Genomic DNA, 90,823 nt, shown 5'->3' with positions numbered 1-90,823 from the left:
CCTTCTCCCAAACCAAGGTATTGTAGAAGGGCTGAAACACTTTTCCCGCTGAGGTTAGTCAAAGTGGCATCGAGGGGCTGTTTCCCCGCCAGCGCGTTCATCACTGTTGTCGCAAAGTTAGGATCATTCCCCAGCGCAGCTGCCAGTTCATTCAGTGTGTCCAGCGCCTCCGGCGATGAACCAACCAGCCCGGCAATAGCTGCCTTCACAAATGCTGTAGTGGCAATCTGCGTATTGTTCACAGTCTGCGCCGCAGTCGGAGCCGTTGGCGTTCCGGTCAGGGCTGGGCTTGCCAGTGGTGCTTTCAGTGCCAACGCATTGTTAATGGTGGTACTGAAATTCGGGTCATTATTGATAGCTGCCGCAATTTCTTTCAGCGTATCCAGCGTTGCCGGTGCGCCACCTATCAGGGCAAGAATAGCGGCCTGTACAAAGGCTGTACTGGCAATCAGGGTGCTGTTGTTTCCTGCCGGTGGCGTTGGCGTTTTAGGCATGCCTGTCAGAGTCGGACTGTCTTTTGGTGCATACTGCGAATGAGGATCAACAGCAGCAAGATGCTTTGCCATCAGGTCATCCACATACACCTTAAGTTCCAGCACCTTGTCATCCACATATTTGCGGGTTGCCAGAACCACAGCGGGGTCAATTTTCAGGGTGATGTTATCGGTGCTGCTGGTAATCAGTACCATTCGCACGGTCTGCGTGCGTCCGCTGCCCTCCGCCAGCTTCGGCTTGTAGCTCTCCGGGCAGTTTCCCACAGCAATCAGCGCACCTGTTTCATCAAACAGGCCGACTTCACGGATCCACCACCCGCCCTCATTTTCCGGGATCACCTGCTCAGCAATAATCTGGCTGCTGTTCTGTGGGTCGATATACAGCATATTCAGCGCTGCGCGGCGTTCCTCAGCCACTAACGCGGTCTGTTGCGCGTTGGGTGTGGGCAGCACACCGCCACCACTGCCCACCGCCATATGGGTAATTTTTAGTGGGACACCGAGCGCAGCGGCGCTTGCCAGTTTCGCCGCGCCGATATCCGTCAGCAAGGTATAAAATTTTGCGCTCATGGGTTCACTCTCATCGTGTCAATAACATGGACCGCGCCGCCCTCATAAGCGGTGCCGCCGGAAATAATGGTTTCGTTTATATACGGGTAGATCGTGATTTCTTCGCCGGTATAAGTGGCTGCACCCACAAAATACGGGCCGCCTGTCTGCAGGTTGATGGACATGCCAACCAGATGACGGCTGCACGGTTTGGCATCACCGATCAGACGCTCCAGCTCCAGATAGGTTTCTTCTGTTATGCCCTGGTCCTGCACGCCAATATCCAGACGGAACGTCCCCGGTGTTTCGCCAGTCTGCCACCACTCAATGATGCGGATCAGAAAGCCGAACGGCTCCACCACGCGCCGCACGGCGCTGGTTGTCCCCTTGTGCTGATGGATATAAAACGCGTCCTGCACAACGCGGCGCTTGACGCTTTCTGTCCAGCTTTCATCCCAGCGGTCAACAGAAAACGCCCAGGCCAGATAGGGCAGGAATCTGATCGGACAGGTTGCCGGATTCCACAAATCTCGCAGCGATACCTGCAGATCGGAAATCCCGCTGCAGGTCTGCGCCAGTCGGCGCTCAAGCGGCGACGAACCCGGCGGCAACAGGCTATTCATCCGTGCCCCCGTTGGTGACGCTCCATTCAGTACAGGATGCCGCCTGCGTCTTATCCAGCACCACATCACCCTGCGGGGACGTCAGCTCCACACGCTGGACGCCCTCCACGTGCAACGCGGCATAAATGGCGCTGCGGCGGATATCACGTCCCAGCCGCGTCTGACTGGCGATGTATTTCTGCAGACTGGCTTTTGCTTCTGCCATCACCGGCTCAGCCTCCGGCCCAGGATAAAGGAAGATCGTCGCGTCCACGCTGTACGGAATAATTTCAGCGCTGCGCACCGTCAGGCGGTCTGCCACCGGGCGAACCTTTTCACTGTTAAGCGCCTGTTCAACCACTGCCAGCAGGTCAGCCCCTGCCGTACCATCACCCTCGCGGCTCAGTACGGTAAGCACCACCTCAGCCGGTGCAGGACTGGTTGCGCTGGCATCAGCCACGCGCCCGTCGGCACTTCTGGCGTGGAACTCATAGGCTCCCGTCGGCCCTGCAACGGACAGCCCCTCAAATGCTGCAGGAATGCGCTGGCGTAATGCTTCATCACTTTCCATCACTGCGGCGACCGGCGGCACCGCGTCATTATCGGCAGGGACTACTGTCAGGCGCTTCACGTTGCAGTTACCTGCCAGTTGTTCAAGGTCATTTCCCATGGAATAGGCCACCATGACCGCCTGCGCAGCCTCATTAATACGCTGGCGCAGCAGGATTTCGCGGTAAGTATTTTCCTGCAGCAGTTTAGTGACAGGTTCTGACTCCAGCGCTAACGTGCGCATAACAGCCTCCTGTTCATCAGCCGGATGAAGGGCTACAAAGGCGGCCTTGCGTTCTGCCAGCAATGCCTCAAAGTCCGGCACGTCCACAATCTGCGGCGGCGGTAGTTGGGAAAGATCAATGACTGCCATTGTCTGCTCCTGTTGATACGGAAAGGGAAACTGGCGCGCCGTTATTGCTGTGTCCGGTAAGCTCAACCGCCATAGAGCCGTCAAAATTGCCGTTGATGGTGATGGAGTCCAGCGTAAGACGTGGCTCCCAGCGACTCAGGGCCACATAGACCGCAGCCATAATCTGCAGGCGCAGCGCCGGGTTCTGCGGCTGGTCAATCAGGGCAGACAGCAGGGAGCCATATTCCCGGCGGGCAAGACGGCTGCCCTGCGGCGTCAGCAGAATATCCCGCACCGACTGGCGCAGATGGTCTGTATCTGCAATGGCCTGCCCGTCATTCCTGCTCATACCGATATACAATGTCATACCGGACCTCCGGTGTTAGCGCCGCCTTTCAGAACACCAGTATGCTCATGGTCATCAACAACGATCCCGTTGGAACTCATCGCGCCACCGCCCTGGGTGACGCCACCATTGATCACCACCTCGCTGTTAATGCGCGTGGTGTCAGCCTCCACCACAAACTCACCGGTTTTGTAGGTGACGCTGTCTGATGCCTCGATCACCATGGATTTGATGCCCCTGACATGCCATCGTCCGGTGGCGGGTTCATACTCAAACCATCCCCCGTCCGGGTACTCCGTCACGCAACCGTCCACCGAATCCGACGGCGGCGGAAACTGATTGGAGTAGATGGCGGGCAGCACAAAAGCTGTTTCCAGATTGCCCCCCATGCTCAGCACCACCACCTGCTCATCCGGCGACGGACACCACCATGTACGGGCACCACCGGCACGCAGCGTCAGCCAGTTAATCCAGTTGGTTTCAAGCTCGCCCACTCTCACCCGGCACAGCCAGTTTTCCCGGTCCACTTCGGTCACGGTGCCGGTGCGGATCAGGTTGGTGATAAGGCGCATAATTTCGGTCAGTTGTGCATTCATAACGAAAGGTTGCCATCAGAGGGAAAAGGGAGGCAGCGCGGGCGCTTGTACCAGCGGTGGCACAAAGATCACCCCGCCAGCCAGCGCAGCATGGTGTCACGGGTGACGGTTTCCACTTCTTCATTCACGCCCAGCAGGCGGCGCTCTGCGTAGCGAACCTCCGGGCCTTTTCGGCTGACGCGATCCCGCAGGCCATAATGGTGAACACGGGCAATGCGCTGCACCTTGCCATCAAACTGCACGCTGGCGGAGTCCGCACTGGCGGTGGTTTTCAGGTATTTTGTGGTGCGAAGCTTTGCAAACATCTGGCGTTTGATGCGTCCCTTCTTGCTGCGGGCTGTCACCCGGCGCGGCTCATAGCCGCTGCCGTCAGGATTACGCTGCAGCCTGATGTTCTGCTGCTGCGTCCGGCGCAACTGTTGCGCCAGTTGCCGCATCATACGGCTGCGCGCGGCAGGCTCCAGATTCGCCAGTAGCGCCGTCAGCCAGTCGTCCACCCTCTGCAGTTCATCCACGTTTCACCGTCCACATTTCTTCGGGTTCGTCCGGCTCCGGCACCGCTTCAACGCTTGACACGCTGCCGTTAGTGCTGACCAGCACGCGCTCCGTCAGTTGCAGGTTCAGGCTGATATCGCACACATCGTTGCGCAGAATATCCACTTCAAAGGTGAACAGTTTTTCGCGCAGCTCCGGGTTGTTGATGGCGTCCGGCTGGCTGGCACTTAGCCACAGCAGCACAGGAGCCATCAGCAGATTCTGGTCGCCGCTGAAATCCTCGATCACCACGTTCAGGGTGTAGCGGTATTCCCATGACATAGAGCTGGCACCGGTTGCCACCAGTGAGCCGTTATCAACGAAAAGGTGCAGCTTGTCCGGGTTGTCGCGGACATAAGCAACCGCTTTATTCAGGGCGCTGCGTAAGGACTGCGGTTTGTTCACTGTCTCGCTCCTGACACGCAATAATCGTGTCCACTTTGTCAGCACAGACCGCCCAGGCGGCCTCGGTTTCATCCAGCACCGCGTTCAGATCGCCGTTACTGCGCGGCGCTGACCTTTCCAGACGGCACTGCGTCACTCTGGGACAGCCACTCACGGTAAGCTGCACCTCCGGCGAGGGCCGGACGCTCCCGCAGCCGGATAATGTCAGCAGGCAAAGGAGTATCAGCCCAGCGGCGCAAATCCTCGTTTTCACGTTTCAGTTCCTCGATCCGGTGCTGGCGGCTGCGCAGAAGTGCGGTGGTCTGTTCCGCTGCCGCATAAAGCCGCGCCTGCTCCCGGCTGTTGGTTTCGGTCAGAATGGACAGGCCGATCAGTTGGCTGTTTTTCTTCGTCAGCTCCTGCGTTTTGCTTTTCAGCGCCGCGCCCTGCGTCTCGATAGTGTGGCTGGCATTGTTAAGCCGCCACGACTGCCAGCCCAGCGCCGCAAGTGCCAGCGCCAGCACTACCGCCAGCGCACGCATCAGGCCGCCATCGGCTCATGAAGCGGCGCGCGGGCAATCTGATACAGAACCAGCGTCAGCAGGTAAAACACCAGGGTGATCACCCATCCAGAAAACGCCAGGCACAGAACAATAAGCAGCCTGATTACCCATGTACGCACGGGTTTTACGGGGTGCGCCCTGAATTTCAGCAATGCCGCCCTGACCTCATCGCGCGCCCGATCTCCGGCGAACCACCCCACAGCGCACAGCGCAGCAAGCAGCCAGGCGAGGAAGCATGATACCCAGACAGACGCACCAACCAGAACCGGCGCAACGCTGCGCGGATACAGCAGGCTGATAACCAACAGCGCAGCCCATGCCAGCTGGAAAAAAACGCTCATGACTTTCTTTTTCATTCCGTTATGCTCCTTTTAAGCACCAGGCCATTTCCCGCGCGCGGCGGTTGTCCAGCCCCTGATTAAACACACCTTTGACATATACCCAGCGCGGCAGTTGATGGCAGGCATCCGCCCAGCGCCGCTGGTTCAGCAACTTAACCAGCGTGGAGCTGCAGGCGTTGCCGGTGCCCACGTTGAAAGCAAACGACACCACCGCGTCATAGACCTTTTGCGGCACCGGCTGCACCACACATTTTTCCAGCGCCCGCTCCACGCGCAGCACATTGGTGATAAGTCCCTGCGCCGCCTGCCGTTCCGTGATAGTTTTGCCCGGCACCACACCGGACGTATTGCCGATCCCGTCAGTCCACACGCCCGCACTGCACTGATAAGGCTGCAGGCGGCATCCCTCGTAATCGGCAATCAGTTTCAGCCCCTCGACGGAGGTATGAAGCGACTGGAAACCGGGCAGCGTGGCGGCGATAGCCAGCACCGCCCCGACAAGGCAGCGCTTAACGATTGAAGGATTCATATTCCCCCCGCGAAATTTTGCCGCCACGTAACAATTTGAAAGACTGGTGTTTGTAGTACCAGTTGATAGCCAGCATCAGCACACCAATCAGTACGCCGCCAACCGTTGACGCATCCTTGAGCGACAGATCGCCCAGCCATGCCAGCAGCACGGCGATGCAGTAAGTGATAAAGGCGCTGATTCGTTCAAGCGTCATAATTCAGTCCCATAACTGGACGGTCTGCGCCGTGGTTGACGCCGTAATGTCCGGCAGCTCCACCTGCAGCCCGTGCGGTAAAAATGGGCCGTACTCAGCCAGCCCCGGATTTGCCTGCAGAACCTGCTCAGTAACACCCTGCGTACGCCCGTAATGACGCCAGCAAAGCGCGTCCACCGTGTCATACTGATGCGCACGCACTTTCATCAGATAAGCTCCACCGTACAGTGCGGTGCATCCTGCACCCGGCTGATGGCCCAGCGGGCATCACGCCACAGATCGCCGCTGGCCTCCGCCAGCTCCTCCCCTCGCTTCACACCTGACGCCGTGGCGTCATAGTCCTGATAACGCTCATTGAGCACGGCGCGCGCCCAGCAGAAAACAGCGTTGTGGTAGTGCCGGATACGCTCGCTTTTGCCGTCCAGCATTTCTGCGGGAACCTCAGCAAGTGTCCGCCAGCCCAGCATCTGCTGACGGTTGCGGAAGTCGAACAGCTCAGCGTTAACCTCAGAAATTGCCGTCAGCACGACCTGCTTTAAACGTGGCGGCGTCACCGTGCCGTCAGTGCGCATCACACTGCGAAATTCCGACAGATCCACATCAGGCCAGAACGGCGTATTTTTGATGACCTCCGCCTGTTCCGGTGCCTGTTCTGGCGCAACAAACTTCATGCAGCTTTCTCCTGAATAAGTGGGCGGTGGACGGAATTTTGATGTGGCAGTGCCTTTCGCCATCCCGTGCCGCCCGTGCGCGGGGCACGTTCGTTAGCGGCTGTCATTGCGCAGTCTGCGCTCCAGCTGCTGCTTTTCTTTTTTCACACCGCAGCGGGGATCAAGCTGCAGCGCATGGTTAAGGTGATTCAGGGCAGACGCCGGGTTGCTTTCGCTCAGTACAGCGCCGATGGCTTTATGCAGGCGCGCCCGCGACTGGTCCGGCATATCCAGATCGGTGGTCAGGTCCAGCGTCTGCAGAAGCAGATCGGCATCAAAACCGGCAACGGCAAGCAGAGCGCTTTGCGCCGCGTCTGCCATTTCTTCTGCCAGCACGGTCTGCACGTTACGGTTGCCCAGAGGCATCACCCAGCCATGGCGCAGCGCATGGCGCCCGATTTCGAGCGCACCGGCATAATCACCGGCGTCAATACGCCACAGCATCACGTACATCAGCACGTCATCCTGCTGCGCACCTCCGGCAGCCAGCACGCCCTCCGCCCAGGCGGAATATTTCGGCAGCAGTTCCACCTTGATTTCCGCCTTTTTCACCGTGGACTGGACGCCCTTGAGGCGGCGGCGGTCTTCTGCCAGCTGCAGCAGCATCAGGTCATAGCCCGACGCATGGCGAACACTGCCGCCCTCACGGGCGGCCTGTTCAGCCTGAATGCGCAGGCGGTGCTGCCGTGCGGGACTCAGGCTCATGCGTTATTCCCCACTTTCCTGTGCGGCAGGCGCGCTGAAATCACCGATTTCGATGTTTTCTACCAGCGCCGCGCAGCGGTAGTCCTCGACCACATACGCCTCGTTGACGGATTCAAAGTTTTCAATCCGGTCGCGTTTCGGGTTGTCGATAACTGAACGGCGGCGGGTATCTTCCTGCCAGTAGATGGACAGGTTATCCAGACGGGTGATCAGCAGGGCATTTGCCGGGAAGAAAGGCGCGCGCACAGCCTGCAGGCCGCCCATGCGTTTCTGGCTGATGATCAGATCGGCGGCGATTTTCTCGCTGTTGTCCTGCTCTTTGTTGACCAGCGGGAAATACTTGTCAGACAGCAGTTCACGTCCGCAGACAACAACCAGCTCGTCATCATCCTGATACTCCACATCGATCAGCTCGTTGACGGTATCCATCACCACCGCGTCAAGATTTACATACTTACCACCCGGACCTACTTTTACTGGTTCTGCAGTAGTGGTGCCGTCTTCTGCGGTTTTGCTGCCCATGACGTGATCCGGCGCGTCTTCGCGGATTTTCTGCAGCCAGCCTTTATTGACGTCCTGCAGCAGCGGATTTTCAGCACGGTTGGAGGTTTTGGCGCGCTTCACGCCGTTAAAGCCGATCATGATGCGGTCCAGCGCCTGACGCTTGACGATGGCGTTGCGAATACGCACCTGGAAGTCCTGGAATTTCGCCCACATGTCCAGTTTTGCGTAGGTCAGCACCGTATCAAAGTTGGTCTGCTCGCATTTGTATTCCACGTCTTCCATCAGCGTCGGATCGGTAGGCTCGCGCTCTTTGGTGGTGGTATCGGTGGTTCCGGCAATGGTGCTGCCAACGCCCAGCCCCAGCAACTGACCGGACTGCTCAGTGACCGGCGTGATGTTAATAACCGTCAGGAAAGCGGCGGACTGCTGGATCTGGTCTTCCAGCGTCTGCTGCACGGACGGCTCCACGGTAAACTTGCTGGACAGTTCTTCAACTTCCACACCGTTCAGGCGCGCCAGTTGCTGCAGGTAAGCGTTAAAGGCAAAGCGGGTTTTCTTTTTCATCGGGTTTTATGCTCCATCAGCAATTGGTCAGGGTGCCTGCCGGTGCGTCACCGCCCGGCGCGCGCTGGCGGTAATCTTTGCGGCTGTCTTCACGGCTCAGCTGCTGCTGTAACTCGGCAAAGGCGGTCTGCTGCTCCTGCAGGGAGGACTCCAGCTCAGAAAGGCGCTGGTCCTGATCGGACAGGGATTTGTCAGTGCGCTCGCTCAGGATCTGCTGCTCAGTAGCGACCAGCTCCACGGCTTTATGCACATCAGAGAATCGCGCATCGTCGGTCTGCTCTTTTTTGGTGAACAGCGCGGTGACGCGGGCAAAGAGGGACGGCTTTTCGTCCTGGGCTTCTTCCAGTTCAATCAGCGTTTCAACCGCTTCCGAAAACAGGTTTTCAGGGTTCAGCTTACGGTTTGCCAGCGGGTTATGTGCTGCACTGGCGCTGAAAGCCAGCATTTCGGTGCCCAGGCTCGCAGGATCGTCCGTCGCACCCAGCCCCACAAGATAGGCTTTGCCGGTGTCGGCAAACTTCGTGCTGACCTCCATGGAGGTGAAAAGCTTCTGGCCTTTCTTCACCAGTTCCACCAGGGCGTCCGTGGGTTCGATATCGGCATAAAGCGCCATCTTGCCCGCCAGTGGGCCGTCCTGGATTTCTTCTGCAACCAGCCCCGTCACCCTGCCGTAGCGGTTAAAGGTGCTGTCCGGCAGATAAGACTTGATGTGCTCAAGGTTAATCAGCGCGGTATAGACCGTCGGGTTGTAGCTGGCAGCCATCTGTACCAGCCATTCACGCTGGATCTCGCGCCCGTCAGTGGTGGCACCTTCCACCCCGATACGGAAACGCTTTGCTTTCACTGTCATGAGCCGTGCTCCGTTAGAAATAACTTACTGGAGCCTTATGTTTGCGGTGATGGGGGGAGTGAGACAACGCGCTGTATTTGTACGGTAAACCACACAAACCGCAGCCGGGGAAAGCCTCCATCCAAGGCCGTATGTTTGGGCCATGAACACGACACTGACCCCCGCAGACCTCGATCCCCGTCGGCAGGCCATGCTGCTGTACTTTCAGGGATACCGCGTAGCCCGCATTGCTGAAATGCTGGGCGAGAAAGTTGCAACCGTTCACAGCTGGAAGAAGCGCGACAAGTGGGGCGACTATGGGCCGCTGGATCAGATGCAGCTCACCACCGCCGCACGTTACTGCCAGCTCATTATGAAGGAGCAGAAAGAAGGGAAAGACTTCAAGGAAATTGACCTGCTGGCGCGCCAGTCAGAGCGCCACGCCCGGATCGGTAAATTTAACGATGGCGGCAACGAAGCAGACTTAAACCCGAAAGTTGCCAACCGTAACAAAGGGCCGCGCCGCCAGCCCGAAAAGAATGTTTTCACCGATGAACAGACCGAAAAGCTGGAAGAAATCTTCCGCAACGGCATGTTTGAATATCAGCGCCACTGGTGGCAGGCAGGCGTAAAACACCGCATTCGCAACCTGCTTAAATCACGTCAGATTGGGGCAACATACTTTTTTGCCCGCGAAGCGCTGATTGATGCCATCACCACCGGGCGCAACCAGATCTTCCTCTCAGCCAGTAAGGCGCAGGCGCACGTCTTTAAGCAGTACATCATCGACTTTGCAAAAGAGGTGGATGTTGAACTGAAAGGCGACCCGATGACGCTCAGCAACGGCGCGTGCCTGTACTTCCTCGGCACAAACGCCCGCACGGCGCAGAGCTACCACGGCAATCTGTACCTTGATGAATATTTCTGGATACCGAAATTCCAGGATCTGCGCAAGGTTGCCTCCGGTATGGCCATTCACAAGAAATGGCGACAAACCTACTTCTCCACGCCGTCCAGCCTGACCCACAGTGCCTATCCGTTCTGGTCCGGCGCGCTGTTTAACCGGGGCCGTGCCAAAGCGGACAAAGTGGATATTGACCTGACCCACAGCAACCTTGCGCGCGGCCTGCTCTGCCCTGACGGACAGTACCGCCAGATCGTCACCGTGGAGGATGCGGTGCGCGGCGGCTGTAACCTGTTCGACCTCGACCAGCTGCGCATGGAGTACAGCCCGGACGAATACCAGAACCTGCTGATGTGCGAATTTATTGACGATCTGGCGTCAGTATTCCCGCTCAGCGAACTGCAGGCGTGCATGGTGGACAGCTGGGAAGTCTGGACCGATTTTCAGGCTCTGGCGCTGCGCCCGTTTGGCTGGCGCGAAGTCTGGATCGGATACGACCCGGCGAAAGGCACGCAGAACGGTGACAGCGCCGGGTGCGTGGTGGTGGCACCGCCAACCGTGCCGGGCGGCAAGTTCCGCATTCTGGAGCGACACCAGTGGCGCGGGATGGACTTCCGCGCCCAGGCTGACGCCATTAAAAAACTGACGCAGCAGTACAACGTGACCTATATCGGCATCGACTCGACCGGCGTCGGTCACGGTGTCTACGAGAACGTGAAAGCGTTCTTTCCTGCCGTGCGGGAGTTTGTCTACAACCCCAACGTCAAAAACGCCCTGGTGCTCAAGGCCTACGACATCATCAGCCACCGCCGTCTGGAGTTTGATGCCGGACACACTGACATCGCGCAGTCCTTTATGGCTATCCGCCGGGCCACCACCGCCAGCGGCAACCGCCCTACCTACGAAGCCAGCCGCAGCGAAGAAGCCAGCCACGCAGATTTGGCCTGGGCAACGATGCACGCACTGTTTAACGAACCGCTGCAGGGCGAATCCGCCAATACCAGCAATATTGTGGAGATTTTTTGATGAGTGAACCCGAAGCCTTAACCAGCTCAACGCCAACAGAAGCTACGGCGCCTGAAAACGCAGGCGTAACTGCCGAGGCTTTCAGCTTTGGTGACCCGATCCCGGTGCTGGACCGCCGCGAGCTGCTGGACTATGTGGAATGCGTACAGATGGACAGATGGTATGAGCCGCCAGTAAGCTTTGACGGGCTGGCGCGAACCTACCGCGCCGCTGTGCATCACAGCTCACCGATAGCGGTTAAACGTGACATTCTCAGCAGTACGTACATCCCGCACCGCCTGCTCAGCCAGCAGGCTTTTGCCCGTTTCGTTCAGGATTATCTGGTATTCGGTAACGCCTATCTGGAAAAGCGCACCAACCGGCTCGGCGGCGTTCTCTCACTGGAGCCAGCACTGGCGAAGTACACACGCCGTGGCGTGGACCTCGACACCTACTGGTTTGTGCAGTACGGCCTGACCACGCAGCCCTATGAATTTACACAGGGCAACATCTTTCACCTTATGGAGCCGGATATTAACCAGGAGATCTACGGGCTGCCCGGCTATCTCTCCGCCATTCCGTCAACCTTGCTCAACGAGTCCGCAACGCTGTTCCGCCGGAAGTATTACATCAACGGCAGCCACGCGGGTTTCATCATGTACATGACCGACGCTGCACAGAACCAGGAGGATGTGAACAATATCCGCCAGGCAATGAAAAGCGCCAAAGGACCGGGTAACTTCCGCAACCTGTTTATGTATTCACCCAACGGTAAAAAGGACGGCATCCAGATCATCCCGTTATCGGAGGTTGCTGCAAAGGATGAGTTTCTGAACATCAAGAATGTGAGCCGTGATGACATGATGGCAGCACACCGCGTACCGCCGCAGATGATGGGCATAATGCCAAGTAATGTTGGCGGATTTGGTGATGTAGAAAAAGCAAGCAAAGTCTTTGTTAGAAATGAGTTAATACCTTTACAAAAAAAAATACTTGAACTGAACACCTGGTTAGACGATGAAATAATTAAATTTAATGAGTATGTTCTCTGATGTAAAAGGGGGCTAAGCCCCCTTTCCCTATTCATTTCCTGGTTTAGTAGAGGTTTCATTTACAGGCTGAGGAACATCCTTATTTACTTTGTGCACATGTTCTACTTTATTTTTTCTAGAAAGACCAACGCCTTCTAAAATCGAGTCAACTTTATCACCACCATTTGCTAAGAATATCTTAAAATTCTCGGATGATAGCATTTCCATTATTGGTGACGAATGAGTGGCTTCTTCAACAAATCTTAATGGCGGTTCTTCCAGTCGAGTCAGTGCATTACCAAATAACCTTTGGGTAAAATCGCTATCAAGCTGAACCGCTTCTCTTCTATACCCTTCATAAGCCTTGGATACAGATGCTTTGAATTCATAATCCTCAGCCAATCTAAACCGCTGACCAATTTGTTTCGTTGCTAACCACGCAAACCATAATGGTGCCCCAACACTCAAAATTGAGAGTAAGAGTTGAATAGTTAACTTTATACCTGATGAATCAGGATTTGACAGGTATGCTTCAAGAGCATGTAAACGCGTATAGCCCACAGCGGCACCGGCAACCAATGCTCCTACCAGCCCACCTACCCACCATCGTATACTCCGGTTTAATTTTTCTGCTTTATCTTGAAATGCCCCTGCTAAGCCTTTTGAAGTTGTAGTCCTAAATGCCTCTTCGCATTTATTTATATAACCCTGGGCCTCTTCACGCAAAGAGTACAAATAATCTTTAGCATCACCAGCTGCGTTTTCTTTTAATGCCAAAACTTCCTGTCTTGCCTCTTCTACAACTTTGAAACTTTCCTCAGTTTCTTTAAGCATTCCATTAATATTCTTACAATATTCGACAGCGCTATTGTGAACCTCTTTGACTTCATCATTTGTTTCACGAAGCATTTTTACTGTTGTCGGCAAATTCTCCGCAGCATCGTATGCCTCATTTATAGTCTTAATCTTCTCTTCTATATTGCCAGTTTTCATTTCTATTGCAGATATTCCGGAATTATATAATTCTAATCTGCGCAATATTTGTTTCGGCAATAAATTTCTATCTTTAAGTCGTTCAAATGAAAAAAGCTCATTAAGTCTCTGAGAGATATACAACATTGAAATAACATAAGATGGAATTGCTGTCTGCAGAACTGGTGGATTGCCATGATTTATATGATCAATATTCGGTTGAGCATGATCAAGAGTGTAAATGAGTGCATCAATAACTTCTATATCATCTGAAGACGGCACAAACTCCTGCATCTGATTAATTTTATCAGATAACATTTTAGGCAGCTCTATAAGGTCCTCTTTATGCATAAAAGGAAAAGTGTATGGCCCAAGTTCTATAAAATTTTCTATCGGGAAGACAAGGCCATTAAGTGTTGTATGCAAGTTATCTAGCTTTTCTTTTAATTCGATTAGTTTTTCGTTCATTCAAAAAATCCTTTATGACGATATAGAACTTCCAGAGTAATCTGATAAAGATATCATAAGACCAAATTTTTGGTATAACTACCCGTTCCGCGCGCTCGTATCCCCGCCACGCCTGCCCGCTTTATGTAGTGGTTTTCATGCACCTGCATGAGACGGGCAAAAGCCCGCCAGTTCTGGCGGGCCTCAGCATAAACGATCCTTAAACGATCATGCGTTTTCATGCGGCATAGTCATGCACTACGACGAAATCAGTCAAACAGAGAATAATTTGCATCAAATTCATGACTTGTGGCTTCGACTTTCGTAATAACTATCAAGTAACCAAGTCCATCAGATAAAGACACCGGATACTCCAGCTCAAGCCAGAAAAAGTCATCATAAGTTCTTCCCATCCAGTATCCGCCGCCGCACTCTTTTGGGCGTTGAAAGAAAACCCACTGACCTGGAATGATTGTTTCCAGCGTTTGACCGCGATATACAATTTGATACTTGTTGTCTTTAGACCCCATAGCTAACGCCTCGCATAGCTCGTTGTTCAACCTTGCGAGCGCCAGAACTACGTTCTGCCTCTCACAACGTTATCTAATGTAACCAGCTGTCGTCCTCCCAGACCTGCTGCATAATTTCCATCACTCGCTTTTTGTCTTCATCCAGTTTTAACCCGCTCAGTTCAACACCATTGGCACTGCCCTTACGGATACGAATTGCTGTTTTGGGATACAGAGGGCGCAAATTACGGTAAAGCTCGGATTCAAGGGCTTCCAGTGTGGCCTGGCTTATCTTCTGCTCTTTATCGATCATTATTTCAATGCGCATACAGATTCCCTTTAACTGGTAACGTCCATTGACCGGCTGTATTCATGGCTGCGAATTTTCGCCATCAACTCGTCTGTCAGTTCGGACACCCACTGGATAGCCAGCCGCTTTTCTTCGTCGCTGCACTCACTAGCCGCTACAAGCTTGATAAAAAAATCAATACGCTGGAGCTTCAATGACTCCAAAAGATAGTCCTGCATCTTCCCTCCTATCATTACACGGATACACAAACACTGTATATATACCCACTGTTTATATAAACAGTATAGTAGGAAAGAAAAAATGTAAAACTCTTTTTTGTCAGTTAATTGGATGTACTGACTCCAGTCAATAAAGCACGAAATGTTAAACAGCATCCTTAGTACCATTGACGCCATTTGTCATCTTCCTGCAGCCTCTGGTTACGGTAAAAAATACGTAAACCGGCACCGGATGGAATGCTGCCGCCACGCAGAAGCAAATCAATCTCAGATGCACTACCTTCAAACCCTCTGGCAGTCAGTTCTGCCTCAAGCTGCAGGCGCTGCTGCTCCGAAATACTCTGTATGTATGCTTTTTTCCGCTTCGGTTTTACCAGTCTCAACCTGGCTGTCAGCTCCCGCCGTTCCTTCTGGCCCATGTTGTGGAGATATTCCTGCAGCTCCTTCTCACCCATGGTTTTAATATCGGGTAAATCACCCCCTGATTTGTTCAGATTATCAACAGGGGGACAGTTATTGCCACGAGTCCAAGGGGCGCAAGCGCCCTGGTCGGCTGCCGCCTCCTGAACGTCAACGGCCTTACGAACCTTTTTCCACTTCATCGCGTGCGTGCAAATCTTGCCCTCTGCAATCGGGGACCAGATGCCATAGATACGGATACCGTGATCGCCGTAGGCGCTCGGTTCGTCGTTAAGCTCATAAGCAGTGCGGACAAGGTGATGTTTGCGGGGAACCAGTACACCGCCCTGCTTCATGATGTAGGTGGCAAAGCAACCCGCATCTGCAGCCGCCAGTACCGCATCCAGACGTGGATTATCCAGTACAGGCGCCCCCGCTTTGCGTTCGCCCTGTACTCTCGCCGCCTGACCAGCCAGCAAGCGCAGCTCGCGGTATGCCTGGCGCCCCGGAATACCAAAGAAACGAAATTGCTGGACACGGTGCAGTGACGCCCAGGCGCTGACATGCTCGGCGCTGTCACGCAGTGATCTGCCGGTTTCTTTGCTGATTTCTTTAGCCAGCCCGCGCCCGTCGATGTTCTTACTGATGTATTTGGCGATGTAGCTTGTCGGTGTGCCCTTGCGCGGGTTGATTAGCTCGGACTTGAAGCGCGGTCCGGTATTGGTGCCCAGCTCCTCGCGGTCTTCACGGATGGCAAACTTACGCAGCAGCGCGGTGATGGAACGACGGTCTTTTTTGCGCATAAAGCACAGAAGATGCCAGTGCACAGTGCCGTCATGGTGCGGCTCTGCAACGCGGACGCCGTACCAGCGCAGCCCTGCTTTGTGCATGGCCTTGCGGAAAGCGGCGAATGTATCAACCAGATAGTCACTGCTCTGCCGGACCGTGGCGCTGGTCCATTTCGGATTAGGTCTGCCGTTGTTGAGGGTTGCGTGGAAGCGTGACGGGCAGGTGATGGTATAGAACACGGCGCAGTCTCCGCGCATTTCCGCGATCAGCTCCTGCCCTTTAACACAGGCCATCATTTCATTACGGCGGTGCGCCGGGTTGCTGTTGCTGGCGTTCACCACATCTTCCATATCCAGCGTGTCACCGTCTTCGTTGACCAGTTCATGCGAGCGGAAGAACTCCAGCGATTTGCGGCGCTGCTCGCGTTTGTGGATCACGGCTTCATAGCTGACATACGGGGACGCTTTCTTGTTGACCAGGCAGACGGCGCGCAGCTGCTCCTCCCGCCACTCGCAGCGCATCTGCCACAATTTGCGATACCACCAGTCCGCGCACAGCATGCGCGCCAGCGACGGTGGGATCAGTTCATAAGGCACCGGCTTGCGGCGGCGCTTTTTGCGGCGCAACTGCTCAAAGGCAGGCGGGATGACCTCAAGGCGCATGGCTTCTGCAGCAACCCTTTCCCATGCCTGGCGGATTTCTTCTGGTTTAACATCGTCACTGACAAACAGATCACCGCAGGCCGCATCAAGACACATGCTCATATGTGCCGCAACCAGCGTGGAAAGGCGCTTGACCTGCTCCTGATTCATTTCAGGCAGTACCAGCAGCCCCTCCAGCCCGTCCTGGCTCGCCATGAACCGGAAAGACGCAGACACCTGGCTGTCACGCACGCGCTCCAGCCGCTCCAGACAAGGCCTGATTGTTTCGCGCAGATAGCGGGAATAAGCTTTAGCCCTGCCCAGGCTATGGAAGTATTTAATCCGCTCCAGCAAAGGCTTGCTGATATGGGCAGGCATGGCGCTAACATCGGCAATAATCACCAAATCGGGATTAACGCGCTGCTGTTCGCGGGCCATTTTGGCATGGCTAATCAGCCGATCCTGCTCCATTTCACGCTGGACAGGATCGCGGGATTCATTGAAGAAATAACGTTCCCAAACCTTATCACTCAGCGCCTCACGGCGCAGATGCTCCTGCTCGTTATCCGCAGCGTACAGAGCGATGAGGTTTGAAAGCGCAGACTCCGGCGCAACTTCCGCCGGGTCCAGATAGGGGTTAACCGCTTTTTTTGGGGTATTCCATGGAAAGGCTGCGGCGGCCTCATTCGAACCGCCGGCCGCCACCATTTCGAAGCTGGTCAACTTCACAGTCCAGCCCCCATCATGTAAGACTTGATGAATACTACTGCCGCCTCTGCGTTTAAGGCGTTTCCGTAGGTTCGAATTCGTCCCACTCTGGAGGCAGCCCCATTAACCAAAGGCTCAAGGCCGGATTTAACTGGCCTCCATTTTCCATCTGTGCATTTGAGCCAGTCAGCATCTTTCCAGAAGCCGTTAACCGGACCGGGCCTGCAATCTGTGCCACCACATCCAGACGATCTGTCGATATTTTCCCGTTGCGAATCCTCCCCCCAGGATATCCCCCCTTGTGGTCGCTGGCTGTTGGCGTAGGCCAGCCAGCCATTTTTACCTGTTGCGCAAGGCTGCTGCCGGACATGCCCGCGGTAATCCCCCGCCCTCCCCGCCTGCTGTCGCTGGCGCTCGGAGTTGTCCAGCCCGAAAGCTGCGCAGCTGTCTGCAAGTTCAATCCTCCCTGACGGCCCGCGTTGCTGGGATGCTTCCAGGCATTCGCTGTGGGTGTGGGCCACCCAATAAGTTCTGTCCCGGATGTTCGGGGCACCGACGCTCGCAGCCGGAAACGCACTCGCCCCGAAGGCATAACCCAGGGCTTCCACGTCAGTCTGTACAAGGTCGATCCAGTCATTTGCGTCAGCACTTGCAGATTGCTCGCCAAAGACAACGACAGGGCGACGCTGCCCGACCAGCCAATGCATGGCGGGCCATAAGTGCCGCTCGTCAGCAAATCCTTTTCCTTTGCCTGCCGCGCTGAAAGGCTGGCATGGGCAGGAACCTGTCCAGACTTCTCTGCTGTCTTCCCAGCCCACACGGCGCAGGGCATATGACCAAATGCCAACCCCTGCAAAGAAATGGACCTGAGCAAATCCTCGTAAATCATCGGGTCTGACATCTTCAATACTCCTTTCATCTACAACACCCGGCATAATGCGACCGGCAGCCATGTGTACACGCAGCCGCGCAGCTGCAAACGGGTCTATCTCGTTGTAATAAGCCCACGCACTCACGCCCGCACCTCATACTTAACGCAGCAATCAGGAGCGCCAGCAGGGTCAAAACCAATCCAGTGATGAGGTTTAGAAGTAGCGATGATTTCCACGGCGGACTTACCATCACCGGCAGCCACACCCATGCTGCGCTTTGCCGTCAGCTGATAGCGGGAGAAATTGCGATAGAGAGAACGGGTCAGGGACGTGTCGCTGTTGGACACGATAACCGGATGACCTTCTGATGACCGGCGCTCAAGAATAGACGCCAGATGATACTGGTCGTCCTCTGTAAAACCGGCAGTGTGATAACCGCTAAATGTGCCATCGTATGGCGGATCACAATAAACAACATCACCAGCCTGCAGCAGCGCCAGTGTTTCCTCAAAACTGGCACAAATAAACATTGCACGTTTAGCTTTCACGGCAAAAGCGCGTATTTCGTTTTCGGGGAAGTACGGCTTTTTATAATGTCCGTATGGATTGTTATATTCACCCTTCTGGTTATAACGGCAAAGGCCACGATAGCCATGGCGATTTAAATATAGAAAATATGCTGCTTTTTCTACTTCATTAGAAATTGAGTAATTGAAATGCTGGCGGACACGGTAATACTGAACATCCGAATTAAAATCTTTAAATAACTCCCTAGCTATCTGAATGACAGCCTCATGGTCTTTCTGAATCATCAGATAAAGATTAATCAAATCAGGATTAATATCTGCGACAAGATAATGAGGATAATCTGTCGCCATCATCACAGCACAGGAACCCGCGAAAGGTTCAACCAGTCGCGGGCCTGCTGGAAGGTGTTTTTTCAGTTCCGCCATGATAGCGGCTTTATTACCCGCCCATTTCAGGATAGTGCTCATACAGCACCCCCTACGTAATGTTTGCCTTTCAGCTCCGTAATCTCCTGACAAGTGACACAGCACTGCACGCCCGGAATAGCGCGGCGACGTTCTGGCGGGATCGGTGCCTCACAATCAATGCAAAGCACACGGGAAACGCCTGGCGTTCTGTTGCGGGCGGTGTGGATGTGGCGCTGACGTTCTTCTTCAACGCGCTGCTGTACAAGGTCCATTGAATCAGCCATCAGTGGATCTCCTGCGCTTCGTTTTGAATGTTTTCAGCCGCAATACGCAGCAGCTCCGCCGCTTCAACGTGATTAAGCTGGCGTGACGTGATATGGCAAGCCAGGCTATCAAGACGGGCTGCCATTGCCGCAGCACGTGCACGGCGTTCTTCCAAGCGCGCATCAGTCAGCATCTGGTTAAGGCCAGCATCATCTGGTCCTGTTTTGGTGATTCGGGTTTCAATATTTCGCATTGTTGTTTCTCCTGAATTTGGGCAATAAGAAGCCCGGCGGGTTTACGCCTTTAATTTCGGTTGTGGGTTAATTCGGCATGGCTAGCCGATTTGGAAATAAACTCACCACTGTACGGAAATGGTTCATTGCTTTAATCAGCTCCCGCTTTTCGTCAGTCGTCAGCTCACTAACATTGACGCTATGACGTTCCGCCGGAATCTTTGCCATAAAGAATATTGCGGCTAGTGCGCGTTTATTCTGCTCATGGTTAATATCCCGTTGGTCCCGCATATCGCTAATAAAGCGCTCCAGTTCTGAATCAATATTTAAGCCAAACACTTTCGCCCTTAATTCCGCGATGTGGTTTAACCCATTAAGGCGGAGGCCAGCGCTTAGCGGAACAGTCGCAGCATCGCCTTCAATAGCCATGGTTTCCCCTGCTTTTTAGTGGACAGCTCAGCCAGCAGCGCATCCTGAGAGCGGCATGGATGCCAGCGCTTGCCATCCTTCCCCATAATCCAGCCATGACCGCAGTGCATTGCAGGACTTTGCTTAACGAGCAGTGATGCAAAAGATGGTTCTTTAGTCAGCATAACCACCTCAGATCAGACCGAACGAAGCGCCGAGGCCCGTCACGGTATCTACCGCGCTTGCCATCGCCGGGTTAGCCTGCAAACGCGCCTGCAATGAAACAGCGGTGAGTGCCATCAAACGAGTGACAGAGTTGATGCTGTCGATAACCTGGCGCCGGCTGGCGGTGGTTTGTAGCTCACCAGAAACTGCGCTGGCAGCAACCCGGCCAATCTCTGCTGTTGCATTCAGCACGTAATGCGGCATTTTCTCGCTTGCTACTTCATTTATTGGGACACAAGACAGGCAATGAATCTGCGCCAGAAAACCGTCAACCAGAGTTGAGTCCTCAGTAAGATCGGTAAGTAACCAGATTTCCGGCGCGGTAAGCTGGTGAGGTTGCTCCGGGTTTAGCTTGTTGCGCAGGGTTTGGACATTCATGCCAGCGCGTTCTGCCAACTTCGCCATGTTATGACGTAAGGCAAAGGCACGGCAGGCATCATCGAAATGCGGGTGTTTGGAAACTCGATAGTCAAACATAGCAAGAGACTCCGATGTATCTCAAAATGGAACTAACTAATAGCTACATTGCAATCAGAAAGCGCATCAACAGTAAGCGCGACGATGTTAATCATCACTTTCTCGCGCTTCTTGTCCTTACGCAGACGGTGGCGAGGCAAACGACCATCAGCGAGCATGTCGTTAATGGTGTCTACAGGCAGTCCTGTTAGCTCGCTGTAGCGTTCAATTGTGACGTGCGGTGTATTCAGAGTGATTGAAATGTTAGGGGTCATGATGCAACATCTCCTATTGGCTTGTGGTGAGCCGGTAGTAATCGTGACAAGTCCCCAAATGGGAACGAAATTGATACTAGGATCGCATAAGAGATATGTCAACATCAAAGTACCCAAATGAGATCAAAATAAATCCCAATCAGGGTGGCAAGGCTGCGATTGAGCGACTGGTCGAGGCATATGGATTTACAACTCGGCAGGCCCTTGCTGACCACTTAGGAGTGTCAAAAAGCACATTGGCTAATAGATACCTGCGAGATACCTTCCCCGCAGATTGGATAATTCAATGTGCCCTGGAAACAGGCACTTCGCTCAATTGGTTGACCACCGGGCAAGGTCTTAAGCTAAGTTCTCAAACAGCAACCACTGAAGAGCTCGTGAAGTTTCGTCTGGTTGCGGGAAAAATGGTTGAAGATGGCTCATGTGTATTTGACGCGTCATTTCTTCCCGCGAAGCTTTCTGCACCGATTGTTGTTCTGGACGGACCTACTACATACATCTGTGAGCAAAAATTTGCAGAAGTGCTTGATGGGTACTGGTTGATCAACATTGATGGAACTTATTCCATTAGGCTCATCACCAGGCTGCCTAAGAGCATGATTAAAATTTCTACTGTAGATAATAGTTTTGAATGTGCTTTTTCAGATATAGAAGTTATCGCATATGTGAGAAGCACAACTGTTTCAAATTGATAGAATAAAAGGACTTAGAAATGGATTTATTTCTTATAATAGTATTATTTTTAGCATTATCCTCGCCCGTCTTGGCTATTATCTTGTACAAAATAGCCAAGAAAAATAAGTTAACCGTCACAAACTTATCATTAGAGAATGATAACTTAAAAAAAGAAAGAGACTCTCTAACAAATCAATTGATCGAGTCCGATAAAAAAATAGCTCAAGCTATACGTGAGCACTCTGAGTTAGAAGGAAGAGCTGCCCCCCTATGGCAATATGCAGAATTACACAGCGCGGTACAGGATGCAGAGAAAAAGATTAAGACAGCCGACTCTATAGCTAAACAGAAAATAGAAGCAGCTCAAATAATGGCAGCTAAAACAGTAAACGAAGCACATAATCAAGCTCAGCTCACAATAAGCAATGCAAATAGCGAAGCAATAGCTATCACCAAAGACGCTCGCGATGCACGCTTGAAAGCCAAAGAACGCCTTGATAATGCAAACAGTAAAGCGAATGAACTGATCTCAAATGCTAATGATAATGCAGTAAAAATAATTTCAAATGCTGAAGAAAGGGCAAAGGAGATTGCTGGGTCAGCTTATGAAGCGAAAGAATTTGCAGAAAGATATGAATCCGTTGCCAAATCAATGAAGAATAAAATTGATGGCTATGGGGATGAATGGATAATTCCTAATCGCAGTGTACTTGATGAGTTGGCGGAAAATTATGAGTTTACAGATGCAGGTAAGGAGTTGAAAAAAGCTAGAGAATTAACAGATTCATTAATAAGAACTAATAAAGCAGCCTCGTGTGATTATGTTGAACAGAATAGACGCACTACTGCAATCAACTTTGTTTTGGATGCTTTCAATGGAAAAGTAGACACTATTCTATCAAAAATAAAACATAACAACTTCGGTAAACTATCCCAGGAAATAAAAGATGCCTTTCAGCTAGTTAATTATAACGGTTCTGCATTTAGGTCGGCTAAAATAAGTGACATATATCTTCAAGCACGACTTAATGAACTAAAATGGGGTGTTGCAGTTAATGAAATTATGCTTGAAGAGAAAGAAGAACAAAGAAGAATTAAAGAACAACTTCGCGAAGAGGAAAGAGCTCGCAGAGAGTATGAAAAAGCAATAAAAGAAGCTGAAAAAGAAGAAAAAGCCATTCAGCAGGCCATTGATAAGGCGACCAAAGAATTAATGCTCGCTGGAGAAGAGCAACGCTTAGTTCTCGAACAGAAATTGGCTGAATTACAAGCTAAATATGAAGAGGCTGAAGCCAAAAACCAGCGAGCTATTTCAATGGCACAGCAAACACGCTCAGGCCATGTTTATGTTATTAGTAACATCGGTTCCTTCGGCGAAAATGTATATAAAATTGGGATGACACGCCGCCTTGAGCCATTGGATCGCATTCGTGAACTTGGCGATGCCAGTGTGCCATTCTCATTCGATGTACATGCAATGATCTACAGTGATGATGCTCCATCATTAGAAAACCACTTGCATAAAGTATTTAACGACAAGCAATTGAACAAGGTTAACTCACGCAAAGAGTTCTTCAATGTTGGCATAAAGGATATTAAGTCTACTATTGAAAACATGAACATTAATGCACATTGGACAATGTTTGCAGAAGCTAAAGAGTATAGAGAGTCTTTAGCCATTGAGAATGCGCGCAACGCAGTAACAGAAGAAAACGAAGAACTAATCGTTGCATAGCATGTATGATTTACGTTAATCATACATTGACCACTGGTTGAATATACAGTTAAATTTAGCCCTCAGACATGAGGGCTTTTTTATGGCAGTACGTAAACTCGACACCGGAAAATGGATTTGTGAATGCTACCCTGCCGGACGCAGCGGGCGTCGTGTGCGTAAACAGTTCGCTACCAAAGGCGAAGCATTAGCTTTTGAGCGTCACACGATGGATGAGGCAGAAGCTAAGCCTTGGCTGGGTGAATCGGTAGACCGTCGAACTCTGAAAGACGTGGTTGAACTCTGGTTCAAACTGCACGGCAAATCCCTGACAGCTGGCGAGCATGTTTACGACAAATTGGTCCTGATGGTCGATGCACTCGGAAACCCTCTCGCAACCGATCTCAGTTCCAAATTGTTCGCGCACTACCGCGATAAACGCCTTACAGGGGAAATCTACTTTAGCGACAAGTGGAAGAAAGGTGCCAGCCCGGTAACTATCAACCTTGAGCAAAGCTACCTTAGCGGCGTTTTTAGCGAGCTGGCCCGACTAGGTGAATGGACAGCGCCCAACCCGCTGGAGAACATGCGCAAATTTACCATCGCAGAAAAGGAGATGGCCTGGCTGACGCATGAACAAATTACTGAGCTTTTGTACGACTGCAACCGCCAAAGCCCCCTGCTCGCTCTGGTCGTTAAAATCTGTCTGAGCACCGGAGCACGCTGGCGCGAGGCAGTGAACCTCACTCGCTCTCAAGTTACAAAGTATCGAATCACGTTCGTCAGGACCAAAGGCAAAAAAAACCGCAGCATTCCTATCAGCAAAGAGTTGTATGAGGAAATCATTGCCCTGGACGGCTTCAAGTTCTTTACTGACTGCTACTTTCAGTTTTTATCTGTGATGGATAAAACTTCCATCGTGCTTCCTCGCGGGCAGCTTACCCACGTTCTGCGCCACACGTTTGCAGCACACTTTATGATGTCAGGTGGGAACATCCTTGCCCTCCAGAAAATCCTGGGTCACCACGACATAAAAATGACCATGCGCTATGCTCATCTTGCGCCTGACCACCTTGAAACCGCCCTGCGCTTTAACCCGTTGGCTACGTTGCCAAGTGGCGACAAAGTGGCGGCAGCGGCTGGCAATACCCCGTAATCGTCACTTCTCATCACCAAACTAACTTATTGATTATCTTGCAACTCATTGTTTTCACTAACCCATTTACATAAATGGGTTTTTTGTTGCCTGAAATTTGCGTTCATCGTCTTCCACCTCTGAAACTCCTCCCAAATTTGCAGCATGCCGGTTATGGCACATACTTTAAAACGGTGCTTTATCGGGGATGGGGGTTAGTCATGTTGCTTACTGGCAAAGTCGCAGTAATTTTTGGTGGCAGCGGGGCTATTGGTAGTGCGGTTGCGCAGGCCATGGCGCGCGAAGGAGCCCATATATGTCTGGGCGCTCGCAGCCAGGAAAAACTTGATCGGACGGCCAGTATTATCCGAACGGCAGGTGGTACAGTCGAAACCTTTATCACCAATGTACTCGACGAGCACAACGCATCGAAGGAAGTTACCCGCCTTGTAGAGCAAACCGGTGGAATAGATGTGGTGGTTAACGCAACGGGATTTATGCACGAACAGGGCAAACACATTAACGCATTATCCCTCTCTGAGTTTATGAGCGGCATCACCCCTTTCCTCTCGGCGCAGTTCAATATCGCTAAAGCCGTAACGCCGCACATGGGCGGCAATCGTGCGGGCGTCATTCTCAGCGTTGTTGCCCCCGCGGCCCCGATGGCGATGCCTGGTCATCTGGGTCATATTGTTGGTTGTGCAGGAACAGAGGCTTTTATTAAAGCGCTCGCCAGCGAGGTAGGACCGGCAAATATCCGGGTCGTCGGCGTGCGCTCGCATGCGATTGTGGATGCTGTTGCAGCTGGCTCCTATACCGGAGAAATTTTCTCCGCCAAAGCACAGTCAATGGGTTTAACCGTCGATCAATGGTTAGGGGGTGCGGCGCAAAGTACCATGCTCGTGCGCCTGCCTACGCTTGCACAAATCGCTGAGGTCATGACCTTTCTCGCTTCAGACCATGCCAGCGCCATGACCGCGACGGTAGTGAATATTACCGGAGGCGCTACGCACAGCTGACTGTCGCGGGTATCCCTGCAATACGCTCCACCATCAGCAAGATATCTTCTCGCTGCAGCGGTTTTTTGTCCGTGACAAAATGCAGCGTCATTCCTTCAATAAACGCATCCAGCGCCCGCGCAGTAACCGGATCAAACCACTGCTCCAGCGTTTGTTGGCTGCGTAGCATCCAGTTCTGCATCACCGTTTTCAACGCTGGTTTACGGCTGGCAAAAGCATACAGCTGATACATGAGCTCCATATTATCAGGCGTTGTGACCTGAGAGCCGTAAATCATATCGGTAATGGCATGGCAAGCCTGCGACGCATCCTTAACATCGGCAAAAAAGTCCTGATACTGCAGCATCATCCTGTCAGTAAAACGGCCAAATGCCTCCATCAAAAGCTCATCGATTCCCGAAAAGTAATAGGTCATAGAACCCAGTGGTACCTCGGCAATCATAGCGATTTTACGGTGTGTAACCCCATGAATACCATGGGCTATTACTGCATCCAGAGTCGCCTGAACTATTTTTTCCCGCCGCTGCGGATCGTTTGCACGTCGCACTACATTTCCTCTTCTTGCATTTGTGTACAAATGTACACAGTCTTGCTAATGTTGTCTCCTTCCCTCTTTTCTTTGGCTCGAATTCATGACTGGCATCTCATCACGCAAAGCCTTAAGACGTCGCACCTGGGCGCTGTTCACGTTCTTCTTTTTACCAGGATTATTAATGGCCTCCTGGGCAACGCGTACCCCTGCCATCAGAGATATCCTCTCCATCTCCACTGCCGAAATGGGTGCGGTGTTGTTTGGGCTCTCTATTGGTTCGATGAGTGGCATACTTTGTTCGGCCTGGCTGGTGAAACGATTTGGCACGCGTAAGGTGATCCGCACCACCATGTCTTGTGCCGTTCTCGGAATGGCGATCCTCAGCGTAGCGCTCTGGCTACATTCCGCATGGCTTTTCGCGTTTGGCCTGAGCGTATTTGGCGCCAGCTTTGGCGCGGCAGAAGTTGCCATCAACGTCGAAGGTGCGGCAGTTGAGCGCGAAATGAACAAAACCGTGCTGCCGATGATGCACGGTTTTTACAGCCTGGGAACGTTGGCAGGGGCTGGAGTTGGAATGATGCTTACCGCCTTCAGCGTCCCGGCTACCGCGCATATTCTTTTGGCTGCAATGGTTGCTATCACACCTATTTTCATCGCCATCAAAGCTATTCCTGACGGCACGGGCAAAAATGCCGCTGACGGTTCTCACTCCGGTGAAAAAGGACTGCCTTTTTATCGTGATATCCAGCTATTGCTGATCGGCGTTGTAGTGCTGGCAATGGCATTTGCTGAAGGTTCCGCCAACGACTGGCTTCCACTGTTAATGGTGGACGGACATGGATTTAGCCCGACATCAGGCTCGCTGATTTATGCCGGTTTTACGCTGGGTATGACCGTTGGGCGATTTACCGGTGGCTGGTTCATCGACCGTTACAGCCGCGTTGCGGTGGTGCGCGCCAGTGCGCTGATGGGCGCTCTCGGGATTAGCCTGATTATTTTTGTCGACAGCTCCTGGGTGGCGGGTGTGTCCGTTATTCTGTGGGGACTCGGCGCATCGCTCGGTTTCCCGCTGACCATTTCAGCCGCCAGCGACACCGGCCCCGATGCCCCGACCCGCGTCAGCGTCGTGGCGACCACCGGTTACCTGGCGTTCCTTGTTGGACCGCCGCTTCTGGGCTATCTGGGTGAACACTATGGCCTGCGCAGCGCTATGTTGGTGGTGCTGGCGCTGGTGCTTGTCGCCGCCGTCGTCGCGAAAGCGGTAGCGAAACCGGATCTCAAAAATACTACGGTGATGGAGAACAGCTAATGAGTATCAAATTAATTGCGGTCGACATGGACGGCACATTTTTAAGCGACCAAAAAACCTATAACCGCGAGCGTTTTATGGCGCAATACCGCCAGATGAAAGAACAAGGGATCCGCTTTGTGGTCGCCAGCGGTAACCAATATTATCAGTTGATTTCCTTTTTCCCCGAACTGGCCAATGAAATCTCATTTGTCGCCGAAAACGGCGGTTGGGTGGTCAGTGAAGGAGAAGATGTTTTTAACGGCGAACTGGCTAAAGACGATTTCCATGCCATCGTAGATCATCTGCTGACCCGCGCCGATATCGACATTATTGCCTGTGGTAAAAACAGCGCCTATACGTTGAAACAGTACAGCGATGAGCATAAGAACGTTTCCGCCATGTATTATCATCGTCTTGAATTTGTAGATAATTTTGACAACCTCAACGATGTTTTCTTCAAGTTCGGGCTGAATATTTCCGACGACCGAATTCCACAGGTACAGGCCGATCTCCACGATGCGATTGGCGATATTATGGTACCGGTGCATACCGGCTACGGCAGCATCGATTTAATTATTCCCGGTGTGCATAAGGCAAACGGTCTGCGCCTGCTGCAACAACGCTGGAATATTAGCGACGACGAGGTTGTTGTGTTTGGCGATGGCGGAAATGATATTGAGATGCTGCGCCAGGCAGGATTTAGTTTTGCAATGGCCAACGCCCATGAGCCGGTGATCGAGGCGGCAAAATATCGTGCAGGCTCGAACAACGAAGAGGGCGTGCTGGATGTTATCGATCGCGTGTTAAAGAATGAAGCACCGTTTACGCATTAACGGCTCAGCACAGACGGCAACAAAATGATGGCATGATCTATTCATAATCCGCCTCAAATTAACCTGCTGGATTATTACTTCCAGTGAATATTTCAGGCGAGCGGATCATGAAGAAAAGTGTACTGATGGCGACATTGTTGCTGGGCTTTGCGGGGACAACATTTGCACAGAGCGTTACCGTTGATGTCCCCAGCGGTTATAAAGTGGTGGTAGTGCCCTCTTCCGTCAGCGTCCCGCAGGCGGTCAGCGTAACGACCGCACCACAAACGGTATATGTTGCTCCAGCGCCTGCTCCGGCCCCTGTCTATCGCGCACATCCTTATGCGCGACATGTGGCAAGCGTCGGTGAAGGGATGGTTATCGAACATCAGATTGACGACCACCACTAAGTTGTCGCCAGGCCCAGACAACCGTAATACTGGTCAGTTAAGATCTTTGGTGAGCGGTAGGCCGGATAAGGCGTTTACGCCGCCATCCGGCAATTTGCTACAGGCCGCCGGATGGCGCTTCGCTTATCCGGCCTACAGCGTGATTCTAGTATCAACATAATGATGAATTTATCGGCGTCATTATGCTTATCTGCGCTGGATTGCGGAAATCCGGACCTTAACCTTCCCGGGAATTCCCTACCCGTTTATCTTTCAGGAAGATAACCATCAGAATCAGCCACAGTACGCCGCTTGCCAGATTGAACAGGCTGAACAAGCCGTTCCCTCCCAGCAGATACGCGTGTTTGCTCAACTCAATACCGACGGTAAAAATCAGCATCTGCAACATACCCATTGCGGCAGAAACAGTACCCTTACTCATTTCGCTGGCAAACAGCGTCAGGCGCACCAGCCCCGCATTCGCCACGCCAATGCCAAACGCATAGATGCTCAAACCCGCCGTCATCCATAGATATGCATGGGATGACACCACCGTGGCCGCAGCGGCAATAATCAGGCCAACGGCGATTGGCCAGCCGCCCATGATAATGAGCGAACGCACGGTTTTTCGCGAAGTCAGACGCGCCAGCACCAGGTTACCAGCAATCAACGCGCCAAAAATCGGCACCTGCAACAGACCATATTCGTAGCTGCTGAGATGTTCACCACTGATGATAATAATCGGGGACTGCGCAATCCACGCCAGTAACGGCAGGCTGACAAAACCCAACGCCAGTGCGCCTGCAACGAAGCGCACGTTCTTCAGCACCAGCTTATAATCCTTGCCCAGCTCTTTAATGGACAGCTTTTCACCAAGCCGGGTTGCCGTTTCTGGCATCGCGCGTTGCAGACCAAAAAAGGAGATGGCCGCCAGAGCAGCAAACAGGATAAACATCCCTTCCCACGGCAGAACATGTACCCAGGCTGCGCCTACCAACGGACCCAGCAGTGGCGCAATCAGCGCCACGTTTGCCATCAGCGCGGTAATTTTTATGCAGACCGCTTCTTCAAAGGATTCCTGAATGGCGGCGTAACCCACTGCACCAATAAAGCACAGGCTTATCCCCTGTAAAAAACGCAGGAAGGTAAATTGCTCAATATTCTGTGCAAGCAGGGTTGCAAGGCAGGTAACGATGAACCAGATCACACCGGTTAACATTACCGGACGACGACCAATACGGTCCGACAGCGGTCCTAACAACCACTGCAAAAACATGCCGCCTGCCAGATAGGCGGTCATGGACGTAGGTACCCAATCTAATCCGGCGTTATATTGCGCCACCACCGCCAACATTCCGGGCTGGATCATATCGTTGCCGATATAAGTGGAGAATTCGTAAAGCACCAGACAGAGCGGGAAAAGTAATGCCTGACGCCCCAAACGGACGCCTGAAGATAAACGGTTCTGCATGCAATCTCTTAACTATAGAAAAATCGCGCAAAGTGTAATAAATGCGCCGTACTGGTGATAGTGAATTATGTGATTTGAAAGCAAAATGCGCACATTTTTACACTCATTTGCTCAAGAACATTTTGCTTTAAGGTTAATTTAAGTTGAGGCCGCTATCATGCTCAATAAGTCTCATTAACTGTCTTAAAAATAGTCAGTTAGCAGACAAATAAGACAAGACCGCTTTTTATTCCGTGAAAGCAATTTTATGCTCTCCCCCCTATGGGCCTTTAAACGATTACACTGAGTCTGGACGTTATGCTGGAAAATCTGAACAACTCACTTTTTTATCTCATCAATGCCACGCCGGACTCTGCGCAATGGATGATATCGCTGGCGATTTTTATTGCCAAAGACCTGATTAGCATCGTGCCGTTGTTAGCCGTTGTACTTTGGCTTTGGGGACCTCGTGGTCAGGTTACGCTCCAGCGCCAGTTGGTCATCAAAATGGCCATTGCGTTGGTAGTCGGTCTGACAATTTCTTGGCTGATGGGGCATCTTTTCCCCCACGATCGTCCGTTCGTTAACCACATCGGCTATAACTTCCTGCACCATGCGGCAGATGACTCTTTCCCGAGCGACCACGGTACGGTTATCTTTACCTTTGCTCTGGCCTTCCTGTTCTGGCATCGCTTGTGGACGGGTGCTCTGCTGATGGTTGTCGCCGTGGCGATTGCCTGGTCACGTGTTTACCTTGGCGTTCACTGGCCGCTGGATATGCTGGGCGGATTACTGGCCGGGTTGATCGGCTGTCTGAGCGCCCAGATGATCTGGCAACGGTTCGGCACAACCTTGTACCTCGGCCTGCAGACGTGCTATCGCACCTGCTTCGCTCTCCCCATCCGTAAAGGTTGGGTACGTGACTAACCCGCGGTAAAAAGAGTAGTATTAAGCGCGAAACTAAGCACTTATTCTATTCTCCAGGGGAACTATGGAAACTCGACGCGACGAGCGTATTGGTCAATTACTGCAGGCACTGAAACGCAGCGATAAATTACACCTCAAAGAAGCCGCGACGTTGCTGGGCGTATCTGAGATGACCATTCGTCGCGACCTGAATAATCATGATGCTCCCGTCGTGCTGCTCGGGGGCTATATTGTTCTGGAACCCCGCAGCGCTAACCACTATTTAATCAGCGATCAAAAATCCCGTCTGGTTGATGAAAAGCGTCGCGCTGCCCAGCAGGCGGCGAGTCTCGTGCAGGCGCATCAGACCATCTTTTTCGATTGCGGTACGACCACGCCGTGGATCATTGAAGCGATCGACAATGAACTGCCCTTCACCGCAATCTGCTACTCGTTGAATACGTTTCTGGTGCTGCAGGAAAAACCGCAGTGCCGCGTCATTCTGTGTGGTGGTGAATTCCATGCCAGTAACGCGATTTTTAAACCGCTCGATTTTCAGGAAACGCTGAACAACCTCTGTCCGGATATCGCCTTTTATTCCGCGGCAGGTGTTCACATCGAAAAAGGCGCGACCTGTTTTAATCTGGAAGAACTGCCGGTGAAGCACTGGGCGATGTCGATGGCGCAGCATCACGTTTTGGTGGTCGATCACAGCAAGTTTGGCAAGGTGCGCCCTGCAAGGATGGGGGAATTGAAACGCTTTGATACCATCATCAGCGACAGCCGTCCTGACGAGGCATTTGTTGAGTACGCTAAAGCACAACGTATCACGCTGAAGTACTAACAGATACTGCCGGACGGCGATTGCGCCATCCGGCAATAGATAAGATTAAGAGAACCAACCACCAAACCACTGGTGGAATTTCATCATCACAAAGTCCCACATGCGGCTAAAGAAACCACCCTCTTCCACATCTTCCATCACCATCAACGGACGCTGCTCAATGGATTTTCCGTTCAACTGGAAGTCGATAGTGCCCACAACCTGACCTTTCTTCAACGGCGCGGTTAGCTGTGGTTCAGTCAGGGTAAAGCTGGCCTTCAGATTTTTGAGCTGACCACGCGGGATAGTCACCGAACCCGCTTCTCCAGCGCCCAAATTCACTTCACTCTTATCGCCAAACCAGACGCGCTGGGTTACGAAAGTGGCATCTGGTTTAATCGGCGTAACGGTTTCAAAGAAGCGGAAGCCCCAGGTCAGTAGCTTTTCTGACTCATTGAAACGAATGCGGTCGGTTTTTGCTCCCAGTACCACGGAGATCAGGCGCATATCGCCCTGGGTCGCGGAGGCCACCAGGTTGTATCCCGCCCCGGCAGTGGTCCCGGTTTTCATACCGTCCACGTTCAGGTTGGTGCTCCACAACAGACGGTTGCGGTTCGGCTGGCGGATTTTATTGAAGGTAAATTCTTTCTCTTTGTGAATAGCGTACTCTTCCGGCACATCGTGGATTAACGCCTTCCCGAGCAACGCCATATCACGTGCGGTACTGAACTGTCCTGCCGCATCCAGGCCGTGTACCGTCTGGAAAGTCGTGTTGGTCAGCCCCAGTTTTTTCGCATAGCCGTTCATCAGACCAATAAAGGATTCCTGGCTACCGGCAACGTAATCAGCGAGTGCAATACAGGCATCGTTACCTGACTGAATGATAACGCCTTTATTCAGATCGGACACCGCAACCTGATCGCCGGGCTTGAGGAACATGACCGACGAACCGCGCAGGGCTGGATTACCGGTCGCCCAGGCGTCTTTGCCCACGGTGACCATGTCGTTGAGGTTAATTTTCCCGGCCTTCAGCGCCTGCCCAACCACATAGCTGGTCATGATTTTGGTCAGACTGGCAGGATCCAGTTTCTCATCAGCATTACCTTCCGCCAGCACCTTACCACTGGCGTAATCCATCAGAATCCACGCGCGCGCGTCCACGCTCGGCGGGGCCGTCGGTTGCTCCGCCGCCTGTACGGTCGGCGCCAAAAGGATTAAGAGTGCAGAACCTGCAGCAAAGCTGCGAAGTGAAGAGAAGTATTGCGTCATAAATGCCACCCGAGTATCCATTCCAAAAAACCACGTCATACCACACCGTGTTTACACAAAACCGGCCAAGCGACCTCGACCAACCCATGCAGAAAAAGTCTGATGGATGACGTGTAAAATAAGTGCGGTGAGTAATAACGCACTAACGAGCTTAAAGAAACCGTAAGTTGGTAAAGTTTTTAAAGTTTATGCAATAACGCCGCGCTGCGCTGCTCCTGGCACGATTTTTTTAGACTTTGTTGCGTAAATATTAGGTTTACCCCACCATGTGAGCTAGTCAGATGGCATCTGCAGCCATAAAGCTGCTCAATTAATTTGCGGGGTTACTATGATTACACTGTGGGGTCGCAATAACTCGACCAACGTAAAAAAAGTATTGTGGACGCTCGAGGAACTGGAACTGCCGTATAACCAAATTCTGGCGGGCGGACAGCATGGCGGTAACCGCGATGCCGACTATCTGGCACTGAACCCGAACGGACTGGTCCCGCTGCTACGCGATGATGAAACAGACGTTGTTCTGTGGGAATCCAATACCATTGTCCGCTATCTGGCCGCTCAGTACGGACAAAAACGTTTGTGGATTGACGCCCCGGCCGCGCGCGCAGTCGGTGAAAAATGGATGGACTGGGCAAATCAGACGCTAAGCCCTGCGCATCGGGTTATCTTATTTGGTCTGGTCAGAACACCTGCCGATCAGCGCGATATGGCGGCCATTGAGGCAAGTAAGCAAGTTTGCGAGAACCTGTTTGCCATTCTGGATAACGCGCTGGCAGACCAGCCATGGTTCTCCGGCGCTGAATTTGGCACCGCGGATATCGCTGTTGCACCGTTCATCTATAACCTGTTCAACGTTGGTCTGAGCTGGACCCCGCGCCCGCATCTGGAACGCTGGTATCAACAACTGACCGAGCGCCCGGCGTTTCAAAAAATCGTGATGATCCCGGTCAGCTAACCAAATCAGGGACTCACTTTCAGTAATTCCCCGTCGGACTCGTCGGTTAGCACGTACAAATAACCGTCTGGTCCGACGCGCACATCACGGATCCGCTGCCCCCTTTCCTGCAACAGACGACCATCCTCAGTGACCGTATTCCCTTTAACGCTCAGCACGATCACTTCTTTATCTTTCAACGCGCCGATGAACAACTTTTGCCGCCACTGCGGGAAGGTATCGCTATTGTAAAAAGCCATTCCACTAACCGCCGGCGACTTTTCCCAGTAAAAGATGGGTTGTTCCGTGCCAGCAACAATTTGACCTTTTGCTTCGGGAATTTTCAAACCACTGTAGTTAACACCCCAGGTCGCGATAGGCCAGCCGTAGTTTTTCCCTTTCTCGGGGATATTGATTTCATCGCCTCCGCGTGGACCATGCTCATTGAGCCACAACACATCACTCCACGGATTCATCGCCATACCCTGCGGGTTGCGGATGCCATACGACCAAATCTCTGCCCGCGCTCCTGCCATGTTCACAAACGGATTATCCGGCGGAATTTTTCCCTCGTCGGTCAGTCGGACTAATTTACCCTGCAATTTATCCAGGTCCTGGGCGGTAGCGCGTTGATTATTCTCCCCAAGGCCAATAAACAGATAACCGTTACCATCAAATACCAGACGTCCACCAAAATGGTTTCCGGTGGAAAGCTTTGGCTGTTGGCGAAAAACGGTCTGAAATCCTTGCAGATGTTTGAGATCGTCACTCAATCGCCCGTAGCCTACCGCAGTGCCCGCTTTGCCTTCGCGGTCGGCTTCAGCGAAGCTTAGCCATACCCGGCGAGATTGTGCAAAATCCGGTGCTAACGCCACATCAAGCAGTCCTCCCTGACCATTTGCCCAAACTTTGGGTACGCCGGTCAGCGGGTCGGAAAGCCCTTTATCAGGCTGCCAGAGTCGAAGCTGTCCACCTTTGAGCGTAATGAGCATACCGCGGTTATCGGGTAAAAAAGCCAGTGACCATGGGTGATCGAGTTTAGTTTGCAGCACTTCCACTTTTACCGCGGCGGCATAAGTGGAAAATAGCGCAAGTGGAATAGCACAGAGAAAGAGTCGACGCATAACACCTCCTTAATGGCTCTGCATAAAGCGTAGCCAGCAAGGGGAATTATCCCGCTACATTTACATAATCTTGACGAAAAGGGGGAGCGCCCTCCCCCTGATTCAGACGTGTTCCAGCGTTGGGTAAGATTGCAAACTCTGGATACTTAGCGTCAGCGTTGTCAGGCAGTTTTCCAGTTTCTCTGCGTTAACGGCGATAAACGTTGGACAATCGTGATGTCCACTCATAAGACAAACCGCGGCGGCGGCTAACGCCCCTTCAGCACGATGAAGGGCATTCCACTCTTCCTGATCAAGATGCATACCGTGAAGCTGTGATTGCTCGTGCAATTCGCGATTCAGTGCAAAAAAAACATCACGCAGGCGATCGCTCTCGCTAACTGACATGTAGCCTTTCGCTTTTCTCAACTGCAGATAAGCGGCAAGTTCGATACGGGCGTTTATCAATTTGTTGAGAAGATCGGTTCTCAGTCTGTCAACAACCATACTTTGTTCCTCCTCTTTCCAACTATGGTGCAACTTAATAGTATGGTTGTTTTTTGAACAAATAGATGTCCTACATCAATAAAGCCCAATTGATTAACATAATTTACAATGTTACAACTTCATCCGGTACGCTTATCGAAGGCGCTCTGTGTCTGACTCGCCTGACTTTTTTTGCTATACCTGATGTGGTTACTGCCATGGTGTTGATGATGAGGGGTCTATGTCGAAAGCAAATGATGCAGAAAAAATACGCACACTATCAAAAATAGATCTCAATCTGCTGACCATTTTCTGTTTGATCTATAGCGTGGGTAGCATTTCCAGAGTCGCTGACATGCTGAACATCTCACCTTCCGCCGTCAGCCAGTCATTAAGAAAACTGCGCGAAATGATGGGTGATAATCTTTTTGTCCGTAGCGGGAATGCACTGTTACCGACAGTCTATTCTGATGAACTGTATGATAATACAATCCCAATTATCGATAAGCTATCAACGCTGATGCCGCTTTCCACGCCTGCCGCCAAAAAAAGGTTAACGCTTTATACGGAATCTTTTATTTCCCCTATCGTTATTCCAGATGTCACCGCCAGAATAATCGAGACTGACGCCGATATCAGCCTCCTGCACCTTACCGCCGACCTGAATGAACAGAGTATTATTGAACTGCTGAATATGCGTCAGGCAGATGCCGTTTTTTCTACCTTTGCCGTAGAGTCAGCAAGTCTTTCATGCCAGAAAATATGCGATATGCGCCTGGTGCTGGCGGCCTCGCAGAATAATTCTTTATATGGTAACACCATCAGTGAAGCGCAATTCAGAAACGCTAACCTGGTCGGTTACAATACTAAGAATGAGAAAATCATTTATCATCGCAGTATTGTGGATAAAAAATTCAGAACCGGAGAACGCTGCCTGCTTACCTCATCGTTTACGGCGATTCTGACGATTGTGTCCAATACCCATTGTTTAGGGGTGATCCCGGAAAAGGTATTTGAAACACACGCTCAGCTGTATGGACTAAAAAAAATAAACACTCCGTTTCCCTTGCCACAATTTAGCGTGTTTGCCTCATCGCGCAAAGAAAGCAATACCCACAAAATCCTCTCACCTATTCTGGCTGATTTGCAAACAGCCTCCCTGTTATGAAAACCAGAGAGGCTGAGCGTTAGAAATACTGGCTACACGCGTATTTTTGCTATGCGCCAGATATGGTCGGCATATTCCTGAACCGTTCTGTCCGACGAGAAATACCCCATGTTAGCAATATTATGCATGGTTTTTGTCGTCCACTCCCGGGGAGTACGATACAACTCGTCCACCGCATCCTGACAATCTACATAGCTGCGATAATCTGCCAATACCTGATAGTAGTCGCCGAAGTTAATCAATGAATCCAACACGTCTCTATAACGCCCTGGCTCCTGCGGACTGAACACCCCTGTACCGATTTGCGTCAGCACCTGATGAAGTTCCTCATCCTTTTCAAAGATGTGCCTCGGGTCATAGCCATCACGTCGCAGAGTTTCAACCTGATTCGCCGTATTGCCAAAGATAAAGATGTTATCTTCCCCAACGTATTCGCGCATTTCGATATTCGCACCGTCGAGCGTACCGATAGTGAGCGCACCATTCATACCGAATTTCATATTGCTGGTCCCGGAGGCTTCCGTCCCGGCCAGGGAAATTTGCTCTGACAGATCGGCTGCCGGAATAATTAGCTGAGCGAGACTGACGCTGTAATCCGGAATAAACACTACTTTCAGTTTGCCGCCAATCTGCGGATCGTTATTGACTAACTGCGCCACATCGTTAATCAAGCGAATAATTTGTTTTGCCATGTGATAAGAGGAGGCTGCTTTTCCGGCAAAGATATTCACTCGCGGTACCCAGTTGGCATCCGGCGCGGCTTTAATTCGGTTATAGCGTGTAATAACGTGGAGCACATTCATGAGTTGCCGCTTGTACTCGTGGATGCGTTTCACCTGCACATCAAACAGCGCATCAGGATTCACCACCACGCCATAGTGGGTGGCAATATGGTGCGCCAGTCGCTGCTTATTTTTACGTTTCGCACGATGCACAGCCTCATTCACCGACGGATAATCTATAAACTGCTTCAGCTCGCCCAACTGCATTAATTTAGTCCGCCAGCTGTCACCGATATTTTCGTCCAGCACTTTGGCAAGCGGTGGATTCGCCAGCGCCAGCCAACGACGCGCAGTCACACCATTGGTTACGTTGGTGAAACGCAGGGGAAAAATATTCGCAAAATCTGCAAACAGTGATTCGGTCATCAGTTTTGAATGCAATGCCGACACGCCGTTTACCTTATGACTGACAACTACCGCCAGCCAGGCCATACGCACCACACGACCATTGGACTCATCAATTAACGACACACGTTTTAGCAGATCGCTGTCATTACGATAACGTTCCTGTAAGGTCTTCAGAAAACGATCGTTAATCTCAAAAATAATCTGCAAATGGCGCGGCAAAATTCGACTTAGCATTTCTACTGGCCAGGTCTCCAGCGCCTCACTCATCAACGTATGGTTGGTATAAGAAAAAATCTGACAAGTCACGTCAAACGCGTTATCCCAACTAAACTGATGATGATCAATCAATAAACGCATCAACTCAGGGATCGCCAGTACCGGATGCGTATCATTAAGGTGAATCGCAATTTTATCGGCCAGATTGTCGTAAGTTTTGTGCAACTGATAATGACGACTCAGAATATCCTGGATCGTCGCCGAGGCCAGGAAATAGGCCTGGCGTAAACGCAATTCACGCCCCGCATCGGTGGAATCATCCGGGTACAAAACCCGCGAGATACGATCGAAGTGGTATTTGTTTTCCACTTCAGTAGCAAAGTCGGCCTGCTGATTCAGTTTGCCCGCATTAACTTCGCTATTCACCTGCACGTTCCACAAGCGCAACGTATTAGTCGTGTCCGTCGCATAACCTGGAATAATTTGATCATGCGCCACGGCCAGAATATCCTCGGTTTCAAGCCAGCGGGTTTTATTCCCCTCCTGTTGAACACGCCCGCCAAAACGTACTTTATAATGCGTATTATGACGTTTAAACTCCCATGGATTACCGTATTCCAGCCAATAATCGAGCGACTCTTTTTGTACACCGTTAACGATATTTTGTTTGAACATACCGTAGTTATAACGAATACCGTATCCACATCCCGGCAACCCAAGCGTCGCCAGTGAATCAAGGAAGCAGGCCGCCAGACGACCGAGACCACCATTACCTAACCCGGGATCGTTTTCTTCGTCAATCAGTTCTTCCAGTTCAAGCCCCATTGCCTCCAGCGCGCTTCTGACTTCGTCATAAATACCTAAAGAGAGCAATGCATTGGATAGCGTACGACCAATTAAAAATTCCATCGACAGATAATATACCTGGCGCGCATCCTGAGAGAATTGCGCCCGATTAGAACGGTGCCAGCGCTCGACCATCCGATCGCGTACCGCATATAACATCGCATTAAGCCACTCCCGTTTCGTGGCGATTGCGGGATCTTTGCCAATAGTGAATAAAAGTTTATTAGCAATATCATCTCTAAGTTTATCAACATCAGAGTCCGTGGCGACCGGAAGTGGCGAAATATACATATTAACGTTACCTTTCAAATTTTGTAGGATGGTAATAGACAGGTGAATTATTTAAAGTTTGGGTACGTGAGCGTTAGCTTTTTGTCGAATATTTTCATGACTGGCGATAAACGTTAATTCTGTCATTAATACACGCCAACTTAAGCCTGTGGCAAGCGAGATATAATATAAACTCACACCATTAGCATAAAGAGTTTTAGCCATTTCAAGTTTCGACTTCAAAACAATATCTTTCAAATTTAACCTCATTAGTAACGCTCGACGAGATAAAATTTACGATAATGAGTGCCTATAGCCAAGAAGCGGCACTTAAAGCCGGAATTAGACTCACTAAACACCTTTCACTGACCGATCTACTCTTTATAGGTATCGCTCTTTATTCTCTCCGTCTTATGCTGATCAGATATAGATGTACCGTGAAGGCATCTGTATAATCCCCCGATTACGAGCAATGTACAGTATAAGAAAATGGCAAAAATTGGTTTTATATCACTAGGTTGTCCGAAAAACCTCGTCGATTCTGAGCGCATCCTGACCGAACTTCGTACCGAAGGCTATGATGTTGTGCCAAGCTACGACGACGCGGATATGGTTATCGTTAATACCTGCGGCTTTATCGACAGTGCGGTTCAGGAGTCCCTGGAAGCAATTGGCGAAGCGCTGAACGAGAACGGTAAGGTGATCGTCACCGGCTGTCTGGGCGCGAAAGTCGATCAGATCCGTGAAGTCCACCCGAAGGTACTGGAAATCACCGGGCCGCATAGCTATGAACAGGTTCTGGAGCACGTTCACCACTATGTGCCAAAACCAAAACACAACCCGTTCCAGAGTCTGGTTCCTGAGCAGGGCGTTAAGCTGACTCCTCGCCATTACGCCTATCTGAAGATTTCCGAGGGCTGTAACCACCGCTGCACGTTCTGCATTATTCCATCCATGCGCGGCGATCTGGTGAGCCGTCCGATTGGCGACGTCCTTAGCGAAGCCAAGCGTCTGGTCGATGCGGGCGTGAAAGAGATTCTGGTAATCTCTCAGGATACCTCAGCGTACGGTGTAGATGTGAAGCATCGTACCGGTTTCCATAACGGCGAGCCGGTCAAAACCAGCATGGTTGATCTGTGCGAACAGTTATCAAAACTGGGGATCTGGACGCGTCTGCATTACGTCTACCCCTACCCGCACGTTGATGATGTGATCCCGCTGATGGCGGAAGGGAAAATCCTGCCGTATCTGGACATCCCGTTACAGCATGCCAGCCCGCGTATTCTTAAACTGATGAAACGCCCGGGCTCCGTGGACAGACAGCTGGCGCGCATCAAGCAGTGGCGTGAAATCTGCCCTGAACTGACGTTGCGATCCACTTTCATTGTTGGTTTCCCGGGTGAAACGGAAGAAGACTTCCAGATGTTGCTCGACTTCCTGAAGGAAGCGCGTCTGGATCGCGTGGGCTGCTTTAAATACAGCCCGGTAGAAGGCGCTGGCGCTAATGACCTGCCGGATCAAATCCCGGAAGAGGTGAAAGAAGAACGCTGGAACCGCTTTATGCAATTGCAGCAGCAGATCTCTGCTGAACGTTTGCAAGAGAAAGTGGGCCGCGAGATTCTGGTTATCGTTGATGAAGTTGACGAAGAAGGCGCAATTGGTCGTAGCATGGCTGATGCTCCAGAAATCGACGGCGCGGTATACCTGAATGGTGAAACCAAGGTGAAACCTGGCGATATCATCCGCGTGAAGGTCGAAAACGCAGATGAATACGATCTGTGGGGCACCCGCGTTTAATTAGCGTAACCCAACGTAGGCCGGATAAGGCATTTATGCCGCATCCGGCAATGCCTGATGGCGACGCTGAAGCGTCTTATCAGGCCTACGGTTTATCCTTTTATCTTCGGGTCCAGCGCGTCGCGCAGACCATCTCCCAGTAAGTTAAACGCCAGCACCGTCAGGAATATCGCTACCGCCGGGAAAATCGCCACGTGCGGCGCGATCACCATATCAGCGCGCGCTTCATTAAGCATTGCCCCCCACTCCGGCGTCGGCGGCTGTGCGCCTAATCCCAGAAATGACAGGCTCGCGGCAGAGATGATCGACGTGCCAATTCGCATGGTAAAAAAGACCACGATCGATGAGACCGTTCCAGGCAGAATATGGTTGAAGATGATGGTCGCATCGCTGGCACCAATACTGCGCGCAGACTCAATAAACGTCTGTTGCTTCAGCACCAGCGTATTCCCACGCACCAGGCGCGCGAAGGCTGGAATGGAGAAAATGGCCACGGCAATGATCACGTTAGCAATTCCGCTGCCCAGCACGGCGACCACGGCTATCGCCAGCAATATCCCCGGAAAGGCGAACAGCACATCGCAGATTCGCATGATCAGTCGATCCCACCAGCCTTCGTAGTACCCCGCCAGCAGACCCAGTACCGTACCAATCGCCGCGCCAATAAATACGGCAAAGACCCCTGCCGCCAGCGAGATTTGCGCCCCAACCAGCACGCGGCTAAAGATATCCCGTCCCAGTGAGTCAACGCCAAACCAGTGCAGCATCGACGGTCCGTCATTCAGACGGTCATAATCGAAGTAATTCTCGGCATCAAATGGCGTCAGCCAGCGGGCAAAAATCGCTACCACGATCAGGAGCAATACAAACAGCCCAGCGACCATCGCCATGTGCTGTCGACGGAACCGACGCCAGAACTCATGCCACGGTGTGCGTATCTGCTCTGGCTTAACAAGGGGCATCGCATTTAAAATCGCCTGTCGGCGCCAGTTAAAAAATCGCATCCTTACTTGTACCTGATAGCCGGATTAATGGCAGCGTAGAGCACATCCACCACTAAGTTAATAAGAATAAATTCCAGAGAAAACAACAGCACCTCAGCCTGAATCACCGGGTAGTCGCGCATTTCGACGGAGTCCACCAACAGTCGCCCAAGCCCGGGCCAGTTGAACACCTTCTCAACCACGATTGATCCACCAAGCAAAAAGCCAAACTGTAGTCCCATCATGGTGACCACCGGGATCATCGCATTACGCAGACCATGTTTTAACACCACCCAGGTTTCACTCACCCCTTTAGCCCGCGCGGTGCGCATATAATCTTCGCTGAGCACATCAACAAACGAGGCGCGAGTAAATCGGGCTAACACCGCAGCCACCGCCGCGCCCAGCGTAATAGACGGGAGGATGTAGTGCAGCCAGGTGTCTGCGCCCACGGTAGGCAACCAACCGAGTTCAACGGAGAATATCTGCATCAGCAGCATGCCAAGCGCAAACGCCGGGAACGAGATCCCGGTGACCGCCAGCGTCATGCTTAATCTGTCCGGCCAGCGATTTCGCCATACGGCAGCAATGATCCCCGCCGTCATACCAAACAATACCGCCCACGCCATACTGGCAATAGTCAGCCATAGTGATGGCATAAAACGACTGGCTATCTCTTCAGAAACCGGGCGACGAGAAACCATCGAGGTGCCAAAATCGCCTTGCAACACATTGGTCATGTAATGCCAGAACTGAACATGCAGCGGCTGGTCCAGACCCAGTTGCTTGCGCACCAGTTCAATAACCTCGGCGTCAGCTTCCGGTCCGGCAATCAGCCGGGCCGGATCGCCGGGTAGCAGGTGAACAAATAAAAATACCAGCACCGCAACAATCAACAGAGTTGGAATCAACCCCAGCAGGCGCTTGAAAACATAGTTAAGCATCAGGCTCCCTTCGTCGGCCCCTGTGCTAAGGGGCCGAATGCATAGCTTATTTTAAATCCGCATCATCAAAACTAAATCCGGTATCCGGCATAATCCAGAACCCGGTCAACCGGGTACTGTGCGCCGAAATCAGTTTTTCCACCACCAGCGGGATCCACGGCGACTCTTTCCAGATAATATCCTGCGCATCCTTGTACAGCTTCGCTTTCTGCGTCGGATCGTTGGTTTGCAACGCTGCAGCTAAATCACTGTCCACCTGTTTATTGCTGTAGAACGCCGTATTAAACAAAGTTGGCGGCCAGTTTTGTGATGCAAACAGCGGTGACAGCGCCCAGTCAGCTTCCCCCGTAGACGCCGACCAGCCGGTGTAGAACATCCGTACCCCACTCTCTTTCTGCGCTTTGCCTTCAACTTCCGCGGCGCGCTGACCGGCATCCATCGCTGTTACCTGAGCCTTAATGCCCACCTGCGCCAGCTGCTGCTGGGTAAATTGCAGCACTTTCTGCGCGGTACTGTGGTTATGCGAAGACCATAGCGTAGTGGTAAAACCGTTCGGATAACCTGCTTCTTTCAGCAGTTCGCGCGCTTTCGCCGGGTCGTAGGGCCACGGCGTATAGCTTTGCGCATAGGCTATCGACGGGGGGATAACGCCGGTTGCCGGCGTCGCGTAACCAGCAAAAGCCACTTTCACCAGCGCCTGGCGGTTGATGGCATAATTCAGCGCTTCACGCACCTTCGGGTTGTCGAACGGTTTTTGCGTGACGTTCATGCTGATGTAACGCTGCATAATAGACGGACTGGCCACCAGTTCCAGGTTTTTGTTCTTCGCCAACAGCGACGCCTGCTCGTATGGGATCGGGAAGGCAAACTGCGCTTCCCCAGTTTGCAGCATGGCCGCACGCGTGTTGTTGTCGGTCACCGGACGCCAGGTAATCGTATCCAGCTTTGGCAGCCCTTGCTGCCAGTAGCCCGCGAACTTCTTAACCTTCACAAAATCCGTCTGATTCCAGGTATCAAGCTGGTACGGCCCGGTCCCCACAGGATGGAAACCGATCTCCTTACCGTATTTCTCCAGCGCGGCGGGAGAAATCATCGCCGTTGCCGGGTGCGCCAGAATATTGATAAAGGCAGAGAACGGCTGTTTCAGCGTAATCTTCACCGTCGACGGATCGACGACTTCGGTTTTATCGATATTCTTATACAGGTTGTAACGTTTCAGATGGTTTTCCGGGTTACTGGCCCGATCTAGGTTAGCTTTTACCGCATCGGCATTGAAGTCGGTTCCATCCTGAAACTTCACGCCCTGGCGCAGCTTAAGGGTATAGGTCAGCCCATCATCAGAAACCGTATAACTCTCCGCGAGCACATTTTTCAGTTTCATCTCTTTATCAAGGCCAAACAACCCCTGATAAAACGACTTCGCTACCGCCTGCGACAACGTGTCATTCGCGTCATAGGGGTCGAGCGTCGTGAAATTGGACCCCACGGCTACCACTACATCTTTGGCGGCCCAGCCAGGCGATGCGGCCAGTGCAGAGACCACTCCCACAGCAACCAGCCATTTTCGAGCAACAATTTTTGTCATGTTATTCTCCTTAAACCCTGCCTGCCTGTTATAAACGCGAAAGCGCATTTTCTGGTAGCGGACGCGCAACATAATGCCCCGGACCAACTAACTGGAGTGATACGGGGGAAATCTCTTCGCCACGTTTACGAATATTGCTGGGGATATCGTCCGACAACAGCACGCGCTGGGGACGGTGATGGGATGGATCGGCGACCGGAACCGCCGCCATCAGCTTGCGAGTGTACGGATGTTGCGGATTTTCAAACACCGCCCGACGAGTGCCTATCTCAACGATCTGCCCCAGATACATTACCGCCACACGGTGACTGATCCGTTCCACTACCGCCATATCGTGGGAAATAAACAGATATGCGATCCCCAATTCTCGCTGCAGGTCGAGCATCAGGTTGATGATATGCCCACGAATTGAAACATCCAGCGCCGAGACAGATTCATCGGCAATAATCACTTTGGGATTGAGCGCCAATGCCCGTGCAATACAGATCCGCTGACGCTGACCGCCGGAAAACTCGTGCGGATAGCGCCAGGCATGCTCAGGTAGCAAGCCTACACGTTCCAACAACCATGCAACCCGTTTTGACCCCGCATCGCCCTGCAATAACCCATGTACCCGTAGCGGCTCCAGAATGGAATATCCCACGGTCTGGCGCGGATCGAGCGAAGCATACGGATCCTGGAAGATAAACTGAATATCCCGACGCAGCGGCTGCAACTTGCTGGCAGCAAGGGTATCAATACGCTGTCCGTTGAAAATGATTTCCCCACGCTGAGACTCAACCAGGCGCAGCAGCGCCCGCCCGGTGGTGGATTTCCCGCAGCCCGACTCCCCCACCAGTGAGAGCGTTTCTCCCGGCCACAGGTCAAAGCTGACGTTTTCCACTGCATGCACCTCGCGAGTCACGCGATTTAGAATACCGCTGCGCAGAGGAAAACGCGTCACCAGATTGCGTACCCGTAGGATAGGCTCGCCTTCAACCACTGTGTCCTGCTCGGTTTGCGGTTCGACATGACTGGGATCGTGCAATGAAATGAGCGGGAAACGGCGCGGAAGCTCATGCCCGTTCATCGCCCCAAGCTGCGGCACGGCTGCCAACAGCGCTTTGGTATAGGGATGCTGGGGAGCGTGAAAAATTTGTTCAACGCTGCCGGTTTCTACCGCCTCGCCCTGATACATCACCAGCACGCGGTCAGCAATATCCGCCACAACGCCCATATCGTGGGTAATGAAGATCACTCCCATCGACATATCCTGCTGCAACACTTTTATCAGTTGCAGGATCTGCGCCTGAATGGTGACATCCAGCGCGGTCGTCGGCTCATCGGCAATTAAAACCGCAGGGCGACACGACAGTGCCATGGCAATCATCACCCGCTGGCGCATACCGCCGGAAAGCTGGTGTGGATACCGCGATAAAATCGCCTTCGCCTCGGGGATACGCACCTGATCGAGCATCCGCTTCGCTTCTACCATCGCCTCTTCATGGCTGGCGCCCTGGTGCAAGCGTATAGACTCAGCAATTTGCTCGCCCACGGTAAACACCGGATTGAGCGATGTCATAGGCTCCTGGAAGATCATCGCGATATCCGCACCGCGCACGTGACGCATTTGTGATGCGCTCTGTTCACCCAGCTCAATAACCTGCCGGTTGCGGCGTCGCAGCAGCATTTCATCGCAGCTTACCTCGCCGCCTGCTTGTTCAATCAGATGCATCAGCGACAAGGCCGTTACCGACTTTCCTGAACCGGACTCACCAACAATCGCCAGCGTTTCGCCACGCTTCAGGCGAAATGACAGATTACGCACTGCGCTGACACGTTGCTGTTCCTGTTCAAAGGCAATATTCAGATTGCTGACTGCCAGCACGTCGCTGGCATCAAGCTCATCACTGTGTGGCAACGCTATCTCCTTTTTCCCGATAAATACCGGTGGTTGGCGTATCGCCTGCATATCCCCAGGCGCGGTACATGCCTTCGCTATTAAACGGCAAGGCGACATTGCCCTCATGATCGATAGCAATTAAACCGCCACTGCCGCCAAGCGCCGGTAATTTTTCCATCACTACGCGTTCACACGCTTCGGATAAACTCAGGCCGCCATAGTCCATCAACGCCGCAATGTCATAGGCCGCCAGCGCACGAATAAAGACTTCTCCGGTTCCGGTGCAGGAGACTGCCACACTTGCATTATTGGCATAACAGCCTGCGCCGACCAGTGGACTGTCCCCCACCCGACCTGGTAATTTGTTGGTCATCCCCCCGGTCGATGTTGCGGCCGCCAGATTGCCAAACATATCTAACGCGACCGCCCCCACGGTACCCATTTTGTTGTTTTCATCCAGCGGGCTCGCGCTATGGTCCAGCACCGTTTCACCCGCTGTTCGCGCCGCCAGTAGTTGAGCGTAGCGTTCTGGCGTCGAGAAAATATCCGCTGATACGCGCTCCATACCCTGCGCAATGGCAAAGTTTTCAGCCCCTTCACCGATCATCATGACGTGTGGGCTGTGTTCCATTACCAGGCGCGCCGCGAGAATCGGATTGCGTAAATGGCTGACTCCGGCGACGGCTCCCGCATTAAGCGTGTTACCGTCCATCACGCAGGCATCCAGTTCATGGGTTTCATCACGGGTATACACCGCGCCAATTCCGGCATTAAACAACGGACACTCTTCCAGTAAGCGCACGGCTTCGGTAACGACATCCAGTGCGTTACGACCGTCCTCAAGCATCCGCTGGCCGGTTTCAACGATATCCGACAGCGCCTGTATATAACGCAACTCTTGCTCCTGGCTCAGCTGCGAACGGGTGATAGCCCCTGCGCCGCCGTGAATTGCAATGACTGCTTTACCCATTTTTTTCGTCCATCAGGTGGCAGGTACCGGGGTTATAAATATCAGAATTTCTGTGACTTATTGATTCGATTTTTGAATATAGAAAGATGCAGACGTCATGTAAAGGTTAAGGCCCGTACCTCACGCCCCATCCCATCAGGTTATTTAGATGAGTTAAACAGAAAGAGTTTCTTCCAACATCGTTGAATATATTATTCAAGCCGATCGGCAATCTGTTTTTTTGCATAAAACACAAAGCGTTCAACAGATGGCATAGACGCAGCCCAGTTCTTTTTGGTTAACCCCAGGTATTCTGCACGTGCGGCTTGCAGCGTATCAGCATACTCATCGGGTAATTGCGGTATAAGCCAGGAGGCAGCTTCATCTTTAGCGACAATATTGCCCGTAACTACGCTGTACCAAATACGCGCCAGAGTAAGGATGATATTTCGCTCGTCACCCTCTAAATCGCCCGGTTTCTGCCACATATCAAGGATATGCCGAAACGTTTGCACGACATCGCTAAAAGGGATGACGTTGAATAACGTCTCAGCGGGTTCACCGAACAACGCTACGCTGGCGCGCCGGGCCTGGGTCAGCAGGATCGAAAGATCAGGATCCACCTGTCTCGGTTCAACAATTCCCGCGCGAATATCGTCACGCAACCATTCGCCAAATTGCATTTCTCTTGACGGTGGGAATCGCCACGGCACAAGTTGTGAATAGACCACGATGGTCACTTCCAGCGCCCGATAACTATCAACGCTGCCAGGCGGTGCTGATATTTCCAGAAAACCCTGCATCAGATCTTTTCTTTGACGAGTATTCAGTGGCTGCCTAATGGTAACCAGTAAATCGATATCGCTTTGGGGCTTTAAGCCACCTTCAACAGCAGAGCCATATAAATGAACAGCAACCAGGTCGCCCTCTATAATCCGCGCAATCAGTGCACTGGCGGCATTCACCTGTTGTCGAATTGAATTCGGGATAGTCGCAGCCATTTAGCCTCCTGGAAAAAAGCAGAAATAATGAGTCTATACTGCATTTTTCGTGTAGCGCTATTCTCTGGCAGAAAACCTGTCTCAGATCGGATCCTAAGCCTGAGGTAGCATACTGTCCGCGTCCATTTTCTGACATAATGAGCAGATTCGATTTTGCCCCGCAGGAGTCTTCTCATGGAATTTACCGCCGGACTGATGCCGCTTGAAACGGCTCTCTCTCAGATGCTTTCGCGTATTACCCCACTCACCGCCGTCGAAACGCTGCCGTTGGTTCAATGCTTTGGCCGCATTCTGGCCACCGACGTCATCTCCCCGATTGATGTGCCGGGATTCGATAACTCGGCAATGGATGGCTATGCGGTGCGATTAGCCGATTTACAATCAGACCAGCCTCTTGCGGTGGCTGGCAAAGCCTTTGCTGGTCAACCATTCCACGGCGAGTGGCCTGCGGGAACCTGCATCCGCATTATGACCGGTGCCCCGGTGCCTGCCGGTTGTGAAGCGGTGGTGATGCAGGAGCAAACGGAACAAACTGACGACGGTGTGCGTTTTACCGCCGACGTCCGCAGCGGACAAAATATTCGTCTGCGCGGTGAAGATATCGCAAACGGCGCGGTGGTATTCCCCACCGGAACTCGTCTGACAACCGCCGAGCTTCCGGTTCTGGCCTCGCTCGGCATTGCCGAAGTACCGGTCGTTCGCAAAGTTCGCGTGGCGTTGTTTTCCACCGGTGATGAGCTGCAACTGCCGGGTCAACCGCTGGGCGACGGGCAGATTTATGATACAAACCGTCTGACCGTTCACCTGATGCTGCAGCAGCTGGGCTGCGAAGTGATCAACTTAGGAATTATTCGCGACGATCCCAACGCGCTGCGAGCCGCATTTATCGAAGCCGACAGCCAGGCCGACGTCGTCATCAGCTCTGGCGGCGTTTCGGTAGGCGAAGCGGATTACACCAAAACCATTCTGGAAGAGCTGGGAGAAATTGCCTTCTGGAAGCTGGCCATCAAACCCGGTAAACCGTTCGCGTTTGGTAAACTGAGCAACAGCTGGTTTTGCGGCCTGCCGGGTAATCCGGTTTCTGCGGCCCTCACCTTTTATCAGCTGGTGCAACCGCTGCTGGCGAAACTCAGCGGAAACACCGCCTGTGGGTTACCTCCGCGCCAGCGCGTGCGCACAGCCTCACGCCTGAAGAAAACGCCAGGGCGTCTGGATTTTCAGCGCGGTGTATTGCAGCGTACCGCGGAAGGCGAACTGGAAGTCACCACCACCGGACACCAGGGCTCGCATATTTTTAGCTCCTTTAGCCAGGGCAACTGCTTTATCGTGCTGGAGCGCGATCGCGGTAACGTTGAGGCCGGAGAATGGGTTGAGGTCGAGCCGTTTAACGCACTGTTTGGAGGCCTGTAATGGCGGAACTCAGCGACCAGGAGATGATGCGCTATAACCGGCAAATCATTCTGCGCGGCTTCGATTTCGAAGGTCAGGAAGCGCTCAAAGATGCGCGGGTACTGGTCGTTGGTCTGGGGGGACTGGGATGCGCAGCAACTCAGTACCTTGCGGGCGCTGGCGTCGGGCATTTAACCCTGCTCGACTTTGACACGGTCTCCGTGTCGAACCTCCAACGCCAGACGCTGCACAGCGATGCAACCGTCGGGCAACCCAAAGTGCTATCCGCCCGTGACGCGCTAGCGCGGATTAACCCTTATATCGCCATTACGCCGGTGAATGCGCTGCTTGACGATAGCGAGATTCACGCGCTTATTGCCGAACACGATTTGGTGCTGGACTGTACGGATAACGTCAGCATCCGCAATCAGCTGAATGCCGGATGTTTTGCCGCCAGAGTCCCGCTGGTTTCCGGTGCAGCTATTCGCATGGAAGGACAAATTACCGTATTTACATACCAGGACGGTGAGCCCTGCTACCGTTGCCTGAGTCGTCTGTTCGGTGAAAATGCCCTAACCTGCGTAGAAGCCGGAGTGATGGCCCCGCTGATCGGCGTGATCGGATCGTTACAGGCGATGGAAGCCACTAAGCTACTGGCAAACTACGGTAAACCGGCATCCGGGAAAATCGTCATGTACGATGCCATGACCTGCCAGTTTCGCGAAATGAAGCTGATGCGCAACCCGGGGTGTGAGGTTTGCGGGCAGTAAAAAAGTCGGGTGGCGGCTTCGCCTTACCCGATCTACAACGGCTCGAACGTAGGCCGGGTAAGCGTTAGCACCACCCGGCAACAGCATCAGATCGACGTGCGACCGAATGCGCTCTGCCAGTCGTGCTCAAACTTCGCGACGGCAGCATCAACCGCCGGAGAGCTAATCATCTGCTGAGCAACGTCCAGCGGTAGCGTGATGGACTCGCAGCCCGCCAGCAGACAATCCAGTGCCTGACGCGGTGTTTTAAAACTGGCTGCCAGTACTTTGGCGTGCGGGGCATGCATTTTCAGTAACGTCTGCAGGTCGGCCACCGTCTGAATGCCATCCCCTCCTTGCGCATCCACGCGGTTAACGTATGGCGCAACGTATTCCGCACCCGCCAGAGCAGCCAATAACCCTTGAGCTGCACCGTATACCGCAGTACCCAACGTCGGGATCCCTTCTTCTTTTAGCAATTTTATAGCCGCCAGACCTTCTGCTGTCACCGGCACTTTGACCACGATATCAGCAATGATTGCCCGTAGCTTACGCGCATCGCTGACCATACCTTCGGCGGTGGTCGCCATTACCTGAGCAAACAGACGCCCTTGCCCTCCCATCGCTTCCTGCAGTTGCGGCAGTAGTACTTCCAGCGTCTGGTTCCCTGCCGCCACAATGCTCGGGTTAGTGGTCACCCCTGCCAGCGGGAAAATGCGCGCCAGAGCTTTTACCGCATCAACATCAGACGTATCTAAATAGAGTTCCATAACCTTTCCTCAAACGAATAATTAGCATGAATAAAAGGTAGCACGGCGAAACCTCACGGTTAGTTGACGCATGTCAATATAACTTTCATTCGAAAGTAATTTAATCTTTATACGAAAGAAAAGAGGTCGCTTATGATTTTCAATATCCAGCGCTACTCCACGCATGATGGCCCCGGGATCCGTACGGTGGTGTTTCTTAAGGGATGCTCCCTGGGCTGTCGGTGGTGCCAGAATCCGGAAAGCCGCGCCCGCACGCAGGACCTGCTTTATGACGCGCGTTTGTGCCTCGACGGTTGCGATCTCTGTGCTCAGGCTGCACCCGCGGTGATTGAACGGGCGCTGGGCGGATTACTTATTCATCGCGAAAAACTGACCGATGACGCTCTCACCGTACTGACCGACTGCTGTCCGACTCAGGCGTTAACCGTCTGCGGAGAGGTAAAAAGCGTGGACGATATCATGGCGACCGTATTGCGTGATAAACCGTTTTACGACCGCAGTGGCGGAGGCCTCACCCTGTCCGGCGGTGAACCGTTTATGCAGCCAGAGCTGGCAGCTGCTTTGCTCAAAGCCAGCCACGGCGCAGGCATTCATACCGCGGTGGAAACCTGTCTGCATGTCCCGTGGAAGTATATTGAACCATCATTACCTGACGTCGATTTGTTTCTCGCCGATCTAAAACACGTTGCAGATGCGCCGTTTAAACAATGGACCGATGGGCGTGCCTCTCGCGTACTGGAAAATCTAAAAAAACTGGCTGCCGCCGGTAAAAAAATGATTATCCGCGTACCGCTGATTCAGGGATTCAACGCAGACGAAGCCGCTATTCAGGCCATTACCGATTTTGCCGCCGATGAGCTTCACGTCGGTGAGATCCATTTCTTGCCCTACCACACCCTGGGCATCAACAAATACCACTTACTCAGTCAACCCTACAACGCACCGGATAAACCGCTTGATGCGCCAGCACTGCTCGAATTTGCCCAGCAGTACGCCAGCCTTAAAGGTTTAACCGCGACCCTAGGAGGATAATCACCATGACCACTCTGAAACTGGACACACTCAGCGACCGTATCAAAGCGCATAAAACGGCCCTGATCCACATCGTGAAACCACCGGTTTGTACCGAGCGCGCCCAGCACTATACCGAGATGTATCAGCAACACCTGGATAAGCCTATCCCGGTACGTCGTGCACTGGCACTAGCTCATCATCTGGCGGAACGCACCATCTGGATCAAGCATGACGAACTGATCATTGGTAACCAGGCGAGCGAAGTGCGTGCCGCGCCTATTTTCCCGGAATACACCGTCTCCTGGATTGAAAAAGAGATCGACGACCTCGCCGACAGACCGGGCGCAGGCTTTGCGGTAAGCGAAGAGAACAAACGTGTATTGCATGAGGTGTGCCCATGGTGGCGTGGTCAAACCGTGCAGGATCGCTGCTACGGGATGTTCACTGATGAGCAGAAAGGGCTGCTGGAAACCGGCATTATCAAAGCCGAAGGTAACATGACCTCCGGCGACGCACACCTGGCGGTAAACTTCCCGCTGCTGCTGGAAAAAGGTCTCGACGGCCTGCGTCACAAAGTCGATGAACGTCGCTCCCGCATCAATCTGACATGTCTGGAAGACCTCCATGGCGATCAGTTCCTGAAAGCGATTGATATCGTGCTGGAAGCCGTCAGTCTTCACATTGAGCGCTTTGCCGCGCTGGCGCGTAAAATGGCGTCCACGGAAACCCGCACCAGCCGTCGAGATGAACTGCTGACCATGGCGGAAAACTGCGATGTGATCGCCCATGAACCGCCAAAAACGTTCTGGCAGGCATTGCAGTTATGCTATTTCATCCAGCTGATCCTGCAAATTGAATCAAACGGTCACTCGGTGTCGTTTGGTCGTATGGATCAATACCTCTACCCGTTCTATCGTCGCGACGTTGAACTGAACCAGAGTCTTGATCGTGAGCACGCTATTGAACTGTTGCACAGCTGCTGGTTGAAACTGCTGGAAGTGAACAAAATCCGTTCCGGCTCCCATTCGAAAGCCTCAGCGGGTAGCCCGCTGTATCAGAACGTGACCATTGGTGGTCAAAACCTGGTCAACGGCCAGCCGATGGATGCCGTCAACCCGCTCTCCTACGCGATTCTGGAGTCCTGCGGCCGTCTGCGTTCTACGCAGCCAAACCTGAGCGTGCGTTATCACGCGGGGATGAGTAATGACTTCCTTGATGCCTGCGTGCAGGTGATCCGCTGCGGTTTCGGGATGCCAGCCTTTAACAACGATGAAATCGTCATACCGGAATTCATTAAGTTGGGCATTGAACCGCAGGATGCCTATGACTATGCGGCCATTGGGTGTATCGAAACCGCAGTCGGCGGGAAATGGGGCTACCGTTGCACCGGCATGAGCTTTATTAACTTTGCCCGCGTGATGCTGGCGGCACTGGAAGGTGGGCGTGATGCCACCAGTGGCAAAGTCTTTCTGCCACAGGAAAAAGCGCTCTCGGCTGGTAACTTCAACAATTTCGACGAAGTGATGGATGCCTGGGATACGCAAATCCGCTACTACACGCGTAAATCCATAGAAATTGAGTATGTCGTCGACACCATGCTGGAAGAGAACGTGCACGATATTCTGTGTTCCGCGCTGGTAGACGACTGCATTGAACGGGCGAAAAGCATTAAGCAAGGCGGCGCGAAGTATGACTGGGTATCGGGTTTGCAGGTGGGTATTGCCAACCTCGGTAACAGCCTGGCAGCAGTGAAGAAACTGGTCTTTGAACAGGGCGCTATTGGTCAACAACAGCTGGCCGCCGCGCTGGCCGATGATTTTGACGGTCTGACCCATGAGCAGTTACGCCAACGACTGATCAACGGCGCGCCGAAATACGGCAACGATGACGATAGCGTGGATACGCTACTGGCCCGCGCTTATCAGACCTATATCAATGAACTGAAACAATATCATAATCCGCGTTACGGACGTGGCCCGGTTGGCGGCAATTACTACGCCGGGACCTCGTCTATTTCGGCAAACGTGCCGTTCGGCGCAGCAACGATGGCAACGCCGGATGGCCGTAAAGCACACACGCCTCTGGCAGAAGGCGCAAGCCCGGCTTCCGGGACGGACCATCTCGGCCCAACGGCGGTAATTGGCTCGGTGGGTAAACTGCCGACCGGTTCGATTCTCGGCGGCGTGCTGTTAAATCAGAAGCTCAACCCGGCCACGCTGGAAAATGAATCCGATAAGCAAAAGCTGATGATCCTGCTGCGTACCTTCTTCGAAGAGCACAAAGGCTGGCATATTCAGTACAACATTGTCTCCCGTGAAACGCTGCTGGAAGCCAAAAAACACCCGGATCAATATCGTGACCTGGTGGTCCGTGTAGCAGGTTATTCCGCCTTTTTCACTGCGCTTTCTCCGGATGCGCAAGACGACATCATCGCGCGTACTGAACATATGCTGTAAACAATATTGTCGGCCGGATGAGATTCCACACCGCCATCCGGCACGCTACCCTCCCCATTGCCGGATGTGCTGATGCTTATCCGGCCTACAACGATTCTTCCCGTAGCCGGGTAAGGCAAAGCTACCATCCGGCTTTTTACTTTCATTCGAAATTAAATTTGTGCTACAGGTCACATTGTTATTAGAATGTTTCTGGTTGCAGTAATCGCCAGGAGCCTATCTTTATGACCATCAAAGTTATCGTCACCGATATGGACGGAACTTTTCTCGACGACGCCAAGAAATACGATCGTGCACGTTTTATGGCGCAGTATCTGGAACTGAAAAAACGAAATATCGAATTTGTCGTGGCCAGCGGTAACCAGTATTACCAGCTGATCTCCTTTTTCCCGGAGCTCAAAGAGGAAATTTCTTTTGTCGCTGAGAACGGGGCTTTGGTCTTTGAACATGGCAAACAGCTGTTTCACGGCGAGCTTACCCGCCACGAATCCCGTATTGTCATTGGTGAACTACTAAAAGATAAGCAGCTCAACTTTGTGGCTTGTGGGCTGCAAAGCGCTTACGTTAGCGAAAATGCGCCGGAGTCCTTTGTCGCATTGATGTCAAAACACTACCATCGCCTGAAACCCGTAAAGGATTATCAGGATATCGATGATGTGCTGTTCAAGTTCTCGCTAAATTTACCGGACCAACAAATCCCATTGGTTATCGATCACCTGCATGCTGCGCTGGACGGCATTATGAAGCCCGTCACCAGCGGCTTCGGGTTTATCGATCTGATCATTCCGGGCCTACATAAAGCCAACGGGATCAGCCGCCTGCTTAAACGCTGGAACCTGTCACCGCAAAACGTAGTCGCCATTGGCGATAGCGGAAACGACGCGGAAATGCTGAAAATGGCGCACTACTCTTTCGCCATGGCCAACGCGGCAGAGAATATCAAAGCGATTGCTCGCTATCAGACCGACGACAACAACCATCAGGGCGCGCTGAACGTAATTCAGGCTGTGCTGGATAACACCTCCCCTTTTAACGTCTAATCCTGCCAACCGGGGTATCCCTCATCCCGGTTTTCATACTTTTTCTATTTTGCTCACTCCATCAAGTTTTAAACTTGCGTTAACTAAATTTTAACTTATATTATCATCTGTAAGTTATTTAAGTTTCGAATGAAAGTTAATGCGAGGTGGATATGGCTTTTACTTTTACCAGCGACACGCTGCCCGCCGATCACAAAGCGGCAATCCGGCAGATGAAACACCAACTGCAGGCACAGCTTGGGGATGTTCAGTTAATCTTCAATCAGTTGAGCGATGCTATCGCCACCCGCGTGGCGGAAATCAACGCCCTCAAAGCGCAAGGTGCCCCGGTGTGGCCGGTGATATCTTATGCAGATATCAAAGCGGGCCACGTAAGTGCAGAGCAGCGTGAAGAAATTAAGCGTCGCGGATGCGCAGTCATTAAAGGTCATTTCCCTCGCGAACAGGCTCTCGGATGGGACAGCTCAATGCTGGACTATCTGGACCGCAACCACTTTGACGACGTCTATAAAGGACCCGGCGATAATTTCTTCGGTACTCTGAGCGCATCACGGCCTGAAATCTACCCCATCTACTGGTCCCAGGCGCAGATGCAGGCCCGCCAGAGTGAAGAAATGGCCAATGCACAGTCGTTCCTCAATCGTTTGTGGACCTTTACAAGCGAAGGTAAACAATGGTTTAACCCGGATATCAGCGTTATTTACCCTGACCGCATTCGCCGTCGACCGCCGGGAACCACGTCCAAAGGGCTGGGCGCGCATACGGATTCCGGCGCGCTGGAACGCTGGCTTCTTCCGGCATATCAGCAGGTCTTTGCTCATGTTTTCAATGGCAAGCTGGAAGATTACGATCCGTGGCAGGCGGCGCATCGCACCGAGGTAGAAGAGTACACGGTGGATAACACCACCAAATGTTCGGTATTCCGTACCTTCCAGGGCTGGACTGCATTGTCCGATATGCTGCCAGGTCAGGGATTGTTGCATGTGGTCCCGATCCCTGAAGCGATGGCGTATGTGCTGTTACGCCCATTGCTTGACGATGTGCCAGAAGATGAACTTTGCGGCGTTGCGCCCGGCCGGGTGCTGCCGATTTCCACGCAATGGCATCCTCTGCTGATTGAAGCGTTAACCAGCATTCCACAACTGGACGCCGGAGACTCCGTCTGGTGGCATTGTGATGTGATTCACTCCGTCGCACCGGTGGAAAATCAGCAGGGTTGGGGTAACGTGATGTACATTCCTGCCGCACCGATGTGCGAAAAGAATCTGGCCTACGCCCACAAAGTGAAGGCCGCGCTGGAAAAAGGTGCGTCGCCGGGTGATTTTCCACGGGAGGATTATGAAACTAACTGGGAAGGACGCTTCACGCTGGAGGATTTGAATATCCACGGTAAACGCGCGCTGGGGATTGTTTAATTTTATATCCCCTTATCCCTAAGTATCTCGTGTTACAGGTGCAACCATCACACCTGTAACACGAGAACGACGGGAGACTTATTCGACGCCTTTACTACGCAGGTAATCTTCGTAGTTACCGGTGAAGTCGATTACGCGTTCCGGCGTAATTTCAATCACGCGGGTTGCCAGCGAGCTGACGAACTCACGGTCGTGAGAAACGAAGATCAGCGTGCCCTGGTACATTTCCAGCGCCATGTTCAGCGACTCGATAGATTCCATATCCAGGTGGTTGGTCGGTTCATCCATAACCAGAATATTCGGTTTCTGCATCATCAGCTTACCGAACAGCATGCGTCCTTTTTCACCACCGGAGAGCACTTTCGCAGGTTTCTTGATATCGTCCTGGCTGAACAGCAGACGACCAAGGAAGCTACGTACTACCTGCTCATCATCGCCTTCCTGCTTCCACTGACTCATCCATTCGAAAACAGTCAGATCGTTTTCGAACTCGTATTCATGATCCTGCGCGTAGTAACCGACCTGGGCGTTTTCAGACCACTTAACGGTACCGTTGTCCGGCTGCAAGTCGCCAACCAACGTTTTCAGCATAGTGGATTTACCCACGCCGTTGGCACCAATGATGGCAACCTTCTCCCCTACTTCCAGCAGCAGGTTGAAGTTTTTAAACAGCGGGCCTTCATCAAAACCTTTCGCCAGCGCTTCCACTTCCAGCGCGTTACGGAACAGTTTCTTATCCTGTTCGAAGCGGATGAACGGGTTCTGACGGCTGGACGCTTTCACTTCGTCGAGCTTAATCTTATCAATCTGACGCGCACGAGAAGTCGCCTGTCGAGATTTAGACGCGTTGGCGCTAAAGCGGCTGACGAAGGATTGCAGATCGGCAATCTGTGCTTTCTTCTTGGCGTTATCGGCCAGCAGACGTTCACGCGCCTGGGTTGCCGCCGTCATGTATTCGTCGTAGTTACCCGGATAAACACGCAGTTCGCCGTAGTCCAGATCCGCCATGTGCGTACAGACCATGTTCAGGAAGTGACGGTCGTGCGAAATGATGATCATGGTGCTGTCACGCTCGTTCAGCGTCTGCTCCAGCCAGCGGATGGTGTCGATATCCAGGTTGTTCGTTGGTTCGTCGAGCAGGAGAATGTCCGGGTTAGAGAACAGCGCCTGCGCCAGAAGCACACGCAGCTTCCAGCCGGGCGCGACTTCGCTCATCGGGCCGTAATGCTGTTCTACCGGAATACCTACGCCCAGCAGCAGTTCACCCGCACGCGCTTCCGCAGAGTAGCCGTCCATTTCGCCATACTGAACTTCGAGGTCAGCAACTTTATAGCCGTCTTCTTCGCTCATCTCGGCCAGAGCGTAAATGCGATCGCGCTCCTGCTTCACTTCCCACAGTTCAGCGTGACCCATGATCACGGTGTCGAGCACGGTGAACTCTTCAAAGGCGAACTGATCCTGGCGCAGCTTACCAATGCGCTCGTTAGGATCGAGGGAAACGTTACCCAGCGTCGGTTCGAGATCGCCGCCGAGAATTTTCATAAAAGTGGATTTACCGCTACCGTTCGCGCCAATCAGGCCGTAACGGTTGCCGCCGCCAAATTTGACGGAAATATTTTCAAACAGCGGCTTACTGCCGAACTGCATGGTGACGTTGCTGGAAACTAACACTGGCGTATCCTGAAAGAGAAAGAAATATGTGACAAACCGCTTATTATGCCATAAGTCTACAAGAAGATCGCGTCTTCATGCGGAAGGGGAAAAGTGAAACCAAAAGGAAAAAAATGTGATTTAGTACACATCCGAATTCCTTGTTGCTCAGATTGCACATATAATGCGTGCCCAACACTACATAAATCTCAACCCACTAGCCTGCCTGGCACTGAATCTCGCATACATGAATATGAATATGAAATTAACAACGCTTTTCGCGGCGGCACTCGCAATAGTTGGTTTTTGTAATACCGCTTCAGCCGTCACGTACCCGCTGCCGACTGATGGTAGCCGTTTGATTGGCCAAAACCAGGTCATTACTATTCCTGAAGGCAACACCCAACCGCTGGAGTATTTTGCGGCAGAGTATCAGATGGGTCTGTCTAACATGCTGGAAGCCAACCCGGGCGTGGATACCTTCCTGCCGAAAGGCGGCACCGTGCTGAACATTCCTCAGCAGTTGATCCTGCCGGATACCGTGCATGAAGGTATTGTTATCAACAGCGCTGAAATGCGTCTGTACTACTACCCGAAAGGCACCAACACCGTAATTGTTCTGCCGATCGGTATCGGCCAGCTGGGCAAAGACACGCCAATCAACTGGACAACCAAAGTAGAACGTAAAAAAGCAGGCCCAACCTGGACGCCAACGGCGAAAATGCATGCGGAATACCGCGCTGCGGGCGAGCCGCTGCCAGCCGTTGTTCCGGCAGGTCCGGATAACCCGATGGGGCTGTACGCGCTGTATATCGGTCGCCTGTATGCCATCCACGGCACCAATGCTAACTTCGGCGTAGGCTTACGCGTCAGCCACGGTTGCGTGCGTCTGCGTAACGACGACATCAAATTCCTGTTTGAAAATGTGCCAGTCGGCACCCGCGTACAGTTTATTGATGAGCCGGTAAAAGCCACTACCGAACCAGACGGCAGCCGTTACATCGAAGTACATAACCCACTGTCTACGACTGAAGCACAGTTCGAAGGCGGAGAAATCGTACCGATTACCCTGACCAAGAGCATTACCAGCATCACCGGTCAGTCTGACGTCGATCAGGCCGTCGTTGAGCAGGCGGTACAGAACCGTTCAGGTATGCCGGTTCGTTTGAACTAATCTGCTATATATGCCCGATGGCGCTACGCTTATCGGGCCTACCAACGCAGTAGGCCGGATTAGGCGCCAGCCGCCATCCGGCACATCACATCAATTACATCAACAGCAGCAAACCATACCCCACCAGCGCCGCCCATATCAGCATCGGTACCGAATACCAATGAAAACGCCACCAGATCCGTCGGTCGTTTGCCATCCGTAACGCAATGAGATTCGCCAGCGATCCCGGCAACAGACCAAAGCCGCCCACATTAACCGCCCAGGCCAGCAGCAGCGTCGGCGGGACATAGTTCAGCAACAAAATCGTACTGGGCACATTACTGATAAATTGCGACAGGCCAATAGCCGTTAACCAAAGTCCCGGTGCTGAGAGCGTGCCAATCTGGTGGGAAATCCCCTGCAAGGCCGGGAGCTGCGTCAGCAAATGCACATCAATGAACATCGCCATAAATACTAACAGCAACGTCCAGTCCACGCTGAGGATCACGCGACGCGCCAGTACCATGAACCCTGCCGCCACAATAGCCAGACCCCACAGCTCTTGCTTTAACTCCAGCGCCGCCAGGAAGATGATATACAGCGCCAGACAACTCCATACCAGGCGTGGTTGCCAGTCAGACGCGCGCGTACCGGTATGATAGTGCAACGCTTTATGCGGGAAACTGAACCAGCACAGCACCACCAGCGTCAGCATCATGGCCCCCGCAAGCGGCGCCATTTGCCAGGTAAACGCGGTAAACGATAAGCCTGAGCGTCCCCACATCAGAATGTTTTGCGGATTACCTATTGGCGTGAGCAACGATCCGGCGTTTACCGCCAGCGCCTCAAAGATAATCAGGCGATTCACCGGAATGGCACATAATTTTTTCAGGGTGATGGTCAGCGGAACAACAATAAACAATGCAACGTCGTTGGTCAGAAACGTCGACAACAACGCCGCCGCCAGCACCATAAATATCGCCAGCTGGCGCTCTGTTTTGAAGCGGCGGGTCATCTTGCGACCTAACACATCGAAATAACCGCTTAGCTCCACGCCTTTGGTCAGTAACATCAGGCCGCTAAGCGTGATAATCGTGTGCCAGTCAATTGCCCCTGGCCAGGACCGGGGCGTAAAGGGCGTGAACAGACTCAGTACAACCCCAACGATGATTAACAGCTGGAAAAAACGATCGCGCTGTAAGGCACGTAATAAAGGAAAACTCATTCAGAGCCAGTTCCTTGCTGTTGCGTAAACCGGCTAAAAGCCTCCAGCGTTTCCTTACTGACGTGATGCTCCATCCCCTCCGCGTCGCGACGGGCAATTTCCGGGCTGATGCCTAACATCAACAGGAAATTTTCCACAATCTGATGACGTTCCCGGCTCTCCTGGGCTAGTCGTTCACCTTCTGCGGTTAAAAACACCCCACGCCACGGGATCATTTCAATCAATCCGACTGAAGCAAGGCGCTTAAGCATTTTAGCAACCGTCGGCTGGGAAACCCCAAGTCGCGCGGCCATATCCACCTGGCGCGCTTCACCCACCTCAATAATGAGATCGGAAATCAGCTCTACGTAGTCATCAATCAGTTCGCGGCGATGCGCCTCCCGGACCTGACGAAACCCTTCAACGTGTTCTTCGACATTCACCAATTGCGTCACTTTTTTTGTTGTTGGCATACCTGCGCGACGACTCATTCTGCTTCCTCGTTACTGTGACGCGTTAACGGCATCTGATTAGAGAGCGCTCATTGTAAACCAGAGTTGCGTGGGCACAAAAAATTAACGTTTTAGCAATAGCTATATAATATAGCCTGTGCTATATCTGTATATAATAAAGACATCCCTCAAGGACTGATGGGATTGTGAAGTCAGGAGGTTTACATGAATGAATTTAAGAGGTGCATACGCGTGTTTAGTCACTCTCCCTTTAAAGTACGGTTGATGCTGATCTCTATGCTGTGTGACATGATTAACAGCAAACCAGAGCAGGATAAACCTTCAGAAAAATAATGCGGCGTCGCGGTACGCCGCTTCACTTTCCTGCCGTCATTCGGGTACGGTGGTGGTTTTCGTCTCAATAACCCTTCTTTTTGTCAGTTTTGCCACGTCCCTCGCAAAACAATTTCTTTGTAGTAGTTGACCTTCTCTTGCGCACACTCTATCTTTTCGCAGCCCTGCGTATATTGCGGCTCGCGGATGCGGACCCTATCCCTCTTCTCGCTCTCTCAGGCAGGCAATGACCCTTAGCGCCAGGGTAAGCACATGGCGTTTTTGTATTAGTGGCGTATGAATTTAACCCTCAAAGATTCAATCATTGCTCGCAGTCGGGCTATTAGTCCGTGGACTGGCCTCTATTTCTTACAGTCTCTGCTAATAAACCTTGCTCTGGGCTATCCGCTTAGCCTGCTCTATAGCGTTGCTTTCACATGTATATTGATGCTGCTGTGGCGTAGCGCGCCGCGCGCGCAGAAGGCACTGATTGGCATTTGCTCACTCATTGCGGCAATGTACTTTCCGTTCGGCCAGGCTTACGGCTCACCGAACTTCAATACCTTACTGGCGCTGCACTCAACCAATATGGAAGAGTCAACCGAGATCCTGACCATCTTCCCCTGGTACAGTTATCTGGTTGGAGTGTTTATTTTTGCCCTTGGCGTTATCGCCGTACGCCGTAAAAAAGATGTGCAGCAGCGCAGCTGGAATAAGTTCGACAGCATTTGTTTGCTGTTTAGCGTTGTCGCATTCTTTGTTACCCCGGTACAAAACCTGGCCTGGGGCGGCGTGTTTAAGCTGAAAGATACCGGTTATCCGGTTTTCCGTTTCGCCAAGGACGTTATCGTCAATAACAACGAAGTGCTCGACGAACAAGAGCGTATGGCGAAACTGTCGAGCGTAAAAGACAGCTGGACGGTAACCGCCGTGAAGCCGAAGTATCACACCTACGTCGTGGTTATCGGCGAAAGCGCCCGCCGCGATGCGTTAGGCGCATTTGGCGGTCACTGGGATAACACCCCGTTTGCCAGCTCCGTTAACGGCTATCTGTTCACAGATTACATTGCGGCCAGCGGTTCAACGCAAAAATCGCTCGGCTTAACGCTTAATCGGGTAGTGGATAATAAACCCCAGTTCCAGGATAACTTTGTCACCCTGGCTAACCGCGCGGGCTTCCAGACATGGTGGTTTTCCAATCAGGGACAGATTGGTGAATACGATACGGCCATCGCCAGCATTGCGAAGCGCGCTGATGAGGTTCAGTTCCTCAAAAGCGGTGACTTCGAAGCGGATAAAAACACCCGTGACGAAGCGCTGTTGAAGATGACTGCCCAGGTGCTGGCAACCGAGCGCACCCAGCCACAGCTCATCGTGCTGCATTTAATGGGCTCGCATCCGCAGGCCTGTGACCGAACACAGGGTAAATACGAGACTTTCGTCCAGTCAAAAGAGACATCTTGTTATCTGTACACAATGACACAGACGGATAACCTGCTGCGCCAGCTTTACGAGCAGTTACGTAACAGCGGTAATAGCTTCTCGATGGTCTATTTCTCCGATCATGGCCTCGCGTTTAAAGAGCGGGGAAAAGAGGTGCAGTACCTGGCGCATGACGATCAGTTCCAGCAGAATTTCCAGGTGCCTTTCATGGTGCTGTCGAGCGATGATAAAGCGCATCGGGTGATTAAAGCCCGTCGCTCCGCCAATGATTTCCTCAGTTTTTTCTCGCAGTGGACAGGGATCAGCGCAAAGGAAATCACCAACAGCTACCGCTTTATCTCAGAGAAAAAAGCCGGGCCGGTGTACATCACCAACTTCAAACTGCAGAAGGTGGACTACAACCATCTGGGTACCGATATTTTCTCAACCAAATAATACGTTGTCGGCCGGATAAGGCATTTTGCTACCGATGCCTGATGCGCTGCGCTTATCAGGCCTACAACGACATTCCTTCCTGCATTACACGCAAAAAAAATCCGCCCCAAGAGGCGGATTTTTCATATCACCGAAGTGATTAGAAGCGGTAACCCACGCCAGCAATCCAGGTGCCAACGTCAACGCTACGAATACGGCTCTGCTCGTAGGAGAAGTCCAGAGCAACGTTTTCAATCGGGTTGAACTGCAGGCCCGCACCGTAAGAGAAACCGTAGTCGCTGGTGCTGTGGTTGTAAGTCGAAGATTCTACGTTCTGGAATTTACCGTAACCAACACCCACAACGCCGTAGATGCTTGCCCAGTCGTTCAGACGGTAAGCCGGACCAGCAGTGATGCCGTAGTATTGGGTTTTGTTGTAGTCGCCAGAAGCATCGGTACGGTCTTTTTCAGTGTAAGTGAAGGAACCGATGACACCCAGCGGGTTGTTGTCCTGCTCGTAGCGATACTTCAGGTTGAAACCGTTCATTTTGTTTGCTGCGCCCTGAGCATCGCTCTGAGCGTAACCACCGGTAACGGTAGAAGTAGCAGCTACAGCAGTACCTGCGGAGAAAGCCAGAACAGCGGCCAGTGCTGAAAGACATGCAATTTTTTTCATAACCACCTCAAATGTGCTTCAAGTAAATCTTAAGTTTTAAATATACCAAAAATTGATGGGAAACTCTTTGCGATTCGCGATGTCTAACGGGGTCTTTCATGTAACAGAACATTTCAAAAACCCGCTATCTCTTTCAATTAACATCACTTTTTCAACTGAAAATACCATTATTGCGCGCACAATATGGCACATTCATCCAGAACATTCCTAATCACACAGATTATTAATCCATCATTTTCATGCCATTGTACGGAACTGAGCAATTTTTTTTTCAACGAATACTCAACCAGTTGAGCGTAATTCCATTACACTCGCTGTTTTACTTTTCTATACATAAAATCATCTGCGTCGTAACAATGCTGAAGCGTGGCACAGATGGAGACGTGTAATCATCATTTGACAGGAGAAAGGATGCCGGGGTTGTCACGTAAAGCGCCAGTCTGGTTGCCTATTTTGGTTTTGCTTATTGCTATGTCCTCCATTCAAAGCGGAGCATCACTGGCAAAATCGTTGTTTCCACTCGTCGGTGCGCCGGGCGTTACCGCGCTGCGCCTTGCGCTGGGTACGCTCATTCTTATCGCTTTCTTTAAGCCCTGGCGTTTACGATTCGCTAAAGAACAACGCCTGCCGCTACTGTTTTATGGCCTGTCTCTGGGCGGGATGAACTACCTTTTCTACCTGTCAATCCAAACCGTCCCACTGGGAATCGCCGTGGCGCTGGAATTTACCGGCCCGCTCGCGGTAGCACTGTTTTCATCCCGACGCCCGGTGGATTTCATTTGGGTTGCGTTGGCAGTGCTCGGGCTCTGGTTCCTGCTGCCTCTGGGTCAGGACGTTTCTCACGTAGATTTAACCGGCGCAGCGCTGGCGCTGGGGGCTGGCGCCTGCTGGGCCATCTATATTCTTACCGGGCAGCGAGCCGGGGCGGAACACGGTCCGGCAACCGTCGCAGTAGGGTCATTCATTGCAGCTCTGGTATTTGTACCAATCGGCGCACTCCAGGCCGGAGATGCCCTGTGGCACTGGTCCATACTGCCGTTAGGTCTGGCCATTGCAGTCCTCTCTACTGCGCTTCCCTATTCACTGGAGATGATTGCATTGACGCGCCTGCCTACGCGTACTTTCGGTACATTGATGAGCATGGAACCCGCGCTGGCAGCGGTTTCCGGAATGATCTTCCTCGGTGAAACGTTGACGCTTATCCAGACGCTCGCTCTGGGCGCCATTATTGTCGCATCAATGGGCTCTACGCTCACTATTCGTAAAGAGCCACAAATAAAACAAGTCGACGTGAATTAACCACGTATTATTCTGCATGGTTTGCATAATCATGCAGAATATCCAATTGTAAATCTGCGTGATAATAATTCTAATAAATATAATTTTCTCATCCGCATATTTCATTTAATCTTAAAATTAACATAAAAATAACACCACGCAAGTAACAAAACCCTCATCACATTGATTTTATTTGATATTTTATATTCACCCTCGTCTTCACTATTAAAGTGATAGGCAACACCGGAAACAAAAATCCAAATTTAGCGCTATACTTAATTCCGTTGAAGAGTTGGGACATAAATATCAAGAGGATATGAAAATATGAGTACCGCGAAACTGGTAAAAACAAAAGCATCCGCCCTCCTTTATACCCGCAACGATGTGTCTGATAGCGAAAAGAAAGCGACCGTAGAACTGCTGAATCAGCAAGTAATCCAGTTCATTGACCTGTCATTGATCACCAAACAGGCTCACTGGAACATGCGCGGTGCAAACTTCATTGCAGTACATGAAATGCTGGATGGCTTCCGTACAGCCCTTACCGATCACCTCGACACCATGGCTGAACGCGCCGTACAGTTGGGCGGTGTGGCACTGGGCACAACTCAGGTTATTAACAGCAAAACGCCTCTGAAAAGTTACCCGCTGGATATCCATAGCGTACAGGACCACTTAAAAGAGCTGGCCGAACGTTATGCCGTAGTTGCAAACAGCGTACGTAAAGCTATCAGCGAAGCAAAAGACGAAGATACCGCGGATATCTTTACCGCAGCTTCTCGCGACCTCGATAAATTCCTGTGGTTTATCGAAGCCAACATTGAGTAACAGCAGACATAAGAATTACCTATATAACCCTCGCTTCGGCGGGGGTTATGCACATCTATGGTGCATAACATTGATCATTCGTCACTCCAAAGTAAATTATTTGTAATAATCACCTCACACAATCGTTAACGAAAGATTGTTTTATCAACAATTTTTACGCTAAATAGTCATACCGTTTGCACCGTGACTGGTTCGCACCAAATGAGTGCCCCAAAACAGTGCAGATTATTCGCTATGCCCTACTTATTGTGCAGAGTAACGAGACACCCTCTTGTTAAAACAATGAGTTGCAAAATTGGCACGATTTTTTCATTAAGCCATATGTTCTCGCAGGGGATCGCCCCGTGGATATAAAAGGAAATCCTATGAAGTCTGTATTAAAAGTTTCACTGGCTGCACTTACCCTGGCTTTTGCGGTGTCCTCCCATGCCGCAGACAAGAAACTGGTTGTCGCAACCGACACCGCGTTTGTACCGTTTGAATTCAAACAGGGTGACAAATACGTTGGTTTTGATGTGGATCTGTGGGCTGCCGTGGCCAAAGAACTGAAACTGGATTATGAACTGAAACCGATGGATTTCAGCGGCATCATCCCGGCTCTGCAAACCAAAAATATCGACCTGGCACTGGCAGGTATCACCATCACCGATGAGCGTAAAAAAGCGATCGACTTCTCCGACGGCTACTACAAAAGCGGTCTGTTAGTGATGGTGAAAGCGAATAACAACGACGTCAAAAGCGTAAAAGATCTGGACGGTAAAGTCGTCGCTGTGAAGAGCGGCACCGGTTCCGTTGATTACGCGAAAGCGAATATCAAAACCAAAGACCTGCGTCAGTTCCCGAATATCGATAACGCATATATGGAACTGGGCACCAACCGCGCAGACGCTGTACTGCACGACACACCAAACATTCTTTACTTCATCAAAACAGCTGGCAATGGTCAGTTCAAAGCTGTAGGCGAATCGCTGGAAGCCCAGCAGTACGGTATCGCCTTCCCGAAAGGCAGCGACGACCTGCGTGAAAAAGTGAACGGCGCGCTGAAAACGCTGAAAGAGAACGGTACTTACAACGAAATCTACAAAAAATGGTTCGGTACTGAACCTAAATAATAACCGGCAGCGTTGCCCGGTGGCGTGATGCTTACCGGGCTTACGCCGGGATTTTTGAGACCTGTAGGCCGGATAAGCACAGCACATCCGGCAAAACGGGCATTTGAATATTTACACCACGGTAACAGGAACGACATATGCAGTTTGACTGGAGTGCCATCTGGCCCGCCATCCCGCTTTTGATTGAAGGCGCCAAAATGACCCTGTGGATCTCGGTCCTCGGTCTGGCTGGCGGTCTGATAATCGGACTTGCAGCAGGGTTTGCGCGCACTTTCGGCGGTTGGATCGCCAACCACGTAGCGCTGGTGTTTATCGAAGTCATTCGCGGTACGCCAATCGTTGTGCAGGTAATGTTTATTTACTTCGCTCTGCCAATGGCATTTAACGATTTACGCATTGACCCCTTTAGCGCCGCCGTTGTCACCATCATGATCAACTCCGGGGCCTATATTGCGGAAATCACCCGCGGTGCGGTGCTCTCAATCCATAAAGGATTCAGCGAAGCCGGACTGGCGCTTGGACTTTCACGCACAGAAACAATCCGCCACGTTATTTTACCCCTCGCACTGCGTCGTATGCTGCCACCGCTGGGCAACCAGTGGATCATCAGCATTAAAGATACCTCGCTGTTTATTGTCATTGGCGTCGCTGAACTGACCCGTCAGGGCCAGGAAATCATTGCCGGTAACTTCCGCGCACTGGAAATCTGGAGCGCCGTTGCGGTGTTCTATCTGATCATTACGCTGGTGCTGAGCTTCATTCTGCGTCGTCTGGAAAGAAGGATGAAAATCCTGTGATTGAATTTAAAAACGTTTCTAAGCACTTTGGTCCAACCCAGGTGCTGCACAATATTGACCTGAACATTCAGCAGGGTGAAGTGGTGGTGATTATCGGGCCGTCAGGATCCGGTAAATCTACCCTGCTGCGCTGCATTAACAAGCTGGAAGAGATAACCTCCGGTGATCTGATCGTCGACGGTCTGAAAGTAAACGATCCGAAGGTAGACGAGCGCTTAATCCGTCAGGAAGCCGGAATGGTGTTTCAGCAGTTCTATCTGTTCCCGCATCTGACGGCGCTGGAAAACGTCATGTTCGGACCGCAGCGCGTACGCGGGGCGAATAAAGAACAGGCCGAGAAACTGGCGAAAGAGCTGCTGGCAAAAGTGGGTCTGGCCGAACGTGCACATCACTACCCTTCTGAACTGTCCGGTGGTCAACAACAGCGTGTGGCTATTGCCCGTGCGCTGGCAGTAAAACCGAAAATGATGCTGTTTGATGAGCCAACCTCAGCACTCGACCCGGAACTGCGTCATGAAGTTCTGAAAGTGATGCAGGATTTGGCGGAAGAAGGGATGACCATGGTGATTGTGACCCACGAAATTGGCTTTGCCGAAAAAGTGGCTTCACGCCTGATTTTCATTGATAAGGGACGTATTGCCGAAGACGGTAATCCGCAGGCCCTGATTGAAAATCCGCCCAGCCAACGCTTACAGGAATTTTTGCAGCACGTTTCCTGATAGTTCAGCCTCCCTTCGCCCGAAGGGAGGTTTCTCACCAGAATCCTCTCATTTCATTTCTCCCCCGCCCTGACATCTATACTTATCCTTTTGAATTTATTTTCTCATGGGAGGAGTCATGCGCTGGATCCTGTTCATCTTTGTTTGTCTGCTGAGTCTTCTGGCTCAGGCGGTGACAATACCTGGCGTCACCTCGCCAACGTCAACCAACGCACAAGCCGCGCCAACGAAAGAGCCGGATGTTGAACAGAAGAAAGCGGCCTACGGCGCACTGGCTGATGTGCTGGAAAATGACACCTCGCGGAAAGAACTGATCGATCAGTTACGCAAAGTGGCAACTGCCCCCCCTGCCGAGCCGGTGCCAACCATTGTTCCACCCACATTAACAGAAGAAAAAACGGTGCTGGAAAACGTCACGGATGTCACACGGCACTACGGTGAGGCGCTCTCCAGCCGCTTTGCCCAACTTTATCGCAATATTACCGATGCACCGCACAAGACCTTTAACCCGCAAACGTTCACCAATGCCCTGACTCATTTTTTAATGCTGGCGGCGTCAGTGTTCGGGTTTTACTGGCTGATCCGCCTGTGCGCGCTGCCGCTGTATCGCAAAATGGGGCAATGGGCACGGCGGAAAAACCGCGAACGCAGCAACTGGCTGCAGCTTCCGGCGATGATCGTTGGCGCATTCATTATTGATTTGCTTCTGCTGGCGCTGACATTGTTTGTCGGGCAGATACTGAGCGACAGAATGAACGCCGGCAGTCGCACCATCGCCTTTCAGCAAAGCCTGTTTCTCAATGCCTTTGCCCTGATTGAGTTCTTCAAAGCCATTCTGCGTCTGATATTTTGCCCAACAGTGGCCGAACTGCGCCCGTTTAACATTCAGGATGCCGGTGCGCGCTACTGGAATCGGCGTTTGAGTTCATTAAGCAGTTTGATTGGTTACGGGCTTATAGTTGCCGTTCCCATTATCTCCAATCAGGTCAATGTGCAGGTCGGCGCGATGGCCAACGTCATCATCATGCTGTGTATCACGCTATGGGCGCTGTACCTGATTTTCAGAAATAAGAAAGAGATAACGCTGCATTTACAGAATCTGGCAGAAAGATCGTTAGCTTTTTTCAGCCTGTTTATCCGCGCCTTTGCGTTGGTATGGCACTGGCTGGCCAGCGCCTACTTCATTGTGCTGTTTTTCTTTTCGCTGTTTGATCCGGGCAACAGTCTGAAATTCATGATGGGCGCTACGCTGCGCAGCCTGGTAATCATTGGAATTGCCGCCTTTGTTTCCGGCATGTTTTCCCGCTGGATAGCCAAAACTATTACCCTTTCGCCACACACCCAGCGCAGCTATCCGGAACTCCAAAAGCGGCTGAATGGCTGGCTGTCGACGGCGTTAAGCGTGGCCAGGATCCTGACGGTGTGCGTTGCGGTGATGCTGCTATTGAATGCCTGGGGACTGTTCGACTTCTGGAACTGGCTGCATTACGGTGCAGGAGAAAAAACGGTGGATATTCTGATCCGTATCGCGCTGATTTTATTCTTCTCCGCCATCGGCTGGACGATCCTTGCCAGCCTGATTGAAAATCGTCTGGCCTCCGATATCCACGGCCGTCCGCTACCCAGCGCTCGTACCCGCACCCTGTTGACGCTGTTTCGCAACGCGCTGGCGGTGATCATCAGCACGATCACCATCATGATTGTGCTGTCGGAAATTGGCGTTAATATCGCCCCATTGCTGGCCGGGGCCGGGGCGCTGGGGCTGGCAATCTCTTTCGGCTCGCAAACGCTGGTAAAAGATATTATTACCGGGATTTTTATTCAGTTTGAAAATGGCATGAACACCGGCGACCTGGTGACCATCGGTCCACTCACCGGTACGGTTGAACGAATGTCCATTCGTTCTGTGGGCGTGCGTCAGGACACCGGGGCGTACCATATCATTCCCTGGTCATCGATTACGACCTTCGCCAACTTTGTGCGTGGAATTGGATCGGTCGTCGCCAATTACGACGTAGACCGCCATGAGGATGCGGATAAAGCAAATCAGGCGTTGAAAGACGCGGTTGCTGCGGTGATGGAAAAAGATGATATTCGCGGGTTGATTATCGGCGAGCCGTCGTTTGCCGGGATTGTAGGATTAACCAATACGGCATTCACGCTACGGGTCTCGTTTACCACCTTGCCGCTGAAGCAGTGGACGGTACGTTTTGCGCTCGACAGCCAGGTGAAGAAATACTTCGATCTGGCAAACATACGCGCCCCGGTACAGACGTATCAAGTGTTACCTGCACCAGGGAATGGCCCTGCGTCGGCGGCAAGCGAACCGCTACCGCCAACCGAGCCAACGCTTTAGCGTTTACGCGCCATAAAACGACGACGCTGATCGTTATCCATAAAGGTCCAGGCAATAAAGCGACTCTGCTTTTGTCCCTGGGCCATCTCTTTCTTGACCACTTTCACCGCGCCCGCATCCGTTAATGCATGATACAGCGGAGGCAAGTTCTCACCGCGCGACACCAGCGTGGTGAACCACATCACCTGGCGACCAAAGGCCTGGCTTTCAGCAATCATTTTCTTGATGAACGCCACTTCACCGCCTTCACACCACAGCTCCTGCTGCTGTCCGCCAAAGTTCAGCGCATCGTCTTTGTCCTGTCCCAGATTACGGCGTTTGCGCTCGCTTCCGGCACGGGCTGAGGCCGCAGAATCATGGAATGGCGGGTTACATAATGTGGCTTCATACTGCTCATTTTTGTGAATGATGCCGTTGAAGATTGCCGTTGCATCTTTCTGGCGACGCAGACGAATAGCACGGGTTAATCCCGGATTGGCGTTGACGATCGCCTGAGCGCTGTTAAACGCTTCGCTACTGGTTTCACTACCCGTGAATCGCCAGCCGTATTCATGCACGCCGATCAGTGGATAAATACAGTTTGCCCCCACTCCCACGTCCAGCACGCTCGCATTTGCCGGAATGGTTCCGTTGGTTTCACCCAACAGATCGGCCAAATGGTGTATGTAGTCAGCACGACCAGGCACCGGCGGACACAAAAAACCATCTGGAATATCCCAGTTTTTCACCGCATAAAAATGCGCCAGCAGTGCTTTATTGAGCGCCTTTACTGCCTGCGGATTCGCGAAATCAACACTCTGCTCGCCGCCGGGCGTGAGGGTGAGAAATTGCGTCAGCTCGGGCGTAACCTGGCATAAAGTCGCAAGATCATAACGGCCATTGTGGCGGTTGCGTGGGTGTAATCCCGGTTTCAGGGCGGACATAGCATTCTCCTTTTAACAGCGGCGTAAGATACCCGCATAACGCCACGCGGTAAACACACACAACAAGGAAATTTGATTTTTTACACCTGTTTGACGCTTTACTAATTGTTCAAAAAACAGACAGCTCATCACCAATTTTTTGCGGTAAATGTCATCCGCTGACGACCTAAACTTATCAGGCACACCTGTTGTTTTTCAGAGGATATCACCATGAAGAAATGCCTCACATTACTTGCTGCTACCGTACTTTCCGGCATGACATTTGCCTCCTTTGCTGCACAGCCATACACCAGCCCAGCTACCGGTCAGCTACAAGCTTCCGGCACAGTATCCGCTACCGGCGCCTCTAACCTGAGCGACCTCGAAGACAAGCTGGCAGAGAAAGCGAAAGAGCAAGGGGCAAAAGGCTTTGTCGTTGATTCTGCGGGCGGCAAAAATCAGATGTACGGCACCGCAACCATCTATAAGTAACCCCCATCTCAGCCCAACTGCATTCAACCCGAATGCAGTTTTCTGTCCGCAATTCACATCATTCCCGGTGCGAATTGTAATCACCGTGTAGTAATTTTGAATCCAATGTAAACAAATGTATTTATTTTTGAAGTAATGAATGCTAAAACGTCGCACTGATTAGTAATGCTTATCAAAATCATTATCAATTACACATTCATTTCCGCGAGGCCTGCAGGGTATAACATCCTTAGAGATGTCCCTTCGCGCGAGTGAAACCGTCCACTCAAACAATAATAAGTCACTCATTAACATGGATAAAAATCGCAACTTGCCGTCCAGTAGCTTTCACTCACTGACTTTTTTTGCCGGTCTGTGCATTGGCCTGTCCCCTATAGCTCAGGCTGTCGCTGCGGACGACCAGGATAAAAAACAAGAAGACACTCTGGTCGTTGAAGCGGCCAAACCTTCGCTGTACGCCCCAACACAGTCTGCCGACCCTAAATTCTCCCGGCCGGTGGCGGATACAACCCGCACCATGACGGTGATTTCTGAGCAGGTGATTAAGGATCAAGGCGCAACAAATCTGACCGACGCGCTGAAAAACGTCCCGGGCGTTGGCGCATTTTTCGCCGGTGAGAACGGTAACTCCAGCACCGGTGACGCGGTTTACATGCGTGGTGCGGATACCTCGAACAGTATTTATATCGACGGTATCCGTGATATTGGCAGCGTCACGCGCGACACCTTCAATACCGAACAGGTGGAAGTAATCAAAGGTCCTTCCGGTACCGACTATGGACGTAGCGCACCGACTGGCTCTATCAATATGATCAGCAAACAGCCACGCACCGACTCAGGAATCGATGCATCGGCCAGCGTCGGTAGCGCCTGGTTCCGCCGTGGTACGCTGGACATTAACCAGGTCATCGGCGAGACCACCGCCGCACGTTTAAACCTGATGGGTGAAAAAACGCATGATGCTGGTCGCGATAATGTTAAGAATGAACGTTACGGTGTGGCCCCCTCTCTCGCTTTTGGCTTAGGGACTGAGAACCGACTGTACCTGAACTATCTGCATGTCACCCAACACAACACACCGGATGGCGGCATCCCTACCATTGGCCTGCCGGGATACTCCGCACCTTCTGCGGGGACTTCTGCACTGAATCATTCAGGCAAAGTGGACACGCATAATTTCTACGGTACCAACTCGGATTATGACGATTCGACAACCGATACCGCGACGATGCGTTTTGAACATGACCTGAACGACAGCACCACTATTCGCAACACCACCCGCTGGTCGCGTATTAAACAGGATTATCTGATGACGGCGGTGATGGGCGGCGCGTCTAACATCACCCAACCCACCAGCAGCGTCGACAGCTGGACCTGGTCACGCCTGGCAAATACCAAGGATGTCAGCAATAAGATCTTGACCAACCAGACCAACCTGACCTCAACGTTCTACACGGGATCCATCGGTCACGACATCAGCACCGGCGTGGAGCTGACGCGCGAAACACAAACCAACTATGGCGTGGCGCCGATCACCCCACCACCGGTGAATATCTATCACCCCGACAGCAATGTGAATATCGGCGGATTGTCTCGCAACGGCGCCAACGCTAACGGGCAAACAGATACCTTCGGTGTATACGCTTTTGATACGCTACAAATTACCCGTGAATTCGAGCTGAACGGTGGTATTCGCCTCGACAATTACCGGACTGAATATGACAGCGCCACCGCTTGCGGCGCTTCCGGTCGCGGCGCAGTCGCGTGCCCGACAGGCGTGGCTAAAGGTTCCCCGGTCACCACTGTAGATACTGCCAAATCAGGCAATCTGGTGAACTGGAAAGCTGGCGCGCTGTATCACCTGACCGATAACGGTAACGTGTACATCAACTATGCCGTTTCTCAGCAACCGCCGGGCGGCAGCAACTTTGCTCTTGCTCAGGGCGGCAGCGGTAACAGTGCGAACCGTACCGATTTCAAACCGCAGAAAGCGAAAACCAGCGAGATCGGCACCAAATGGGAGGTGCTGGATAAGCGCCTGCTGTTAACCGCCGCGATTTTCCGCACAGATATTGAGAATGAAGTTGAGCAGAACGACGACGGTACCTATTCCCAGTACGGAGAGAAACGCGTTGAAGGCTACGAGCTCTCGGTAGCAGGTAACATCACCCCCGCATGGCAGATTATTGGGGGTTACACGCAACAACGCGCGACCATCCACAGCGGTAAAAACGTTGCTCAGGATGGATCCTCTTCCCTGCCATATACACCGGAACATGCGTTCACGCTGTGGAACCAGTATCAGGCTACCGATGATATCTCCGTTGGCGCAGGCGCTCGCTACGTGGGCAGTATGCATCGCGGTTCCGATGGTGCGGTGGGGACGCCATCCTACACTGAAGGTTACTGGGTCGCTGACGCCAAACTGGGCTATCGCGTGAATCGCAATCTCGATTTCCAACTAAACGTCTATAACCTGTTCGACACCGATTATGTATCCTCCATAAACAAGAGTGGATACCGTTATCATCCGGGCGAGCCAAGAACTTTCTTGCTCACCGCCAATATGCATTTCTAATCCATCGCGTGGGGCGTAAGCCCCACTTTCAGGAGAAACACTGATGATGTACCACATTCCCGGCGTTCTGTCGGCGCAGGATGTAGCCTGGTTTCGCGAACAACTGGACGCTGCCGACTGGGTTGATGGCCGCGCAACCACCGGCGCTCAGGGGGCGCAGGTTAAAAACAACCAGCAGGTGAATACGCAAAGTGAACGCTACGGCGTTTTACAACAGGCGGTACAGACTGCGATAAATAACAGCGCGCTTTTCTTCGCCGCAGCACTACCGAAAACGCTCTCCACACCGCTGTTTAATCGCTACCAGGACAACGAGACCTACGGTTTTCACGTTGACGGTGCGGTGCGTAGCCATCCGCAAAACGGCTGGATGCGCACGGACCTTTCCGCAACTTTATTCCTGAGTAACCCGAATGATTATGAAGGGGGAGAACTGCTGGTCAATGATACTTACGGCCAGCATGCGGTGAAGCTTCCGGCAGGCGATCTGGTGCTTTACCCTTCCAGCAGCCTACATTGCGTCACGCCAGTGACCCATGGCGTTCGTGTGGCGTCTTTTATGTGGATACAGTCGATGGTCCGTGACGACAAAAATCGCGCCATGCTTTTTGAACTGGATAAAAACATTCAATCCCTGAAGGCTCGCCATGGGGAGAGCAGCGAGATCCTGTCATTACTCAATCTCTACCATAACCTGCTGCGCGAATGGTCTGAAATCTGATACTGCTGGCGCGTGGTCGTTTTTCAGCCATCACCTTCGCTATACTTAGTCTGTAGACATCAGCAGGAGATACACATGGCATCCGGATGGGCAAATGACGACGCGGTTAACGAACAGATCAACAATACTATTGAAGATGCTGTTGCCCGCGCTCGCGGTGAGTTACCGACGGGGGAAAGTCTGTATGAATGCGAAGAATGCGGCAATCCTATCCCTCAGGCCAGACGTGAGGCCGTGCCAGGGGTACGCTTATGCATCACCTGCCAACAGGATAAAGATTCACATAACTCAGCATTTTCAGGATATAATCGCAGGGGTTCGAAAGACAGCCAGCTACGTTGACTTATCTTTACCAAAAGTTTCAGCGCATACGATTTCCTTTACGAGCACGCTTTTTTGCACCCTGTGTAGCAAAATGTGCCGTTGTCGCCTTCTCTGTAAAGCGCAATGACAAGAACTGTAAATCCCTTACTCGAATTTATTAATATTCAATAAGTTATTTGTCATTCAATTTTTTTGATTGATGTCGTCAATTCTATTCGATTTTCTCTCACCAAAAAAAACGTGATACTTATCACATCGACGGAACAACGTCTTCTTAAAGAACACTGACTAACAGAACAACCCTGCGAGAGATTAATCATGAAAAATATCAAATTTGCTGTTGCTGCCATCGCCCTGTCCACCCTGTCATTTGGCGTTTTCGCTGCCGAGCCGGTTTCCTCTACTCAGGCGCAAAACATGAACAAAATTGGTGTGGTATCTGCTGACGGCGCCACTACGCTGGACGGCCTGGAAGCCAAACTGGCTGAGAAAGCGAATGCTGCTGGCGCAACTGGGTACAGCATCACTTCCGCTATCGGCAAAGACAAAATGAGCGGCACCGCGGTTATCTATAAATAACCGAAAGATTACCTGTACGACCCAATGCTCCAACCCTCATTGACCCTGTTTGTTACCCTTTGTTTGCCCGTCCGCCACTGGACGGGCTTTTTTTTGCCTATTGTTTCAGCCGTTGGCAGAATTCCTGCAACACGGCGTCTGGCATCCCAATTTGCAGTACCGCCTCACAAATCGCTTGCCAACTTCCGGCATCCAGCGGAATACCGTGTTCCAGCCGTTCCTCGCGAGTGTTCACCTCCCACTCCCCAGGCAACAGGATCGGGGCATCTTCAGCATGCGGGGACGCTTTCACCCACTCAGCAAATGCCGCGACCTGGTTGTCGCAGTCCGGCGCGCCGAACAGTTGTGGATTCATAATGATGGTGGTCATACAGTTAATGATGGCGTCCGCGCTGGTCTGCAGGCTCTCTTCATGTGTGGTTTTACCGCCAGAAAGCGCACCGCCCATAATTTCGCACATCGCCGCCAGCGCATACCCCTTGTGCTCGGCAAAGGTCAGCAACGACCCCAGCGGAGAAACCTGCATTACCGCAGGATCGGTAGTGGGAACACCCGCCACATCAATCAGGCATCCTGGAGCCACCGGCTCGCCCTTATGCCATGCCACACGGGTTTTGCCAAACGCGATGGCGCTGGTTGCATAGTCCAGCAACAGTGGGAAGGTATTTTTACGCGGGAATACGACGCAGAAAGGATTGGTGCCAAAACGGCTATCGCGCCCATGAAACGGTGCGACCATCGGGATCCCCACCACATTCACAAAATGCACCGAGACAAAACCTACCGCCGCACATTGCTCCGCCCAGTAGCCAATACGGCCGATATGGTGCGAATTATGTAATGCCACGGCGGCGATTCCGTACTGACGCGCTTTTTCGATTCCAAGCGTGATTGCCTCGTGCGCCGCCACCTGACCAAACGCGCAGTCGCCGTCAAGCGTAATCACCGCCCCCGCATCTTTTACCACTTTGGCATGACGGTTGATCTGCAGATGCCCCTGCGAGAATGAACGAATATAGCTTGGGATCATACCGATGCCATGGGAGTCGTGACCGGCGAGGTTAGAGGCTATCAGATGGTCGGCCACCAGCCGCGCCTCCTGATCATTGCTTCCCATCTGATGAAAAACGGCCTGGATAAAGGCGTGCAGCGTTGGCACATGGAAGCGATGTCCACTGTTCATTGTTATCTCCTGTTGTGTCGCGTGTTTGTTGTGTTTCTTATTTTTCAACAAACTATGCTGCGCCACGGTGCGCTGGAGGTCAATAAACGTGCAGAAATTTCACATTGCCGAAAAGAGAGAACCGACGGGCCAGGCAACAGGCCCGTCGGGATAACAAATGGTTTAGAAACTTTGCTCGACGCGGGTAAGTCCTTCAGCCAGTGAGGCGGACTCACCGGTTGCCACCAGGCAGCAGGCCATCTGGATTTTCAACGATGCCGGAACAGGCTCACTGCCAGCCAGACAACGCTCAATCCAGCGCGCGGTGGTTTCCGGATCTTTTGCTACCGGTAGCGGTACCGGCTCGTCAGGCATCTCGCTCTGTCGGTCTTGTAGCACTCGCACACCGGATGAATCTATCAGGCTTATCTGCGGGCAGCGCTGCGGGTTGGCATACACTTCGCCCTCGGTACCATGCATCAACAGGCCGCGCCCACCGATATCGCCGAAGAACTTCGCCACGCGAGAAACATATTCCGGGTGGGACACGCTGGAAAGACGCAGCGCGGCATCTTCAGCAAATGGCGTGGCTAATTTAGCCAGCGTATGTGCACTGTTACGCACACCCATGCGCCAGCGCATCGCCAGCTGTTTCTCCAGCGGAGGGCACAGCGCGCTCACCGGAATAAACACCGGCTCATGACCATCCAGCTTTGCCTGCGCCTGCCCGGCATGCAGCGTTGGCGTAATTCCCATCAGTTCAAAAATGGTTTCAGTCAGCACGCGGGTCGGATCCTCGCTGACGCCGTGCACCACCACCGGGAAGCCAAGTTTATGCAATAAAATCGCCAGCAGCGGAGTCAAATTCGCCTGCTTGCGCGCGCCATTGTAGCTGGGAATGACAATCGGCATGGGTTTGGTTACCGGCGGAGTCAGGCGAATGGTGTGGTTTTGCATCGCTTCGTAAAAGCCCAGCATCTCCGCTTCACCTTCGCCCTTGATACGTAGCGCAATCAGTACCCCGCCCATCTCAAGGTCAGGTACGTCGCCGTTCATCATATGGGTATACAGTCCGCGAGCAGTATCCTTATCCAGGTCACGCGCGTGATTTTTTCCTCGCCCAATCTCTTTAATGATTTTGCGGTAATCCATCGATAACTCCTTGCCTCTTGCTCGCATCGTTAACGCCGACGGCGGCGCGTGGGTTTCGCTTTTTCTTTTGGTTTTACTATAACGTCTGGCACAGCAGGTTGCTCTATCGGAAATATGGGTAACGCGTTCAGTAAACGCTTGCCATAGCTTTTGGTCAATAAACGCTTGTCATAAATAACCACTTCTCCCCAGCAGCCATGGCTACGGATGAGTCGCCCAACCTGCTGGATCAAATTGAATGACGCCGCAGGCAGGCTCTGCACCTCGAAGGGGTAGCGGTTCAGACTTTTCAACCACTCGCCCTCGGTGATCACCACCGGGCTGTCGATAGGCGGAAAAGCAATTTTGTGAATATGCACCTGAGTCAGCAGGTCGCCTTTCAAGTCCAGACCTTCAGCAAAAGATTGCAGCCCAACCAGCACACTGCGCTCGCCGTTGGTCACCCGTTTGCGGTGCAACTCCACCAGACGGTAGCGCGGCTGATCGCCCTGCACCAACAACAGCAGGCGCAGATCGGTAACGTGCTCAAGAAAACGCTGCATCGCCCGACCGCTGGCAAAAAGTACCAGCATGCCCTGATGCTTTTTACTCTCCAGCTGTTCGCGAAAATAGGCGGCCATTTCCGCGATATGCTGCTCTTCGTTATCAATTAACGGTTCGTAGCGCATCTGCGGAATGACTATTTTGCCCTGTTCAACGTGATTAAACGGTGAATCCAGCGCGACAAACCGGTCCCCTGCTTTTTCCTTCAGACCGCTCATCTCCTGCAAACGCGAGAAGCTGTTGAGCGAGCGCAGCGTTGCGGAAGTGACAATAATATGCGGGACGCTACGCCACAGCAGTCGTTCGAGCTGATCGCTCACACGGATCCCCACGCAGTGGAACCAGACGTGGATCTGCCCGTCACGCACCTCGCGCGTCGCCCATTTACTCACCGGCGCGCCTGACGATTGCGCGAGCGATGCCAGCCGCCACAGTTTGCTTTGCGCCTCAAACATGCCCAGCGCCCGGTTCATCTGCAAAATAACCCGATGCAGACGCACGATATCGTGAGTGCCGGTTTTTTCGCTGAGATCGTTGAGGAACAGTTCCGCCAGACCGCGCAGCATTTCCGTTAGCTTTGCCAGACGCTGACAAATCTCCATCACTTCCGCAGGCAATTCACCCATCGCAAAGCGGTGCTCCGCCTCCTGGGTAGCGGGCATATACAGATTAAGAATGTTATTGAGCGATGAAATCAGCTCATACAATTCCTCACAGTGACCGTTCAGACGCTCGGCATTCGCCAGCGGCGGCGTGGTCTTCGGGCGGAACTGCTCCAGGCAGGTAGCCACTAATTTGCAAAACAGATCCAACTGCAGTCGATACCAGGGGGCGCTGATTTCTGCGCTCATCTCCAGCGCATCGCGCGCGACATCCGGCAAATGGTGGCCTTCATCAAGTACCAGCAGTAGGTTTTTCGGCTCCGGCAAAACGGCTTCGCTTTCCATGGCCGCCATTACCAGCGCATGATTAGCCACGACCACTTCAGCTTCCTGAATCTCCCGGCGGGCGACAAAAAAAGGGCATTCACGATAGTAGTGACAGTTGCGATTCAGACAGCTGGCTTTATCGGTGCTCAGACGCTGCCAGAGTCCGTCGTCGATAGCGATATCGGTGTGGTCGCGCAGCCCGTCCCACTTGTAGCTGTCGAGATCGCCTTTTAGCCTGGCACAGCGCTTTTGTTCTTCCTGGTTGTTGGGCGTCAGGTCATCGTCGAGAAAAGCCAGCAGATCCTGCTGATTGGGTTCAGTGCTGGCCAGCGCCGCTAAGTTACGCGGGCAGACATAGCGTCCGCGACCAAACGCAGCGGTAAAACGCAGGTCGGGGATAATTTTGCGCAGCAGCGGTAAATCTTTGCTGTAGATCTGGTCCTGCAAAGCGACGTTGGCGGTACTGACCACCAGCGTTTTTTGTTCTTCACGCGCGATGGCAATACCGGGAATCAGATACGACAGGGTTTTCCCCACTCCGGTCGGTGCTTCAATCGCCAGATGCCGCCCTTCTTCCCCGGAGAGCGTTTTCGCGACGTCAGCAATCATCTGCCGCTGCGGCGCACGGGGGATAAAGTCGGGGATCTGTTCCTGAAGCGCCTTATACCAGGCGGCGATTTGCGCTTTTAACGCAGCCGTTAGTGCCATGAGAAAACCTGAAATACTGTATAAACAGCCACTATTGTGGCACTTTCTATCCCGTGTCGCAAAAAGAAAAGCCCGACCTTTCGGCCGGGCTCGCAATTACTGTGCTGCAGACGGTTTGCGCGGACGGCGCGGTGGACGAGGTTTATCACCTGCCGGTTTGCCTTCGCCATTACGCGGCTTCGCTTTTGGCGCTCCGCCATCCGAACGACGCGGCTGCTGTCCACGCCCTGCTCCGCCCTGCCCTCGACCACCGCCGCCGCCACGCTGCTGACGACCGTTCTGGATCGGCTCAGCTTTAATGGACGGGTCTGGCTCGTAGCCTGGCGTCGCAATACGCGGGATCTCTTTTTTCAGCAACTTCTCGATGTCACGCAACAGCTTGTGTTCATCGACGCACACCAGAGACAACGCTTCGCCGGTAGCGGCCGCACGACCGGTACGACCAATGCGGTGCACGTAGTCTTCCGGGACGTTTGGCAGCTCGTAGTTCACCACGTGCGGTAACTCTTCAATGTCCAGACCTCGCGCGGCAATGTCGGTCGCTACCAGCACGCGAATATCACCGGATTTAAAATCAGCCAGCGCACGCGTACGCGCACCCTGAGATTTATTACCGTGGATAGCCGCACTGCGGATGCCGTCTTTATTCAGCTGCTCTGCCAGATGGTTCGCGCCATGTTTGGTACGGGTAAACACCAGCACCTGCTGCCAGTTGCCCTGACCAATCATCTGCGACAGCAGTTCGCGTTTACGTTTTTTATCAACGAAATGAACGTGCTGAGTAACCTGCTCTGACGCGGTATTACGACGCGCCACTTCGATTTCCAGCGGGTTGTGCAACAGTTTTTCGGCCAGCGATTTAATGTCATCAGAGAACGTTGCCGAGAACAGCAGGTTCTGACGTTTTGCCGGCAGTTTTGCCAGAACGCGACGAATATCGTGAATAAAGCCCATATCCAGCATGCGGTCAGCTTCATCCAGTACCAGGATCTCAACCTGATCAAGTTTCACCGCATTCTGGTGTTCCAGATCGAGCAAACGACCCGGAGTAGCGATCAGCACATCTACGCCGCCACGCAGCTTCATCATCTGCGGGTTAATGCTGACGCCGCCGAAGACCACCAGCGAGCGAATATTCAGATACTTACTGTAATCACGGACGTTTTCGCCAATCTGGGCCGCCAGTTCGCGGGTTGGCGTGAGGATCAGCGCACGAACCGGACGACGGCTTTTACCATGCGGCTGATTGGTGATCAGGTGCTGCAACAGCGGCAGGGTAAAACCTGCCGTTTTCCCCGTACCGGTCTGGGCGCTGGCCATCAGATCGCGGCCTTCCAGCACGGCAGGAATTGCCTGCTGCTGAATAGGGGTAGGTTCACGGTAACCCTGCTCGGCAACGGCACGTAAAATTTCAGGGTTTAAACCAAGGGAATCAAAAGACATAACAACTCCGAACCGCCCTGACCGTTACCGGTGTCGTTTTCAGGGAGATACATACAATAGAGATGACAAAAACCACAATGTCATGAAGGGGCGGAGTGTAGCAGTTTTTGTGATGTGCCGCATAAATTATCCCTTCACTGGAAAATAACGCTCCGGACTGGACAAGGCTGCACATCAGTCATAATCTTAATCAATCGATTGATTAAGATCAGAGTCGTGCCATGAATACACCCACCATGACAACCAAAGGTGAACAGGCGAAGAACCAGCTCATTGCCGCCGCATTGGCGCAATTCGGTGAGTATGGTCTGCACGCCACGACGCGCGATATCGCTGCACAGGCCGGGCAAAACATTGCGGCTATCACCTACTATTTTGGCTCAAAAGAGGATTTATATCTCGCCTGCGCCCAGTGGATTGCGGATTTTATCGGTGCACAGTTTCGCCCGCACGCTGAAGAGGCCGAGCGTTTATTCGCCCAGCCTGAGCCGGACCGTGGCGCGATGCGCGAACTGATCCTGCGCGCCTGCAAAAATATGATCATGCTGTTAACTCAGGACGACACCGTTAACCTGAGCAAATTTATCTCGCGCGAACAGCTTTCCCCCACCGCGGCTTATCAACTGGTGCACGACCAGGTTATCAATCCGTTGCATACACACCTGACGCGCCTGATTGCCGCCTATACGGGCGGCGATGCCAATGATACCCAAATGATTCTGCACACCCACGCCATACTCGGCGAGGTGCTGGCTTTTCGTCTGGGGAAAGAAACCATTCTGTTGCGTACAGGCTGGTCACAATTTGATGAGGATAAAACCGCGCTGATTGACCAAACGATCACCTGTCACATCGATCTTATTCTGCAAGGTTTAACGCAAAGGAGTCTGGAGTCATGAAAAAACCTGTCGTTCTCGGGCTGGTTATCGCGGCCCTCGTTGCCGTGATTGCCGGTGGAACGTGGTGGTATCAGAGTCGGCAAGATAATGGTTTAACACTGTACGGCAATGTCGATATCCGTAGCGTCAACCTGAGTTTTCGTGTCGGCGGCAGGCTGGCCTCGCTGGCGGTTGACGAAGGCGATGCGATTACCGCCGGTCAGGTGCTGGGTGAACTGGACCGCGCACCGTATGAAAACGCATTGATGCAGGCAAAAGCCAACGTTGCCGCCGCACAGGCACAATACGATCTGATGCTGGCAGGGTATCGCGAAGAAGAGATCGCGCAAACCGCGGCGGCAGTCAAACAGGCGCAGGCCGCCTATGATTACGCGCAGAACTTTTACAATCGGCAGGTCGGATTGTGGAAAAGCCGCACCATTTCAGCCAACGATCTGGAAAACGCCCGTTCATCTCGCGATCAGGCGTTAGCTTCGCTGAAATCCGCACAGGATAAACTCACGCAATATCGCAGCGGTAATCGTGTGCAGGACATCGAGCAGGCAAAAGCCACGCTCGAACAAGCTCAGGCCGAGCTGGCACAGGCAGAGCTTAATTTGCATGACACCACGCTGACCTCGCCGTCTGACGGCACGCTTCTCACCCGTGCAGTTGAACCCGGCAGCATGCTGAACGAAGGGGGCACGGTACTGACGCTGTCGCTCACGCGTCCGGTTTGGGTTCGTGCTTACGTTGACGAACGAAATCTGAGCCAGGCGCAGCCAGGACGTGAGATCCTGCTCTATACCGATGGCCGCCCGGACAAACCGTATCACGGCAAAATCGGCTTCGTTTCTCCTACCGCCGAATTTACCCCGAAAACGGTCGAGACTCCTGACCTGCGTACCGACCTGGTTTATCGCCTGCGAATTGTCGTCACCGACGCGGACGATGCGCTGCGCCAGGGAATGCCGGTAACGATAAAGTTTGGCGATGAGGCACGGCATGAATGACGCCGTCATTACGCTTAAAGGGCTGACGAAAAACTTTGCCGGAATGGAAAAACCAGCCGTCGCCCCGCTCGACTGTACCGTTCATGCAGGCTACGTGACCGGGCTTGTCGGGCCGGACGGCGCGGGCAAAACTACGTTGATGCGAATGCTGGCGGGATTATTAAAACCTGATGCCGGAAGTGCTGAGGTGATTGGTTTTGACCCCATCAAAGACGACAGCGCACTACATGCGGTGCTGGGCTATATGCCGCAGAAATTTGGTCTGTACGAAGATTTAACCGTCATGGAGAACCTCAATCTCTATGCCGACTTACGCAGCGTCACCGGTGAAGCGCGAGAAAAAACCTTTGCCCGACTCCTGGACTTCACCTCGCTGGGACCATTTACCGGACGACTGGCTGGCAAGCTTTCTGGCGGCATGAAGCAGAAGCTCGGGCTTGCCTGTACGCTGGTTGGCGAACCTAAAGTGTTGCTGCTGGATGAGCCAGGCGTAGGTGTCGACCCCATTTCCCGTCGCGAACTGTGGCAAATGGTCCACGAGCTGGCCGGGGACGGCATGCTGATCCTCTGGAGTACGTCGTATCTGGATGAAGCAGAGCAATGCCGTGATGTGCTGCTGATGAACGAAGGTGAACTGTTATACCAGGGCGATCCCACCCAGCTTACGCAAACCATGGCGGGTCGCAGCTTCCTGATGAGTAGTCCGCAGGAAAACAACCGCCGACTGCTGCAACGCGCGTTAAAGCTGCCGCTGGTCAGCGACGGAATGATTCAGGGGAAATCCGTCCGTTTAATCCTGAAAAAAGAGGCTACGGCTCAGCAGATCCAAAACGCTGACGGCATGCCGGAGATAACCATCAACGAAACAGCCCCCCGCTTCGAAGATGCCTTTATCGATTTACTCGGCGGAGCCGGAACATCGGAGTCCCCACTGGGCGCTATCCTACATACCGTGGAAGGCACGCCTGGCGAAACGGTGATCGAAGCCAAAGCGCTGACCAAGAAATTTGGCGATTTTGCCGCTACCGACCACGTAGACTTTGCCGTGCAGCGCGGCGAGATTTTTGGTCTGTTAGGACCCAACGGCGCTGGCAAATCCACCACCTTTAAAATGATGTGCGGCCTGCTGGTCCCCACTTCCGGCAAAGCGCTGGTGCTGGATATGGACCTGAAAGTCAGCTCCGGTAAAGCGCGTCAGCATCTGGGCTATATGGCGCAGAAATTCTCCCTGTACGGTAACCTGACGGTTGAACAGAATCTGCGCTTTTTCTCCGGCGTCTACGGCCTGCGCGGTCGGGCGCAGAAAGAGAAAATCGATCGTATGAGCGAGGCATTTGGCCTGAAGAGTATCGCATCCCACGCCACCGATGAACTGCCGCTGGGATTTAAGCAGCGTCTGGCGCTGGCCTGCTCGCTGATGCATGAACCCGACATTCTGTTCCTTGATGAACCCACTTCCGGGGTCGATCCCCTCACCCGTCGTGAGTTCTGGTTGCATATCAACAGCATGGTGGAAAAAGGCGTCACGGTGATGGTGACCACCCACTTTATGGATGAGGCAGAATACTGCGATCGCATCGGGCTGGTGTATCGCGGCAAACTGATAGCCAGCGGTACGCCAGACGACCTGAAGACTCAGGCTGCTGACAGCGACACGCCGGACCCGACCATGGAACAGGCGTTCATCACGCTAATCAATGACTGGGATAAGGAGCATACGCATGAGTAACTCCGCTCTCTCCTGGCGTCGCGTCCGCGCGCTGTGCGTGAAAGAGACGCGCCAGATCGTCCGCGATCCCAGCAGTTGGCTGATTGCTGTGGTGATCCCACTGCTGCTGCTGTTTATCTTCGGCTACGGGATCAACCTCGACTCCAGCAAGCTGCGGGTAGGGATTTTGCTCGAACAGCAGAGTGAAGAGGCGCTGGATTTTACCCATACCATGACCGGTTCGCCGTATATTGACGCCACCATCAGCGATAATCGTCAGGAACTGATTGAGAAAATGCAGGCCGGGCGCATTCGCGGTCTGGTGGTGATCCCAGTGGATTTTGCCCAGCAGATGGCGCGACCTAACGATGTCGCCCCGATCCAGGTGATCACCGACGGCAGCGAACCGAATACCGCCAACTTTGTGCAGGGTTATGTCGAAGGCATCTGGCAAATCTGGCAGCAACAGCGGGCAGAAGATCGCGGGGAATCGTTCAAACCTTTGATCGACGTGCAAACCCGCTACTGGTTTAACCCGGCGGCCATCAGCCAGCACTTTATTATTCCCGGAGCGGTAACCATCATCATGACGGTGATTGGCGCCATCCTCACCTCATTAGTGGTGGCGCGCGAATGGGAGCGCGGCACCATGGAAGCGCTGCTGTCGACAGAAGTCACCCGCGTCGAACTCCTACTGTGCAAACTGATCCCGTATTACTTTCTGGGCATGCTGGCGATGCTGCTGTGTATGCTGGTGTCGGTGTTTATTCTTGGCGTGCCCTACCGCGGCTCGTTGCTGATCTTGTTTTTCATTACCAGCCTGTTTCTGCTCAGTACGCTCGGCATGGGGTTGCTTATTTCCACCATCACCCGCAACCAGTTTAACGCCGCGCAGGTTGCGCTGAATGCCGCCTTCCTGCCCTCGATTATGCTGTCGGGTTTTATCTTCCAGATAGACAGCATGCCCGCGATTATCCGGGCGGTAACCTACATTATTCCGGCACGTTATTTCGTCAGTACCCTGCAAAGCCTGTTTCTGGCGGGAAATATTCCGGTGGTGCTGATTATCAACGTGCTGTTTTTAATCGCTTCGGCGGTGATGTTTATTGGCCTGACGTGGCTTAAAACCAAACGTCGGCTGGATTAAATTCGTGTATGGATAATTGTAGCCGTAGGCCGGATAAGGCGTTCACGTCGCCATCCGGCATTATGCCTGATGCGCTTAGCTTATCAGGCCTACAAACTGGACTGAGAGGACAGGCATGTTTCATCGCTTATGGACATTAATTCGCAAAGAGCTGCAATCGCTGTTACGCGAACCGCAGACGCGAGCCATTCTGATTTTACCGGTGCTGATTCAGGTTATCCTGTTCCCGTTCGCGGCAACGCTGGAAGTGACCAACGCCACTATCGCTATCTATAACGAAGACAACGGTAAACATTCGGTTGAGCTTACCCAGCGCTTCGCCCGCGCCAGCGCCTTTACGCATGTTCTTCTGTTGAAAAGTCCGCAGGAGATCCAGCCCACCATCGACACGCAAAAAGCCCTGCTGTTGGTGCGTTTCCCGGCCAATTTTTCGCGTAATCTGGATACCTTCCAGCAGGCTCCCATGCAGATTATCCTCGACGGACGTAACTCCAACAGCGCGCAAATTGCCGCGAATTACCTGCAGCAAATCGTTAAGGAGTATCAGCAGGAGCTGATGGACGGCAAGCCGAAACCGAACAACAGCGAGCTGGTGGTGCGTAACTGGTATAACCCGAATCTGGATTACAAATGGTTTGTGGTTCCGTCGCTGATCGCCATGATCACCACCATCGGCGTAATGATCGTCACCTCGCTCTCGGTTGCCCGCGAGCGCGAGCAAGGCACACTGGATCAACTGCTGGTTTCCCCGCTTACCACCTGGCAGATTTTTATCGGTAAAGCTGTGCCCGCGCTAATTGTGGCTACTTTTCAGGCCACCATTGTGCTGGCGATCGGCATCTGGGCTTATCACATTCCGTTTGCCGGTTCATTGGGGCTGTTTTATTTCACGATGGTAATTTACGGGCTGTCGCTGGTCGGCTTTGGTCTGCTGATTTCGTCACTGTGCGCCACCCAGCAGCAGGCGTTTATCGGGGTGTTTGTGTTTATGATGCCGGCGATTTTACTCTCGGGCTATGTTTCACCGGTCGAAAACATGCCGGTCTGGTTGCAGAATCTGACGTGGATAAACCCGATCCGCCATTTTACGGACATCACGAAACAGATTTACCTGAAAGATGCGAGTCTGCAGATTGTCTGGGGAAGCTTGTGGCCGCTATTAGTGATAGCGGCCACGACCGGATCAGCGGCGTATGCGATGTTTAGACGCAAGGTGATGTAGCTTTTTGTCTTTCGCCAGCAGCGAGACCACGGCGGGTCCTGCAAGGATGACCAGCCCCGCCAGTGCCAGCAAGACGTTGTTTTGCAGCACGCGTGACAGCAGCCACAGCACAATCATTGCGGCACCGAAATACCACGTCGTGGTCAACTCTTCCAGCACATCAGCCACGTCGCGCCAGCGCTGTTCGTGGTGACGTTGCAATGCAAGCATCAATAAAACGGTAACGCCGTACACGACGCACAATCCCAGGCCGACATGCACCAGTCTGCCGCTCATCCAGCCCATTACCAGCAACGCCACTACCAGTAAATGCAACACTATCTGCCAGCAACTTAGACCCGTTGCGACACGAACACGTTGTTGCCACCTCATGGCTATTCTCCTGAAGGATTTTCGACTAATTGTTCAGAGTACCGGACTTTACGGAAAATTCCGCAACACCGCATCTTTTTGTGACGACGACTACACTATTTTATTTAGGAAGTGACGCCATCGGGAGGCTCATGAGCGGATCGGGAGTTCAATTTTCATTCAATGTGCTCACCATTAATACTCACAAAGGGTTCACCGCCTTCAACCGGCGTTTTATTTTGCCTGAGCTACGGGAAGCCGTCAGAACCGTCGGCGCAGACATTGTGTGTCTGCAGGAAGTCATGGGGGCGCACGAAGCGCATTCGCTGCACATTGAGAACTGGCCGGATACCAGCCACTACGAATTTCTGGCAGACACGATGTGGAGCGACTTCGCCTACGGGCGTAACGCCGTGTACCCGCAGGGACATCACGGTAATGCAGTGCTGTCGCGGTATCCCATTGAGCATTATGAAAATCATGATGTGTCAGTCGGTGCGAGTGAAAAGCGCGGAGTCCTTTACTGCCGCATCGTACCGCCAATGCTCTCCCTCCCCATTCATGTGATGTGTGTGCATCTCGGCCTACGTGAAGCTCACCGCCAGGCTCAGCTCTCGATGCTGGCAGACTGGGTTAACGCCCTGCCCAACGCGGAGCCCGTGGTGATTGCTGGAGATTTTAACGACTGGCGGCAAACGGCCAATCGCCCGTTGAAAGCCAAAGCTGGCCTTGACGAGATTTTTACCCGCGCCCACGGTCGCCCGGCGCGAACGTTTCCGGTGCAGTTTCCCCTGCTGCGCCTGGACAGGATCTATGTGAAAAACGCGAATGCCAGTACCCCAACGACGCTTTCGCTGCGTCACTGGCGACATTTGTCCGATCATGCCCCTCTGAGTGCGGAGATTCATTTATGAAATATGGCTGGCGTGAAGGCAATCAAATTCAACTGCTGGAAAACGGCGATCAATTCTACCCCGCCGTATTTGACGCCATTGAGCAGGCACAGCAAAAAATTATCCTTGAGACTTTTATCTGGTTTGAAGATGCGGTAGGAAAACAGCTGCATGCCGCGTTGCTCGAAGCCGCCCGACGAGGAATCAAAGCAGAGGTGCTGCTGGATGGCTACGGCTCGCCGGATCTGAGCGACAGTTTTGTTGAAGAGCTGACCGTAGCCGGTGTTGTTTTCCGCTACTACGATCCGCGTCCGCGTCTTTTTGGAATGCGCACCAATCTCTTTCGCCGTATGCATCGAAAAATAGTGGTCATTGATGACCGTGTTGCCTTTGTCGGCGGCATCAATTACTCCGCTGAACATATGTCGGATTACGGCCCGGAGGCCAAGCAGGATTACGCCGTGCGCGTTGAAGGTCCAGTCGTTGCTGACATTCTGAACTTTGTACTGGAAAACCTGCCCGGGCAAAGCGCCGTACGGCGCTGGTGGCGACGTCATCACCGGGCAATTGACA

95 protein-coding genes (1 of these 95 only partly in view) are annotated in these 90,823 nt (G+C 52.5%); 41 read left to right on the top strand and 54 right to left on the bottom strand.

Annotation, left to right across the window (positions count from 1 at the left end; translation table 11 throughout):
• The 17 genes from OGY09_RS15205 to OGY09_RS15125 form a co-directional block, all read right to left on the bottom strand.
• Positions 1-1,064, bottom strand: a 1,064-nt coding sequence (locus OGY09_RS15205) for a phage tail protein (protein ID WP_286590616.1), incomplete at its 3' end; no start/stop codon positions are given.
• Positions 1,061-1,666, bottom strand: a complete 606-nt coding sequence (locus OGY09_RS15200) for a phage tail protein I (RefSeq protein ID WP_001397640.1) — start codon at positions 1,664-1,666, stop codon at positions 1,061-1,063. The genes OGY09_RS15205 and OGY09_RS15200, both read right to left, overlap by 4 nt.
• Complete coding sequence (locus tag OGY09_RS15195; RefSeq protein ID WP_079894838.1) at positions 1,659-2,567, bottom strand: baseplate assembly protein; 909 nt, start codon at positions 2,565-2,567, stop codon at positions 1,659-1,661. The genes OGY09_RS15200 and OGY09_RS15195 overlap by 8 nt, the downstream gene beginning before the upstream one ends.
• Positions 2,554-2,913, bottom strand: coding sequence for a GPW/gp25 family protein (locus OGY09_RS15190; protein ID WP_079894837.1), 360 nt, complete (start codon positions 2,911-2,913; stop codon positions 2,554-2,556). The genes OGY09_RS15195 and OGY09_RS15190 overlap by 14 nt, the downstream gene beginning before the upstream one ends.
• Positions 2,910-3,488, bottom strand: coding sequence for a phage baseplate assembly protein V (locus OGY09_RS15185; RefSeq protein WP_079894836.1), 579 nt, complete (start codon positions 3,486-3,488; stop codon positions 2,910-2,912). The genes OGY09_RS15190 and OGY09_RS15185 overlap by 4 nt, the downstream gene beginning before the upstream one ends.
• A gap of 68 nt (positions 3,489-3,556) precedes the next feature.
• Positions 3,557-4,003, bottom strand: a complete 447-nt coding sequence (locus OGY09_RS15180; protein WP_046669932.1) for a phage virion morphogenesis protein — start codon at positions 4,001-4,003, stop codon at positions 3,557-3,559.
• Positions 3,996-4,427 (bottom strand): phage tail protein, encoded by a 432-nt coding sequence (locus OGY09_RS15175; RefSeq protein ID WP_079894835.1) that lies wholly within the window; start codon positions 4,425-4,427, stop codon positions 3,996-3,998. Before OGY09_RS15175 ends, OGY09_RS15180 begins: the two co-directional genes overlap by 8 nt.
• Positions 4,390-4,638, bottom strand: coding sequence for an Rz1-like lysis system protein LysC (gene lysC, locus OGY09_RS15170; protein ID WP_223151184.1), 249 nt, complete (start codon positions 4,636-4,638; stop codon positions 4,390-4,392). Before lysC ends, OGY09_RS15175 begins: the two co-directional genes overlap by 38 nt.
• A complete protein-coding gene (gene lysB / locus OGY09_RS15165) occupies positions 4,523-4,951 on the bottom strand; it encodes an Rz-like lysis system protein LysB (protein ID WP_162926034.1) in 429 nt (142 codons plus the stop codon). Before lysB ends, lysC begins: the two co-directional genes overlap by 116 nt.
• The gene (locus tag OGY09_RS15160; RefSeq protein WP_001528673.1) at positions 4,948-5,325 is read right to left on the bottom strand and encodes a DNZ54_00345 family protein; all 378 of its coding nucleotides are present in this window, start codon (positions 5,323-5,325) and stop codon (positions 4,948-4,950) included. The genes lysB and OGY09_RS15160 overlap by 4 nt, the downstream gene beginning before the upstream one ends.
• Positions 5,326-5,329: 4 nt before the next feature.
• Positions 5,330-5,839 carry a lysozyme gene (locus tag OGY09_RS15155; RefSeq protein WP_019077486.1) on the bottom strand — a complete coding sequence of 170 codons (510 nt, stop codon included), beginning with the start codon at positions 5,837-5,839 and terminating at the stop codon, positions 5,330-5,332.
• A complete protein-coding gene (locus OGY09_RS15150) occupies positions 5,820-6,035 on the bottom strand; it encodes an HP1 family phage holin (RefSeq protein ID WP_000171565.1) in 216 nt (71 codons plus the stop codon). The genes OGY09_RS15155 and OGY09_RS15150 overlap by 20 nt, the downstream gene beginning before the upstream one ends.
• 3 nt (positions 6,036-6,038) lie before the next feature.
• Positions 6,039-6,242: a tail protein X gene (locus tag OGY09_RS15145; protein ID WP_000868184.1), complete on the bottom strand. Its 204-nt coding sequence runs from the start codon at positions 6,240-6,242 to the stop codon at positions 6,039-6,041.
• The gene (locus tag OGY09_RS15140) at positions 6,242-6,706 is read right to left on the bottom strand and encodes a head completion/stabilization protein (RefSeq protein WP_063886531.1); all 465 of its coding nucleotides are present in this window, start codon (positions 6,704-6,706) and stop codon (positions 6,242-6,244) included. The genes OGY09_RS15145 and OGY09_RS15140 overlap by 1 nt, the downstream gene beginning before the upstream one ends.
• A 93-nt stretch (positions 6,707-6,799) precedes the next feature.
• Positions 6,800-7,450 (bottom strand): phage terminase small subunit, encoded by a 651-nt coding sequence (locus OGY09_RS15135; protein ID WP_079893544.1) that lies wholly within the window; start codon positions 7,448-7,450, stop codon positions 6,800-6,802.
• Positions 7,451-7,453: 3 nt separating this feature from the next.
• Entirely contained in the window at positions 7,454-8,518 is a 1,065-nt protein-coding gene (locus OGY09_RS15130; RefSeq protein ID WP_079893545.1) for a phage major capsid protein, P2 family, read from the bottom strand.
• A gap of 16 nt (positions 8,519-8,534) precedes the next feature.
• Entirely contained in the window at positions 8,535-9,368 is an 834-nt protein-coding gene (locus OGY09_RS15125; protein WP_001528599.1) for a GPO family capsid scaffolding protein, read from the bottom strand.
• 142 nt (positions 9,369-9,510) lie between these two features.
• Between OGY09_RS15125 and OGY09_RS15120 the strand changes: the two genes are divergently transcribed.
• Together OGY09_RS15120 and OGY09_RS15115 are read left to right on the top strand one after the other, a co-directional pair.
• Positions 9,511-11,277, top strand: coding sequence for a terminase ATPase subunit family protein (locus tag OGY09_RS15120; protein WP_150344844.1), 1,767 nt, complete (start codon positions 9,511-9,513; stop codon positions 11,275-11,277).
• Positions 11,277-12,308: a phage portal protein gene (locus OGY09_RS15115; protein ID WP_150344843.1), complete on the top strand. Its 1,032-nt coding sequence runs from the start codon at positions 11,277-11,279 to the stop codon at positions 12,306-12,308. Before OGY09_RS15120 ends, OGY09_RS15115 begins: the two co-directional genes overlap by 1 nt.
• Before the next feature lie 27 nt (positions 12,309-12,335).
• Here the strand turns inward: OGY09_RS15115 and OGY09_RS15110 are convergent, their stop codons facing one another.
• The 13 genes from OGY09_RS15110 to OGY09_RS15050 form a co-directional block, all read right to left on the bottom strand.
• Complete coding sequence (locus OGY09_RS15110) at positions 12,336-13,727, bottom strand: hypothetical protein (protein WP_087052927.1); 1,392 nt, start codon at positions 13,725-13,727, stop codon at positions 12,336-12,338.
• Positions 13,728-13,975: 248 nt separating this feature from the next.
• Positions 13,976-14,236: a hypothetical protein gene (locus tag OGY09_RS15105; protein ID WP_150344842.1), complete on the bottom strand. Its 261-nt coding sequence runs from the start codon at positions 14,234-14,236 to the stop codon at positions 13,976-13,978.
• A gap of 73 nt (positions 14,237-14,309) precedes the next feature.
• Complete coding sequence (locus tag OGY09_RS15100; protein WP_019077494.1) at positions 14,310-14,543, bottom strand: DinI family protein; 234 nt, start codon at positions 14,541-14,543, stop codon at positions 14,310-14,312.
• 11 nt (positions 14,544-14,554) lie between these two features.
• Positions 14,555-14,743: a hypothetical protein gene (locus OGY09_RS15095; protein WP_001154444.1), complete on the bottom strand. Its 189-nt coding sequence runs from the start codon at positions 14,741-14,743 to the stop codon at positions 14,555-14,557.
• A gap of 158 nt (positions 14,744-14,901) precedes the next feature.
• Complete coding sequence (locus OGY09_RS15090; protein ID WP_286590618.1) at positions 14,902-17,280, bottom strand: replication endonuclease; 2,379 nt, start codon at positions 17,278-17,280, stop codon at positions 14,902-14,904.
• 17 nt (positions 17,281-17,297) lie between these two features.
• Positions 17,298-18,296, bottom strand: coding sequence for a DNA cytosine methyltransferase (locus tag OGY09_RS15085; protein WP_048233343.1), 999 nt, complete (start codon positions 18,294-18,296; stop codon positions 17,298-17,300).
• Positions 18,293-19,147: a DNA adenine methylase gene (locus tag OGY09_RS15080; RefSeq protein ID WP_048233341.1), complete on the bottom strand. Its 855-nt coding sequence runs from the start codon at positions 19,145-19,147 to the stop codon at positions 18,293-18,295. The genes OGY09_RS15085 and OGY09_RS15080 overlap by 4 nt, the downstream gene beginning before the upstream one ends.
• Positions 19,144-19,371 (bottom strand): TraR/DksA family transcriptional regulator, encoded by a 228-nt coding sequence (locus OGY09_RS15075; protein ID WP_048233339.1) that lies wholly within the window; start codon positions 19,369-19,371, stop codon positions 19,144-19,146. Before OGY09_RS15075 ends, OGY09_RS15080 begins: the two co-directional genes overlap by 4 nt.
• A complete protein-coding gene (locus OGY09_RS15070; RefSeq protein WP_150344841.1) occupies positions 19,371-19,604 on the bottom strand; it encodes a DUF2732 family protein in 234 nt (77 codons plus the stop codon). Before OGY09_RS15070 ends, OGY09_RS15075 begins: the two co-directional genes overlap by 1 nt.
• A gap of 67 nt (positions 19,605-19,671) precedes the next feature.
• Positions 19,672-20,013 carry a DUF5347 family protein gene (locus OGY09_RS15065; protein ID WP_000963480.1) on the bottom strand — a complete coding sequence of 114 codons (342 nt, stop codon included), beginning with the start codon at positions 20,011-20,013 and terminating at the stop codon, positions 19,672-19,674.
• On the bottom strand, positions 19,977-20,177 hold the full coding sequence (locus OGY09_RS15060; protein ID WP_000956168.1) for a phage filamentation protein Fil family protein: 201 nt from the start codon (positions 20,175-20,177) through the stop codon (positions 19,977-19,979). Before OGY09_RS15060 ends, OGY09_RS15065 begins: the two co-directional genes overlap by 37 nt.
• A 7-nt stretch (positions 20,178-20,184) precedes the next feature.
• Positions 20,185-20,694 (bottom strand): phage regulatory CII family protein, encoded by a 510-nt coding sequence (locus tag OGY09_RS15055; RefSeq protein ID WP_048233334.1) that lies wholly within the window; start codon positions 20,692-20,694, stop codon positions 20,185-20,187.
• Positions 20,695-20,726: 32 nt separating this feature from the next.
• The gene (locus OGY09_RS15050; RefSeq protein ID WP_004201303.1) at positions 20,727-20,948 is read right to left on the bottom strand and encodes a regulator for prophage; all 222 of its coding nucleotides are present in this window, start codon (positions 20,946-20,948) and stop codon (positions 20,727-20,729) included.
• Positions 20,949-21,043: 95 nt separating this feature from the next.
• On the opposite strand from OGY09_RS15050, the gene OGY09_RS15045 reads away from it, so the two are divergent.
• The 4 genes from OGY09_RS15045 (at position 21,044) to OGY09_RS15025 (ending at position 25,491) form a co-directional block, all read left to right on the top strand.
• A complete protein-coding gene (locus OGY09_RS15045) occupies positions 21,044-21,640 on the top strand; it encodes a phage repressor protein CI (protein WP_150344840.1) in 597 nt (198 codons plus the stop codon).
• A 20-nt stretch (positions 21,641-21,660) separates the two neighbouring features.
• Positions 21,661-23,358 (top strand): SNIPE associated domain-containing protein, encoded by a 1,698-nt coding sequence (locus tag OGY09_RS15040; protein ID WP_048233329.1) that lies wholly within the window; start codon positions 21,661-21,663, stop codon positions 23,356-23,358.
• A gap of 82 nt (positions 23,359-23,440) precedes the next feature.
• The gene (locus tag OGY09_RS25290) at positions 23,441-24,493 is read left to right on the top strand and encodes a phage integrase (protein WP_048233327.1); all 1,053 of its coding nucleotides are present in this window, start codon (positions 23,441-23,443) and stop codon (positions 24,491-24,493) included.
• 200 nt (positions 24,494-24,693) lie between these two features.
• Positions 24,694-25,491: an SDR family NAD(P)-dependent oxidoreductase gene (locus OGY09_RS15025; protein ID WP_032942813.1), complete on the top strand. Its 798-nt coding sequence runs from the start codon at positions 24,694-24,696 to the stop codon at positions 25,489-25,491.
• On the opposite strand, the gene OGY09_RS15020 is transcribed toward OGY09_RS15025, so the two are convergent.
• Positions 25,478-26,038, bottom strand: coding sequence for a TetR/AcrR family transcriptional regulator (locus tag OGY09_RS15020; RefSeq protein WP_003831648.1), 561 nt, complete (start codon positions 26,036-26,038; stop codon positions 25,478-25,480). The genes OGY09_RS15025 and OGY09_RS15020 overlap by 14 nt on opposite strands.
• A gap of 85 nt (positions 26,039-26,123) precedes the next feature.
• Here OGY09_RS15020 and OGY09_RS15015 point away from each other — a divergent pair, with 85 nt between their 5' ends.
• The 3 genes from OGY09_RS15015 (at position 26,124) to OGY09_RS15005 (ending at position 28,536) form a co-directional block, all read left to right on the top strand.
• Entirely contained in the window at positions 26,124-27,332 is a 1,209-nt protein-coding gene (locus OGY09_RS15015) for an MFS transporter (protein ID WP_008784238.1), read from the top strand.
• On the top strand, positions 27,332-28,147 hold the full coding sequence (locus OGY09_RS15010) for a Cof-type HAD-IIB family hydrolase (RefSeq protein WP_032942811.1): 816 nt from the start codon (positions 27,332-27,334) through the stop codon (positions 28,145-28,147). The genes OGY09_RS15015 and OGY09_RS15010 overlap by 1 nt, the downstream gene beginning before the upstream one ends.
• Before the next feature lie 107 nt (positions 28,148-28,254).
• Positions 28,255-28,536 carry a hypothetical protein gene (locus OGY09_RS15005; protein WP_003831642.1) on the top strand — a complete coding sequence of 94 codons (282 nt, stop codon included), beginning with the start codon at positions 28,255-28,257 and terminating at the stop codon, positions 28,534-28,536.
• Between the two features lie 217 nt (positions 28,537-28,753).
• Here the strand turns inward: OGY09_RS15005 and OGY09_RS15000 are convergent, their stop codons facing one another.
• The gene (locus OGY09_RS15000; RefSeq protein ID WP_032942809.1) at positions 28,754-29,986 is read right to left on the bottom strand and encodes an MFS transporter; all 1,233 of its coding nucleotides are present in this window, start codon (positions 29,984-29,986) and stop codon (positions 28,754-28,756) included.
• A 297-nt stretch (positions 29,987-30,283) separates the two neighbouring features.
• Here OGY09_RS15000 and ybjG point away from each other — a divergent pair, with 297 nt between their 5' ends.
• Together ybjG and deoR are read left to right on the top strand one after the other, a co-directional pair.
• The gene (ybjG, locus tag OGY09_RS14995; protein WP_032942807.1) at positions 30,284-30,892 is read left to right on the top strand and encodes an undecaprenyl-diphosphate phosphatase; all 609 of its coding nucleotides are present in this window, start codon (positions 30,284-30,286) and stop codon (positions 30,890-30,892) included.
• Positions 30,893-30,956: 64 nt separating this feature from the next.
• Complete coding sequence (gene deoR / locus OGY09_RS14990) at positions 30,957-31,715, top strand: DNA-binding transcriptional repressor DeoR (protein ID WP_032942805.1); 759 nt, start codon at positions 30,957-30,959, stop codon at positions 31,713-31,715.
• A gap of 45 nt (positions 31,716-31,760) precedes the next feature.
• On the opposite strand, the gene dacC is transcribed toward deoR, so the two are convergent.
• On the bottom strand, positions 31,761-32,963 hold the full coding sequence (gene dacC, locus OGY09_RS14985; RefSeq protein ID WP_032944358.1) for a serine-type D-Ala-D-Ala carboxypeptidase: 1,203 nt from the start codon (positions 32,961-32,963) through the stop codon (positions 31,761-31,763).
• Between the two features lie 328 nt (positions 32,964-33,291).
• On the opposite strand from dacC, the gene OGY09_RS14980 reads away from it, so the two are divergent.
• On the top strand, positions 33,292-33,918 hold the full coding sequence (locus tag OGY09_RS14980; protein ID WP_032942804.1) for a glutathione S-transferase family protein: 627 nt from the start codon (positions 33,292-33,294) through the stop codon (positions 33,916-33,918).
• 5 nt (positions 33,919-33,923) lie between these two features.
• On the opposite strand, the gene OGY09_RS14975 is transcribed toward OGY09_RS14980, so the two are convergent.
• Together OGY09_RS14975 and bssR are read right to left on the bottom strand one after the other, a co-directional pair.
• Positions 33,924-35,021: a PQQ-dependent sugar dehydrogenase gene (locus OGY09_RS14975; RefSeq protein WP_032942802.1), complete on the bottom strand. Its 1,098-nt coding sequence runs from the start codon at positions 35,019-35,021 to the stop codon at positions 33,924-33,926.
• Positions 35,022-35,123: 102 nt separating this feature from the next.
• Entirely contained in the window at positions 35,124-35,507 is a 384-nt protein-coding gene (gene bssR, locus OGY09_RS14970) for a biofilm formation regulator BssR (RefSeq protein WP_008784229.1), read from the bottom strand.
• A gap of 220 nt (positions 35,508-35,727) precedes the next feature.
• Here bssR and OGY09_RS14965 point away from each other — a divergent pair, with 220 nt between their 5' ends.
• Positions 35,728-36,654: a LysR family transcriptional regulator gene (locus OGY09_RS14965; protein WP_032942801.1), complete on the top strand. Its 927-nt coding sequence runs from the start codon at positions 35,728-35,730 to the stop codon at positions 36,652-36,654.
• Between the two features lie 32 nt (positions 36,655-36,686).
• On the opposite strand, the gene glgP is transcribed toward OGY09_RS14965, so the two are convergent.
• Both glgP and OGY09_RS14955 read right to left on the bottom strand, forming a co-directional pair.
• Entirely contained in the window at positions 36,687-39,137 is a 2,451-nt protein-coding gene (glgP, locus tag OGY09_RS14960) for a glycogen phosphorylase (RefSeq protein ID WP_032942799.1), read from the bottom strand.
• A gap of 51 nt (positions 39,138-39,188) precedes the next feature.
• Entirely contained in the window at positions 39,189-39,374 is a 186-nt protein-coding gene (locus OGY09_RS14955; protein WP_223240755.1) for a glycine cleavage system protein T, read from the bottom strand.
• Positions 39,375-39,605: 231 nt separating this feature from the next.
• On the opposite strand from OGY09_RS14955, the gene rimO reads away from it, so the two are divergent.
• Positions 39,606-40,913 (top strand): 30S ribosomal protein S12 methylthiotransferase RimO, encoded by a 1,308-nt coding sequence (rimO, locus tag OGY09_RS14950; protein WP_003831616.1) that lies wholly within the window; start codon positions 39,606-39,608, stop codon positions 40,911-40,913.
• A 92-nt stretch (positions 40,914-41,005) separates the two neighbouring features.
• Here rimO and gsiD read toward each other — a convergent pair whose 3' ends face one another.
• From gsiD to OGY09_RS14920, 6 genes are all read right to left on the bottom strand, one after another.
• Positions 41,006-41,917: a glutathione ABC transporter permease GsiD gene (gene gsiD, locus OGY09_RS14945; RefSeq protein WP_032942798.1), complete on the bottom strand. Its 912-nt coding sequence runs from the start codon at positions 41,915-41,917 to the stop codon at positions 41,006-41,008.
• A gap of 2 nt (positions 41,918-41,919) precedes the next feature.
• Positions 41,920-42,840: a glutathione ABC transporter permease GsiC gene (gsiC, locus tag OGY09_RS14940; RefSeq protein ID WP_032942797.1), complete on the bottom strand. Its 921-nt coding sequence runs from the start codon at positions 42,838-42,840 to the stop codon at positions 41,920-41,922.
• Positions 42,841-42,886: 46 nt separating this feature from the next.
• Positions 42,887-44,425 carry a glutathione ABC transporter substrate-binding protein GsiB gene (gsiB, locus tag OGY09_RS14935; protein ID WP_032942795.1) on the bottom strand — a complete coding sequence of 513 codons (1,539 nt, stop codon included), beginning with the start codon at positions 44,423-44,425 and terminating at the stop codon, positions 42,887-42,889.
• Between the two features lie 28 nt (positions 44,426-44,453).
• Positions 44,454-46,325 (bottom strand): glutathione ABC transporter ATP-binding protein GsiA, encoded by a 1,872-nt coding sequence (gsiA, locus tag OGY09_RS14930; RefSeq protein ID WP_032942794.1) that lies wholly within the window; start codon positions 46,323-46,325, stop codon positions 44,454-44,456.
• Entirely contained in the window at positions 46,312-47,277 is a 966-nt protein-coding gene (gene iaaA, locus OGY09_RS14925) for a beta-aspartyl-peptidase (protein ID WP_032942792.1), read from the bottom strand. The genes gsiA and iaaA overlap by 14 nt, the downstream gene beginning before the upstream one ends.
• 191 nt (positions 47,278-47,468) lie before the next feature.
• Positions 47,469-48,257 (bottom strand): aminoglycoside nucleotidyltransferase ANT9, encoded by a 789-nt coding sequence (locus tag OGY09_RS14920; RefSeq protein ID WP_032942791.1) that lies wholly within the window; start codon positions 48,255-48,257, stop codon positions 47,469-47,471.
• A 174-nt stretch (positions 48,258-48,431) separates the two neighbouring features.
• On the opposite strand from OGY09_RS14920, the gene moeA reads away from it, so the two are divergent.
• Positions 48,432-49,667: a molybdopterin molybdotransferase MoeA gene (moeA, locus tag OGY09_RS14915; protein ID WP_032942789.1), complete on the top strand. Its 1,236-nt coding sequence runs from the start codon at positions 48,432-48,434 to the stop codon at positions 49,665-49,667.
• On the top strand, positions 49,667-50,416 hold the full coding sequence (gene moeB, locus OGY09_RS14910) for a molybdopterin-synthase adenylyltransferase MoeB (protein ID WP_032942788.1): 750 nt from the start codon (positions 49,667-49,669) through the stop codon (positions 50,414-50,416). The genes moeA and moeB overlap by 1 nt, the downstream gene beginning before the upstream one ends.
• Before the next feature lie 86 nt (positions 50,417-50,502).
• Here the strand turns inward: moeB and fsa are convergent, their stop codons facing one another.
• A complete protein-coding gene (gene fsa, locus OGY09_RS14905) occupies positions 50,503-51,165 on the bottom strand; it encodes a fructose-6-phosphate aldolase (RefSeq protein WP_032942786.1) in 663 nt (220 codons plus the stop codon).
• Between the two features lie 132 nt (positions 51,166-51,297).
• On the opposite strand from fsa, the gene OGY09_RS14900 reads away from it, so the two are divergent.
• From OGY09_RS14900 to OGY09_RS14885, 4 genes are all read left to right on the top strand, one after another.
• Complete coding sequence (locus OGY09_RS14900; RefSeq protein ID WP_275399148.1) at positions 51,298-52,197, top strand: glycyl-radical enzyme activating protein; 900 nt, start codon at positions 51,298-51,300, stop codon at positions 52,195-52,197.
• Positions 52,198-52,202: 5 nt separating this feature from the next.
• A complete protein-coding gene (locus OGY09_RS14895) occupies positions 52,203-54,635 on the top strand; it encodes a glycyl radical protein (RefSeq protein ID WP_032942784.1) in 2,433 nt (810 codons plus the stop codon).
• Between the two features lie 224 nt (positions 54,636-54,859).
• Positions 54,860-55,675, top strand: coding sequence for a Cof-type HAD-IIB family hydrolase (locus OGY09_RS14890; protein WP_032942782.1), 816 nt, complete (start codon positions 54,860-54,862; stop codon positions 55,673-55,675).
• Between the two features lie 152 nt (positions 55,676-55,827).
• Positions 55,828-57,090 carry a DUF1479 domain-containing protein gene (locus OGY09_RS14885; protein WP_032942781.1) on the top strand — a complete coding sequence of 421 codons (1,263 nt, stop codon included), beginning with the start codon at positions 55,828-55,830 and terminating at the stop codon, positions 57,088-57,090.
• A 78-nt stretch (positions 57,091-57,168) separates the two neighbouring features.
• Here OGY09_RS14885 and OGY09_RS14880 read toward each other — a convergent pair whose 3' ends face one another.
• Entirely contained in the window at positions 57,169-58,761 is a 1,593-nt protein-coding gene (locus OGY09_RS14880) for an ABC-F family ATPase (RefSeq protein WP_008784214.1), read from the bottom strand.
• Positions 58,762-58,993: 232 nt separating this feature from the next.
• Here OGY09_RS14880 and ldtB point away from each other — a divergent pair, with 232 nt between their 5' ends.
• Positions 58,994-59,914, top strand: coding sequence for a L,D-transpeptidase (ldtB, locus tag OGY09_RS14875; protein WP_008784213.1), 921 nt, complete (start codon positions 58,994-58,996; stop codon positions 59,912-59,914).
• 94 nt (positions 59,915-60,008) lie between these two features.
• Here the strand turns inward: ldtB and OGY09_RS14870 are convergent, their stop codons facing one another.
• Both OGY09_RS14870 and mntR read right to left on the bottom strand, forming a co-directional pair.
• A complete protein-coding gene (locus OGY09_RS14870) occupies positions 60,009-61,118 on the bottom strand; it encodes an anion transporter (protein WP_032942779.1) in 1,110 nt (369 codons plus the stop codon).
• Positions 61,115-61,588: a manganese-binding transcriptional regulator MntR gene (gene mntR / locus OGY09_RS14865; RefSeq protein ID WP_003831586.1), complete on the bottom strand. Its 474-nt coding sequence runs from the start codon at positions 61,586-61,588 to the stop codon at positions 61,115-61,117. The genes OGY09_RS14870 and mntR overlap by 4 nt, the downstream gene beginning before the upstream one ends.
• Before the next feature lie 186 nt (positions 61,589-61,774).
• Between mntR and mntS the strand changes: the two genes are divergently transcribed.
• A complete protein-coding gene (gene mntS, locus OGY09_RS14860) occupies positions 61,775-61,903 on the top strand; it encodes a manganase accumulation protein MntS (RefSeq protein WP_003831584.1) in 129 nt (42 codons plus the stop codon).
• A 276-nt stretch (positions 61,904-62,179) separates the two neighbouring features.
• The gene (locus OGY09_RS14855; RefSeq protein ID WP_008784211.1) at positions 62,180-63,760 is read left to right on the top strand and encodes a phosphoethanolamine transferase; all 1,581 of its coding nucleotides are present in this window, start codon (positions 62,180-62,182) and stop codon (positions 63,758-63,760) included.
• Positions 63,761-63,899: 139 nt separating this feature from the next.
• On the opposite strand, the gene ompX is transcribed toward OGY09_RS14855, so the two are convergent.
• Positions 63,900-64,415: an outer membrane protein OmpX gene (gene ompX / locus OGY09_RS14850; protein ID WP_003831579.1), complete on the bottom strand. Its 516-nt coding sequence runs from the start codon at positions 64,413-64,415 to the stop codon at positions 63,900-63,902.
• A 411-nt stretch (positions 64,416-64,826) separates the two neighbouring features.
• Here ompX and rhtA point away from each other — a divergent pair, with 411 nt between their 5' ends.
• The 6 genes from rhtA to ybiO all read left to right on the top strand — a co-directional run bounded on the left by rhtA (position 64,827) and on the right by ybiO (position 71,505).
• The gene (gene rhtA / locus OGY09_RS14845; RefSeq protein WP_008784209.1) at positions 64,827-65,714 is read left to right on the top strand and encodes a threonine/homoserine exporter RhtA; all 888 of its coding nucleotides are present in this window, start codon (positions 64,827-64,829) and stop codon (positions 65,712-65,714) included.
• A 303-nt stretch (positions 65,715-66,017) separates the two neighbouring features.
• Positions 66,018-66,521 (top strand): DNA starvation/stationary phase protection protein Dps, encoded by a 504-nt coding sequence (dps, locus tag OGY09_RS14840; protein WP_003035253.1) that lies wholly within the window; start codon positions 66,018-66,020, stop codon positions 66,519-66,521.
• 365 nt (positions 66,522-66,886) lie between these two features.
• Positions 66,887-67,633 carry a glutamine ABC transporter substrate-binding protein GlnH gene (gene glnH / locus OGY09_RS14835; RefSeq protein WP_003035251.1) on the top strand — a complete coding sequence of 249 codons (747 nt, stop codon included), beginning with the start codon at positions 66,887-66,889 and terminating at the stop codon, positions 67,631-67,633.
• Between the two features lie 137 nt (positions 67,634-67,770).
• Entirely contained in the window at positions 67,771-68,430 is a 660-nt protein-coding gene (gene glnP / locus OGY09_RS14830) for a glutamine ABC transporter permease GlnP (RefSeq protein WP_003035248.1), read from the top strand.
• The gene (glnQ, locus tag OGY09_RS14825; RefSeq protein WP_003035246.1) at positions 68,427-69,149 is read left to right on the top strand and encodes a glutamine ABC transporter ATP-binding protein GlnQ; all 723 of its coding nucleotides are present in this window, start codon (positions 68,427-68,429) and stop codon (positions 69,147-69,149) included. The genes glnP and glnQ overlap by 4 nt, the downstream gene beginning before the upstream one ends.
• A gap of 118 nt (positions 69,150-69,267) precedes the next feature.
• Complete coding sequence (gene ybiO / locus OGY09_RS14820; protein WP_032942778.1) at positions 69,268-71,505, top strand: mechanosensitive channel protein; 2,238 nt, start codon at positions 69,268-69,270, stop codon at positions 71,503-71,505.
• Here the strand turns inward: ybiO and rlmF are convergent.
• Positions 71,502-72,428 carry a 23S rRNA (adenine(1618)-N(6))-methyltransferase RlmF gene (rlmF, locus tag OGY09_RS14815; RefSeq protein WP_008784207.1) on the bottom strand — a complete coding sequence of 309 codons (927 nt, stop codon included), beginning with the start codon at positions 72,426-72,428 and terminating at the stop codon, positions 71,502-71,504. The genes ybiO and rlmF overlap by 4 nt on opposite strands.
• 210 nt (positions 72,429-72,638) lie before the next feature.
• Here rlmF and mcbA point away from each other — a divergent pair, with 210 nt between their 5' ends.
• From mcbA to ybiJ, 5 genes are all read left to right on the top strand, one after another.
• Positions 72,639-72,899: a DUF1471 family periplasmic protein McbA gene (mcbA, locus tag OGY09_RS14810; RefSeq protein WP_003831565.1), complete on the top strand. Its 261-nt coding sequence runs from the start codon at positions 72,639-72,641 to the stop codon at positions 72,897-72,899.
• Positions 72,900-73,191: 292 nt separating this feature from the next.
• A complete protein-coding gene (locus OGY09_RS14805) occupies positions 73,192-75,477 on the top strand; it encodes a catecholate siderophore receptor Fiu (protein WP_032944356.1) in 2,286 nt (761 codons plus the stop codon).
• A gap of 43 nt (positions 75,478-75,520) precedes the next feature.
• Positions 75,521-76,198 carry a PKHD-type hydroxylase YbiX gene (gene ybiX, locus OGY09_RS14800; RefSeq protein WP_032942776.1) on the top strand — a complete coding sequence of 226 codons (678 nt, stop codon included), beginning with the start codon at positions 75,521-75,523 and terminating at the stop codon, positions 76,196-76,198.
• A gap of 75 nt (positions 76,199-76,273) precedes the next feature.
• Positions 76,274-76,540, top strand: a complete 267-nt coding sequence (locus tag OGY09_RS14795) for a DksA/TraR family C4-type zinc finger protein (protein WP_032942775.1) — start codon at positions 76,274-76,276, stop codon at positions 76,538-76,540.
• 300 nt (positions 76,541-76,840) lie between these two features.
• Positions 76,841-77,101: a DUF1471 family protein YbiJ gene (gene ybiJ / locus OGY09_RS14790; RefSeq protein WP_003831561.1), complete on the top strand. Its 261-nt coding sequence runs from the start codon at positions 76,841-76,843 to the stop codon at positions 77,099-77,101.
• Between the two features lie 97 nt (positions 77,102-77,198).
• Here ybiJ and OGY09_RS14785 read toward each other — a convergent pair whose 3' ends face one another.
• From OGY09_RS14785 to rhlE, 4 genes are all read right to left on the bottom strand, one after another.
• On the bottom strand, positions 77,199-78,284 hold the full coding sequence (locus OGY09_RS14785; RefSeq protein WP_275399147.1) for a malate/lactate/ureidoglycolate dehydrogenase: 1,086 nt from the start codon (positions 78,282-78,284) through the stop codon (positions 77,199-77,201).
• A gap of 162 nt (positions 78,285-78,446) precedes the next feature.
• The gene (ybiB, locus tag OGY09_RS14780; protein ID WP_032942772.1) at positions 78,447-79,415 is read right to left on the bottom strand and encodes a DNA-binding protein YbiB; all 969 of its coding nucleotides are present in this window, start codon (positions 79,413-79,415) and stop codon (positions 78,447-78,449) included.
• A 29-nt stretch (positions 79,416-79,444) separates the two neighbouring features.
• Entirely contained in the window at positions 79,445-81,595 is a 2,151-nt protein-coding gene (dinG, locus tag OGY09_RS14775) for an ATP-dependent DNA helicase DinG (RefSeq protein WP_032942770.1), read from the bottom strand.
• A 96-nt stretch (positions 81,596-81,691) separates the two neighbouring features.
• Positions 81,692-83,038, bottom strand: coding sequence for an ATP-dependent RNA helicase RhlE (rhlE, locus tag OGY09_RS14770; protein WP_032942769.1), 1,347 nt, complete (start codon positions 83,036-83,038; stop codon positions 81,692-81,694).
• Positions 83,039-83,259: 221 nt separating this feature from the next.
• Between rhlE and cecR the strand changes: the two genes are divergently transcribed.
• The 5 genes from cecR to OGY09_RS14745 all read left to right on the top strand — a co-directional run bounded on the left by cecR (position 83,260) and on the right by OGY09_RS14745 (position 89,006).
• A complete protein-coding gene (gene cecR, locus OGY09_RS14765; RefSeq protein WP_003831550.1) occupies positions 83,260-83,937 on the top strand; it encodes a transcriptional regulator CecR in 678 nt (225 codons plus the stop codon).
• On the top strand, positions 83,934-84,929 hold the full coding sequence (gene hlyD, locus OGY09_RS14760; protein WP_008784196.1) for a secretion protein HlyD: 996 nt from the start codon (positions 83,934-83,936) through the stop codon (positions 84,927-84,929). The genes cecR and hlyD overlap by 4 nt, the downstream gene beginning before the upstream one ends.
• Positions 84,922-86,658 carry an ATP-binding cassette domain-containing protein gene (locus tag OGY09_RS14755; protein WP_032942768.1) on the top strand — a complete coding sequence of 579 codons (1,737 nt, stop codon included), beginning with the start codon at positions 84,922-84,924 and terminating at the stop codon, positions 86,656-86,658. Before hlyD ends, OGY09_RS14755 begins: the two co-directional genes overlap by 8 nt.
• On the top strand, positions 86,651-87,784 hold the full coding sequence (locus OGY09_RS14750) for an ABC transporter permease (protein ID WP_003831545.1): 1,134 nt from the start codon (positions 86,651-86,653) through the stop codon (positions 87,782-87,784). Before OGY09_RS14755 ends, OGY09_RS14750 begins: the two co-directional genes overlap by 8 nt.
• A gap of 115 nt (positions 87,785-87,899) precedes the next feature.
• The gene (locus OGY09_RS14745; protein ID WP_008784194.1) at positions 87,900-89,006 is read left to right on the top strand and encodes an ABC transporter permease; all 1,107 of its coding nucleotides are present in this window, start codon (positions 87,900-87,902) and stop codon (positions 89,004-89,006) included.
• On the opposite strand, the gene OGY09_RS14740 is transcribed toward OGY09_RS14745, so the two are convergent.
• Positions 88,968-89,378 carry a YbhQ family protein gene (locus OGY09_RS14740; protein ID WP_003831542.1) on the bottom strand — a complete coding sequence of 137 codons (411 nt, stop codon included), beginning with the start codon at positions 89,376-89,378 and terminating at the stop codon, positions 88,968-88,970. The genes OGY09_RS14745 and OGY09_RS14740 overlap by 39 nt on opposite strands.
• Before the next feature lie 131 nt (positions 89,379-89,509).
• Between OGY09_RS14740 and OGY09_RS14735 the strand changes: the two genes are divergently transcribed.
• Together OGY09_RS14735 and clsB are read left to right on the top strand one after the other, a co-directional pair.
• Positions 89,510-90,271, top strand: a complete 762-nt coding sequence (locus OGY09_RS14735) for an endonuclease/exonuclease/phosphatase family protein (protein WP_032942767.1) — start codon at positions 89,510-89,512, stop codon at positions 90,269-90,271.
• Positions 90,268-90,823: the beginning of a cardiolipin synthase ClsB gene (gene clsB / locus OGY09_RS14730; protein ID WP_032942766.1), read on the top strand. It continues 686 nt past the right edge of the window; only the first 556 of its 1,242 coding nucleotides appear in the window; its start codon is at positions 90,268-90,270; its stop codon lies off the right edge, out of view. The genes OGY09_RS14735 and clsB overlap by 4 nt, the downstream gene beginning before the upstream one ends.

Origin of the sequence: Citrobacter sp. Cpo071 (assembly GCF_030332765.1) — a bacterium.
In the GTDB taxonomy this organism is placed as follows: domain Bacteria; phylum Pseudomonadota; class Gammaproteobacteria; order Enterobacterales; family Enterobacteriaceae; genus Citrobacter; species Citrobacter portucalensis.
This window is presented reverse-complemented; position numbering and strand designations above follow the sequence as displayed.

Bases quoted from the DNA above. Each gene is read 5' to 3' on its own strand.
- OGY09_RS15200 (WP_001397640.1), bottom strand. From the start codon at position 1,666: ATGAATAGCCTGTTGCCGCCGGGTTCGTCGCCGCTTGAGCGCCGACTG.
- OGY09_RS15195 (WP_079894838.1), bottom strand. From the start codon at position 2,567: ATGGCAGTCATTGATCTTTCCCAACTACCGCCGCCGCAGATTGTGGAC.
- OGY09_RS15190 (WP_079894837.1), bottom strand. From the start codon at position 2,913: ATGACATTGTATATCGGTATGAGCAGGAATGACGGGCAGGCCATTGCA.
- OGY09_RS15185 (WP_079894836.1), bottom strand. From the start codon at position 3,488: ATGAATGCACAACTGACCGAAATTATGCGCCTTATCACCAACCTGATC.
- OGY09_RS15160 (WP_001528673.1), bottom strand. From the start codon at position 5,325: ATGAAAAAGAAAGTCATGAGCGTTTTTTTCCAGCTGGCATGGGCTGCG.
- OGY09_RS15155 (WP_019077486.1), bottom strand. From the start codon at position 5,839: ATGAATCCTTCAATCGTTAAGCGCTGCCTTGTCGGGGCGGTGCTGGCT.
- OGY09_RS15150 (WP_000171565.1), bottom strand. From the start codon at position 6,035: ATGACGCTTGAACGAATCAGCGCCTTTATCACTTACTGCATCGCCGTG.
- OGY09_RS15145 (WP_000868184.1), bottom strand. From the start codon at position 6,242: ATGAAAGTGCGTGCGCATCAGTATGACACGGTGGACGCGCTTTGCTGG.
- OGY09_RS15140 (WP_063886531.1), bottom strand. From the start codon at position 6,706: ATGAAGTTTGTTGCGCCAGAACAGGCACCGGAACAGGCGGAGGTCATC.
- OGY09_RS15135 (WP_079893544.1), bottom strand. From the start codon at position 7,450: ATGAGCCTGAGTCCCGCACGGCAGCACCGCCTGCGCATTCAGGCTGAA.
- OGY09_RS15130 (WP_079893545.1), bottom strand. From the start codon at position 8,518: ATGAAAAAGAAAACCCGCTTTGCCTTTAACGCTTACCTGCAGCAACTG.
- OGY09_RS15125 (WP_001528599.1), bottom strand. From the start codon at position 9,368: ATGACAGTGAAAGCAAAGCGTTTCCGTATCGGGGTGGAAGGTGCCACC.
- OGY09_RS15120 (WP_150344844.1), top strand. From the start codon at position 9,511: ATGAACACGACACTGACCCCCGCAGACCTCGATCCCCGTCGGCAGGCC.
- OGY09_RS15115 (WP_150344843.1), top strand. From the start codon at position 11,277: ATGAGTGAACCCGAAGCCTTAACCAGCTCAACGCCAACAGAAGCTACG.
- OGY09_RS15110 (WP_087052927.1), bottom strand. From the start codon at position 13,727: ATGAACGAAAAACTAATCGAATTAAAAGAAAAGCTAGATAACTTGCAT.
- OGY09_RS15105 (WP_150344842.1), bottom strand. From the start codon at position 14,236: ATGGGGTCTAAAGACAACAAGTATCAAATTGTATATCGCGGTCAAACG.
- OGY09_RS15100 (WP_019077494.1), bottom strand. From the start codon at position 14,543: ATGCGCATTGAAATAATGATCGATAAAGAGCAGAAGATAAGCCAGGCC.
- OGY09_RS15095 (WP_001154444.1), bottom strand. From the start codon at position 14,743: ATGCAGGACTATCTTTTGGAGTCATTGAAGCTCCAGCGTATTGATTTT.
- OGY09_RS15090 (WP_286590618.1), bottom strand. From the start codon at position 17,280: ATGGTGGCGGCCGGCGGTTCGAATGAGGCCGCCGCAGCCTTTCCATGG.
- OGY09_RS15080 (WP_048233341.1), bottom strand. From the start codon at position 19,147: ATGAGCACTATCCTGAAATGGGCGGGTAATAAAGCCGCTATCATGGCG.
- OGY09_RS15075 (WP_048233339.1), bottom strand. From the start codon at position 19,371: ATGGCTGATTCAATGGACCTTGTACAGCAGCGCGTTGAAGAAGAACGT.
- OGY09_RS15070 (WP_150344841.1), bottom strand. From the start codon at position 19,604: ATGCGAAATATTGAAACCCGAATCACCAAAACAGGACCAGATGATGCT.
- OGY09_RS15065 (WP_000963480.1), bottom strand. From the start codon at position 20,013: ATGGCTATTGAAGGCGATGCTGCGACTGTTCCGCTAAGCGCTGGCCTC.
- OGY09_RS15060 (WP_000956168.1), bottom strand. From the start codon at position 20,177: ATGCTGACTAAAGAACCATCTTTTGCATCACTGCTCGTTAAGCAAAGT.
- OGY09_RS15055 (WP_048233334.1), bottom strand. From the start codon at position 20,694: ATGTTTGACTATCGAGTTTCCAAACACCCGCATTTCGATGATGCCTGC.
- OGY09_RS15050 (WP_004201303.1), bottom strand. From the start codon at position 20,948: ATGACCCCTAACATTTCAATCACTCTGAATACACCGCACGTCACAATT.
- OGY09_RS15045 (WP_150344840.1), top strand. From the start codon at position 21,044: ATGTCAACATCAAAGTACCCAAATGAGATCAAAATAAATCCCAATCAG.
- OGY09_RS15040 (WP_048233329.1), top strand. From the start codon at position 21,661: ATGGATTTATTTCTTATAATAGTATTATTTTTAGCATTATCCTCGCCC.
- OGY09_RS25290 (WP_048233327.1), top strand. From the start codon at position 23,441: ATGGCAGTACGTAAACTCGACACCGGAAAATGGATTTGTGAATGCTAC.
- OGY09_RS15025 (WP_032942813.1), top strand. From the start codon at position 24,694: ATGTTGCTTACTGGCAAAGTCGCAGTAATTTTTGGTGGCAGCGGGGCT.
- OGY09_RS15015 (WP_008784238.1), top strand. From the start codon at position 26,124: ATGACTGGCATCTCATCACGCAAAGCCTTAAGACGTCGCACCTGGGCG.
- OGY09_RS15010 (WP_032942811.1), top strand. From the start codon at position 27,332: ATGAGTATCAAATTAATTGCGGTCGACATGGACGGCACATTTTTAAGC.
- OGY09_RS15005 (WP_003831642.1), top strand. From the start codon at position 28,255: ATGAAGAAAAGTGTACTGATGGCGACATTGTTGCTGGGCTTTGCGGGG.
- OGY09_RS15000 (WP_032942809.1), bottom strand. From the start codon at position 29,986: ATGCAGAACCGTTTATCTTCAGGCGTCCGTTTGGGGCGTCAGGCATTA.
- ybjG (WP_032942807.1), top strand. From the start codon at position 30,284: ATGCTGGAAAATCTGAACAACTCACTTTTTTATCTCATCAATGCCACG.
- deoR (WP_032942805.1), top strand. From the start codon at position 30,957: ATGGAAACTCGACGCGACGAGCGTATTGGTCAATTACTGCAGGCACTG.
- dacC (WP_032944358.1), bottom strand. From the start codon at position 32,963: ATGACGCAATACTTCTCTTCACTTCGCAGCTTTGCTGCAGGTTCTGCA.
- OGY09_RS14980 (WP_032942804.1), top strand. From the start codon at position 33,292: ATGATTACACTGTGGGGTCGCAATAACTCGACCAACGTAAAAAAAGTA.
- OGY09_RS14975 (WP_032942802.1), bottom strand. From the start codon at position 35,021: ATGCGTCGACTCTTTCTCTGTGCTATTCCACTTGCGCTATTTTCCACT.
- bssR (WP_008784229.1), bottom strand. From the start codon at position 35,507: ATGGTTGTTGACAGACTGAGAACCGATCTTCTCAACAAATTGATAAAC.
- OGY09_RS14965 (WP_032942801.1), top strand. From the start codon at position 35,728: ATGTCGAAAGCAAATGATGCAGAAAAAATACGCACACTATCAAAAATA.
- glgP (WP_032942799.1), bottom strand. From the start codon at position 39,137: ATGTATATTTCGCCACTTCCGGTCGCCACGGACTCTGATGTTGATAAA.
- rimO (WP_003831616.1), top strand. From the start codon at position 39,606: ATGGCAAAAATTGGTTTTATATCACTAGGTTGTCCGAAAAACCTCGTC.
- gsiD (WP_032942798.1), bottom strand. From the start codon at position 41,917: ATGCGATTTTTTAACTGGCGCCGACAGGCGATTTTAAATGCGATGCCC.
- gsiC (WP_032942797.1), bottom strand. From the start codon at position 42,840: ATGCTTAACTATGTTTTCAAGCGCCTGCTGGGGTTGATTCCAACTCTG.
- gsiB (WP_032942795.1), bottom strand. From the start codon at position 44,425: ATGACAAAAATTGTTGCTCGAAAATGGCTGGTTGCTGTGGGAGTGGTC.
- iaaA (WP_032942792.1), bottom strand. From the start codon at position 47,277: ATGGGTAAAGCAGTCATTGCAATTCACGGCGGCGCAGGGGCTATCACC.
- OGY09_RS14920 (WP_032942791.1), bottom strand. From the start codon at position 48,257: ATGGCTGCGACTATCCCGAATTCAATTCGACAACAGGTGAATGCCGCC.
- moeA (WP_032942789.1), top strand. From the start codon at position 48,432: ATGGAATTTACCGCCGGACTGATGCCGCTTGAAACGGCTCTCTCTCAG.
- moeB (WP_032942788.1), top strand. From the start codon at position 49,667: ATGGCGGAACTCAGCGACCAGGAGATGATGCGCTATAACCGGCAAATC.
- fsa (WP_032942786.1), bottom strand. From the start codon at position 51,165: ATGGAACTCTATTTAGATACGTCTGATGTTGATGCGGTAAAAGCTCTG.
- OGY09_RS14900 (WP_275399148.1), top strand. From the start codon at position 51,298: ATGATTTTCAATATCCAGCGCTACTCCACGCATGATGGCCCCGGGATC.
- OGY09_RS14895 (WP_032942784.1), top strand. From the start codon at position 52,203: ATGACCACTCTGAAACTGGACACACTCAGCGACCGTATCAAAGCGCAT.
- OGY09_RS14890 (WP_032942782.1), top strand. From the start codon at position 54,860: ATGACCATCAAAGTTATCGTCACCGATATGGACGGAACTTTTCTCGAC.
- OGY09_RS14885 (WP_032942781.1), top strand. From the start codon at position 55,828: ATGGCTTTTACTTTTACCAGCGACACGCTGCCCGCCGATCACAAAGCG.
- ldtB (WP_008784213.1), top strand. From the start codon at position 58,994: ATGAATATGAAATTAACAACGCTTTTCGCGGCGGCACTCGCAATAGTT.
- OGY09_RS14870 (WP_032942779.1), bottom strand. From the start codon at position 61,118: ATGAGTTTTCCTTTATTACGTGCCTTACAGCGCGATCGTTTTTTCCAG.
- mntR (WP_003831586.1), bottom strand. From the start codon at position 61,588: ATGAGTCGTCGCGCAGGTATGCCAACAACAAAAAAAGTGACGCAATTG.
- mntS (WP_003831584.1), top strand. From the start codon at position 61,775: ATGAATGAATTTAAGAGGTGCATACGCGTGTTTAGTCACTCTCCCTTT.
- OGY09_RS14855 (WP_008784211.1), top strand. From the start codon at position 62,180: ATGAATTTAACCCTCAAAGATTCAATCATTGCTCGCAGTCGGGCTATT.
- ompX (WP_003831579.1), bottom strand. From the start codon at position 64,415: ATGAAAAAAATTGCATGTCTTTCAGCACTGGCCGCTGTTCTGGCTTTC.
- rhtA (WP_008784209.1), top strand. From the start codon at position 64,827: ATGCCGGGGTTGTCACGTAAAGCGCCAGTCTGGTTGCCTATTTTGGTT.
- dps (WP_003035253.1), top strand. From the start codon at position 66,018: ATGAGTACCGCGAAACTGGTAAAAACAAAAGCATCCGCCCTCCTTTAT.
- glnH (WP_003035251.1), top strand. From the start codon at position 66,887: ATGAAGTCTGTATTAAAAGTTTCACTGGCTGCACTTACCCTGGCTTTT.
- glnP (WP_003035248.1), top strand. From the start codon at position 67,771: ATGCAGTTTGACTGGAGTGCCATCTGGCCCGCCATCCCGCTTTTGATT.
- ybiO (WP_032942778.1), top strand. From the start codon at position 69,268: ATGCGCTGGATCCTGTTCATCTTTGTTTGTCTGCTGAGTCTTCTGGCT.
- rlmF (WP_008784207.1), bottom strand. From the start codon at position 72,428: ATGTCCGCCCTGAAACCGGGATTACACCCACGCAACCGCCACAATGGC.
- mcbA (WP_003831565.1), top strand. From the start codon at position 72,639: ATGAAGAAATGCCTCACATTACTTGCTGCTACCGTACTTTCCGGCATG.
- OGY09_RS14805 (WP_032944356.1), top strand. From the start codon at position 73,192: ATGGATAAAAATCGCAACTTGCCGTCCAGTAGCTTTCACTCACTGACT.
- ybiX (WP_032942776.1), top strand. From the start codon at position 75,521: ATGATGTACCACATTCCCGGCGTTCTGTCGGCGCAGGATGTAGCCTGG.
- OGY09_RS14795 (WP_032942775.1), top strand. From the start codon at position 76,274: ATGGCATCCGGATGGGCAAATGACGACGCGGTTAACGAACAGATCAAC.
- ybiJ (WP_003831561.1), top strand. From the start codon at position 76,841: ATGAAAAATATCAAATTTGCTGTTGCTGCCATCGCCCTGTCCACCCTG.
- OGY09_RS14785 (WP_275399147.1), bottom strand. From the start codon at position 78,284: ATGAACAGTGGACATCGCTTCCATGTGCCAACGCTGCACGCCTTTATC.
- ybiB (WP_032942772.1), bottom strand. From the start codon at position 79,415: ATGGATTACCGCAAAATCATTAAAGAGATTGGGCGAGGAAAAAATCAC.
- dinG (WP_032942770.1), bottom strand. From the start codon at position 81,595: ATGGCACTAACGGCTGCGTTAAAAGCGCAAATCGCCGCCTGGTATAAG.
- rhlE (WP_032942769.1), bottom strand. From the start codon at position 83,038: ATGTCTTTTGATTCCCTTGGTTTAAACCCTGAAATTTTACGTGCCGTT.
- cecR (WP_003831550.1), top strand. From the start codon at position 83,260: ATGAATACACCCACCATGACAACCAAAGGTGAACAGGCGAAGAACCAG.
- hlyD (WP_008784196.1), top strand. From the start codon at position 83,934: ATGAAAAAACCTGTCGTTCTCGGGCTGGTTATCGCGGCCCTCGTTGCC.
- OGY09_RS14755 (WP_032942768.1), top strand. From the start codon at position 84,922: ATGAATGACGCCGTCATTACGCTTAAAGGGCTGACGAAAAACTTTGCC.
- OGY09_RS14750 (WP_003831545.1), top strand. From the start codon at position 86,651: ATGAGTAACTCCGCTCTCTCCTGGCGTCGCGTCCGCGCGCTGTGCGTG.
- OGY09_RS14745 (WP_008784194.1), top strand. From the start codon at position 87,900: ATGTTTCATCGCTTATGGACATTAATTCGCAAAGAGCTGCAATCGCTG.
- OGY09_RS14740 (WP_003831542.1), bottom strand. From the start codon at position 89,378: ATGAGGTGGCAACAACGTGTTCGTGTCGCAACGGGTCTAAGTTGCTGG.
- OGY09_RS14735 (WP_032942767.1), top strand. From the start codon at position 89,510: ATGAGCGGATCGGGAGTTCAATTTTCATTCAATGTGCTCACCATTAAT.